A 111424-nucleotide genomic window follows, 5' to 3' on the forward strand; every position below is an offset into this window, starting at 1 on the left:
CACCATGCCCGCCCATTGCCCGGTCTGCGGCTCCGACGCCCTGCGCGCCGAGGGCGAGGTGGACCACCGGTGCACCGGCGGGCTGTTCTGCGCCGCCCAGCGCAAGGAGGCCGTGCTGCACTTCGCCGCCCGCCGCGCCGTCGACATCGAGGGCCTGGGCGACCGGCTGGTCGAGCAGCTGGTGGATGCGCAGCTCATCCGCACGCTGCCCGATCTCTATCGGCTCGATCTGGCCACGCTCGCCGGGCTGGACCGCATGGCCGAACGGTCGGCGGCCAACCTGGTCGCCGCGCTGGAGGCTTCCAAGGCCACGACGCTGCCGCGTTTCCTGTTCGGACTGGGCATCCGCCACGTCGGCGAGAGCACGGCACGCGACCTGGCGCTGCACTTCGGCGGGCTCGACGCGATCATGGCGGCGAGCGAGTCCGAACTGCTGGAGGTGCGCGACGTCGGGCCGGTCGTGGCGACGAGCCTGCGTGCCTTCTTCGACCAGCCGCACAACCGCGAGGTGGTCGATCAGCTGCGCGCCGCCGGCCTGCGCTGGGAGGAGGGCGCGCCCGCCGTGCGCGCGCCGCGGCCGCTGGCGGGCAAGACCTTCGTCATCACCGGCACGCTTCCTACGCTGTCGCGCGACGACGCCAAGGACAAGCTGGAAGCTGCCGGTGCGAAGGTCGCGGGCTCGGTCAGCAAGAAGACGGACTACGTCGTCGCCGGCGCGGAAGCCGGCAGCAAGCTCGACAAGGCGAACTTATTGGGTGTTCCGGTGATCGATGAACAGGGGATGCTCGACATCCTCGCTCACGGTCCGGGACCGGAGGCCACCGCGGCGCAGTGACACGGGACGCGTGCCGCGCCGCCCGACGGCATCGAAAGGAAACGCCATCATGAAGAACACACGCTGGATCGCCGGCTCCCTCGGACTCTGCGGAGCGCTGCTGCTCGGCGGCTGCGCGGCCCCCGGCCCGTATGGCGACTACGGCTACGGAGGGTCGTCCTACGGCGGCTATTCGCAGCCCTATTACGGGGCCGCCCCGGTGGTGGTGCCGGCGCCCGTCTACATCCAGGGCGGCTACTACGACCGTCCCGGCTACTACGGCCGGCCGAGCTATTACGGACGACCCGCCTACGGAGCGCGTCCGGGCTATGGTGGCTACCGTGGCGGTGGCCAGGGTCGTCCCGAACAAGGGTTCCGCCCGGGTGGCGGGGCGGGTCCGCAGCCCGGGGCCGGCATGCGGCCAGGACGCGGCAACCCGACGCCCCAGCAACTCGCGCCCGGCCTGTATCCCGCCCAGACGCCACCGGCGCGGGGCGCGATCGGCGCCTCGGGCGGACCGTGAGCGAAGCGGGCCGGCGATGACCGTTCGCGAGATCCTGAAGATGGGCGATGCGCGGCTGCTGCGTGTCGCGCGGCCGGTCGAGGCGTTCGACACCGATGCGCTGCACCTGCTGGTGGCCGACATGTTCGACACCATGCGCTCGGTCAACGGCGCCGGGCTCGCCGCGCCGCAGATCGCTGTCGACCTGCAGGTGGTGATCTTCGGCACCGACGCGCCGAACCCGCGCCAGCCGGACGCGCCGGTGGTGCCGCGCACCGTGCTGGTCAATCCGGTGATCGAACCGCTGGGCGACGCGGAGGAGGACGGTTGGGAGGGGTGCCTGTCGGTGCCCGGCCTGCGCGGCGTGGTGCCGCGTTTCGCGACCGTCCGCTACACCGGTTTCGACCCGTATGGCGACCCCGTCGATCGCACCGTCGGCGGCTTCCATGCCCGGGTCGTCCAGCACGAGGTCGACCACCTCCTGGGCAAGCTTTATCCCATGCGGATCCGCGATTTCTCGCGCTTCGGTTTCACCGAGGTGCTGTTCCCCGGCCTCGACGCCACCGTCGACGACTGACCGGCCGGGGCGGACGCCGCGGGCTCAGTTGTAGCGGCCCATGGTGCCGCCGAGGCTGAAGCGGCCGGCGCCCAGGAACGCGACGGCGATGGCACCGAACAGGAACATGCCCTGCAGTTCGAGCGCCCAGCCACCGGTCTTGCCGATCGTCGCGATCTGGCCCGCATGCGCCAGCCAGATCGCCACCAGCATGTTGAACGCGACGATCAGCGCGGCCGGCCGCGTCAGCACGCCCACGATCAGCAGCACCGGTGCGACCACCTCGCCGACGTACACGCCGTAGGCGAGCACGGCGGGCAGCCCGTTCGCCGTGACCATGCCGGTGATCGAGCCGATGCCATTGCTGAGCTTCGAAATGCCGTGCAGCAGGATGAGGATGCCGATGGCCAGGCGCAGCACGAGCTTGCCGGTGTCGTTGGATGAGTTCATGCGAGGTTCCTTGTCTGAAGGGTTGGAAGGGAGCCGGATTGTGGGCGATCCCGGCGCCGGTGCCGGCACGGCCGGAGGCGGGCCCGTAAACTGCGCAGCACGTTTTTTGCGAGGAAAGTCACCCATGAACCATCACGCCGTTCCATCCGAGGCGTCCGAGGACCGCTCGGCCCTCCGCCGCCTGGCCCTCGCGGCGGTCTGCGCCGCCGCCGCCACGTTGTGCGCCGCGCCGGCCATCGCCGGCAAGACCCTGGACGCCGTCAAGCAGCGCGGCACCGTCAAGTGCGGCGTCACCAACGGCGTGGCCGGCTTTTCGGCGCCGGACACGCAGGGTCAGTGGTCGGGCCTCGACGTGGACGTCTGCCGCGCGATCGCGGCGGCGGTCCTGGGCGACGCGAAGAAGGTGGAGTTCGTGCCGCTCAACTCCCAGCAGCGCTTCTCGGCCCTGCAGGCCGGCGAGATCGACATCCTGGCGCGCAACACGACCTGGAATCTGACCCGCGACGCCTCGCTCGGCTTCCATTTCACCACCATCAACTACTACGACGGCCAGGGCTTCCTGGTGCCGAAGAAGATCAAGGTGACCAGCGCCAAGCAGTTGAAGAACGCCACCATCTGCACGCAGGCGGGCACCACCAACGAGAAGAACGTCGCCGACTACTTCCGGGCCCAGAACATCCCGGTCAAGACGGTCGTCTTCGAGAGCTACGAGGCGTCCTTCAAGGCCTTCTTCGCCGGCCGCTGCCAGGCCTTCACGACCGACGTGTCCGGGCTCGCCGGCCTGCGCAACAAGGAGGCGCCCAACCCCGACGACTACCTGATCCTGCCCGAGCTGATCTCCAAGGCGCCGCTCGCGCCGGTGGTGCGCAGGGGCGACGACGAATGGTTCGCCATCGCCAAGTGGGTGCCCAACGCGCTGATCGAGGCCGAGGAGGCCGGCGTCACCCAGGCCAACGTCGACGCCCTGAAGGCCGGCAGCAAGGACCCGGTCCAGCAGCGCCTGACCGGCGCCGGCGACGACCTCGGCAAGCTGCTCGGCCTGGACAAGGACTGGTCCTATCGCGCCATCAAGGCGGTGGGCAACCACGGGGAGATGTTCGAGCGCAACGTCGGCGCAAATTCGGTGCTCAAGCTGCCGCGCGGCGCCAACAACCTCTGGAACAAGGGCGGCCTGCTCTACGCGCTCCCGGTCCAATGAACGTCGTGGGCGCGGCCCCGGGACGGCGCGCCGCGGTGCTCGGTCTCGCGTTGCAGGTGGTGCTCGTGGGGGCCGTGTTCGCCGGCCTGTACTGGATCGTCCAGCACGCGCTGGAGGTGCTGCGCGGACGCGGCGTGCGCTCGGGCTTCGACTTCCTCGCCCAGTCGGCCGGCTTCGAGATCTCCGAGGGCTGGCTCGACCACGACGGCGGCCAGCCGTTCTGGCGCGCCTTTCTCGCCGGGCTCGTCAACACGGTGCGCGCGGCGGTCCCGGCGGCCGTGCTGGCGGTGGTCCTCGGCACCCTGCTGGGCATCGGCCGCCTGGCGCCGCACGCGCTGGTGCGCGGCTTGTGCGCGGTCTACGTCCAGACGGTGCGCAACGTTCCGCTGCTGATGCAGATGCTGATGCTGTATTTCGCGCTGACGCAACTGCTGCCGGAGTCGGCCGAGGCGGTGCGGCTGGCGCCGGGCGTTTTCCTGAGCAAGGGCGGGCTGTCGCTGCCCTGGCCGTTGCGCGAGGCCGGTGCCTTCTGGCCGAGCGGACTCGAATGGCCGGAGCAGGGCGGCTTCAACATCGTCGGCGGCGCGGCGCTCAGTCCCGAGTACCTGGCCGTGGCGGGGGGGCTGGCGCTCTACACGGCCGCCTTCGTGGCCGAGATCGTGCGCGCGGGCATCGCCTCGGTCGCGCCGGGGCAGAAGCTGGCCGCGCGCGCGCTGGGGCTCGAGCCCGGCGCGGAGCTGCGCATCGTCGTGCTGCCGCAGGCGCTGCGCCTGATCGTGCCGTCGCTGACCAACCAGTTGCTCAGCCTGACCAAGAACTCGTCGCTGGCGGTGGCGGTCGGCTATCCGGAACTGGTCTCGGTGGCCAACACCTCGCTCAATTCCACCGGCCGCGCCTTCGAGTGCATCGCGATCGTGATGGCGGTGTACCTGCTGCTGTCGCTGGCGATCTCGGCCACCATGAACGTCTACAACGCGCGCGTCGCGCTGCGGGGGTGGCGATGAGCGCCACGGCGTCGCCGGCCGAACTGGTCACCGCCGATGGCGACGGCACGCCGACCGGTCCGCCCGGCGCCACGCCGCCGCCGGCCGAATCCCGGCGCCGGCGCTGGGGCCGGGAACTGTTCGGCTCGCCCTGGCGCGCGCTCTCCAGCGTCGCGCTGCTGGCGCTGATCGCCTGGGCGGCCGTGCATGCGCTCGACTGGGCGGTGCTGCGCGCCGTCTTCCGCCCCGACGCCGACGCCTGCCGGGCGCCGGGGCAGGGGGCGTGCTGGGGCGTGGTGGCCGAGAAGTGGCGGCCGCTGCTGTTCGGGCGCTATCCGTACGAGGCGCAGTGGCGCCCGGCGGTGGCGGTGGTGGTGCTGTCGGCCGTGACGATGCTCAGCGCCTGGCCGCGCGTGTGGCGCTGGTGGCTGGCGCCGCTGTGGGCGGGCGCGCTGGCGCTGTTCGTGGGCCTGATGTTCGGCGGCGTGGCGGGCCTCGAACCGGTCGCGACCAACCGCTGGGGCGGCCTGCCGCTGACCATCGGGCTGGCGGTGGTGTCCCTGGCGGCGGCGTTTCCGCTGGCGCTGCTGCTGGCGCTCGGACGCCGCTCGCGCTGGCCGGCGGCGCGCGCGCTCTGCGCCACCTACATCGAGCTGGTGCGCGGCGTGCCATTGATCTCGGTGCTGTTCATGGCGTCGTTCCTGCTGCCGCTGCTGTGGCCGGCGGGCTGGCAACCCGACGTGCTGGTGCGCGTGCTGGCCGGCCTGGCGCTGTTCGTGGCCGCCTACATGGCCGAGATCGTGCGCGGCGGCCTGCAGGCGGTGCCGCGCGGGCAGGTCGACGCCGCGATGGCGCTGGGTTTCGGCCGCTGGCCGGTGCAACGCGACATCGTGCTGCCGCAGGCGCTGCGCCTGGTGGTGCCGGCGCTGACCAACACCGTGGTCGGCACGCTCAAGGACACCTCGCTGGTGACGGTGGTGGGCCTGTTCGAGCTGACCGGCGCGCTGGGCCTGGCGCTGGGCGGCGACCCGACCTGGCGGCCGTTCTACCTGGAGGGCTACCTGTTCATCGCGGCGGTGTACTGGGCGATGTGCTTCGGACTGTCGCGCTACAGCGCCTGGCTGGAGCGGCGGCTCGCGGCGGGTTGAGGCCGGCCGGCGCCCGGTCACCGGCCGCGTCGGCGTTCAGGCCGCCAGCACGTCCATCAGCTCGCGCTCGATCGCCAGTTGTGCCCGCTGGCCCTGCAGCTGCGGTCCGCTGACGAGGAAGGTGTCCTCCACCCGCTCCCCCAGGGTCGTCACCTTGGCGAACTGCAGGTGCAGCTGGTGCTGCGCCAGCACGCGCGCCACCGAGTAGAGCAGGCCGGCGCGGTCGCTCGCCGAGATGTTGAGCAGCCAGCGTTGGGCCTTGTCGTCGGGCGTGAGGCTGATGCGCGGCTGGATCGGGAAGCTGCGCACGCGGCGCGACACGCGGCCCTTGCCGGGAGCGGGCAGCGGACCGGCCTCGGCCAGCGTCTTGGCCAGGCCGTTCTCCACCATGCTGATGAGATCGCGGTAGTGGTCGGGCACGAAGGTGGTCACGACCTGGAAGGTGTCGAGCGCGCAGCCGGTGCTGGTGGTGTGGACCTTGGCGTCGAGGATGCTGAACGACGACTGCTCGAAGTAGCCGCAGATGCGCGCGAACAGGTCCTGCTGGTCGGGCGTGTAGACCACCACCTGCAGGCCTTCGCCGATGGGCGAGAGCCGCGCCCGCACGATCGGCGGCGCCGTGGGATCGAGCGGCGCGGCCCGCAGCCGCACGTGGCGCGCGAGCTGCTTGGTGTGCCAGGCGATCTCGGAGGCGTCGTGGCGCATGAAATAGCCCACGTCCAGCGTTTCCCACAGCGCCTTGTGCGACCCCGAAGGCACCGCGCGCAGCGCCAGCTCCACCAGGGCCTCGCGCTTGCGCGCCTCGACCTCGGCGTCCGGGTCGGGCATGTGGCCGCCGAGCACGCGCGAGGTGGCGCGGTAGAGGTCCTCGAGCAGCTTGCCCTTCCAGGCGTTCCACACGCGCGGCGAGGTCCCGCGGATGTCGGCGATCGTGAGCAGGTAGAGCGCCGTGAGGTAGCGCTCGCTGCCCACGTGCCTGGCGAAGGCGGCGATGACCTCGGGATCGCTCAGGTCGCGCTTCTGCGCCACGGTGCTCATCGTCAGGTGCTCGGAGACCAGGAACTCGATGAGGCGCGAGTCCTCGCGCTCGATGCCGTGCTGGCGGCAGAAGCGCGCGACGTCGCGCGCGCCCAGTGTCGAATGGTCGCCGCCGCGCCCCTTGGCGATGTCGTGGAACAGCGCGGCCACGTAGAGCACCCAGGGCTTGTCCCAGCCGGCGGCCAGCTGCGAGCAGAACGGGTACTCGTGCGCGTGCTCGGCGATGAAGAAGCGCCGGATGTTGCGCAGCACCATCAGGATGTGCTGGTCGACCGTGTAGACGTGGAACAGGTCGTGCTGCATCTGCCCGACGATGCTGCGGAAGACGCGCAGGTAGCGCCCCAGCACCGAGGTCTGGTTGAGCAGCCGGAAGGCGTGCGTGATGCCGCGCGGCTCCACCAGCATGCGCATGAAGGTGACGTGGTTGACGTGGTCGTTGCGGAACCGGCTGTCCATCACGGGCCGCGCGTTGTAGAGCGCGCGCAGCGTGCGCGCCGACAGGCCCTTGACGCCGGCGGTCTTCTGGAACAGCAGGAAGGTCTCCAGGATCGCCTGGGGTTCCTTCAGATAGAGGTCGTCGCTCGCGACCTCGATCATCCCGGCCTTCTCGAAGAAGCGTTCGTTGATGCGCCGGGGCTCCTCCTGCAGCGGGTGCAGTCGCTCGCCGATGTTCAGCAGCAGGATCTGGTTGAGCTGCGTCACGGCCTTGGCGGCCCAGTAGTAGCGCCGCATCAGCGCCTCGCTCGCCTTGCGCTGCGATTCGCCGACGTAGCCGAAGGTGGCGGCGACGGCGGTCTGCAGGTCGAAGACCAGGCGGTCCTCGCGGCGGTTGGCCGTCACGTGGAGCCTGGCGCGGATCAGGCTGAGCAGCGCCTCGTTGCGCTTGATCTGGCGCACCTCGAAGGGCGTGGCCAGGCCGTTCTTGGCCAGGTCCTCCCAGCGGTTGCCGTAGCCCGCCGCCTTGGTCACCCACAGGATGGTCTGCAGGTCGCGCAGGCCGCCGGGGGATTCCTTGCAGTTGGGCTCCAGCGCGTAGGGCGTGTCGTCGTGCTTGTGGTGGCGGTGGCGCATCTCCTGCGACTTGGCCGCGAAGAACGCGCGCGGGTCGAGGTCGGCGAAGAACTGCTTGCGGAACGCCGCGTAGAGCTTCTTGTCGCCCGTGATCAGGCGCGATTCGATCAGCGCGGTCTGCACCGTCACGTCCTTGGCGGCCTCGGCCAGGCATTCGCCGAGGGTGCGCACGCTCGAGCCGATCTCCAGTCCCGCGTCCCAGCACTGGCCGATGAACGCCTCCACGCACGCCGGGTCGACGCACTCGGCGTGCGACTCGGGCAGCAGCACCAGCACGTCGACGTCGGAGAAGGGAAACAGCTCGCCGCGCCCGAAGCCGCCGACCGCGACCAGCGCGGGGACGCCGCCGAAGCCGGCGCGCTCCCAGAGCATGACCAGGGTCTCGTCGGCCAGCGCGGCGAGCTGGCGCAGCACGGCGTGCACGGCCCGCGTGGGCGCGCGCGACAGGCGCAGCGTGTCGAACAGCGCGAGCTTGCGGGCGCGGTAGGTCTCGCGCAGCGTGGCGGCCTCGACCGTGGCGACCTCGATCACGGCGGTGCCGTCCGCCGGCCTCAGGCCGCGACGCCGGCCGTGGCCGACTCGCGGGCCCGGGCCTCCAGCACGAAGGCCGGCGGCGGCGGGCTGCCGGCCGACAGCGTCAGCACCTCGTAGCCGGTCTCGGTCACCAGCACCGAATGCTCCCACTGGGCCGACAGCGAGTGGTCGCGCGTGACGATGGTCCAGCCGTCGTACTGGCCGCCCTTCGCGTCCTCCTTGATGTCGCGCCGGCCGGCGTTGATCATCGGTTCGATGGTGAAGATCATGCCTGGGCGCAGTTCCTCCAGCGTGCCCGGGCGGCCGTAGTGCAGCACCTGGGGCTCCTCGTGGAACTGGCGTCCGACGCCGTGGCCGCAGAACTCGCGCACCACCGTGAAGCCGTTGCCCTCGGCGTACTTCTGGATCGCGTGGCCGACGTCGCCCAGCCGGTTGCCCGGGCGCACCTGCAGGATCCCGTGCCACATCGCCTCGTAGGTGACGGTGCACAGGCGCTTCGCCGCGATCGAGACGTCGCCCACCATGAACATGCGGCTGTTGTCGCCGAACCAGCCGTCCTTGATGACGGTGACGTCGATGTTCATGATGTCGCCCTTCTTCAGGGGCTTGTCGTTGGGGATGCCGTGGCACACGACGTGGTTGAGCGATGTGCACAGCGACTTCGGATAGGGCACGCTGCTCGCGCCCTGGTAGCCGAGGGTGGCCGAGGTGGTGCCCTGGGCGGCCATGTACTCGGCGGCGAGGCGGTCGATCTCGTTGGTCGTCACGCCGGGCTTGACGAAGGGGGTGAGGTAGTCCAGGACCTCGGAGGCGAGGCGGCAGGCGATGCGCATCGCGGCCACGCCCGCAGCGTCGTTGTAGGTAATGCTCATGGGGCGCAATTATCCCATCGGGGGTGCGTGGGGGCTGGTCCCGGCGCTGGAGGCCGACCCGCCGGCGTGGCCTAAAATCGCGGTCTCGCGCCCCGGATCGTCCCAGTCAGCGGCACTCCGGCGCGCCGGCCTTTGTCCCCGACCCTCAATCCTCTCCCGCCGGCCTTCGCGCCGGACCCACCGACCGTGACGCAGCCCATCCACACCGCCCCACCCATCGTGACCGTGTTCGAGGGCGGCAGCGCGCTCGGCGGCTTCCGTGCCCGCCAGCTGCTGCCCCGGCTGCGCGAGATCGAGCCGCGCATCGCCGCCATCGCCGCGCGCTTCGTCCACCTGGTGGTCACCGACACCGCGCCCGACGCCGCCGCGCGGGAGCGCTTCGCCGCGCTGTTCGACTACGGCGCGACCTTCGAGACGCCCGAGTCCAGGCACGGCGTGTCGCTGGTCGTGACGCCGCGCCTGGGCACGGTCTCGCCGTGGGCTTCCAAGGCGACCGACATCGCCCACAACTGCGGTCTCGCGCTGCGTCGGGTGGAGCGCGTGGTGCATTACCGGCTGGCCCTGAAGGCGCCGCTGCTCGACGGCCTGCTGGACAAGGCGCGCGGCACCCAGCCGACGCTCGGCGCCGACGCCTCGGCCGCCGTGGCGGCGCTGCTGCACGACCGCATGACCGAGTCCGTGGTGGGCGGCATCGACGACGCCGTGGCGCTGTTCGCCGAACTCCCGGCCCAGCCCATGGCCCACGTCGACGTGCTCGGCGGGGGCCGGGGCGCGCTGGTGGAGGCCAACACCGCCTTCGGCCTGGCGCTGGCGGCCGACGAGATCGACTACCTGGTCGAAGCCTTCACCCGGCTGGGCCGCAACCCGAGCGACGTCGAACTGATGATGTTCGCCCAGGCCAACAGCGAGCACTGCCGCCACAAGATCTTCAACGCCGATTTCGTGATCGACGGCGTGGCGCAGCCGCACAGCCTGTTCGCCATGATCCGCCACACCGAACGCCAGAATCCGCAGCACACCGTGGTCGCCTACGCCGACAACGCCTCGGTCATGGAGGGCACCCGCATCGAGCGTTTCGTGCCGCGCGCGGCCGAGGCGTCCGACGGGGGCGGCGTGCCGGGCGCCTCCGGCGGCAGCTACCGCAAGGAGGCGATGCTGGCGCACGTGCTGATGAAGGTCGAGACGCACAACCATCCGACCGCCATCTCGCCGTTCCCGGGCGCCTCCACCGGCGCCGGCGGCGAGATCCGCGACGAGGGCGCCACCGGGCGCGGCTCGCGTCCCAAGGCCGGCCTGACCGGCTTCACGGTCTCCAGGCTCTGGCCGCAGGACGGCCACTACGGCCGGCCCGCGCACATCGCCAGCCCGCTGCAGATCATGACCGAGGGCCCGCTGGGCGGCGCCGCCTTCAACAACGAGTTCGGTCGTCCGAACCTGCTGGGCTACTTCCGCGAATACGAACTGGCCATCGAGAGCCAGGACGCCGATGGCCGCACCGAGACGCAACACCGCGGCTACCACAAGCCCATCATGATCGCCGGCGGCCTGGGGCAGATCGACGCCACGCAGACCAGGAAGGTCCTGTTTCCGGCCGGTTCGCTGCTGATCCAGCTGGGCGGCCCCGGCATGCGCATCGGCATGGGTGGCAGCGCCGCCAGCTCGATGGCCACCGGCGCCAACGCCGCCGAACTCGATTTCGACTCCGTGCAGCGCGGCAACCCCGAGATCGAGCGCCGCGCCCAGGAGGTCATCAACCACTGCTGGCAGCAGGGCGACGCCAACCCGATCCTGGCGATCCACGACGTCGGCGCCGGCGGGCTGTCCAACGCTTTCCCGGAGCTGACCAACGACGCCGGCCGGGGCGCGCGCTTCGACCTGGGCGCGGTGCCGCTGGAGGAATCCGGCATGGCGCCCAAGGAGATCTGGTGCAACGAGAGCCAGGAACGCTACGTGCTGGCCATCGCGCCGGAATCGCTGGCGCGCTTCCAGGCCTTCTGCGAGCGCGAGCGCTGCCCGTTCGCGGTGGTCGGCGTGGCGACCGAGGAGCGTCGGCTGGTCGTGGCCGGCGGCGACGGCGGCACCGAGGGCGACCCGGTCGACATGCCGATGGACGTGCTGCTGGGCAAGCCGCCCCGGATGCTGCGCGACGTGAAGACCGTCGAGCGGCGCTTCCGGGCGCTCGACCTGACGGGCATCGAGCTGCAGAAGGCCGCCATCGACGTGCTCTCGCATCCGACCGTGGCGTCCAAGCGATTCCTGATCACCATCGGCGACCGCACCGTGGGCGGCCTCACGCACCGCGACCAGATGGTCGGCCCGTGGCAGGTGCCCGTGGCCGACTGCGCCGTCACGCTGGCCGACCACGCCGGCTTCGCGGGCGAGGCCATGAGCCTGGGCGAGCGCACGCCGCTGGCCGCCCTCGACGCGCCGGCCTCCGGGCGCATGGCGGTCGGCGAAGCCATCACCAACCTGCTGGCCGCGCCGATCGAACTCTCCCGCGTCAAGCTGTCGGCCAACTGGATGGCCGCCTGCGGCGAGCCCGGCGAGGACGCCGCCCTGTACGAGACCGTCAAGGCCGTCGGCCTGGAACTGTGCCCGGCGCTGGGCATCTCGATTCCCGTGGGCAAGGATTCGCTGTCGATGCGCACGCAGTGGAACGACGCCGGCGAGGCGAAGAAGGTGACGTCACCGGTCAGCCTGATCGTCACCGCCTTCGCCACGCTGGCCGACGTGCGCGGCACCCTCACGCCGCAGCTCGACCGCGACGAGGCCGACACCACGCTGGTGCTGGTCGACCTCGGCCGCGGCCGCCATCGCATGGCCGGCGGCGTGCTGGCGCAGACGCTCGGCCAGAGCGGCTGCCCGGTCGCCGACGGCGTGCCCGACCTCGACCATCCCGAGGACCTGGTGAACCTGGTGCGCGCGGTCAACACCCTGCGCGCCCAGGGCCGCATCCTGGCACTGCACGACCGTGGCGACGGGGGGCTGTTCGCCACCGCCTGCGAGATGGCCTTCGCCGGCCACGTCGGCGTGGCGCTCAACGTCGACATGCTCATCACCGAGGGCGACGGCATCTCCGACAGCCGCGCCGAGTACGGCGACGCCAAGAACTGGGCCGGCCAGGTGAGCGCGCGGCGCGAGGAACTCACGCTCAAGGCCTTGTTCTCCGAGGAGCTGGGCGTGCTGCTGCAGGTGCGCACCGCCGAGCGCAACGAGGTCATGCAGGTGCTGCGCGCGCACGGCCTGAGCACTCACAGCCACTTCGTCGGCAAGACCCGGCCCGATGCCTCCACCCTGGCCGTCGGCAAGGGCAAGGTCGAGGTCTGGCGCGACGCCAAGTCGGTCTTCAGCGCCAGCCTGCACGACCTGCACCAGGTCTGGGACTCGGTCAGCTGGAAGATCGCCCGCGAGCGCGACAACCCCGAGTGCGCCGATGCCGAGCACGTCGCCGCCGGCGAGCCGACCGATCCGGGCCTGCACGTCTTCCTTCCCACCCCGCCGGAAGACGGCCGGCGCCAGGACGGCGTTCCCCAGGCTGCCGCCATCCTCGCGTCGCGGCCGAAGGTCGCGATCCTGCGCGAGCAGGGCGTCAACTCGCACGTCGAGATGGCCTATGCCTTCGGCGAGGCCGGTTTCGAGGCCTTCGACGTCCACATGACCGACCTGCAGGCCGGCCGCGCCGATCTGGCGGATTTCAAGGGCGTGGTCGCTTGCGGCGGCTTCAGCTACGGCGACACGCTGGGCGCGGGCATCGGCTGGGCACGCAGCATCACCTTCAATCCGCGCCTGTCGGCCCAGTTCCAGTCCTTCTTCGGTCGCACCGACACCTTCGGGTTGGGCGTGTGCAACGGCTGCCAGATGTTCGCCGAGCTGGCCGACATCATTCCCGGCGCGCAGGACTGGCCGCGCTTCACCACCAACCGCAGCGAGCGCTTCGAGGCGCGGCTGTCGATGGTCGAGGTGCTGGATTCGCCCAGCCTGTTCTTCGCCGGGATGGCCGGCGCGCGCCTGCCCATCGCGGTGGCTCACGGCGAGGGCCATGCGAACTTCGAGCGTCGCGGCGACGCCGGCCGCGCCATCGCCGCCATGCGCTTCGTCGACAACCACGGCCAGCCGACCGAGCGCTACCCGTTCAACCCGAACGGCAGCGCCGGCGGACTGACCGCCGTGACCACGGCCGACGGCCGCTTCACCGCCGTCATGCCGCACCCCGAGCGCGTCTTCCGCAACGTGCAGATGAGCTGGACGGACGGCGAGCGCGACGCGCACAGCCCGTGGATGCAGATCTGGCGCAACGCCCGCCGCTGGGTCGGCTGAAGGCGCGCGGGGCGTCGGGGCCGAGGCGTCGGGGAGCGGGGCGGCTCAGCGCCCGGTGGTCGCCAGGTAGGTCCGGCGGGCAGCGAAGGCGGTGTTGACGAAGTCGGTGAAGACGCCGTCGACGCCGGCCGCGAAGTAGGCCGCGTACTCGGCCGCCGGATCGCCCCGGTAGACGCCGGCGAGGTACTGCGGCTCGTTCCTGAAGGTGAAGGTGTGCACGAACAGCCCGGCCCGATGGGCGTCGGCGACGAGGCGCGTGGGCGCGACGTTCGTGACCTCGGCCAGCGTGCCGTCGGGCGACGTGGGGGACGACGTCCTGAACGGCACGATCGTGTGGGCCATGACCTGCGGTTTCCACGGGCCGATGCCGTCGGCATAGGTGGCGATCTCCGCCAGGCCCGCCGGCGTCAGCATCGCGTCGAAGAAGCGCGGGTCGCCCGCCAGCGTCCAGCTGTAGGGACGCCCGCTCACGAAGGTGTAGGCGTCGTCGGTGACGTAGATCATCCCGCCGGTGCGGAAATCGATGGCGTTGCCGTCCACCAGCTGGACGGCGCGGGCCTGCATGCCGGCCGAGCGCAGGTACCGGAGGCTCGCCGGGTCGAAGCTCTGCACGAGGATGGGGGCGTCCCTGCGATTGAGGCCGTTGGCTTCCATCACCTTCAGGATCGCGTCCTCGAACGGGTGACCGCCCGGGACGCCGCAGCCGTTGGCGATCGCCTGGGCATTGTTCCAGTGCGGATTCTTGCTCTCCGGGTAGACCGTGATCGTGCGGCCCAGCGCCGCGACTTTCGCCCGGGCGATGTCGATGATCTCCTGGAAGCTCAGGATCGGCAGCCTCCCGTTGAGCTCGCTCGGGCGCTGGGCGCGGGCGTCGTAGGTGGTGCCGCCGAGCCACTGCCGGAGTTCGGCCAGCGTGAAATCGGAGATGGACCAGTCGCCGGTGTGGTCCTCGCCGTCGACCACCAGCGATCGCAGCACCGACGCCGGGTCGTTCGCGTCGGTCCGGTCGCTGAGGTAGCGCGCGGGGCCGTTGGCCGGCACGGCGGGGTACGTCACGTCGACCAGGACGCCCGGCCGGGTCCGCCGGCGGGCGGCCACGGCGGCGTTGCCGGCCGCGACCTGGGCGACGTTGGTGTTGTCGCTCAGCCAGGCGTTGTGGCGCGCCACCGGAACGCAGTCCTTGGTCAGGTGCAGATCGAGTTCCAGCGAATCCGCGCCCGCGTCGGCGGCGGCCTCGTAGGCGAGGCGCGTCTGTTCCGGGTACAGACCGGGGAGCCCGCGATGGCCGACGACCAGCGGCACGTTGCCGTCCAGCGTCTTCAGCGGCGCGGCGCCGGCCGCGGGCGTGGCGTTCCCGGTGGCGTCGCTCCCGCCGCCGCCGCAGGCGCCCGCCAGCATCGAGCCGGCCAGGACGAGGCACGCCCCCAGGAGGCGCCGCGGCGCGGCGGGAACGGCGGCGGGTGCGGTGGCGGGCGATGCGCCGGGCGAGGCGGTGGAACGGGTCGTGTGGCGCATGGTCGGATTCGGCGAGGGATGGGATGAGAGGCGGCGTGCGGCCGGGCGAGCGCAAGTGCGACCGGGCGAGGGAGCCCGGGACGCGCGTGGATACTGGATCGTCCGGATGACCGAACCATGACGATCGTGCCTCGGGAAGCCGCGCGTCCTGCCGACAAGGAAAGCACATGCGGGCCGGTTTCGCGAGCCGGCTGCTGACGACGGGGTCACCGCCATCGCCTGGCGGCGCCTCGACACCGATACCACCGCCATGCACGCCCCTTGGCCGGGGAGCGCCTGGTGTCGGACGGGTGACGCGCCATCCACACGGTCCGCGCGGTGCGCGTCCTCGCGCGGCGCGTGGCGAAGGTCGCGCGCGAGATCGAGGAACTGGTCGGCGCCCCGGTCGAGCGGCTCGACGCCGGCGCCACGTGGATCGCCGAGGCGGACGACACGATCCGGGACACGGTCGATCGCGCAGCGGGTGTCGCAGAGGTTCCCGCCGTCGGCGCGCAGAGCCTGCGCGATCGTGCCGGCCAGCTCGCCGGCACCGTGCGGCGCTTCCATCGGGAGAGCGCCGTGGGCCCGCGGCGGTCCCGTGGGGCGACGCATCGGCGTCCCGCGCCGCGTTGCGGCCGTCCGCCGCCCGAACGGGACGGCGCGCTGGGCGCCTTACTCGACCTTCGCCTTGGCGCGCAGGTCTTCCTGGTACTTCTGCAGGCGCTGCTGCTGCAGCTGCTGCGTGACCTGGGGCTTCACCTCGGCGACCGGCGGCAGCTGGGACGAGCGGACCTCGTCGACGCGGATCACGTGGTAGCCGAACTGCGACTTCACCGGGGCGGGCGTGGTCTCGCCCGGCTTGAGCTTGATCATGGCCTCGGAGAACTCCGGCACGAAGCTCGCCGGGTTGGCCCAGTCGAGGTCGCCGCCGTTGGCGCCCGATCCGGGGTCCTTGCTCTGCTTCTTGGCGATGTCCTCGAACTTCGCGCCCTTCTTCAGGTCCGCGATGATCTTCTGCGCTTCCGCCTCGCTCTCCACCAGGATGTGGCGCGCCTTGTACTCCTTGCCGCCATTGGCCGCCGCGAACTTGTCGTACTCGGCCTGCACGTCGGCGTCGGTCACCGGGTTCTGCTTGAGGAAGTTGTTGCGCAGGGCGCCGATCAGGATCGCCTGGCGTGCGAGCTCGATCTGGGCGCGGTACTCGGGCGTCGCCTCCAGGCCCTGCTTCTGCGCTTCCTGCATGAAGATCTCGCGCGCGATGATCTCCTCCTTCAGCTGCGGCTCCAGGTCCGGCGTGACCGGGCGGCCATTGGCGGCGAGCTGCTGGGCCAGCGCGTCCACCCGCGCCTTGGGCACCGGCTTGCCGTTGACGATGGCGATGTTCTGGGCGAGCGCGCCCGCGGAGGCCGCGCCCAGGACGAGGGTGACCGCGACGGTCTTCAGGAATTGGTTCTTCATGGGATGGTCTTCTGCAGTCGGGAGAGGAAGCGGGGGAAGGGGTGGAGGAAGGGGAGAAAGGGAGGGGGAAAAGGCGCGTCGGACGCTGTAGGGTCCGTGACGGCGTGCGTCAGAGCGTTTCGACGGCGATGGCGTGGACACCCTGGTCGATGAAAAAACGCAGGGCATCATACACAAGGCGATGCTTGGCCACGCGGGTGCGTCCTTCGAAGCGCGGGGAGGCGATGCGGACCCGGAAGTGGGTGCCGCGGCCCAGTCCGTTGGCGCCGGAATGGCCCGCGTGGGCCGCGCTCTCGTCGATGACCTCGAGCCGCGTGGGCGCCAGGGCCTCGCGCAGCGCGGCGTCGAGGTCGGCCGCGCTCGGTGGCGCGAGGGCGGAGGGCGAAGCGGGCGGAAGAGAGGCGTCGTTCATGCGGAAGGCTGGTCGCCGGATTTGAGGTGGGGGGAGATGTAGAGGCCCTGGGCCACCAGGAATGCCAGGGGAAAGACATAGCCCCAGAGCTTGAAGTTGATCCAGGCCTCGGTGCTGAAATACAGCGCCACGTAGGCGTTGAGGGCCGACATGAACAGGCAGTAGCCGATCCAGGCGATGTTCAGGTGCGTCCAGATGCGCGTGGGCAGCTGCAGCTGCGCGCCGAGCATGGTCTGGAGGAAGTTCTTGCGGAAGCCCCACATCGCCACGGCCAGCGCGACGGCCATGGCCCCGTAGAGCACGGTCGGCTTCCACTTGATGAAGCGCTCGTCGTGCAGCAGCAGGGTCAGGCTGCCGAACAGCAGGATCAGCACCAGGGTGGCCTTCTGCATGGTCTGCAGGCGGCGCTCGATGGCGTAGGTGATGGCCATCTGCACCACGGTCGCGGCCATCAGCACGCCGGTCGCGACATAGATGTCGGCGAGCTTGAAGGCGCCGAAGAACAGCACGATGGGAAGGAAGTCGAGCAGGAATTTCATGAGCGGTATTGGAACCTGTCCGCGTCCCCCGTTGCGGATGAAGCCGACCGGACGGCGGGGACAACCCGCCGCGGCGACCGGACGACGGCTTCTCAGGCCTTGGGCTCGAAGTCCAGCGAGGCCGAATTCATGCAGTAGCGCAGGCCGGTCTCGGTCGGGCCGTCGGGGAACACGTGGCCCAGGTGGGCGCCGCAGTTGGTGCAGACGTTCTCGGTGCGCACCATCCCGTGCGAACGATCGACGATGTCCGTGATGGCGCCGGGCACGGCCTCCTTGGAGAAGCTCGGCCAGCCGCAGCCCGCGTCGAACTTGGTCGCGGCATCGAACAGCTTGGCGCCGCAGCACACGCAGTGGTAGGTGCCGTCGGCCCACTCGGCCTCGTACTTGCCGGTGAAGGGGCGTTCGGTGGCCGCATGGCGGGTGACCTCGAAGGCGGCGCGCTCGGCCCCCTTCTCGGCCAGGATGGCCTTCCATTCGGCGTCGGTCTTCTGGATTTTCGGGACGTGGGAGTTCGATGAGGTCATGGCGAGCAGCGGATTCGGATCGTGGAAGCCCGGTCGGGCGGAAGGCCGGCGGACGCGCGCGCGGCCGGCGGGGTCGTCGCGGGACCGATTTTCTCCGCGAGCGACCTGTCGCCCGCAGGCTTGCGGGCAATCCCCCTACGCCGCGACATTGCGGGGCGCAACAATGGCGCGCCGGACGACCCGTCGGCGGGCCCGGACCACGGCGCACCGCGCGCGTCGTCGCACTTTCTTTTTCCAATCACAGGAGACGCCCCGATGCTGGGTTTGATGCAAGACCAACCGTTGTCGATCTCGTCGCTGATCGAGTTCGCCGACCGCCATCATGGCGACGGAGAGATCGTCTCGCGGCGCGTGGAGGGCGACATCCACCGCAGCACCTGGTCGGAGATCGCCCGACGCGCGCGCCAGGTCGCCCACGCGCTCGACGGCGACGGGTTCGCCTTCGGCGACCGTGTCGCCACGCTGGCCTGGAACGGCCATCGGCACCTGGAGCTGTACTACGGCGTCTCCGGCTCGGGCCGCGTGCTTCACACCGTCAACCCGCGCCTGCACCCCGACCAGATCGCCTGGATCGTCAACCACGCCGAGGACCAGGTCCTGTGCTTCGACCTGACCTTCCTGCCGCTGGTGCAGGCCGTGCACGCGCGCTGCCCGACGGTGCGCCGGTGGATCGCGCTGTGCGACGCCGACCGGCTGCCCGCTGACAGCGGCGTGCCCGACCTGACGAGCTACGAGGCGTGGATGGGCACGCAGCGCGACGACTACGCCTGGCCGACCTTCGACGAGGACACCGCCTCGAGCATGTGCTACACGAGCGGCACCACCGGCAACCCCAAGGCCGCGCTCTACACCCACCGCTCCAGCGTGCTGCACGCCTACGCGGCCGCGCTGCCCGACGTCATGTGCCTGTCGGCGCGCGACGCGGTGCTGCCGGTGGTGCCGATGTTCCACGTCAACGCCTGGGGCCTGCCGTATTCCGCCGCGCTCACCGGCTGCAAGCTGGTGTTCCCCGGTCCGGCGCTCGACGGCAAGTCGGTCTACGAACTCATCGAGGCCGAGCGCGTCACCTTCGCCGCCGGCGTGCCCACCGTGTGGCAGATGCTGCTCGGGCACATGAAGCCCGGCGGCCTGCGCTTCTCGACCCTGAAGCGCACGGTCATCGGCGGCTCCGCCTGTCCGCCGGCCATGATCCACGCCTTCCAGCAGGATTACGGCGTGGACGTCCTGCACGCCTGGGGCATGACCGAGATGAGCCCGCTGGGCACGCTGTGCACGCTGAAGAACAAGCACCTGGCCCTGCCGGCCGAGCAGCAGGATGCGATCCGCCTGAAGCAGGGCCGCGCGATCTACGGCGTCGACATGAAGATCGTCGACGGCCAGGGCGCCGAGCTGCCCTGGGACGGCCGGGCCTACGGCGATCTGCTGGTGAAGGGGCCGTGGATCGTCAAGGCGTACTTCAAGGGCGAGGGCGGCGACCCGCTCGTGCCCGACGCGCAGGGCCGGGGCTGGTTTCCCACCGGCGACGTCGCCACCATCGACGCCGACGGCTACCTGCAGATCACCGACCGCAGCAAGGACGTGATCAAGTCCGGCGGTGAATGGATCAGCTCGATCGACATCGAGAACATCGCCGTGGCGCACCCGGGCGTGGCCATGGCCGCCTGCATCGGCGTGGCGCATCCCAAGTGGGACGAGCGTCCGGTGGTGGCGGTGGTGCGCCGCCCGGGCAGCGAGGTCACGCGCGAGGAACTGCTGGCCTTCTACGAGGGCCGGACGGCCAAGTGGCAGATCCCCGACGACGTGATCTTCCTGGACGCCATCCCGATCGGCGCGACCGGCAAGATCCTGAAGACGAAGCTGCGCGAGCAACTGCGCGGCTACGTCCTGCCGGGTGTGTGAAAGGTCCGGTTTCGGGGGGCGCATGTCGCCTTGGCGATAGCCGGACACCCCCGTCGCCGGCGCGTTACGGGCATTCCCTGAGGGGGGGTTCGACCAAGGCTTGTAACCTGCGCCGCAGAACAGAACCATCCCGGAGACACGCATGACCTTCGCAGTGAACGCAACGAGATCGGCCCTCGCCGCGGCGGCCCTCGCCGCCCTCGGCACCACCGGCGCGCTGGCCCAGCAGGGCGAGACCGTCAAGATCGCCTGGCTCGACCCGCTGTCGGGCCTGATGGCCGCGGTGGGCACCAACCAGCTCAAGAGCTTCCAGTTCCTGGCCGAGGAGTTCAACAAGAAGAACGTCGCCGGCGTGAAGTTCGAGATCATCGGCATCGACAACAAGCTCAGCCCCCAGGAGACCACCAGCGCGCTGCGCTCGGCCATGGACCAGGGCGCGCGCTACGTGGTGCAGGGCAACGGTTCCGGCCCGGCGCTGGCCATCATCGACGCGCTGGAGAAGCACAACGCGCGCAACCCGGGCAAGGAGGTGCTGTTCGTCAACTACGCCGCCGTCGATCCCGACCTGACCAACAGCAAGTGCAGCTACTGGCACTTCCGCCTCGACGCCGACACGTCGATGAAGATGGAAGCGCTCACCACCTTCATCAAGGACCAGGCCGACGTCAAGAAGGTCTACCTGATCAACCAGAACTACTCGCACGGCCAGCAGGTCTCCAAGTTCGCCAAGGAGAACCTGAAGGCCAAGCGCCCCGACGTGCAGATCGTCGGCGACGACCTGCACCCGCTGGCGCAGGTGCGCGACTTCGCGCCCTACATCGCCAAGATCAAGCAGTCGGGCGCCGACACGGTCATCACCGGCAACTGGGGCTCCGACCTGGCGCTGCTCATCAAGGCCTCCAACGACGCCGGGCTCGACGTCAAGTTCTACACCTACTACGCGGTCACCACGGGCACGCCCACGGCCATGGGCGCGGCGTCCGACGGCAAGGTCTACGCGGTGGGCTACAGCCACTACAACGCGCCGGGCGTGATGCCCGCGCTGATGGCCGACTACAAGAAGCGCTTCAACGACGACCTCTACACCACCGACATCTACACCGTCTTCGCGATGCTCGGCGAGGGCTTCGCGCGCGCCAAGTCGACCGAGCCGGTGAAGGTGGCGGCAGTGCTCGAGGGCATGAAGTTCAAGAGCTTCAACGGCGACGTCGAGATGCGCAAGGCCGACCACCAGCTCCAGCAGGGCCTGTGGATCACGCGCTGGCAGAAGACCGACGCCAAGAACCCGTACAGCCCCGAGAACACCGGCTACACGCTCTATCCGATGAAGTACTACGAGGCCTACGTGGCCAGCACGCCGACCTCCTGCCAGATGAAGCGGCCGTCCTGAGCGTGCCGATCCGCGCCACGCGGCTCCGGTGCGTCGTCACGCACCGGCCAGCACTTTTCCTCTCCGCCCGATGAACGTCGAATTCTTCGCCATCTCGCTGCTCAACGGCGTGAGCTACGGCCTGCTGCTGTTCATGCTGAGTTCCGGCCTGACGCTGATCTTCAGCATGATGGGCGTGCTCAACTTCGCCCACACCAGCTTCTACATGCTGGGCGCCTACCTGGCCTACACGATCTCCGGCCTGGTGGGGTTCTGGCCGGCGCTGGTGCTGGCGCCCCTGATCGTCTTCGCGCTGGGCGCGGCCTTCGAGCGCTACAGCCTGCGGCGCGTGCACAAGTTCGGCCACGTGCCCGAACTGCTCATCACCTTCGGGCTGTCCTACCTCATCCTGGAGATCGTGCAGCTGCTGTGGGGCCGCTCGACCGTCCCCTACGGCCTGCCGACGCAGCTGCAGGGGCCGCTGTTCACGCTCTACGGCACCCAGTTCCCGAAGTCGCGCTCGTTCATCATGCTGCTCGCGCTGCTGATGCTCGGCGCGGTCTGGCTGCTGCTCACGCGCACGCGGGTCGGCCTGGTGATCCAGGCGGCGCTCAAGCACCCCGAGATGGTGGAGGCGCTCGGGCACAACGTGCCGCGCGTGTTCATGCTGGTGTTCGGCGGCGGCGCGGCGCTGGCGGCGCTCGCCGGCGTGATCGGCGGCAACACCTACGTCACCGAGCCCGCGATGGCCGCCTCGGTCGGCTCCATCATCTTCGTGGTGGTGGTCGTCGGCGGCATGGGGTCCCTGGCCGGCGCCTTCCTCGCGTCGCTGCTCATCGGCATCGTGCAGACCTTCGCCGTGGCCATGGACCAGTCGCTCGCCACCGGCCTGCAGGCCCTGGGCGTGGCCGTCAGCGACCAGACGCCGGGCTACGAACTGCTGCGGCTCACCATCTCGCAGGTCGCGCCGATCCTGCCGTACCTGATGCTCGTGCTGATCCTGATCTTCAGGCCCAAGGGCCTGCTGGGCACGCGGGAAGACTGACCGGACCCCGCCATCCCATGAACACCCTCGCATCCGGGGCCGTCCGGCCCGCCGGCTACCGCTACGGCGTCAAGCCCTTCAACGCCAAGCGCGTGCTGACCTGGGGGCTCTTCGCCCTGGTGCTGGCCGTCGCGCCGCTGGTCTTCCGCAGCAGCCTGGCGCTCACCATGCTCTCGCAGATCGGCTACCTCATCGTCATCTGCCTGAGCTACAACATGCTGCTGGGGCAGGGCGGCATGCTGAGCTTCGGCCACGCGGTCTACACCGGCCTGGGCTCGTTCATCGCCATCCACGCCATGAACCTCGCGGCCCAGGGCAGCCTGCCGGTGCCGCTGGTGCTCATCCCGCTCGTGGGCGGACTCGGCGGCATGTTCTTCGCCATCCTGTTCGGCTACGTCAGCACCAAGAAGTCGGGCACCACCTTCGCCATGATCACGCTCGGCCTGGGCGAGCTGGTGGCGTCGATGGCGCTGATGTTCCCGACCTTCTTCGGCGGCGAGGGCGGCATCACCACCAACCGCGTCTACGGCGCGCCCTTCCTCGGGCTGACCTTCGGGCCGCAGATCCAGGTGTACTACCTGATCGCCGCGTACTGCTTCGTGTGCACGGCGCTGATGTACGCCTTCACCGCCACGCCGCTCGGGCGCATGCTCAACGCCGTGCGCGACAACCCCGAGCGGGTCGAGTTCATCGGCTACAACACCCAGCGCGTGCGCTACACGGCCTTCATCATCGCGGGCTTCTTCGCCGGCATCGGGGGCGGGCTCGCGACCATCAACTTCGAGATCGTCAACGCGGCCGACAGCCTCAACGGCGTGCGCTCGGGCGGCTACCTGCTGTTCACCTTCCTGGGCGGCGCGACCTACTTCTTCGGGCCGATCATCGGCGCGGTGCTGCTGGTGTTCGCCTCGATCCTGCTGTCGGAGCTGAGCAAGGCGTGGCTGCTCTACCTGGGGCTGATCTTCCTGTTCATGGTGATGTTCGCGCCCGGCGGCGTCGCCAGCCTCGTCATGACCAACCTGCGGGTGGCGCGCTTCGGCAAGTTCGGCCCGTTCTGGGTGCTGTACGCGGGACTGCTGGCGACCGGCGCGCTGGCGGTGGCGGGCGCGGCGGCACTGGTCGAGATGATCTACCACATGCAGCTCAACGCGGCGCTGGGCCCCAACCTGCGGTTCCTCGGTCTGACGCTGGACACCGCCAGCGCGTCGAGCTGGGCGGCGGCGGCGGCGCTGCTGGTGGTCGGCGGCGCGTTGCTTGAGATGGTGCGGCGGCGCTTCGTGGTGGCCTGGGGCCGGGCGCAGGAGCAGATCGAGGCCGAGGTCCAGCAGCGCCTGGGACGTCGCGCCACGCCCGCGCAGGGAGCCGTGCAATGAGCCGGGACGCAGCCGCCGACACGGCCGCCACCGGCGCCTGGGCGCTGGAACTCAAGGGTCTGCGCAAGAACTTCGGCAAGACCGAGATCATCCGCGGCGTCGACCTGGCGGTGCGCGCGGGCGAACGCATCGCCGTCATCGGGCCCAACGGCGCGGGCAAGTCGACGCTGTTCAACCTCATCAGCGGCCGCCTCGCGCCCACGAGCGGCGAAGTGCGCCTCGACGGCCGCCGCATCGACGGCATGCGCCCGTTCGAGATCAACCGGCTGGGCCTGTCGCGCAGCTTCCAGATCACCAACATCTTCCCCAAGCTCAGCGTGTTCGAGAACCTGCGCTGTGGGGTGCTGTGGAGCCTGGGCTACCGCTACACCTTCCTGCGCTTCCTCTCGCGGCTGGACGATGCCAACGCGCGCGCCGAGCAGCTGATGCGCCAGGTCGGCCTGGAGCCCAAGCACGACGTGCTCGCCATGAACCTCACCTATGCCGAGCAGCGGGCGCTGGAGATCGGCGTGACCATCGCCGGCGGCGCCGGCGTCATCCTGCTGGACGAGCCGACCGCCGGCATGAGCAAGACCGAGACCGCGCATTTCATCGCGCTCATCAAGGAGGTGACCGTGGGCCGCACGCTGCTGACCGTGGAGCACGACATGGGCGTGGTCTTCGGACTCGCCGACAAGATCGCGGTGGTGGTCTACGGCGAGGTCATCGCCTTCGACACCCCGGCGGCGGTGCGCGCCAACGCGCGCGTGCAGGAGGCCTACCTGGGCTCCTCCGTGGCCGACGCGCAGGGAGGGCACTGAGCATGCTCGAGCTGCAGGACCTGCACGCCTACTACGGCAAGAGCCACGTGCTCCACGGGGTGTCGTTTTCCGTCGGCGCGGGCGAGATCGTGGCGCTGCTCGGGCGCAACGGATCGGGCCGCTCGACCACCGCCAAGGCGATCATGGGGCTGGTGCATGCCGAGGGCACGCTGCGCTGGAAGGACCGGGACATCCTGCGCCGCAAGGCCTACGAGATCGCCCACCTCGGCATCGGCTACGTGCCCGAGAACCGCGACATCTTCCCCAAGCTGACGGTGCACCAGAACCTGATGCTCGGCCAGAAGGGCGCCAAGGCGGCCCGGGGCGGGCGGTGGTCGTTCGACGACATGTACGCCATGTTCCCGCGCCTGAAGGAGCGCCAGCACACCGAGGCCGGCGTGCTCTCCGGCGGCGAGCAGCAGATGCTCACGCTGTGCCGCACGCTGATGGGCGATCCCGACCTGATCATCATCGACGAGCCCACCGAGGGCCTCGCGCCCAAGATCGTCGAGCTGGTGGGAGAGTACCTGCGGCGGTTGAAGGACCGGGGCGTGTCGGTGCTGCTGATCGAGCAGAAGCTGACCATCGCCATGCAGATCTCCGACCGCGCGCTGGTCATGGGCCACGGCAGCATCGTCTTCGACGGCACGCCCGACGGCCTGCGCGCCGACGCGGCCACGCGCAAGGAATGGCTGGAGGTGTGAGCCGCACGGACGTTGTCACGGCAGGGACTGACCCGATGGTCCGCACCGCGGCGAATGCCTAGAATTTCACGCAAAAGAACACTCGTTCTTTTTTTCCACTCCAGAACCCCGGCGGTGACGCCGTGGCCGGCATCCCGTGCCGGACCCGAAGCCGCCACCGCCCGCCATCCTTTACCGCAACTTCTCTCACCCATCGAAGGAACGCAGCATGACGGCTGAATACAAAGTGCTCGGCGAGGTCGCCGTGATCACGCTGGCCAACCCGCCGGTCAACGGACTCGGGCATGCCACGCGACAGGGCGTCACCGAGGGGCTGGCGAAAGCCAACGCCGACGACGCGATCAAGGCGGTGGTGATCACCGGCGCGGGCAAGGCCTTCTCCGGCGGCGCCGACATCAAGGAATTCGGCACGCCGCGCGCGCTGCAGGACCCGAACCTGCTCAGCGTGATCCTGGCGCTGGAAGCCTCGCCCAAGCCGGTCGTGGCGGCGATCCACTCGGTGTGCATGGGCGGCGGGCTCGAGCTCGCGCTGGGCTGCCACTACCGCGTGGCCGCGCCGGGCACCAGCGTCGCGCTGCCGGAGGTCAAGCTCGGCCTGCTGCCGGGGGCCGGCGGCACGCAGCGCCTGCCGCGCCTGCTGGGCGTGGAGACGGCGCTCAACATGATCGTCAGCGGCGAGGCCGTCAAGAGCGAGGTGCTCGCCGGCCTGCCGGGCCAGAAGCTGTTCGACGCCATGGCGCAGTCGCGCGAATCGCTGCTCGACGAGGCGGTGATCTATGCCAAGTCGGTCGGCGGGCGCGATCCGGCCGACCTGCCGCTGGTGCGCAACCTGCCGTGCCGCCACCCCCAGGGCGACGCCTATTTCCAGTTCGCCCGCAACATGGTCGGCGGCATGTCGAAGAACTACCCGGCGCCGCTCAAGTGCGTCGAGGCGGTCAAGGCCGCGGCCAGCGGCAAGAAGTTCGACGAAGGCCTGGCCGAGGAGCGGCGCCTGTTCACCGAACTCATGTTCACGCCCGAGTCGCTGGCCCTGCGCCACCTGTTCATGGCCGAGCGCGCCGCGAGCAAGATCCCCGACGTGCCCGAGGACACGCCCAAGCGCGAGATCAAGGCCGTGGGCGTGATCGGCGCCGGCACCATGGGCGGCGGCATCTCGATGAACTTCCTCAACGCCGGCATCCCGGTGAAGATCCTGGAGATGAAGCAGGAGGCGCTGGACCGCGGCATCGCCACCATCCGCAAGAACTACGAGGCGCAGGTCAAGAAGGGCAAGCTCAAGCCCGAGAAGTACGAGGAGCGCATGGCGCTGCTGACCACCACGCTCGACTACGCCGAGCTGAAGGACGCCGACCTGATCATCGAGGCGGTGTTCGAGGAGCTCGGCGTCAAGGAGAAGGTGTTCAACCAGCTCGACGCCGTCGCCAAGCCCGGCGCCATCCTGGCCTCCAACACCTCCACGCTGGACGTCGACAAGATCGCCGCCTTCACCCGGCGGCCGCAGGACGTGGTCGGCATGCACTTCTTCAGCCCCGCCAACGTGATGCGCCTGCTCGAGGTGGTGCGCGGCGCGAAGACGGGCAAGGACGTGCTGGCCACCGTGATGGCGCTGGCCAAGAAGATCAAGAAGACGGCCGTGGTCTCGGGCGTGTGCGACGGCTTCATCGGCAACCGCATGATCGAGCAGTACAGCCGCCAGGCCGGCTTCCTGCTCGACGAGGGCGCGACGCCGCAGCAGGTGGACCGGGCGGCCGAGAAGTTCGGCTTCGCGATGGGGCCGTTCCGCATGGGCGACCTCGCGGGCAACGACATCGGCTGGGCGATCCGCAAGCGCCGCGCGACCGAGCGCGCCGACATGAAATACAGCCGCACGGCCGACAAGCTGTGCGAGCTCGGCCGATTCGGCCAGAAGACCGGCGCCGGCTGGTACGACTACAAGCCCGGCAAGCGCGACGCCATCCCCAGCCAGGTCGTGAACGACCTGATCGAGCAGCACCGCAAGGACGAGGGCATTACCCCGCGCAGGATCAGCGACGAGGAGATCGTCCAGCGCCTGGTCTATTCGCTGGTCAACGAGGGCGCGCGCATCCTGGAGGACGGCATCGCCAGCAAGGCGAGCGACATCGACATGGTCTACCTCACGGGTTACGGCTTCCCGATGTGGCGCGGCGGCCCGATGCACTACGCGGGGCAGGTCGGGCTCTACAACGTGGCCGAGTCGATGAAGCGCTTCGCGCGCAACCCGCGCGACGACGGCAAGTTCTGGGAGCCGGCGCCGCTGATCCAGAAGCTGGTGGCCGAAGGCAGGACCTTCTCGTCCTGAACGCGCGGTTGCGACGGCGACGCGGGCGGCGAGGGCACATGGTCAAGACGGGCGGGCGCGGCATGCGGATCGGACTGGCGCTGCCGCTGGGCGCGCTGGGCGTCCTCCTCGCGCTCGCGGGCGCGATGGCCGTGAACACCTGGCACTCGCCGTCGCGGCAGGTGGTTCCGGCGGCGGTGACCGGGGAGGCCGACGCGATCGACCTGCCGGCGGCCGCGCGTCGCCTGGGCGCGGCGGTGCGCCTGCCCACCGTGTCGGCCGCCGACGGCGGGGCGCGCGACGAGGCCGCGTTCGACCGGCTGCACGAGCTGCTGGCCACGTCGTTTCCGCGCGTGCACGCCACCCTGACCCGCGAGGTCGTGGGGCGCAAGGCGCTGCTCTACACCTGGACCGGCAGCGACGCGTCGGCGCGGCCGGTGGCGCTGATGGCGCACCAGGACGTGGTGCCGGTCGCGCCGGGCACCGCGTCGGCGTGGACCGTGCCGCCCTTCGGTGGCGAGGTCCGCGACGGCTTCGTGTGGGGACGCGGCACGCTCGACGACAAGGGCAACCTGCTCGCGCAGCTGGAGGCGGTCGAATCCCTCCTCGGCACCGGCTTCCGGCCGCGCCAGACGGTGTATCTCGTCTACGGCGACGACGAGGAGGTCGGCGGGCTGCTCGGCGCCAAGGCGCTGGCGCAGCGGCTCGCGGCGCGCGGCGCGCGGCTCGAATGGGTGCTCGACGAGGGCCTGCTGGTGCTCGACGGCGCGCTGCCGGGCCTCGCCAGGCCCGCCGCGCTGATCGGCGTGGCCGAGAAGGGCTACGGCACCTTCCTCCTGACGCTCGACGTGGCGCCCGGGCATTCGTCGATGCCCCCGGCCCAGAGCGCCATCGGCCAGCTCAGCGCCGCGCTCATGCGGCTGGAGACCCAGCCGATGGCCGGCGCCGTGCGCGGCGTCGCGCGCGACATGTTCGCGACCCTGGCGCCGGAGATGGAGGGCATCCACCGCTACCTGCTGACCAACCTGTGGCTGACGGCGCCGGTCGTCGCCGTGCAGCTCGCCAGGAGCCCGGCCAGCAACGCGATGCTGCGCACCACCACGGCGCTGACCGTGGTGCGCGCCGGCGACAAGGACAACGTGCTGCCCGGCCACGCCGAGGCGGTGGTGAATTTCCGCATCCTGCCGGGCGACACGCTCGCCTCGGTCGAGGCGCACCTGCGCCGCCGCGTGGCCAACGACGCGATCCGCATCGTCCCGTCGCCGGGCAACGCCGAGCCCTCGCCGGTGTCTTCGAGCGACGGTCCCGGCTACGCCGCCATCGCCCAGGCGATCCGCGCCACCTACCCCGAGGCCGTGGTGGCCCCGGGCCTCATGACCGCCGCGACCGACGCGCGCCACCTCGCGGACGTGAGCGACGCGGTCTACCGCTTCTCGCCGATGCGGCTGGCGCTCGCCGACCTGCCGCGCCTGCACGGCACCGACGAGCGCCTGTCGCTCGACAACCACGCCCGGATGATCCGGTTCTACCAGCGCCTGCTGCGCGGCAGCGACGTGGCGACCGACGTCGCCGGGCGATGACGGGACCGGCCACCGGTCTTCCGCTTTTCTCGTTTCTTTTCCCTCATCCCAAAGGACCCATCCCATGACCAGCGCCGTCATCGTCTCCACCGCCCGCACGCCGCTCGCCAAGAGCTGGAAGGGCGCCTTCAACATGACCCACGGCGCCACGCTCGGCGGCCATGCCGTGCAGCACGCCGTGGCCCGCGCCGGCATCGACGGCGCCGAGGTCGACGACGTCGTCATGGGCTGCGCGACGCCCGAGGGCGCCACCGGCGCGAACATCGCGCGCCAGATCGCCCTGCGCGCCGGCCTGCCCGTCACCACCTCGGGCATGACCATCAACCGCTTCTGCTCGTCGGGCCTGCAGACCATCGCCACGGCGGCCCAGCGCATCATCGCGGGCGAGGGCGAGGTCTACGTGGCCGGCGGGGTGGAGAGCATCTCGTGCGTGCAGAACGAGGCCAACCGCCACATGATCCAGGACCCCTGGCTGGTCAAGCACAAGCCCGAGATCTACTGGAACATGCTGCAGACCGCCGAGCAGGTCGCCAAGCGCTACGGCATCGACCGCGACGCCATGGACGAGTACGGCGCCGCCAGCCAGCAGAAGGCCACGGCCGCGCTGGAAGCCGGCCGCTTCAGGGACGAGATCGCCCCGATCACCGTGACGGCCGGCGTGGCCGATCCGGTCATGGGCCTGCGCACCAAGGAGGTCACGGTCGAGAACGACGAGGGCATCCGCGCCGGCACCACCAAGGAAGGCATCAGCGGCATCCGTCCGGCGATCCCCGGCGGCGTGATCTCGGCGGGCAACGCCAGCCAGTTCTCCGACGGCGGCGGCGCCTGCGTGCTGGTCGACGAGCGCTACGCGGAGCGCCACGGCCTGAAGCCGCTCGGGCGCTTCCTGGGCTTCGCGGTGGCGGGCTGCGAGCCCGACGAGATGGGCATCGGCCCGGTCTTCGCGATCCCGAAGGTGCTCAAGCGCCTGGGCCTGACGGTGGCCGACATCGACCTGTGGGAGCTGAACGAGGCCTTCGCCGTGCAGGTCATCTACTGCCGCGACAAGCTGGGCATCCCGGCGGATCGCCTGAACGTCGACGGCGGCGCCATCGCGGTGGGTCATCCCTACGGCGTGAGCGGCCAGCGCCTGACCGGCCACGCGCTGATCGAGGGCCGGCGTCGCGGCGCCAAGAAGGTGCTGGTGACCATGTGCATCGGTGGCGGCATGGGCGCGGCCGGCGTGTTCGAAGTTCTCTGAGCGCGTCGACGCGAGACCGCCCGATGAGCTTCCGCCCGACCCTCGACTTCCTGCTCTACGACTGGCTCGACGCCGAGGGCCTGGCGCGGCGGGAGCGTTTTTCCGACCACTCGCGCGAGACCTTCGACGCGGTGCTGGACACCTGCGAGCGCATCGCGCGCGAGAAGTACGCGCCGCACAACCGCACGGTCGACACGCAGGAGCCGCGTTTCGACGGCGAGCGCGTCATCCTGCCGCAGGCGACGCACGACGCGCACGCGGCCTTCGCGGCCTCGGGCATGTTGAGCGCCGCGCAGGACTACGACATCGGCGGCATGCAGCTGCCCTACACGGTGCAGGCGGCGGCCAACGCCTTCTTCGCCATGGCCTCGGTCAGCATCGGCTCGGGCATGCTGACCAGCGGCAACGCCAACCTGCTGATGGTCCACGGCACGCCGATGCAGCGCGAGGTGTTCGCGAAGAACGAGTTCTCCGGCCGCTGGTCGGGAACGATGTGCCTGTCGGAGCCGCAGGCCGGCTCGTCGCTGAGCGACGTGGCCACGCGCGCGGTGCCCGACGGCGACGACTTCGCCGACGATCCGCTCGGCCCGCGCTACCGGCTCACCGGCAACAAGATGTGGATCTCCTCGGGCGACCACGAGCTGACCGAGAACATCGTCCACATCGTGCTGGCCAAGATCCCCGACGCCGAGGGCCGCCTGGTGGCGGGCACGCGCGGCATCTCGCTGTTCATCGTGCCGAAGAGGCTGGTCGACACCGGTGGCGCGCTGACCGGCGAGCGCAACGACGTCGCGCTCGCCGGCCTGAACCACAAGCTGGGCTGGCGCGGCACCACCAACACGCTGCTGAATTTCGGCGAGGGCAGGTTTCCGGTGGCCGGCCGGGCGGGCGCCGTGGGCTATCGGGTGGGGCAGCCGGGCAGGGGCCTGCACTGCATGTTCCACATGATGAACGAGGCGCGCATCGGCATCGGCATGGCCGCCACCATGCTGGGGATGGCCGGCTACCAGGCGTCGCTCGACTACGCGAAGCAGCGTCCCCAGGGCCGTCCGACCGGCCCGGAGGGCAAGGACCCGGCCCGGCCGCAGGTGCGCATCGTCGAGCACGCCGACGTGCGCCGCATGCTGCTGGCGCAGAAGTCGTACTGCGAGGGCGCGCTGGCGCTGGCGCTGTACTGCGCGCGCCTGGTCGACGAGCAGAAGACCGCCGGCCCCGCCGATCCGCGGGCCGCCGACGACGCGCGGCTGCTGCTGGAGGTGCTCACGCCGATCGTCAAGAGCTGGCCGAGCGAGTGGTGCCTGGAGGCCAATTCGCTGGCCATCCAGGTCCACGGCGGCTACGGCTACACGCGCGACTTTCCGGTGGAACAGTACTGGCGCGACAACCGGCTCAACATGATCCACGAGGGCACGCACGGCATCCAGGCGGCCGACCTGCTGGGCCGCAAGGTCCTGATGGAGGAGGGACGGGGGCTGGAACTGCTCGCCGGGCGGATGCGCGCGACGGCCGCGCGCGCCCGGGGCGTGGCGGCGCTGGCGGGGTTCCCGCAGGCGCTGGAAGCGGCGCTCGCGCGCGTGGTCTCGGCGACCCGCGAGGCTTGGTCGACCGGCGATCCACGGGAGGCCCTGGCGAACGCGGTACCCTACATGCAGGCCTTCGGCCACACCGTGCTCGCCTGGATCTGGCTGGACGTCGCGCTGCGATCGCTGGAAGGCGACGCGGACGCCGCCCGGCCCGCCACGGCCGGCCGGGTGGGCGCGGCCCGTTACTTCTTTCATTACGAACTGCCGAAGATCGGCGCCTGGCTCGAGGTCGTCGAGCGGCGCGACCCGACCTGTACGGCCCTCCCCGAGGACGCCTTCTGATGGCCACCGATTCCGCCAAGCCCGCTGCCCCTTCCTCCACCACGCCCACCGACGATCCCATCGCGCCGTCGACGCCCGGACCGCACGCGCGCCTGGAGAAATGGCTGTGGATCCTGATCTACGTCGGCATCTCCGTCGCCGCGCTGGGCTGGTACACCGGCCGCACCGACACCGCCCTGGGCTGGCTGATCGGCGTGCCCGGCGCGCTGGCCGTGGCGACCGGCATCGCGCTGATCTACGTGCGCTCCAGGCTGGACTGAGATCCCCCGGGCGCCGCCCCCGCCACCTCGTCGCCGACACCGCAAGACACCGAAAGACAACCAAGGACAACGAACCATGATCAAGCACATCGTCATGTGGACGCTCAACGACCCGGCCGATGCGCCGCGTTTCAAAAGCCTGCTGGAGACCTGCAAGGGCCTGGTGCCGGGCATGCGCGAGTTCTACGTCGCCGTGCGCGCCGAGGGGCTGGAGGCCAGCCACGACGTGGTGCTCTGTTCGGTCTTCGACGACGCGGCGGCCCTGCAGTCCTACGTGGTGCATCCGAAGCACCAGTCGGTGGCGGCGACCCTGGGCACGCTGCGCGCATCGCGCGCGGTCTTCGACTTCGAGGCCTGAGCACCATGAGCGCCACGACCCCCATGGCCGCCCGCACCGTCTCCGAGCTGTTCGACCTGACCGGCAAGACCGCCCTCATCACCGGCGGCTCGCGCGGCCTGGGCCTGCAGATGGCGCACGCGCTGGGCGAGGCGGGCGCGCGCGTGATGCTCAGCTCGCGCAAGGCCGACGACCTGGAACACGCCACGGCCGACCTCCAGGCCGCCGGCATCGACGCGCGCTGGATCGCCGCGGACTGCGCGAAGGAAGAGGACGCACGCCGCCTGGCGGACCAGACGCTCGAGCGCATGGGCGCCATCGACATCCTGGTCAACAACGCCGGCGCCAGCTGGGGCGCCCCGGCCGAATCGCACCCGGTGGCGGCCTGGGACAAGGTGATGAACCTGAACGTGCGCGGCTATTTCATCCTCGCCCAGCAGGTGGCCAACGCCTGGATGATCCCGAACCGGGGGGGCCGGATCATCAACATCTCCTCGATCGCGGGCCTCAACGGCAACCCGGCGGAAATGCAGACCCTGGCCTACAACACCTCCAAGACCGCCGTCATCGGCTTCACCCGGACGCTCGCGGCCGAATGGGGCCGCCACGGCATCAACGTCAACGCGATCTGTCCGGGCTTCTTCAAGACGAAGATGGCGAGCGTGCTCATCGAGAGCCTGGGCGAGGACCGGATGGCCGCCCACGCGCCGCTGCGCCGCCTGGGCGACGACGAGGACCTGAAGGGCATCACGCTGCTCTACGCGAGCGCCGCCGGCAAGCACATCACCGGCCAGTGGCTGGCGGTGGACGGCGGCGTGAGCGTGGTGACGGGGGCCTGAGGCGATGGCGGACACGACCCCCATCGCCACCGCGGCCCACGCGAACCCGGTGCCCGACCTGGGCACCTACATGCACCAGATCCCGTTCGCCCGACTGCTGGGCTTCGAGCTGGCGAAGTTCGGCGGCGGCGCCTCGGAGATCCACTACACGCCCGCGCCCGAGCACTTCAACACCTTCGACGTCGCGCACGGCGGCGCCTGCATGACGCTGCTGGACATCTCGATGGCCGCCGCCGCGCGCAGCGACACGCCCGAGTTCGGCGTCGTCACCATCGAGATGAAGACCAGCTTCATGCGTCCGTCGCTCGGCGCGTTGCGCGGCGTCGGCCGCCTGATGCACCGCACCGCCACGCTGGCCTTCGTGGAGGCGTCGATCCTCGACGAGAAGGACCAGCTCTGCGCCCACGCCACCGGCACCTTCAAGTACGTCAAGCGCCGCCTGCCCACCGGCCCGGCCAGCGCCAACGCGCAGCGCCTGCCGTCCACCGACTGACCCCCATCCCATCCCGGAGACCCACCCCATGCCCACCAACCGACAGCAGCTCCTCGACAACCGCCCCGAGGGCGAGGCCGTCGCCGGCAACTTCCGCCTCGCGACCGCCGAGACGCCCGCGCTCGCCGACGGCCAGGTGCTGGTGCGCCACCACTACCTGAGCCTGGACCCGTACATGCGCGGGCGCATGAACGACGCCAAGAGCTACGCCCAGCCCCAGCCGCTGGGCGAGGTGATGCAGGGCGGCACGGCCGGCGAGGTGGTGGAGAGCCGCCATCCGAAGTACGCCGTGGGCGACTTCGTGGTCGGCTTCGGCGGCTGGCAGGAGTACAGCGTGGCCGACGCGAACCAGCCGGGCACGCTGCGCAAGGTCGACACCACGCATGTCCCGCTGTCGCATTACCTGGGCGCTGTCGGCATGCCGGGCGTGACGGCCTGGTACGGGCTGGTGAAGATCATCGCGCCCAAGGAAGGCGACACGGTGGTGGTCTCGGCGGCCACCGGCGCGGTCGGCAGCGCCTTCGCGGCACTGGCCAAGGCGCGCGGCTTGCGCGTGGTGGGCATCGCCGGCGGGCCCGAGAAATGCGCCTACGCCACCGACACGCTCGGCTTCGACGCCTGCATCGACTACAAGCGGCACGAGGACGCCAAGTCCCTGGGCAAGGCGCTCAAGGAGGCCTGTCCCGACGGCATCGACGGCTACTTCGAGAACGTCGGCGGCATGATCTTCGACGCCGTGCTCTCGCGCACCAACGCCTTCGCCCGCGTCGCCCTGTGCGGGATGATCGCCGGCTACGACGGCGCGCCGCTGCCGCTGGCCAACCCGGCGCTGATCCTGGTCAACCGCCTGAAGGTGGAGGGCTTCATCGTCAGCGAGCACATGGACGTCTGGCCCGAGGCCCTGAAGGAACTCGGCGGCCTGGTGGCGTCGGGCAAGCTGCGCCCGCGCGAGTCGGTGGCCGAGGGCATCGAGGCCGCGCCGGAGGCGTTCCTGGGCCTGCTCAAGGGCCGCAACTTCGGCAAGCAGCTGGTCAAGCTGGTCTGAGCCCGCGGCCCCGTCCCGCCAAGGAACACGCATGCACGACCTGATCCTCCACCACTACCCGCGTTCGCCCTTCTCCGAGAAGGTGCGGCTCCTGCTGGGCCACAAGCAGCTGGCCTGGAAGTCGGTGCTGATCCCGGCGATCAACCCCAAGCCCGACGTCGTGGCGCTGACCGGCGGCTACCGCCGCACGCCGCTGCTGCAGGTGGGCTGCGACATCTACTGCGACACGGCCCTCATCGCCGACGTGCTGGAGCACCTGGCGCCGACGCCGACGGCCTACCCGGAGCCCGAAAAGGGCATGTCGCGCATCCTCGCGCAGTGGGCCGACAGCACCTTGTTCTGGGCCGCGATGGCGTTCAACCTGCAGCCCCGGGGGGCGGCCGAGCTGTTCGCCGGCGCGCCGCCCGAGGCGGCCAAGGCGTTCGCCGACGACCGCGCGAAGATGAGCGCCGGCGGCATGACGCGCCTGCGTCCGGCCGATGCCGCGGGCGCCTACAAGTCCTACCTGCGCCGGCTTTCGGACATGCTCGACGACAAGCCCTTCCTGCTGGGCGAGGCGCCCTGCATCGCCGACTTCTCGGCCTATCACCCGCTGTGGTACACGCGGCGCATCGAATCGCTCAAGGAGATCCTCGATCTCACTCCCGCCGTGCTCGACTGGATGGACCGCATGGCCGCCATCGGCCACGGCGCGTCGACGCCGATGACCTCGACCGAGGCCATCGAGGCGGCCCGGGCCGCCCAGCCGCGCACGCTGCTCTCCGACAGCACCTTCCAGGACGACCACGGCATCCCCCTGGGCAGTCAGGTGACGGTGCGCGCCGAGACCTTCGGCCTCGAAGAGACGGCCGGCGCGCTGGTCGCCGCCACGCGCATGCACTACACGCTGCGGCGCACCGACGCGCGCGCGGGCACGCTCGACGTGCATTTCCCGCGCATCGGCTACGTGCTGAAGCTGGCCGAGGTGGGCACGCCATGATCGACGACTTCCACGGCCGCACGGCGGTCATCACCGGCGCGGGTTCGGGCTTCGGGCTCGAGGCGGCGCGCATCGGCGCGGCCCGCGGCATGAACCTGGTGCTGGTCGACGTGCAGGCCGACGCCCTCGACGCCGCGCGCGCGGAACTCGAGGCCACCGGCGTGGCGGTGATGGCGCACCGCGTGGACGTCGCCGACGCGGCGCAGATGGAGGCGCTCGCGCAGGCGGTGCTGGAGCGCTTCGGCGCGCCGCACTTCGTCTTCAACAACGCCGGTGTCGGCGCGGGCGGGCTGGTCTGGGAGAACACCGTCGCCGACTGGGACTGGGTGCTGGGCGTCGACCTGATGGGCGTGGTCCACGGCGTGCGCCTGTTCGTGCCGATGATGCTGGAGGCCGCCGCGCGCGACCCCGCCTGGCGCGGCCATGTGGTCAACACCGCCAGCATGGCCGGCCTGCTCACGCCCCCCAACATGGGCATCTACAACGCCGCCAAGGCGGCCGTCGTGAGCCTGACCGAGACGCTCTACCAGGACCTCTCGCTGGTCACGACCCAGGTCGGCGCCAGCCTGCTGTGCCCGTACTTCGTGCCCACCGGCATCACCACCAGCGACCGCAACCGGCCCGGCACGCTGGCCGCCGGCGCCGAGACCCCGAGCCAGATGATCGGCCGCGCCATGACCGCCAAGGCGGTGGGCGGCGGCAAGGTCAGCGCCGCGGACGTCGCGGCCATGGTGTTCGACGCCATGGCCGCGAACCGCTTCTACGTCTTCAGCCATCCCAAGGCGCTCGGCAACGTCAGGAGCCGGATGGAGCACATCGTCGCGGGCACCAACCCGGCCGACCCGTTCCTGGAGCGGCCGGACATCGGTGAGCGGCTGCGCGCGCAGCTGCGCGGCTGACGGACGCGACGGCGCCGTCGCCATCCCCGGCCCGTCAGTCCGTGCCCGGCGACGCTCCCGCCGCCACCGGGACCGCCACCGGGCTGCGCTCGGCGAACTGGCCGTTCCAGTACGGGTAGTAGGGGTAGGGCGGCGTGACCGCGCTGGCCGCGTCGAGGCGCGCGGTCTGCGCCCCGGTCAGCGACCAGCCGACCGCGCCCAGGTTCTCCCGGAGCTGCGCCTCGTCGCGCGCCCCGATCAGCACGCTCGCCACCGTCGGGCGCCCCAGCAGCCAGTTGATGGCGATCTGCGGCAGCGTCCGGCCGGTCTCCTCGGCGATGCCGTCCATGGCGTCGATCACCCGGTAGAGCAGTTCGTCCGGCACCGGCGGCCCGAAGCCGGCGGTCGCGTGCAGGCGGCTGCCGGCGGGCAGCGGCCGGCCACGGCGGATGCGGCCGGTGAGCCGGCCCCAGCCGAGCGGGCTCCAGACGATCGCGCCCACGCCCTGGTCGAGGCCCAGCGGCATCAGCTCCCACTCGTAGTCGCGGCCGACGAGCGAGTAGTAGGTCTGGTTGGCGACATGGCGCGCCAGTCCCAGCCGGTCGGCGGCCGCGAGCGACTTCATCAGCTGCCAGCCGGAGAAGTTGGAGACGCCGACATGGCGCACCTTGCCCGCGCGCACCAGGTCGTCGAGCGTGCGCACGACCTGCTCGACCGGCGTCATGGCGTCGAAGGCATGGAGTTGCAGGATGTCGATGTGGTCGGTCCCCAGCCGCGCGAGCGCCGCGTCGACGCCCTCGATCAGGCGGTGGCGCGACGCGCCGGCGTCGTTGGGCCCGTCGCCCATGCGCAGCGACAGCTTGGTCGAGACGATGGCCCGGTGGCGCCGGCCCTGCAGCGCCGCCCCGAGGATCGACTCCGAGGCGCCGCCCGAATACACGTCGGCCGTGTCGAAGAGGTTGACGCCGGCGTCCAGGCACAGGTCGACGATGCGGCGCGCGCCGGCGACGTCGGTCGCGCCCCAGGCGCTGAACAGCGGGCCCTGGCCGCCGAAGGTGCCGGCGCCGAAGCCCAGCACGGGCACCTGGAAGCCCGAACGGCCGAGGTAGCGATGTTCCATGGGGTTCTCCTTGATGGTGGGATGGTTGGATGGAGGGAGCAAAGGGAAGGGGCGCTGGCAACGCGGATTCAGGTGCGCGCGGGCGCCGGCAGGCCGGAGCGCGCCGCGCCGCGGCGCGTCAGCGCCCGGCTCCACAGCGCGAGGCCCAGGCCGGCGAGCGTGAGCACGGCGCCGGCCAGGCCGAGCGCGCGCAGGCCGGGGCCGCGCTCGATGACCAGCCCGCCGACCCAGGCGCCCAGCGCGTTGCCGAGGTTGAAGGCGGCGATGTTCAGGCTCGACGCCAGGTTCTGCCCGGCGCCCGCGGCCTGGTCGAGCACGCGCACCTGCAGCGGCGCCACGGTGGCGAAGGCGGCGACGCCCAGCACCACCAGGAAGACCATCGCCGGCACGCTCAGGTGGATCCACAGGTCCATCGAGCCCAGCACCAGGGCCAGCGCCAGCAGGGTGCCCAGCACGGCCGGCATCGGCGCCCGGTCGGCCAGCCGGCCGCCGAGCAGGTTGCCCGCCGCGAGGCCGACGCCGAACAGCAGCATCGCCGGCGACACGGCCGCCGCCGACATCCCCGTCACGCGCGTCAGCAGGGGCTGCACGAAGGTGAAGACGGCCAGCACGCCGGCGAAGCCGAAGACCGTCATGCCCAGGCCGAGCCAGACCTGCGGGCGCGCCAGCACGGCGAGTTCGGCGGCCAGCGGGCCCGGCGCCGTGCCGGCCCGCTCGCGCGGCACGAAGGCCGCGAGCACCGCCAGCGCCGTCGCGCCGACCACCGCCACCGCCCAGAACGCCGCGCGCCAGCCGAAGTGCAGGCCCAGCCACGCTCCGGCCGGCACGCCCAGCACCGTCGCGGCGGTCAGCCCGGTGAACATGACGGCGATGGCCGAGGCGCGGCGCTCCGGCGCGACCAGCCCGGTCGCCACCACCGAGCCGACGCCGAAGAAGGTGCCGTGCGCGAGCGAGGTGACGATGCGCGCGGCCATCAGCGTGGCGTAGTCCGGCGCCAGCGCGCAGGCGACGTTGCCGAGCGTGAAGATGGCCATCAGCGCCAGCAGCACGGTCTTGCGCGGCAGGGCGCGCGTGCCGATGGTCAGCAGCGGCGCGCCCACCGCGACCCCGAGCGCGTAGCCCGAGATCAGCAGGCCGGCCGTGGCGACGGAGACGTGGAGGTCCGCCGAGACCTGCAGCAGCAGGCCCATGATGACGAATTCGGTGGTGCCGATCCCGAAGGCGCCGGCGGTGAGTGCGAGGAGTGCGATGGGCATGGTGGAGCGACTGTGCGCGTCTCCGTGGTCGATGACTAGAATGCCGCTCCGACCATCACCTGTGAGCTGAATTCACCGATGCCGCGCCCCGACGTCAACCGCTCCGGCGAGATGGAAGCCTTCATCCAGGTGGTCGAGCGGGGCGGTTTCTCGGCGGCGTCGCGCCACCTCGGAATGACGCCCTCGGCCGTCAGCAAGCTGATCGGGCGGCTGGAGGCGCGGCTGTCGGTGCGGCTGATGCATCGCTCGACCCGCAAGCTCCAGCTCACGCCCGAGGGCCGGCAGTTCCACGAGCGCAGCCTGCGCGTGCTGGCCGACCTCGACGAGGCCGAGCGCTCGGCCAGCTCGGCGGCCGTCGGCGCCACCCCGCGCGGGCGCGTGGGCATCAACACCAGCGTCTCCTTCGGCCATCAGGTGCTGATTCCGCTGGTGCCGCGCTTCCTCGCGCTGCACCCGGAGATCACGCTCGACATCGGCCTGACCGACCGCGTGGTCGATCTGATGGACGAGCGCGCCGACATCGCGATCCGCTGGGGAAGCCTGCCGGCGTCCGACCTGGTCGCGCGCCGGTTGGGCGCGACCGAGCAGGCGATCGTCGCCGCGCCGGCGTACCTCGCGCGACGCGGCACGCCGGCGGTGCCGCGCGACCTCGAGACGCACGACCGCATCGGCTGGTCGTACCGGCGCAACGTGGCCGACTGGCCCCTGCGCGTGGACGGCCGCACGCTGATGCTGCCGGTGGCCGGGCGCGTGCGCGCCGCCGACGGCGAGGCGATCCGCGCCCTGGCCGTGGCGGGCGTCGGGCTGGCCCGGCTGTCGCTCTACCACGTGGGCGCCGACCTCGACGCCGGGCGGCTGGTCGAGGTGCTGGACGCCTTCAACCCGCGCGACGTCGAACCGATCCACGCGGTCTACGTCGGCAAGCCCGGGCACCTGCCCGCGCGCGTGCGGGCGGTGCTGGATTTCCTGGTGGCGCAGGTCGCGCTGCACCCGCGCGCGGCGTCGTCGCGCGCGAGCGACGCGGCGGCGGGCGCGGCCTAGCACAGCGCCAGGGTCCGCGCCCGGGGCGGCCCATCGCCCGGCGAGGACAATCGCCCCGATGCCTTCCTCCCGTTTCCTCAAGATGGCCCTCGTGCTGGGCCTGCTCTCCGCCATCGGCCCCTTCGCCATCGACATGTACCTCCCGGCGCTGCCGGACATCGGCGCGAGCCTGGGCGCGGAGATCGGCGCCGTGCAGTGGAGCCTGACGGCGTTCTTCCTGGCGCTGGCGGTCGGGCAGCCGTTCTACGGTCCGGTCTCGGACATGGTCGGGCGCCGCGCGCCGCTGGTCTTCGGGCTGGTGCTGTTCGCCGCGGCGAGCGTGGGCTGCGCGCTGGCCGGCGACATCCGCACCCTGATCGCGATGCGTTTCCTGCAGGGCCTGGGCGCCGCGGCGGGCATGGCCATCCCGCGCGCGGTGGTGCGCGACCTGCACACCGGCAACGACGCGGCGCGGCTCATGGCGCTGCTGATGCTGGTCTTCAGCGTCTCGCCGATCCTGGCGCCGCTCGCGGGCAGCGCGGTGATCGCGCTGGCCGGCTGGCGCGCGGTGTTCTGGGTGGTGTGCGGGGCGGCCGTGGCGGGCATGGTGCTCATCGCCACGTCGCTGCGCGAGACGCGGCCGGCGGCCGACCGGGTGGAGAGCGGCGTCGCCAGCGCCCTGGCGGCCTACGCGCTGCTGCTGCGCGACCGGCACTACCTGGGCCTGGTCTTCATCGGCAGCTTCGCGATGGCGGGCTTCTTCACCTACCTGGCGAACTCGTCGTTCGTGATGATCGGCCACTACGGTCTCACGCCGACGATGTACAGCATCGCCTTCGGCGTCAACGCGGCGGCGTTCATCGCGGTCTCGCAGTTCACCGGTGCGCTGGGCGAGCGCTTCGGGCTGGCGCGCGTGGTCCGGGGCGGTGTCGCGGGGTGCTGCGCCGTGATGCTGGCGATGTTCGGCTACTACGCGGCGGGCGGCGACGCGCTGTGGGTGCTGATCGTCCTGTACTTCGTCGCCAGCGGCTTCATGGGGCTGGTGATCCCGACCACGGCCGTGCTGGCGCTGGAAGCCCACGGCGCCATCGCCGGCACCGCGTCGGCGCTGCTGGGGACGCTGCAGATGCTCACCGGCGCCGTCGTCATGGGCGTGGTGGGACTCTTCACCGACGGCACGCCGCTGCCGATGGTCGCCGGCATGGCCGGCGGCGCGCTGGTGGCCGGACTCCTGACCTGGACGACGCTCGGCGAGCGGCGCTCCGTTCCCTGCACGGCCAACTGAAGGCGCCGACCTCCCCATGAAGACACCCGAAGCCACCGCGGCCTCCACCGTTCCCGTTCCCGGCCCCGGGCGCGCCGACACGCCCGTGCGCGACGGCCTGCCGGCGCCCCAGCGCCTGCGGGCGATGGTGGTGATGGTGCTGGGCATCTCGGTGGCCGTGCTCGACGGCACGATCGTCAACCTGGCGCTGCCGGGCATCGCGCGCGAACTCAACGCCAGCGCCGCGCATTCGATCTGGGTCATCAACGCCTACCAGATCGCCACGCTGGTGCTGCTGCTGCCGCTCGCCTCCCTGGGCGACCTGGTCGGCTACCGGCGCGTGTACCTCTGCGGCATGGCCCTGTTCACGGTGTCGTCCCTGGGCGCGACGCTGGCCGACTCGCTGCCCACGCTGATCGCCGCCCGCACGCTCCAGGGGCTGGGCGCGGCCGGGATCATGAGCGTCAACGCCGCGCTGGTGCGGCTGATCTTCCCGGCCGACCGGCTCGGGCGCGGCGTGGCCATCAATTCGATGGTGGTGGCCATCGCCTCGGTGGCGGGGCCGTCGGTGGCCGCGGGCATCCTGTCGATCGCCTCGTGGCCGTGGCTGTTCGCCTTCAACGTGCCGCTGGGGCTGGCGGTGGTGCTGATCGGACGCCGGACGCTGCCGCACAACGTCGCCCGGCCGGTCGCCGGCGCGCGCTTCTCGTGGGGCGACGTCGCGCTCAACGTGCTGATGTTCGGCCTGATCTTCGTGGGCGTCGACCGCCTGGGCGTGCGCGGCGACGTCGCCTCGGGCGCGCAGCCGGTCGCCTGGGCGCTGCTGGCCGGCGGCCTGGGCGTGGGCTTCTTCTACCTGCGCCGTCAGCGCACGCTGGCACTGCCGCTGTTCCCGGTCGACCTGCTGCGCATTCCCGTCTTCGCGCTGTCCATGGGCACCTCGGTGGCGGCGTTCTGCGCGCAGATGCTGTCGTACATCGCGCTGCCGTTCCTGCTGCTGGACGTCTACGGCCGCACGCACCTGCAGGCCGGGCTGCTGATCACGGTGTGGCCGCTGGCCATCGTGGTGGTGGCGCCGATCGCCGGGCGGCTGATCGGCCGCTATCCCGACGGCCTGCTCGGCGGCATCGGCCTGGGCCTGCTGGCCACCGGCCTGGCGCTGCTCGCGGCCTTGCCGGCGGTGCCCTCCGATCTCGACATCGCCTGGCGGCTCGCGCTGTGCGGGGCCGGCTTCGGGCTGTTCCAGTCGCCCAACAACCACACCATCGTGACCTCCCCGCCACGCCACCGCAGCGGCGCGGCCAGCGGCATGCTGGGCACGGCCCGGCTCACCGGCCAGACGATCGGCGCCGTGGCGGTGGCGGCGGTCTTCAGCGTCTGGAACCCGCACCAGGGCCGGGGTCCGTTCATCGCGCTGGTGCTGGCCGCGGGCTGCGCGGCGGTGGCCGGCATCTGCAGTAGCCTGCGTCTGAGGACGGCGCCCGTCGTCCACCGCTAGATTGCCGCGTACGCTTCCATCGATGCCCGTTCCCGTCCACCTCCCTGTCCACCCATGAAGGAAGTCCCCGAGGCGATCGTGTGCGACGGCTGCGACGCGGTCTGGCACCGCACGCCGCTGCACCCGCGCGAGATCGCGCGCTGCCCGCGCTGCGGCACCGAACTCGACCGCCACCCGGGGGCGCAGCGCGAGCGCATGCTGCCGCTCACGCTCGCCTGCCTGATCCTGTTCGCGATCGCCAACCTGTTCCCGATCGTCGAGATCGAGCTGCGCGGCCTGCGCAGCCAGACCACGCTGGCCGGCGCCGTCGTCGCGCTGACGGGGGAGGACATGTCGCTGGTGGCGTTCCTGGTGCTCGCGACCACCATCCTCTTTCCGCTGATGCAGCTGCTGATCCTGGTGTGGCTGCTGGTGCCGATGCGCCGGCACCGCCGCGCCCTGGGCTTCGCGCTGCTGGTGCGGCTGATGCAGGCGCTGCGGCCCTGGGGAATGATCGAGGTGTTCCTGCTGGGCGTGCTGGTGGCGCTGGTCAAGCTCTCGAGCATGGCCAGCGTGCTGCCCGGCCCGGCGCTGTGGGCCTTCGTGGCGCTCACGCTGCTGCTGACGGCGGTGCTGGCCTTCGATCCGCGCGGCTTCTGGGAGATGGCCGAGAACAAGCTCGACAGCGCCGTCGCCGACGCCACCGCCCCGGTGGCGCCGCCGGCCGACCCGGAGCGCGCCGCATGAAGGCGCGCACGCTGCGGCTGCTGTCGTTCCCGCTGCGCGGGCTGCGCACGCCCGTGTCGGCCGCCGAACGCGCCGAGGCCGCCGCCGCGCCGCGCGCCGTCGACGTCGGTCTCCTGGGCTGCCGCCAGTGCGGCACGGTGTGGGAGGACGCGGCCGAGGAGACGCCCTGCGGGCGCTGCGGCACGCCGCTGCGCGCCCGCAAGCGCGACAGCCTCAACCGGACCTGGGCGTTCCTGATCGCCGCCTGCGCGATGTACCTGCCGGCCAACCTGCTGCCGGTGATGGTCACGCGCTCGCTCTTCGGCACGCAGAACGACACCATCCTCAGCGGCATCATCTATTTCTGGATCACGGGCGACTACGAACTCGCGGCCATCGTCTTCATCGCCAGCTTCCTGGTGCCGCTGTTCAAGCTGGCGGCGCTGTTAGTGCTCGCGTGCAACGCCCAGCGCGGCACCAACTGGCGGCGCGGCGAGCGCTCGAAGCTCTATCACGTGATCGAACTCATCGGCCGCTGGTCGATGCTCGACGTCTTCGTGGTCGCGCTGCTCGCCGGGCTGGTGCGCATCCAGGGTTTCGCCGAGATCACCGCCGGCGCCGGCATCGCCGCCTTCGGCATGGTGGTGGTCCTGACGATGCTGGCGTCGCTCAGCTTCGATCCCAAGCTGACCTGGGACGGCGTCGCCGATGATCCGGACGACGACGAAGCGGACCTCCGCCCCGAACCTCCCGCGCAGACGCCGGCCGCCGTGCCGGCAAGGACCCTCTACCGATGACCGACCGCGACACCCCCGCGAATCCCGCGCCCCCCGCCGCCCCCGACGATGGCCGAGCCGGCCGCGACGGCGCGCCCGCCGTCCCGCCGACCCTGCCACACTCCCGGGTCGCGCGCCGCCGCGCCTGGCTGCCCTCGCTGATCTGGCTGATCCCGGTGGTGGCGGCGCTGGTGGGCATCACGCTGGTGGCCAAGACGCTGTTCGGTCGCGGCCCGGAGATCATGCTGAACTTCCGCACCGCCGAGGGGCTGGAGGCCGGCAAGACCATCGTCAAGTACAAGGACGTGCAGATCGGGCTGGTCGAGAGCGTGCGGCTCGCGCGCGACCGCTCCCACGTGCGCGTGCGCGTGCAGCTCAACAAGGACGCCGACGCCTTCACCGCCCAGGACACCGCGTTCTGGGTCGTGCGGCCGCGACTGGACACCTCGGGCATCTCCGGCCTGGGCACGCTGCTGTCGGGGGCCTACATCGGCGCGGACGCCGGCGTGTCCGAGGAGACGGCCTCGGAGTTCACCGGACTCGAATCGCCGCCCACCGTCACGCGCGACGCCTCGGGGCGGCAGTTCCTGCTGCGCGCCAACGACATCGGTTCGCTCGACGTCGGCTCGCCCATCTACTACCGGCGCATCCGGGTCGGGCAGGTGGCGGCCTACGAACTCGACCCGGACGGCAAGGGCGTGACGCTGCGCGTCTTCGTCAACTCGCCCTACGAGAAGTTCGTCGGCGCCAACACGCGCTTCTGGCATGCCAGCGGCGTGGACATGCAGGTCAGCGCCAGCGGCCTGACGCTGCGCACGCAGTCGCTCGCGACGATCCTGCTCGGCGGCATCGCGATCGGGGCGCCGGAGGAGGGCATCGGCCCCGTCGCCTCGGAGAACACCGCCTTCATCCTGGCCGGCGACGAGAGCGCCGCCATGAAGCGCCCGGACGGCCCGGCGCGCACGGTGCTGCTGTATTTCAACCAGTCGCTGCGCGGACTCTCGCCCGGGGCGCCGGTCGATTTCCGGGGCGTGGTGATCGGCGAGGTGAAATCCATCGGCATCGACTTCGACCGCAGCGAGCGCGAGTTCCGCATGCCGGTGCTGGTGCAGATCTACCCGGAGCGCCTGCGTCGCGGCACCGGCAACGAGGCGCCGGAATCGCGCTACACCGAGGAGCAGCGCCTGCGCTACATGGTCGGCAAGGGCCTGCGCGCGCAACTGCGCACCGGCAACCTGCTGACCGGGCAGGTGTACGTGGCGATCGACTTCTTCCCGAGGGCGCCCAAGGCGGGCATCGACCTCGCGCGCGAGCCGGTCGAGCTGCCGACCATCCCCAACAGCCTCGACGAGATCCAGTCGCAGGTCCAGGAGATCGCCGGCAAGCTCAACAAGGTGCCCTTCGAGCAGATCGGCAACGACCTGCGCACCACGCTCGCCACGCTCGACAAGACGCTCAAGGGCGCCGAGAAGCTCACGCGCACCCTGAACGACGACATCTCGCCCGAGATCAAGGCCGCCATGAAGGACGCGCGCAAGACCATCGACAGCGCCGACCGCGCCATAAACAGCGCCGACCGCTCGCTGCTTCAGCAGGACGCGCCGCTGCAGCAGGACATCCGCCAGACGGTGCAGGAACTCACGCGCGCCGCCGCTTCCGTGCGCGTGCTCACCGACTACCTCGAGCGCCATCCCGAGTCGCTGCTGCGCGGCAAACCCGAGGACAAGAAATGAACACGGTGCCCATGAACGCCACGACGTCGATCGATCCCGCCGCAAGCCGGCGGCCGCGCGGACCACTCGGCCTCGCGCTGGCGACGGCCGCCGCCGTGCTGTTCGCGGTCGGCTGCGCGAATTCGCCCGACCGCTACTACACCCTGGCCGAACCGGTCGCCGGCGCGGGCGGCACCGCCGCCCCGGGCGCGGGCGCGACCCCGCCGGCCACCGTGCCGGCGGTCCCGGGTCTGTTCATCGACATGGCCCCCATCGCCATGCCCGAGCGTCTGGCGAGGCCGCAGTTGGTGGTCACGCGTGGCGGCGCGCCGACCGCGGAGGTCGCGCTGCTGGAGCAGAGCCGGTGGACCTCGTCGTTCGAGAACGAACTGCGCGACGCGCTGGCCGCCGGCGTCGCGACGCGCCTGGGCGCCGTGGACGTGACCAAGGGCGCGCGCCTGGCGGGCGGCCCGGCCTGGCGCATCGCGGTGCAGCTGCAGCGGCTCGACCTGATCGAGGGCGGGCGCGCCGACGCATCGTTCTCATGGACGGTGCGGCGCGCCGACGCCGAGCGCGGCACGGTCTGCCGATGGAGCGGCAGCGAGCCGGCGGCCGGTGGCATCGACGCCCTGGCGCTCGGCGCGCAGCGCCTCACCGGCCGGGTCTCGGCGGGGATCGCCCGCCACGTCCAGGCGCTCCAGGCCGACCCGGCCGCCGCCTGTCCGGACGCCTGAGCGGGGGCGCCGCCGGGCGCGGCGTCAGACCAGGCGCCGCACCGGCCGCCCGCGCCACACCAGCCGGTAGTAGGCCGACTGCAGCGCGAACATCGCCACGAACGTCACCGGGTAGGCGATCCAGACCCCGTTCAGGCCGATCTGCCGGCTGGCGAACCAGGCCACCGGCACCTCGATCAGGGCGATGCACAGGATCGAGATCGCCGTGGGCACCAGCACCGAGCCGCTCGCGCGCATCACGCCGGAGAGCACCGAGGCCATGCCGAAGACCACCGTGCCCCACAGCATGATGTGCAGCAGCGTCTGCGCCACCTCGATCACCGGCTCGCTGGTGATGAAGAAGCCCATCAGCCGGCGCGAGAACAGGTAGCCCGCGAGCACCAGCGCCCCGGTCAGCACCAGGTTCATGACCAGGCCCGTGCGCGCGATGGCGCCCAGGCGGTCGGCCCGGCCCGCGCCGATGGCCTGCGCCCCCAGGATCGAGGCCGTGATGGCGATCGAGATCGCCGGGAACTGCACGTACGCCACCACCTGGTTGACCGCGCCGTAGGCCGCCGTGGCCTGCGAGCCGAAGCCGTTGACCAGCGCCAGCAGGGCGATCTCGGCGAGGGCGATGACGATCATCTGCACACCCGTGGGCACGCCGATCCGGAGCACGGCGCGCAGCAGCGGCAGGTCCACGCGCAGGTGGCGGGCGAACTCGGCATCGGGCGCGAGCGGGCTCTGGCGCGCGCGCAGGCGCCACCCCAGCCACAGCGTGGCGACGACGAACGACACCACGGTGGCTGTCGCGCCACTGGCCACGCCCAGCATCGGCAGGCCGCCCCAGCCCCGGATCAGCGCTGGGGTCAGCAGCAGGCCGAGCGCGGTCGACAGGCCCAGCGTGAACAGCGGCGTCACGGTGTCGCCGATGCCGCGCAGCATGGCGGTCGACAGCAGGAACACGAACAGTCCCGGCATCGCGATCAGCATGATGCGGGCGTAGCGCGTGGCGTCGGCCAGGATGTCGGGCGGCGTGCCCAGCGCGCGCAGCAGCGGCGTGGTGAAGAAGCCGCCGAACACCGCCACCGCCAGGCCGAAGGCGATGCCCACCGTCAGCGTGGTGCCCGCGATGGCCTTGACCCGCCCGGTGTCGCGCGCGCCCCAGGCCTGCCCGATCAGCACCGACGCGCCCGCGCCCAGGCCGATGGTGAAGGCGATGAAGAAGAACATCACCGGAAAGAAGCTCGACACCGCCGCCAGCGCGCCGACCCCGATCATCTGGCCCACGTAGACGTTGTTGAGCGTGCCCGAGAGCGATTGCAGGACGTTGCTCAGCAGCATCGGGGCGAGGAAGAACGCGAAGGTCTTCCAGAGTGGGCGTTCGTCGCCGGCGGCGAGGGTGGGGGGGAGGGTGGGGGTCATGCGGCGGGCGTTCTAAGGAAAAGGACTTCGGAATGCTTCCGATGAACCCATGCTTCGTTTTTCAGAGATCAGGATCTAGCCAATCCAGCTGTCCCTCAAATTCATCTTCTGGCTTGCATGAACTAGGTACGAAAGTATAGCTGGCTGCATTAGAGAATGGGAATTTAATGAATTGGTGTCTGTCGATTGATCTCATCAAAAATCATAGAATCGATCGCTTATTGAATTGAATTAAAGACAGCAAGGAAGCCATGATATCGATTTTCCATAAAATAAAAATGGATTTTGAAAGCCACGTGAAAGAATTGCATCGTGACAGACATCCTTATTTGGTGACTCAAATGACGATGTCTGGCGCGACGTGGAAGATCATGAAGGGTGCCAATGGCTGTCGGCCTGTGCAGACGCAAGAAGCCATCCTGATGGAAAAAACCCCTGCGCCGCTTCCGGGGAAGAATATTTTGTCGATAGCTACGGACGCCGTGTTTCCAGACATCAATTCTTTCGACAAAAGCCAGATCAAGTCAAAATCGTCAATGGCGGTTGATTCAAAAAATTCAACTCAGAAGATTGAAAATTCAAAAAAAGAGGAAAAATGCTCGAGGCTCCCGCCGTTCGACATGATGGATCTGCCGCAAGCCATGAATGCCATGGGATTCAAATATTCTTCCTATTGTGCTGATCGATGGTTCAAAGGAAAGGCTCATGTAATAAAAGAAAAGTCCGAAACTGCCGAAGACTCTGATTATGTGGATACCGGTTCTTTGAAGTTGGATTGGATTCTGAAGTTCGGTAACGTACGCGAAAAATATAACCATCTCAAGTCTGCTGACTTGGAGCCAACCGAATCGGAAAACGTTTACAACAAAATTGCTGCGAGTATTCTGGCAAAAAAATTCAGGAGATTCATGGGCCAGCACCAGAATTACTATTCTGGTCGACTTGATTGCTGGGAAAGGTGCGGCAGTGACATACAGAAACTACATGAACAATTTCAGTTCCAATTGTCGTTCGTATCCATGTTCGACGCATTGGGCGGGGCATGGCGTGTTGTTGGCAACGAACTAAAGGATGCTCCTGTTATGAATGATCTGGCCGCGTCTTTGGCAAACTTCTATTTCTTTGCGGCAGTTGCTGAGGCCGACATATCAACAAATAAGACAATGTACTATGGATCGCATCCATGGCAAACCCGTAGTCGTACCACGATTAAGATCACTCATATATACATGTATGCGAAGGATGTTTATTCGTTCAATGACGATGCCGAATCATCCCAGTATCTTGGCCATTGGAACCGCAGAGGCGTTATCGTCATTCACGCGGCAGTTGCTGCAGAAGCAACCTCCAAGTTTTTATCTCAAATTTCGAAAAAGCTGATTTTTGAGGCTGGCAACGAATCAAAAACACATTTGCCCACCCTCCCGGAGTATTTGGACAAGCCGGTGGACGTAGGCAGCAATCTGAAAGAAAAAGAAGTCTTCTATCCAGTGCGAAATCGAAACTTTGAAAATTGGCGAAAAGTAAAAAAACGCGGTGGTGATTTCAAAATTTTCTCAAATCTGGAGAAAGTAAAACTGCCAAGACCCATAGTCATCGATCTTGGTGAAATTTGTGAAGAGTATGTCCAATGAAAAAATTTTCATGGTTGGTCGTCTTGTCTTTTGGGTTTTTGTATTTTTCAATGCTCTACATTCTCAATGTATGGCGTCCTGCGGATTACTTGCATTGCACTTTTTATACAAAACAAATGAAAGGTGGAGTCCATGTGTTTCGAGGGGTGTCGTATAAAATCGAACTCTGCGGCCTGAACGGGTTCATTCAGCCGGAGAATTTTCCTGACGACGAAGTACGTCTCAGAGTGCTGTCCATGGACAACGAATTGCTTGCTGAACGATTCTTCAGTCCATTGCTGGCCATGGGGGAACCCGTCACTCCGTTGGAATATGACGATGGTTCCCTTTTCTACCGCATGAAAGATCAAGGTCCGGAAAGGAGGGTGCGCATGCCACCGTCGCGTCTCGACGGGTTGCGTGCTCGATTGCCAAGGCTTTGGCCTTGAGTCGATCGGGAAAATGCCTCGTTCAAGCACACACCAGTGATCAATGAGCGTGGTATTGACAACCGGGGCTGGAGATCGCGCGTCAGGACACCCGCCAGAACCCACGGCAGAACATCCGCCAGCGCCGCCGCGTGCCGGCATGCCAGCGCCGCAGCACGCGCCAGGGCGCGCTGTGGCGCACGATGCCCAGCCAGTGGTCCTTCCACGCCGTCCAGCGCGGGTACCAGAGCGCGAACCACGGCAGGTGCATCAGCGCCGGGTGCACCAGCTGGAAGATGCGCGCCACCATCGCGGTGCCGATCAGCTTGGCGCCCGCCAGCAGCGCGACGCCGCTCACGTAGTGCCCGCCGCCGAACAGCAGCACCGCCAGCACCTTGAGCGGCAACAGCACCACCACCGGCACCAGGAAGACGAGCACGGCGGCCCAGGGCGGCATGGCGCGCACGCGCTGCTCCAGGCGCGCCCACAGGGGCAGCCGCGCCAGTGTCGCGACCCAGGCGGCGAGCGGGTGCCAGCCCCATTCCTCGAACAGCAGCACCGGAACGAGCAGCATCCCGATCAGGGCGTGGAGCAGTTTGCGGAGAGCGGGCATGGCCGGCATTGTGGGCCGGCCGCCCGGTGCTGTCCCGCGTGCGGCCGACCCGGTGGGCGGGCGGGGGGCGGTCGCGCCGCGTTCAACGGCCCAGCGCGGTCTCGATCGCGTGCGTGACCTGCTCGAGCAACAGCGGTTTCGTCAGGACCTGCGCGTCGCCGGTCATCGGCGGGCGAACGCCGTCGACCTCCGCCTGGCCGGTGACGAACACCAGCGGCAGCGCCGGCCAGCGCGCGCCGATCTCCTGCGCCAGCATCGAGCCGTTCATGACCGGCATGCCGCAGTCGACGATCACGACGTCGAACGGCTCGCCGGCGATGGCGTCGAGCGCGGCGCGGCCCGTGAACACGCCGCGCGCTTGGTAGCCGGCGTCCACGAGCAGTTCGCACCAGGTGGCGCACTGCACCGCGTCGTCGTCCACCAGCAGCACGCGGGCGCCGGAGGCCGGCGTCGCGGCCCGGGGCGTCTCGGCCGCGCCGAGTGCCGCGCCGGTGCCCGGCGAGGCCTTGAGCCACAGCGCGACGGTCGTGCCGCGACCCGGCGCGACGTGGATGCGCGCGATGCCGCCGGACTGCAGCGCGAAGCCGTAGACCTGCGCCAGTCCCAGCCCGGTGCCGGCGCCGTCGGCCTTGGTGGTGAAGAAGGGTTCGAACGCGCGTTCGACCACTTCCGCCGGCATGCCCGGGCCGCTGTCGCCGACCTCCAGCACCAGGAAGCGGTCGCGCGGCAGGGTGGCGTCGCCATCGAAATCGACCACCGAGGTGGCGATCCGCAGCGTGCCGGCGCCGCACATGGCGTCGCGGGCGTTGACGCACAGGTTGAGCACGGCCGCCTCCAGCTGCGTCACGTCCAGGTTCACCGTCACGCCGTGCGCGCCGGGGCGCAGCGTGAGTTGGACTTCCGGGCCCAGGGCGCGATCGAGCAGGTCGCGCATGCCGGCGACGAAGGTGTCGACCTCGACCACCGAACGCTGCGCCACGTTGGAGCGCGAGAACGCCAGCAGGTGCGAAGTCAGCTTGGCGCCGCGCGCGACGGCGTCCATGGCGCCGCCGGCCCAGCGTTTGAGGTCGGGCCGCTCGGCCTTGCGCAGGATGAGCTGGAGGCTGCCGTTGATGGTCTGCAGCAGGTTGTTGAAGTCGTGCGCCAGGCCGCTGGTGAGCTGTCCGATGGAGGCGACGCGGTGGCGCTGCTGCAGCGACGCGTGGGCGCCCGAATCGTCCGTCAGCGCGGCCGTGACCTGGCGCTGCAGGGCCTCCGAATGCTGGCGCTGGGCGATGTTCATGGCGCGCAGGCGGATCAGCGCCGAGGTCTGGCGCGCCAGCGCCTTCAGGGCGGCGGCCTGCGAATCGCTCAGGGTGCGCGGCACCGTGTCGATCACGCACACCGTGCCCAGGGCGAAGCCGTCGGGCGAGAAGATCGGCGCGCCGGCGTAGAAGCGGATGTCGGGGCCGGCGGTGACCAGCGGATTGGTCACGAAGCGTTCGTCCCGTGTCGCGTCCTCCACGATCATCAGCAGGTCCGGCTCGAGCAGCGCGTGGGCGCAGAAGGCCTGGTCGCGCGGGGTCTGCTGGGCCGCCAGGCCGATGCGGGCCTTGAACCACTGGCGCTCGCCGTCCACCAGCGACACCAGCCCGATGGGCGTGCCGCAGATCTCCGAGGCCAGGGTGACGATGTCGTTGAAATCCTCCTCCGGGAGGCTGTCCATCAGGTCCAGTCGCCGCAGGGCCTCAAGGCGTCGATCCTCGGAGCTGGGGGGCGGGTTGGCGTCGGACATCAGCAGGGAATGTAGCCGAAAGCTTACGCGATTCTTTCAGCGCGAGGCCCCGAAGCGGCGGGCGTTCGGTCAGTGGGCGCTATGGCAAACTTTCCCGCTTCCATCGCCGGGCCCTCGCGCCCGCGTCGATCCGTCCCGCCGCGCCGGCCCGCCGCCGGCCGCGTTCCTCCCCAACCTTCCAGCCCATGCAACAGATCATCCGCCAGCTCGCCGCCGAGATCAGGATCGGCGAGCACCAGGTGAAGGCCGCCGTCGACCTGCTCGACGGCGGCGCCACCGTCCCTTTCATCGCCCGCTATCGCAAGGAAGCCACGGACGGCCTCGACGACGTCCAGTTGCGCGAGCTGGAGGCACGCCTGTCCTACCTGCGCGAATTGGCGGACCGGCGCGTCGTCGTCCTGCGCGGCATCGACGAGCAGGGCAAGTTGACCGACGCGCTGCGCGCCGCCATCGCGGCCGCACCGACCAAGCAGGAACTGGAGGACCTGTACCTGCCGTTCCGCCAGAAGCGCCGCACCAAGGGGCAGATCGCGCGCGAGGCCGGCATCGAGCCCCTGGCCGACCGGCTCCTGGCCGACCCGGCGCGCGACCCGGCGGTCGAGGCCCTGGCCTTCCTGCGTCCCGCGACGACGCTGGACGACGGCAAGCCCGGACCGGACTTCTCCACCGTGTCCGCCGTGCTCGACGGCGTGCGGGACCTCCTGGCCGAGCGCTGGGCCGAGGACGCGGTGCTGGTGCAGGGCCTGCGCGAATGGCTGTGGGCGGACGGCCTGTTCCGCGCCAGCCTGATGAGCGGCAAGGACGAGGCGAATGTCGACGTCGCGCGCTTCCGCGACTACTTCGCCTACGACGAGCCGATCGGCCGCGTGCCGTCGCACCGCGCGCTGGCGGTCTTCCGGGGACGATCGCTGGACATCCTCGACGCCCGGCTGGTGCTGCCGGTGGAGCCCGAGCCCGGCCAGCCCTCGATCGCCGAGGGCCGCATCGCGCTGCACCTGGACTGGCGCCACGCGAAGCGTCCGGCCGACGACCTGATCCGCCGGTGCATCGCCTGGACCTGGCGCGTGAAGCTGTCGCTGTCGACCGAGCGCGACCTGTTCGCCCGGCTGCGCGAGGAGGCCGAGCGGGTCGCCATCAAGGTCTTCGCCGACAACCTGCGCGACCTGCTGCTGGCGGCCCCGGCGGGCCCGCGCGTCGTCATGGGGCTGGACCCGGGCATCCGCACCGGCGTGAAGGTGGCCGTGGTGGATGCCACCGGCAAGCTGGTCGAGACGGCGACCGTCTTCCCGCACGAGCCGCGGCGCGACTGGGACGGTTCGCTGCACGCCCTGGAGACGCTGTGCGCGAAGCATGGCGTGAACCTGATCGCCATCGGCAATGGCACGGCCAGCCGCGAGACCGACCGGCTCGCCGGCGAGCTCATCAAGCGGCTGGCCCGGCCGCCCGCCGATGGCGCGGTCGTCGCGCCGGGGACGAAGGCGCTGGAGAAGGTGGTGGTCAGCGAGGCCGGCGCGTCGGTCTACTCCGCCAGCGAGTTCGCCTCGCTGGAGATGCCCGATGTCGACGTCAGCCTGCGCGGCGCGGCGAGCATCGCGCGTCGCCTGCAGGATCCGCTGGCCGAACTGGTGAAGATCGATCCGAAGTCGATCGGCGTGGGCCAGTACCAGCACGACGTCGATCAAGGCGCGCTCGCCCGCACCCTGCAGACGGTGGTCGAGGATTGCGTGAACGCCGTCGGCGTGGACCTCAACACGGCCAGCGTGCCGCTGCTCTCGCGCGTCTCGGGCCTGTCGCCGAGCGTGGCGCGCGCGGTGGTGCGCTGGCGTGAGGCGCACGGCGCGTTCTCCACCCGCCGCCAGCTGCTGGACGTCGGCGGTTTCGGCCCCAAGGCGTTCGAGCAGAGCGCGGGTTTCCTGCGCATCCGCGGCGGCGCCGATCCGCTGGACATGACCGGCGTGCACCCGGAGACCTACCCGCTGGTCCAGCGGATCATCGAAGGCACCGGACGGCCCGTCGCCGAACTGATGGGCCGCGCCGAGGTGCTGCGCACCCTGCGGCCGGAACGTTTCGCCGACGCGACGTTCGGCATCGTCACCGTCGAGGACATCCTGGGCGAACTGGAGAAGCCCGGCCGCGACCCGCGCCCGGACTTCAGGGTGGCGCGCTTCAACGACGGCGTCGAGGACATCGCCGACCTGGTCGAGGGCATGGTGCTCGAAGGGACGGTGAGCAACGTCGCGCAGTTCGGCGCCTTCGTCGACGTCGGCGTGCACCAGGACGGGCTGGTGCATGTCAGCCAGCTGGCGCACAAGTTCGTCGCCGACGCGCGCGAGGTCGTGAAGACCGGCGACATCGTGCGCGTCAAGGTGATGGAGGTGGACGCGGCGCGCAAGCGCATCGCGCTGTCGATGAAGCTCGACGCGGCCCCCGCGCGGCGCGACGCGCCACGCGGCAACCGCTTCGAAGGCGCCGGCGGCGGACGCCAGGCGAGCGCGGCGCGCCGCGACGCCGGCGCGGCACCGGCCGGCCAGATGGCCAGCGCCTTCGCCAAGCTCCAGGGGCTGCGCAAGTGAGAGGAGCAGGCCGCGGGCGTCCGGTGTGCAGGGGACGGACCAAGACTGTTGCAAATTCTTTCACGTGATGCGAATCCAGGGGGCGGGCGGGACCGTACTGATCACAACTGCCATGCGCTGCATGGCGGCCAAACCAACCACCCTCAGGAGTCATCCATGCAACGCAAGTTTTCCCGCCTCGCTTCCATCGCCCTTGCCGCCGCGCTGTCGGTGGGCGCCGTCTCCGCCATGGCCGCCGACGTGATGGTGGGCGGTGCCCCGATGTCGCCGACCAAGGACATCATCGACAACGCCGTCAACTCCAAGGACCACACCACGCTGGTCGCCGCCGTGAAGGCCGCCGGTCTGGTCGATACGCTCAAGGGCCCGGGCCCGTTCACGGTCTTCGCGCCGACCAACGCCGCCTTCGCGGCACTGCCGGCCGGCACGGTCGACACCCTGCTCAAGCCCGAGAACAAGGCCGCCCTGACCGGCGTGCTGACCTACCACGTGGTGCCGGGCAAGATCGATGCCGCCGCGCTGACCAAGCAGATCACCGAAGGCAAGGGCACCGCCACGCTGAAGACCGCCGCCGGCGGCACGCTGACGGCCAAGAGCAGCGGCGGCAAGGTCATGATCACCGACGAGAAGGGTGGCACGGCCACCGTCACCATCGCCGACGTGATCCAGTCCAACGGCGTCATCCACGTCGTCGACAAGGTCCTGCTGCCCAAGTGATCGGCGCGTTCCCGCCGAGCGGGGATGATCCAGGGGAGGGTGCGCGAACGACCGGCGACGGTCCGGACCGCACCCTTCCTGCATTTGCGCGCAGGCGGTCGCCGGTGCGATCGCCGCTTCCAGGAAAGCCCGTCCAATGAACCCATCGAAATTCTCCGGCCTGCGTTTCCTGCTGTGGGGCCTGGCGATCACGTTCGCCCTGGCGCCGCTCTGGCTGTCGCCGGCGTTCGCGGCAGCGTCGGCGGGCGACAACCCGCTGCTCGCCGAACGCTGGAAGACGCGGCCGGTGGTCCTGGTGGTGCCGACCCGGGATGATCCCCTGCTGCGGCGCATGCAGGCGGCACTGGACGCGACGCCCACGCGCGAGGCCTTCCTGGACCGCGAGATGGTGCTCTACACCGTCGTGGCGGGCGAGGGTCGGCGCAACGGCCGGCCCCTGTCGGCGCGGCGGACGGGGGCCCTGCTGGACGCCCTGGGTCTTGAGGCGGGCGGCGCGCCCACCTTCGTGCTGGTGGGCAAGGACGGCGGCACCAAGATGAAGACCGGGCCGGAGGTCGAACTCGACGCCGTGTTCGCGGAGATCGACCGGATGCCGATGCGCCGGCGCTGATGCCGACACCGATATCGATGTCGATGTCGATGTCGATGTCGATGTCGATGTCGAGTCATCGTGGCGTATCGCTTCAGTGACAATCGGCGTCGTCGTTTTTTCTCCCGCACCGGGCTTTTCCTCGTCATGGACCTCTTCATTCTGGCGGCCCTGCTCGCCGCCGGCGCCTTCGCGCTCAAGTCCAGGGACCAGCGTGGCCGCATCGCCCTGCTGGGCAGCCACCTCGGGCAGTTCCAGATCGAGAAGCTCATGGAGACCGTGACGCAAGGCTACCTGCGGTGCCTGGGCGAGGCCGATCCGGTGCGGCGCGAGCAGATCTGGGCGCTGCTGGAGCCGAGCGAGAAATCGCTGGCCTCGCAGTTCGGGCGCTTCGCCCGGGGCTTCTCGGAGGTCGACGCGCAGCGCGCCCGCGTCAGCAGGCTGCCGTTGGCGCTTCCCTACATCGGCAACGCCTTCCCGGCCAGCACCTTCGACGTGCGCCGCGCCTTCGAGATCCATGCGCGCGGCATCGCCGAGGCCGTGGTCGTGCGACCGGGGCAGAGCGCCAAGGCGCGCGCTTTCACGATGTCGGCCGAGCTCTTCCTGATGCAGCACACCTGCCACTGGTACTGCCGCTCCAAGGCGGTGGCGTCGGCGCGGATGATGGCGCGCCACCAGACCTCCTACGCGCTGCTGCTCGACTCGGTCTCGCCCGCCACGCGCAAGGCCTACCGCGAACTGACCGGCCAGTAGGCGCGCCGGGCGTCAGCCCAGCTTCTTGACCAGGACGTGGCTGCGCCGGTCCCAGTTGTACTTGCGCTTGCGGGCCTCGGGCAGCCAGTCGGGGTCGACCTGGACGAAGCCGCGCTTGATGAACCAGTGCATGGTGCGCGTGGTGAGCACGAAGATGCTGTCGAAGCCCTGCGCCTTGGCGCGCTGCTCGATGCGCTTGAGGATGCGTTCGCCGTCGCCGGTCGACTGCGCCTGGGGCGACACCGTGAGCGCCGCCATCTCGGCCGTGCGCGCCTCCGGATAGGGATAGATCGCGGCGCAGCCGAAGATCACGCCGTCGTGCTCGATCACGGTGTACTGGTGGATGTCGCGCTCGATCTCGGTGCGGCTGCGCTTGACCAGCGTGCCGTCGCGCTCGAAAGGCTCGATCAGCTGGAGGATGCCGCCGATGTCGTCGACCGTCGCCTCGCGCAGCGATTCCAGTTTCTCGTCGATCACCATGGTGCCGATGCCGTCGTGCACGTAGATCTCCAGCAGCAACGCGCCGTCCACCGCGAAGGGCAGGATGTGGCTGCGCTCCACGCCGGCCTCGCAGGCCTTCACGCAGTGCTGCAGGTAGAACGCGGTGTCGGTCGGGCGCTGCGCCGGCGGCAGGGTGGCGAGCAGCTTGCGCGCCGCGTCCAGCGGGAGTTCGGTGTCGATCGGGTTGTCCTCGCTCTCGGGCAGTTCGCTGTCGACGCGGATGCCTGGGATCTCGGTCAGGAAGATCAGCTTGTCGGCCTGGATCGACGTCGCCACGCTGGTCGCGACTTCCTCCATGGTCAGGTTGAAGGCTTCGCCGGTGGGCGAGAAACCGAACGGCGACATCAGCACCATGGCGCCGAAGTCGAGCGTTCGGCGGATGCCCACGGCGTCGACCTTGCGCACCAGACCGGAGTGCTTGAAATCGATGCCGTCGATCACGCCCACGGGGCGCGCGGTGATGAAGTTGCCCGAGATCATGCGCACCGTCGAGCCGGCCATCGGCGTGTTGGGCAGGCCCTGGCTGAAGGCGGCCTCGATCTCGTAGCGCAACTGGCCGGCGGCTTCCTGGGCCGAGTCGAGCGCGACCTCGTCGGTGATGCGCAGGCCGTGCGAGTAGCGCGCCTCGTGCCCCTTGGCGCGCAGCTGCTCGTTGACCTGCGGGCGGAAGCCGTGCACCAGCACGATCTTCACGCCCATCGACTGGATCAGCGCCAGGTCCTGGGCGATGTTCTGCAGCTTGCCCGCCGCGATGGCCTCGCCGGCCAGGGCGACCACGAAGGTCTTGCCGCGGTGGGTGTGGATGTAGGGCGCCACCGAGCGGAACCAGGGCACGAAGGTGAAATTGAAGACGGCGGACATGGGAGAGGTGAAAGGAGTTGTGGGTGTCGCGCTTCAGGCGAGGGTGGTGAACGGGTTCTGAAGGACGAGGTTGCCGAAGCGCTGACCGTGCTGCATGTCCTCGCTGTAGAGCGTGTCGACGCCCGATCGGATGGCGGCCTCGACCACCATCGCGTCCCAGATCGGGAGGCCGTTCTCGGACGCGCGGGCCATGGCCTTGAGCACCAGCGCGTTGTCGCTGTCGATCACCGGCCACTCGCAGAATGCCGCCGTCATCAGGGACGCCGTCGGGGCCGCCACCTTGAACCTGCGCACCAGGTTGTGGAAGAGCTCGATCAGCACTTGCGTGCTCAGCACTGCCTTGCGCTCGCGGCCGAGTCGTTCGATCAGTTTTCTGGCGATCGCCTGTTTGGTCGGCTGGGTGTCGTCGAACGCATAGAGCAGGACATTGGTGTCGAAGAAGCAGCGCTCGCCCGACGTCATGTTCGATCCGCCCATGCGCCACCGATCCGGTCGCGCGCCCTGAAGTCGCCTTCGTGGAGTTCTTCCCGGAGCGATCGGGGTGCCTGGCTTGAGGGGTCGCAAACGGCGATGCCTGTGCCGGAGTTCTGCCGCACTTCCATCCGAACGTCGTCGATCATGCGCAGCAGGTCGGTCGTGGCGTCGCCCGAGAGGCGATCGGCGGTCCCGTTGGCGTACGCGGCGATGTACTCGCGGATCTTGGCGCTCAGCGACGTGCCTTGCTGTATGGCGCGGACACGCGCCTTCTTGATCAGGTGGTCGTCGATGGAGATCGTGAGGTTGGACATTCGGGCCTCCGGAAGAGAGGGTTCACTCTACACGAGAACACGTGAACTCGTGTGGCATCGATAATGGATGGCAATGCAATCCCTCTCCATCGAATTTCCGGAATCCTTGCCGGTTTCGGCCCGCCGCGAAGAGATCGCGCAGGCCATCGCCGACAACCAGGTCGTCATCGTGTGCGGCGAGACCGGCTCGGGCAAGACCACGCAGCTGCCCAAGATCGCCTTGCAGCTCGGGCGCGGCAAGCTCGGCAAACCGCCGGGGCAGGGCCGGCTGATCGGTCACACGCAGCCCCGGCGCATCGCCGCGAGTTCGGTGGCCAAGCGCATCGCCGAGGAACTCAAGACGCCGCTGGGCGACGTCGTCGGCTTCAAGGTGCGTTTCCAGGACCGGCTGTCGCGCGACGCCTCGGTCAAGCTGATGACCGACGGCATCCTGCTGGCCGAGACGCAGACCGACCCCCTGCTCAAGGCCTACGACACGATCATCATCGACGAGGCCCACGAACGCTCCCTCAACATCGACTTCCTGCTGGGCTACCTGCGCGAGATCCTGCCGCGCCGCCCCGACCTGAAGGTGATCGTGACCTCCGCCACCATCGACGCCGAGCGCTTCGCGCAGCACTTCAGGTCGGCGAAGGGACCGGCGCCCGTCATCTACGTGTCGGGTCGCACCTTCCCGGTCGAACAGCGCTACCGGCCGTTCGAGGAATCGCGCGAGCACGACCTGAACGACGCCATCGCCGACGGCGTCGACGAACTCTGGCGCGATCCGCACAACGCCGGCGACATCCTGGTCTTCCTGCCGGGCGAGCGCGAGATCCGCGAGGCCGCCGACCACCTGCGCCGCCATCTCGCCAACCAGCCGGTGATGCGCAGCGCGGAGGTGCTGCCGCTGTTCGCCCGCCTGTCGCCGGCCGAGCAGGACCGCATCTTCGAGGGCCACACCGGCCGGCGCGTGGTGCTGGCGACCAACGTGGCGGAGACTTCGCTGACGGTGCCCGGCACGCGCTACGTGATCGACACCGGGACGGCGCGCGTCAAGCGCTATTCGTTCCGCAGCAAGGTCGAGCAGCTGCTGGTCGAGCCGATCAGCCAGGCGGCGGCCAACCAGCGCGCCGGGCGCTGCGGCCGCGTGGCCAACGGCATCTGCATCCGGCTCTACGACGAGAAGGACTTCGAGGGCCGCCCGCGCTTCACCGACCCGGAGATCCTGCGCTCCTCGCTGGCCGGCGTGATCCTGCGCATGAAGTCGCTGCACCTGGGCGACGTCGAGCGCTTCCCGTTCCTGGAGCCGCCGCAGCGCCGCGCCATCGCCGACGGCTACCAGCTGCTCGCCGAGCTGGGGGCGGTCGACGACGCCAACGAGCTGACGGCGGTCGGGCGCGAACTCTCGCGCCTGCCGCTGGACCCGCGCGTCGGCCGGATGATCCTGGAGGCGCGCGAGCGCGGCGCGCTGGAGGAGGTGCTGGTGATCGCCGCGGCGCTGAGCGTGCAGGACGTGCGCGACCGGCCGATGGACGCCCAGCAGCAGGCCGACCAGGCCCACGCGAAGTTCGACGACGAGAAGAGCGAGTTCAGCGGCTACCTGACGCTGTGGAAATGGCTGCACGACGCGCGCGGCGGGGCGCCGGTGGCGACGTCGCGGCGCGAGATGGCCCAGCAGCAGAACGGCCCCCGCCGCGCCAGCGCGGCGGTGCTGCCGGTGGCCCAGCGCCTGTCGCGCCCGACCGTGGAGGCATTGCCGGCCGAGGCCGCCGCGCAACCCACGCACAAGCTCACCAACCGCCAGTACGAGCAGCTGCTGCGGCAGAACTTCGTCAACATCCGCCGCGTGCGCGAGTGGCGCGACATCCACTCGCAGCTCCTGACGGTGGTGGCCGAGCACAAGTGGCCGCTGGGCGGGCCGGCCGCGAGCTACGAGGCGCTGCACCTGTCGATGCTCGCCGGCCTGCTGGGCAACATCGGCTGGAAGATGGAGGATCCGGCGGCCACGGGTGGGGGCCAGGCGCCGGCGGCCGGGCAGGGCCGGCCGTCGGGATCGGGCGGCAACGGCGAGTACCTGGGCGCGCGCGGCATCAAGTTCTTTCCGCACCCGGGCGCGCACCTGCGCAAGAAGCCGGGGCGGTGGATCGTCGCGGCCGAACTGGTCGAGACCACGCGCCTGTTCGGGCGCGGCATCGCCAACATCGAGCCGCAGTGGCTCGAGCAGGTCGCCGGCCACCTGCTCAAGAAGCAGTTGCTCGACCCGCACTGGGAGAAGAAGGGCGCGCAGGTCACGGCGCTGGAGCGCGCCACGCTCTACGGACTGGTGGTCTACAGCGGGCGGCGCATGGATTTCGCGAGCATCGATCCGGTCGGCGCGCGCGAGGTCTTCATCCGTGAGGCGCTGGTCGGCGGGCAATGGGAGAGCCGGCTGCCGTTCTTGGCGGCCAACCGCAAGCTGGTCAAGGAGGTCGAGGGCCTGGAGCACAAGTCGCGCCGCCAGGACGTGCTGGTCGACGACGAACTGATCTACGCCTTCTACGACGCCCAGCTGCCGCCCGACGTGGCCAGCGGCGCCTCCTTCGAGCACTGGTACCGCGAGACCTCCCGTGCCCAGCCGCGCCTGCTCTATCTGTCGCGCGACGAACTGATGCGCCACCAGGCGGCGGGCATCACGGTGCAGTCGTTCCCGCCGACGGTCCGCCTGGGCGGCGTCGACTGCGCGGCCACCTACCTGCACGAGCCCGGCGATGCCCGCGACGGCCTCACGGCGACCGTGCCGCTGTTCGTGCTCAACCAGGTCAGCGAGGAGCGCTGCGAGTGGCTGGTGACCGGCATGCTGCGCGACAAGGTCCAGGCGCTGCTCAAGAGCCTGCCGCAGCGTCCCCGCTCGCGGTTGGTGCCGCTGCCCGAATCGGCGGCGCGGCTGACCGAGGCGTTGTCGGCGCCGGAGGTCTTCGGTGCCGGCTCGCTGACCGACGCCCTGTTGAAGCGCGTGCGCGAGATCACCGGCGTCGACGTGCTGCGCGCCGATTTCAAGCTCGACATGCTGCCCGCGCACCTGTTCATGAACCTGCGCGTGGTCGACGAGCACGGCCGCCAGCTCGGCATGGGGCGCAACCTGGGCGCGCTCAAGGCCGAACTCGGCGCACAGGCACGGGGCGCCTTCCAGGCGCTGGCCGGGCTCAACGTGCGCGCGACGCCCGTGGAAGCCGCCGGACCGTCGTCGACCGGCGTCGACGCGCCCGGCGCATCCGGCACCCGACGCCAGGCCGTCCCGGCCCCCGCCGCGGCGCCGCCCCCGTCGCTGCCGGCGGGCGCCCGCTACACGGCCTGGACTTTCGGCGAGCTGCCCGAGTTGATGGAGGTCCGGCGCGGTGCGCAGTCGCTGATCGGCTTCCCGGCACTGGTCGATGGCGGCGACGGCGTGACCATCGAGGTCTTCGACGAGCCGGCCGTCGCCATGGCGAAGCACCGCGTCGGCCTGCGCCGGCTGTTCGCCCTGCAGCTCAAGGACGCGCTGAAGTACCTGGAGAAGAACATCCCCGACCTGCAGAAGATGGCCGCGGCGTACATGCCGCTGGGCACGGCGGAAGAGCTGCGCCAGCAGATCGTCGACGTGGCCCTCGACCGCGCCTTCCTGCAGGACCCGCTGCCGAGCGATGCGTCCGCCTTCAAGCGCCGCCTCGACGAGGGGCGTGGCCGCCTCACGCTCATCGCCAGCGAGGTCGCGCGGCTGGCCGGCGCGATCCTGGTCGATTACGCGGCGGCGGTGCGCAAGGTGAAGGACACGAAAGGCCATCCCGCGGCCACGGCCGACGCGTCCCAGCAACTCCAGAAGCTCATGGGCAAGCGTTTCATCGCCGACACGCCCTGGGTGCAGCTGCAGCATTTCGCACGCTACCTGAAAGCCGTCACCCTGCGCCTGGACAAGCTGCGCGGCGACCCGGCCCGCGATGCGGCGCGCCTGGCCGAACTGCAGCCCCAGGAACAGCGCTACTGGCGGCTGGTGGCCGAGCGCAAGGGCGTCGCGGACGAGCGGATGCTGGAATTCCGGTGGCTGCTCGAGGAACTGCGCGTGAGCTTCTTCGCGCAGGAACTGCGCACCCCCCAGCCGGTCAGCATCAAGCGGCTGGACAAGGCCTGGGCACAGATCTCGAGCTGATCGCCGCTGCCGGGTGTCGCCGGGAGCAGCGCAGGCGCGGCGCGGTCCCGCCCGCTGCGGGGAGCCGCTTCAGAGCCGCGCCAGGCGCTCCAGCGCCAGTTCGAGCGTCTCGTCCTTCTTGGCGAAACAGAAGCGCACCACGCGCTGGTCGAAGCCATCGCCGTAGAAGGCCGACAGCGGGATCGCCGCCACGCCGATCTCCTTGACGAGCCACTGGCAGAACGCCGCCTCGTCGAGGTCGGTGACCGGGGCGATGTCCACGCACTGGAAGTAGGTGCCCGCGCTCGGCAGCAGCCGCAGTCGCGTCCGGGCCAGCCCCGCGGCGAACAGGTCGCGCTTGTGCTGGTAGAAGGCCGGCAGGTCGAGGTAGGGCCGGGGGTCGGCCATGTAGTGCGCGAGCGCGTGCTGCATCGGCGTGTTGACCGTGAACACGTTGAACTGGTGCACCTTGCGGAATTCCGCCGTCAGCGCCGCCGGGGCGGCGACGTGGCCGACCTTCCAGCCGGTCACGTGATAGGTCTTGCCGAAGCTCCCGACGATGAAACTGCGCGCGGCCAGCCCGGGAAAGCGCCCTGCGCTCTGGTGCGCGGCACCGTCGAAGACCATGTGCTCGTAGACCTCGTCGGCGATCAGCAGCACCTCGGTCGGCGCCAGCAGCGCCTCCAGCGCGCGCATCTCGGCGGCGGTCCAGACCGTGGCGCTCGGGTTGTGGGGCGTGTTGACGATGATCGCGCGCGTCCGGGGCGTGAGCGCCGCGGCGATGCGGTCGAAGTCGGGCCGGAACGTGCCCGGGGTGAGCGGCACGCGCACGACGATGCCGCCGGCCAGCTCGATGTTGGGCACGTAGCTGTCGTAGCAGGGCTCGAGCACGATCACCTCGTCGCGCGGCCGCACCACGGCGAGCACGGCGGTGAGGATGGCCTGCGTCGCCCCGGCCGTGATGGTGATCTCGCTGGCCGGGTCGTAGCGATGACCGTAGAGCGCCTCGATCTTGGCGGCGACCGCCTCGCGCAGGGCCGGCACGCCGGGCATCGGCGGGTACTGGTTGTGACCGGCCGCCATGGCCGCGCCGACCGCCCCGGGCAGGGCCGGGTCGCAGGCGAAGTCCGGGAATCCCTGGCCCAGGTTGACCGCGTGGTGCTCGGTGGCGAGCGCCGACATCACGGTGAAGATGGTGGTGCCCACGGCGGGCAGCTTGGTGACCACCGCCGGGGTGCGCGGTGCGGCGCCGACGGCGGGGGACGGAGGGGTGGACGTGGTCACAGTTCGTAGTCCTCGGCGTGGCCGCTCAGGGCCTTTGCGATCAGGTTGCGGTCGAGTCGGTCGCTGAGCAGTTCGGCGAACTTGAAGACGAAGTTGCGCAGGTAGGCGCTGCGCTTGAAGGCGACGCGGGCGACGTTGCTGCCGAAGATGTGACCCATCGGCCGCACCACGAGGTCGGCGTTGGAGTCGTCGCGCACCGCCATCTCGGCCACGATGCCGATGCCCAGCCCGAGCCGCACGTACGTCTTGATGACGTCCGAATCGATCGCCTCCAGCGCGATGCGGGGCGTGAGCTTCTTCTGCGCGAAGGCGTGGTCGATGCGCGTGCGCCCGGTGAAGGAAGGGTGGTAGGTGATGATCGGCTCGGCGGCGAGGTCGTCGAGCGTCAGGCGTTCCTTGGCGACCAGCGGATGGTCCTTGGGAAGCACCAGCACGTGCTGCCATTCGTAGCACGGGAGCGTGACCAGCTCGGCATAGCCGTCGAGCGATTCGGTGGCGATGCCGATCTCCGCGATTTCGTCGATCACCATCCGCGCCACCTGATCGGGCGAGCCCTGGTGCAGGCTGACGTTGACCTTGGGGTAGGCCTCGCGCAGGTTCACCACCGGGATGGGCAGCACATAGCGCGCCTGCGTGTGCGTGGTGGCGATGGACAGCGTGCCACTGTCCTGGGCGCTGAACTGCTCGCCGATGCGCTTGAGGTTGCCGACCTCGCGCATGATGAGCCCGATGCTCTCGATGACGTGCTGACCGGGTTCGGTCACGCGCTTGAGGCGCTTGCCGTGCCGCGCGAAGATCTCGACGCCGAGCTCTTCCTCGAGTTCGATGATCGCCTTGGACACGCCAGGCTGCGACGTGTGGAGCGCCTTGGCGGCTTCGGTCAGGTTGAGGTTGCGCCGGACGGCTTCCTGGACGAATCGGAATTGATGCAGGTTCATAACGAATTTGTTTTTATATGTAATTCATTATGCCTTGAGAATCTATAGGAACGATGGTATTCAGCCGTCCAGGGCGATGTGGGCCAGCAGATCGATGACGCGCGGATCCTCGCCGACCGCCGATGCCACGGTCACCTCGACCGAGGGATGGGCCTCGCGCAGGGCATCGACGAGCAGGGGCAGGTCCTCGCGCGCGTGCTTGCCGATGCCCAGGAAGAGCGGAACGATGCGCAGCGCGTTCACGCCTTCGGCCGCCAACTGCGCCGCCGCCGTGGGCAGGTCGGGCGCCACCATCTCCAGGTAGGAGCAGGCGACCCGGACGTCGGGATCCTGCGACCGGACACGGGCGGCCACGGCCTCGACCGGTTCACGCCAGCGTGCGTCGCGCGAGCCGTGAGCGAAGAGCAGGACGCCGCGGCGCGGCGCGGTGGGAGGAGTCTGGGAGTCGGTCATCGAGGCAGCAGTGAGAGAGGAAACAGCAGTGCGGTGACGCGGGTGCCGCGCGCTAGCGCCGCAGCACCAGCCAGCCGAAGGTCGCCAGCGAGAGCACGGTGTAGATCAACCCCGGCGCCGCCGCCGTGAGCCATGGCAACCAGTTGCTCAGGTTGCCGATGTAGCCGAACACGTTGTTGAGCAGGAAGAAGCTGATGCCGATCATCACGCCGCCGAACACGTAGCTGGTGATGCCCTTCTGGCGGAAGTGCAGGTAGGCGAAAGGCAGGGCGAGCACCACCATCACCAGGCAGGACAGGGGATAGAAGACCTTGCGCCAGAACTGGATCTCGTAGCGCTGCGCCGTCTGCGCATTGGCTTCCAGGTGGCGGATGTACTCGAACAGGTCGATGGTGGGCATGCGCTCGGGCTTGAGCAACGCGACCGAGATCATCTCGGTGGTCAGCGACGTCGGCCATTTCCATTCGGGCATCGCGGTCGTCTCGATGCGGGCCGTGTCCTTGGCGTTGCGCGTGTCGTAGCGCTGGCGCTCGACCTGCGACAGCACCCAGGCCCCGTCGACGATGCGGGCCGTGGCGGCCGAGGTCTGCGACGAGACGTAGCCCTTCGCGTCGAATTCGAAGATGCGCGGTGCCACCAGCACGCCTTCCCGGTTCAACGCCGAGACGTTGACCGCGTACGACATGTCGCCCTGTTTCTCCTTGAGCCAGGCACCGGTGGTGCCGGCGGCGGCCGCGTACATCTCGCCGCGATAGCGCGACTTGAGCAACTGCGCGCCGCGGTCCGCGTAGGGCGCCACGTAGTCGCCGACGGCGAAGGTCAGGACCACGAAGCCCAGTCCCAGCAGCAGCAGGGTGCGCAGCGCGCGCCATGGCCCCAGGCCGCTGGTGCGAAGGATGGTGTATTCCGAACTCTGCGCCAGGCGCGCCATCACGAAGATCGTGCCGATGAGCACAGCGATGGGCAGCAGTTCGTAGAGGTGGCTGGGCACCAGCAGCACGACGTAGAGCAGCGCCTGGGGCACGCCGTAGTCCATGCTGTCGGCGCGGCCGATGCTGGAGAGTTCGTCGATGAAGTCGAAGAAGAAGAACAGGGCCAGGAAGCCCAGGGTGACGAAGGCGACCGACTTCAGCACCTCCGCGTAGATCAGCCGGCGGATGGTTCTCACGGTCGCGCTCCCGGGGTCGAGGGCCCGACGGCGCCGCGCCCGCGCCGGCCCCAGTTGTTGTTGCGCTTGGCCAGCCACAGGGCGGTCAAGGCCAGCACGCCGCCGTGCAACGCGACCAGGTAGACCGCCATTCCGATGCGTCCCGAGCCGACCCAGCTCTGTCCCAGATTGATGAGGTTGAGGTAGACCACGAAGGCGAAGAAGGCCAGCATCAAGTTGCCGCTGCGGCCCACGCGCGGGTTCACGCTGGTCAGCGTGAGGGCCAGCAGCACGAAGTTCGCGCCGGCCAGCAGCATGCCCATGCGCCAGCCCAGCTCCCCGCGGTTGATCGGCGTCGGGTCCGCCAGGAGCGCCGCCGTGGGCAGCGAGCGGGACGGCTTGGCCTGGAGCGACCCGCCCGCGTCACCGCCCACACGGGCGCCGTAGGTGCCGAACTCGCTGATCTTCAGCGGCCCGGCCCCGAGCGGTCGCTCCAGGCGCTGGCCGTTGCTCAGCAGCAGATAGCGCGCCTCGTCGATGGTGTCGATGCGGCCGCTGCGCGCGGAGGTCACGAGCTGCTTGCCGCGCTCGATCGAGGAGATGAAGACGTTGGTCGCCGTCGCGCCGTCGGGCGTGTCCTTGTCGATGAAGAAGACGCGGTTGCGCCCGGCCGATTCACGGAATTCGCCGGGCGTGATGCGTTCGAGATCGCCGCGGCGCTCGTACTGGTCGCGCATGCCCTGCGTCTGCGAATTGGCCCAGGGCCACCCGAACACCGCCAGCAGCCCGACCAGCACCAGCACCGGCCACGCGAAGCGGAAGAGCGGCTTCACGAAATCGACCAGCCCGCGGCCGCTGGAGAACCAGATCACCATCTCGCTGTCGGCGTACATGCGCGAGAGCGTGCCCACGATCGCCACGAACAGGCTCAGGCTGAGGATGGTGGGCATGTAGCCGAGCACCGTGTAGGCCATGACCAGCAGCACGTCCGACGGATCGACGCTGCCCTTGGAGGCCAGGCCCAGCGTTCGGATCAGCATCATGGTCATCACGATGGTGGCCAGGACCACCAGGGTGGCGCTGAAGCTGCGCGACAGCTCCTTGCGAAGGGAGGAATGAAATAACATCGTCGGAGGAAAAAAAGGATTATGGACTTCCAGCTCAAGACCCTCACGACCGCCCAGGCGGCGAATGAAAAGACCGACGCGCTGATCGTGCTCGTCGCCGAATCCACCGGGGTCGAGGTGGCGTCGACGCCTCCGTCGGCGGCCGCAGACGACGCGCTGGCCGCGTTGCTCGCGCAGGTCCGGCAGGCGGGCGACCTGCCGGCCAAGGCGGGCAAGTCGCTGGCGCTCTACCGGCCCGCCGGCATCGCGGCACCGCGCGTGGTGCTGGTCTCGATCGGCGACGGCCTTCCGGCCTCGGTGCGAAGCGCCGTGCTGGCGGGCGTCGGCGCGGTCAAGGCCGCCAATCCGAAGCGCCTGACGATCGTCTTCGCAGCCCCCACGCAGCCGCCCGCGGTGCATGCCGCGGTGCTGGCCGTCGCGGACGCCACCTATGTCTACGTCACGACCAAGCCGAAGGCAGAGGCGCGCAGCGTCCGTCAGCTGGTGCTCGGCCTGACCGACTCGGGCGCCGCGGCCGACGCGTTCGCGCAGGCGTCGGCGACGGTGGCGGGCATCGAGCTGGCCAAGGAGTGGGGCAACCGTCCGTCCAACCACGCCACGCCCACGATGCTGGGCGAGGCCGCGCGCGAACTCGCCGCCCTGTCGCGCATCCAGTGCGAGGTGCTCGGCCCCAAGGAGGTCGCCAAGCTCGGCATGGGCTCCTTCATGGGCGTGGCGCAGGGCTCCGACGAGCCGCTGCGCTTCATCGTGCTGCGCTACCAGGGCGCGGGCAAGGCCGAGGCGCCGGTCGTGCTGGTGGGCAAGGGCATCACCTTCGACACCGGCGGCGTCTCGATCAAGCCCGCCGCCGACATGGACGAGATGAAGTACGACATGTGCGGTGCGGCCAGCGTGCTGGGCGTGTTCCGCGCCCTTGGCGAGATCCGGCCGGCGATCAACGTCGTCGGATTGATCCCGTCGTGCGAGAACATGGTGAGCGGCCGCGCGCTCAAGCCCGGTGACGTCGTGACGAGCATGAGCGGCCAGACCATCGAGGTCCTCAACACCGACGCCGAGGGCCGCCTGGTGCTGTGCGACGCCTTGACGTACGCCCAGCGTTTCACGCCTCGCGCCGTGATCGACATCGCCACGCTGACGGGCGCCTGCGTGGTGGCGCTCGGCGGCGTGCGCAGCGGCCTGTTCGCTTCGGACGACGCGCTCGCGACCGCGCTGTCGGAAGCCGGCGAGCGCGCGCTGGACCGTTGCTGGCGCATGCCGCTGGACGAAGACTATGCCGACGGCCTGAAGACCAGTTACGCCGATGTCGCCAACATCGGCGGCCGGGCCGGCGGCGCCATCACCGCGGCGAAGTTCCTGCAGCGCTTCGCCGCCGATTTTCCGTGGGCGCACCTCGACATCGCCGGCACGGCATGGAAGAGCGGTGCCGCCAAGGGATCGACCGGAAGGCCGGTCGGCCTGCTGCTGGCCTACCTGCTGGCACAGGCGGAAGCGGGCATCGCCGATGCCGAGGCGCCGGCGGCACCGCGCAAGCGCTCGTCGCGCCGCAAGTCCGACACGCCGTCGTCCGGGTCCATCGCGAAGCCCGCGCGCAACGCATCGTGACCGGCATCGATTTCCACTTCAACACGCCCGACCGGGTCCACCATGCCTGCCGGCTGCTGCGCAAGGCCGTCGCGACCCGCGACGCCCGCGTGGTGGTGGTCGGCGATGCCGAGACCCTCGACGCGGTGGACACCGCGCTGTGGCAGCTGTCGCCGGTCGACTTCATCGCGCATTGCCGCGCCGATGCCGCGCCCGGCATGCTGGCCCGCTCGCCCGTGGTGCTCGCGGTGGGTGGGGCGACGGCGGCGCCGCACCACCAGGTGATGCTGAACCTGGGGGGCGAGGTCCCGGCGGGATTCGGGCGCTTCGAACGCCTGATAGACATCGTCAGCGACGACGAGTCCGACCGGCAGCGCGCCCGGGTGCGCTGGCGCCACTACGCCGACCGCGGCTACGCCATCACGCGGCACGATTTCCAGGCGGCGGGGCGCCCATGACCGAACCGGTCCAGCCACGCACGCCGCCGCGGTTCGTTCCCACGCTGACGGCGGTGATCGCGCCCGGCCCGGTGGCCGACGAGGTCGACACCGCCTCGGTCGAGGAGCGCGTCCTGCAACGCCTCATGACCCGGATCGACGGCGAACTCGAAACCCGCCTGGGCGACGCCGTGGCCGCCGCCGTCGAGGCACAGCTCGATGTCATGGTGCCGCTTCTGCGACGCGACATGCAGGCCGCGTTGCGGGCGCTGGTGAGCGAGGCCGTGGCCCGCGAACTTGCGGAAAACCCCCGGTCGCCCGGCGTTTGAAGCCTTCGCGCGCGGGCTACACTGCGCGCGGTTCAGACATGCACCGATGCGGGCGGAGCCGGCACGGCGCGGAACTTGCTGCGACGTCGCGGTCGGTTTCGACGACCGGTTTCCCCATCACTCTCAACTCGTTCCCTGGAGTTTTCTCATGCAATTGAAATGGACCGCGGTCGCACTGGCCGCCCTGACGCTGGTGGCCTGTGGCAAGAAGGACGAGGCCGCCGCGCCGACCGCCGCGACGCCCACGGCCGCCGCGCCGGCCGCCGCTCCCGCGGGCGAGACGATCGTCGTGAAGATCGGTCACGTCGGTCCGGTCAGCGGCGCGATCGCCCACCTGGGCAAGGACAACGAGCTGGGTGCCAAGATGGCCATCGAGGACCTCAACGCCAAGGGCGTGAAGATCGGTGGCAAGACCGCCAAATTTGAACTCCTGGCCGAGGACGACGCCGGCGATCCCAAGCAGGGCACCGCCGTCGCCCAGAAGCTGGTCGACAGCAAGGTCAACGGCGTGGTGGGCCACCTGAATTCCGGCACCACGATTCCCGCTTCCAAGCTCTACAGCGACGCCGGCATCCCGCAGATCTCGCCATCGGCGACCAATCCCAAGTACACCCGTCAGGGTTTCAAGACGACGTTCCGCGTCGTCGCCGACGACACGCAGCTCGGCGGCACGCTCGGGCGCTACGCGGTCGACACGCTCAAGGCCAAGAACATCGCCGTCATCGACGACCGCACGGCCTACGGCCAGGGCGTCGCCGAGGAGTTCGAGAAGGCCGCCAAGGCGGCCGGGGCGACCATCGTGGGCCACGAGTTCACGACCGACAAGTCGACCGACTTCAATGCCATCCTGACCAAGCTCAAGGGCACCAAGCCCGACGTGCTGTTCTTCGGCGGCATGGACGCGGTCGGTGGCCCGATGCTCAAGCAGGTCAAGCAGCTCGGCATGAACGTCAAGTTCATGGGTGGCGACGGCCTCTGCACGGGCGAGCTGGCCAAGCTCGCCGGCGATGCGATCGGCGAGGACATGGTGGTGTGCGCCGAGGCCGGCGGGGTCGATGGCGACTTCAAGGGACCGCTGGACAGCTGGAAGGCGAAATTCAAGGAGAAGAACGGCGTCGAGGTGCAGATCTACGCACCGTACGTGTACGACGCCGTCCAGGTCCTGGCCGCGGCCATGGAAAAGGCCGGGTCCATCGACCCGGAAAAGTACCTGCCCGAAGTCGGCAAGATCGACCACAAGGGGCTGACCGGTCCGATCGTGTTCGACGAGAAGGGCGACATCAAGAATGGCGCTTTGACGCTGTTCACCTACAAGGGCGGTGCCCGCACGCAGATCTCGGTCGTGCGCTGATTCACGCGAAGCCCTCCTGGGCTTCGCACCGGCATGCCGGCGATGACCAAGGGGCCTCGTGCCCCTTTTTTTCGTTGGGGGCCGAAGATCGGGGTGGCTCAGTCGCTGCGGATCAGCTGGCGCGCGTAGCGCGCCAGCGAGGCGTCGGGGCCCAACGCCAGCCGCAGCGACGCCTGGGCTTGCGTCATGTGCTGGGCCAGGCAGTCGCGCGCGGCCGTCAGTCCCAGGAGCGCGACGAGGGTCGACTTGCCTGCGTCGCGGCCGACGTCCTTGCCCAGGGTCGAGGCCGTCCCGCACGCGTCGGCGATGTCGTCGGCGAGCTGGAAGGCCTGACCCAGTTCGCAGGCGAAGGTCACGAGCGCCGTCCGCGTCGTGGCGTCGGCGTGCGCGGCCAGCGCCGCGATCTCGACCGCGGCGGTGAACAGCGAGCCGGTCTTGAGCTGGTTGGTCTGCACGATCGACTCGGCGCTGCGCTGGACGCGTCCGTCGCGCAGGTCGCGGCATTGACCGCCCACCAGGCCCCGGGGTCCGATGGCTTCGGCCAGGATGGTCATGCACCGCACCCGCACGGCGGGCGCCAGCGTGCTGCTGCCCGCGGCGACGAAAGCCTGTCCCAGCAGGGCGACCGCCGCCAGGATGGCGACGTCGTCGCCGTGGAGCACGTGCAGGGCCGGCTGGCCGCGACGCATCTGCGCGTCGTCCATGCACGGGAGATCGTCCAGCGCGAGGGATGCGGCGTGCACCATCTCCAGTGCGCAGGCGGCGTCGATGACGTCGCTGGCTTCCACGCCCATGTCCTGCGCCGCCAGCAGCAGCAGCAAGGGCCGCAGGCGCTTGCCCGGTGCCATGACGCAGGCATGCATCGCGCGGGAAACCGTGTCGGTGTCGGACGCGGGCGCCGGAATCCATGCCAGCAGGCGTTCATCGACACGCGATCGCAGCGCGTCCACGTGGGCCACGGGATCCATCGATGCGATCGCATCGGATGCCGGTGGGGGTCGGAGAACGGAGGTGGAAAGCATGAATGCTTTTTTATAGCGTGACAAATGTCAAAGCGGTGTCGGCCGACAGCGCGCACTCTGGCGACTCCCCAGAATGGACCGATCCTCCACGGCCGCTCATGCCCCACTTTGCGATCCTCGCGCCACCTTTCACCAGCCACATCCGGGCACTCGAAGCCCTGGCGGACGCATTGCATTCACGGGGACATCGCATCAGCTGGTTGCACCAGGCCGATGTCGGTGCACTGATCCGCAGCCCCCACGTCGAATTCCATGCGCTGGGCGCGGCGACCCATCCGTCCGGTTCGCTCGACGGCGTCGTCGCGCGCGCCGCCCGTCCCGGGGGGCCGTCGGGTCTGCGCCGCGTGATCCGCGACGTGGCCGAGGCCACCGACATGCTTTGCCGCGAGGCCCCCGGGCGGCTGCGTGCGCTGGGCGTCGATGTCGTCATCGCCGATCAGATGGAGGCGGCGGGTGGCTTGGTCGCGGCGCATCTGGGGTTGCCGTTCGTCTCCGTCGCCTGCGCGTTGCCGGTCAACCGCGAGCCTCGGGTGCCCTTGCCGGTGATGCACTGGGCGCTCGCCACCGATCCGGCGGGCCTGCAGATGAACCAGGGCAGCGAGCGCGTCTACGACTGGCTCATGCGACCGCACGCCGAAGTCATCGCGCGTCATGCGGCCGCCTTCGGTCTGCCGCCTCGCACACGCATCGACCAGTGCCTGTCGCCTTCGCTGCAGCTCGCGCAGACGGTGGCGGGCTTCGACTTCGCGCGCGAAGCCGCACCCGCCGTGCTGCAGGCGGTGGGTCCGCTGCGCGGCCCGATGGACGCCGAGGAGGCGCTCGAACGCCACGCGCCCGGCATCGTCCACGACCGGCCCTTCGTGTTCGCCTCGCTCGGCACGCTGCAGGGCGGGCGTTTCCGGCTGTTCCTGAGGATCGCGCGCGCCTGCCGCGACGTGGGCGCGCAGGTGCTGTTGGCGCATTGCGACCGGCTCGATGCCCGGCAGGCCGATGCCCTGCGCCGCGCGGGAGCGACCTGGGTGACCGGCTTCGCACCGCAGCGCGACGCCGTGGCGCGCGCCGATGTCGTCATCACGCACGCCGGCCTCAACACCGTCATGGATGCGCTGGCCGCCGGCAAGCCGATGCTGGCCCTGCCCATCGCTTTCGACCAGCCCGGCTGCGCCGCGAGGGTGGTGCATGCCGGGGCGGGATTGCGCATCCTGCCGGGACTCGCCACCTCCGGCGCGATCCGCAAGGCGCTGCGGCGCCTGCTGGACGAACCCCGTTTCGCCGAAGCCGCACGATCGCTCGCGCCGGCGGTGCGGGCGGCCGGCGGCACGGCCCTGGCCGTCGGGCTGATCGAGCGGATGCTGTCGTCGCGGGCGGTCGATGTCCCGTCCGTCGCATCCGTGCGGTCGCCACACGGGTCGGACGCGACGGCTTGCGACCTGCTGCTCGTGGGTGGCGGTCTGAGCAACGGCCTGATCGCGTTGCGTCTCGCGCAGCAGCGTCCGGACCTCCGCGTGATCGTCCTGGAGCGCGACGACGCGGCGGGCGGCAACCACACGTGGTCGTTCCACGACGCCGACCTGGATGCGGCACAGAACGCCTGGGTGGCGCCGCTGGTGGCGCACCGCTGGCCGGCGCACGGCGTGCGCTTTCCTCAATGTCGGCGCCGGGTCGAGGGCGGCTACGCGTCGGTCACGTCGTCGCGCTTCGACGCCGTGCTGCGCCAGTGCCTGGGCGACCGCCTGGTCTTCGGGGCGGCGGTGCAACGGCTGGACGCGCACGCCGTCACCCTGGCCGATGGCCGCGTGCTGACGGCGCGTTGCGTGATCGACGGCCGGGGCGCCCGGCCGAGTCCGCACCTCGCGCTGGGTTTCCAGAAGTTCCTCGGCCAGGAAATCCGCACGACCGCGCCGCACGGCCTCTCGGAACCCGTGCTGATGGACGCGACGGTCGATCAGCACGATGCCTACCGCTTCGTCTACCTGCTGCCGTTCACGAGCGACACCCTGCTCGTCGAGGACACCTATTACGCCGACGGCGCGGCGCTCGACGACGCCGTGCTGCGCGAGCGCATCGCCGCGTACGTCCACGCGCAGGGCTGGCGGATCGCCGAGGTGCTTCGCGAGGAGCGCGGGGTGCTGCCGATCGTGCTGGCCGGCGACGCGCAGGCGTTCTGGCGCGATGCCGCAGACGGCGCGGTGCCGGTCGGGCTGGCTGCGGCCCTGTTCCATCCCACCACCGGTTATTCGCTGCCCGATGCCGTGCGCCTGGCCGACCGCCTCGCGGCGCTGCCCGACGTCGACGCCCCGGCGGTCCGTGCCGCCGTGCGCGACCACGCCCTGGCGACCTGGCGCGACCGGAGCTTCTTCCGATTGCTCAACCGTATGCTGTTCCGCGCTGCGGAACCGTCCCGGCGCTGGCGGGTGATGCAGCGCTTCTACGGTCTGCCGGCGCCGCTCATCGCCCGCTTCTACGCGGGCCGGCCGACCCTGGCCGATCAACTTCGAATTCTCATGGGCAAGCCGCCGGTGCCGCTGGGCGCCGCGCTGCGGGCCGCCCTGGCGACCGACCTGCGCGGAACGCCCGAACTTCAGGAAAAGACCTCATGAAACCCGCCCGCAATGCCGTCGTCGTGGGAGCCGGCTTCGGCGGACTCGCATTGGCCATCCGCCTGCAGTCCGCCGGTGTCCAGACCACGCTGCTGGAAGGACGCGACCAGCCCGGCGGACGCGCCTACGTCTACCGCGACCAGGGCTTCACCTTCGACGCCGGACCGACCGTCATCACCGATCCGACCGCCCTGGAGGAGTTGTTCTCCCTGTCCGGACGACGCATGGCCGACTACGTCGAACTGCTCCCCGTGGCGCCGTTCTACCGGCTGTGCTGGGAGGACGCGCCCCCGTTCGACTACGCCAACGACCAGGCCGATCTCGACGCCCAGATCGCCGCGCGCTCGCCCGAGGACGTCGAGGGCTACCGGCGATTCCTCGCCTATTCCCGCGCCGTCTTCGACGAGGGTTATCTCAAGCTGGGCACGGTGCCGTTCCTGTCGTTCCGCAGCATGGTGCAGGCCGGCCCGGCGCTCGCCAAGCTGCAGGCCTGGCGCAGCGTCTACAGCATGGTCTCGAAATTCATCAAGGACGAGCACCTGCGCCAGGCCTTCAGCTTCCATTCGCTGCTGGTGGGCGGCAATCCTTTCGCGACCTCGTCGATCTACGCGCTCATCCACGCGCTGGAGCGCGAGTGGGGCGTGTGGTTTCCGCGCGGGGGGACCGGCGCCCTGGTGCAGGGCATGGTGCGCCTGTTCGAGGACCTGGGCGGGACGCTGCGCCTGAATGCGCCCGTCGAACGCATCGAACTCGACAAGCGCCGCGCGACGGGCGTCGTGCTCGGCGGGGCCTCGGCCGGCGAGCGCATCGCCGCCGACATGGTGGCGAGCAACGCCGACGTGGTCCACACCTACGAAGCGCTGCTCGGCCACGAGCCCCGCGGTCGGCTCGAGGGCAAGCGTCTGAAGCGCAAGAACTTCTCGATGTCGCTGTTCGTCATCCATTTCGGCCTGAAGCGCCGGCACGAGCACCTGCGGCACCACACGGTGTGCTTCGGCCCACGCTATCGCGAACTGATCCAGGAGATCTTCCACGGCAAGGAATTGGCCGACGATTTCTCGCTCTACCTGCACGCGCCGTGCGTGACCGATCCGTCGCTCGCACCCGAGGGCTGCGGCGCGCATTACGTGCTCGCGCCGGTTCCCCATCTTGGCAACGCCGACATTGACTGGGCCGTCGAGGGGCCCCGCTTCCGGGACCGTATCCTTCAGTACCTAGAAAAGTACTACATCCCCGACTTGCAGGCCGATCTCGTGACCAGTCGAATCTTCACTCCCGCCGATTTCCGCGACGAACTGGGCGCCCACCTGGGCTCGGCGTTCTCGCTGGAACCCCTGTTGACGCAGAGCGCCTGGTTTCGCCCGCACAACCGGGATCGCCTGATCCGCAACCTCTACATCGCCGGCGCCGGCACGCATCCGGGTGCGGGCGTGCCGGGTGTCGTGGGTTCGGCCAAGGCGACGGCGGGGCTGATGCTGGAGGAGGGCGCATGAACCATCGCTGGTCCCAGGGAGGGCGCGCCAGCGTCGATCGCACGTCGCGCCATGCCGAACAGGCGATCCGCCAGGGGTCCAAGAGTTTCGCCGCCGCCGCGAAGCTGTTCGATCCGGCCACGCGCGACAGTGCCGTAAAACTCTACGCGTGGTGCCGTCACTGCGACGACGTGATCGACGGCCAGTCGCTCGGCCATGGACAGATCGGCGGCGACCGCCGCGACGGCGCCGAACGCATCGCCGAACTCCGCTTCCTGACCCTGGGAGCTTGTCGCGGCGACCCCATGACGCACCCGGCGTTCGTCGGTCTGCAGCAGATCGTGCGCCTGCACGGCATCCCCGAGCATTACCTGATGGAGCACCTGGCCGGTTTCGCGATGGACGTCGATCCGGACGTGCGCTACGAATCCATCGACGACACGCTGCGCTACGCCTGGCGCGTCGCCGGTGTGGTCGGCGTGATGATGGCCCTGCTGATGGGCACGCGCGGCGGCGACACTGTGCCTGCGAACGTGCTCGACCGCGCCTGCGACCTGGGCGTGGCGTTCCAGTTCACCAACATCGCCCGCGACATCGTGGAGGACGCCTGCATCGGCCGCGTCTACCTGCCGGCGCAATGGCTGCGCGAGGCGGGTCTGCCCGTGGGCGACCCGGCCGCGCTGGCGCGTTCCGAGCATCGCGCGGCGCTCGCCGTCGTGGCCGCCCGGCTGGTGGAGGCTGCCGAGCCCTATTACCGCTCCTCGATGACCGGCATCGCGACATTGCCCATCCGTTCGGCCTGGTCGATCGCCACCGCACGCGGCGTCTATCGACACATCGGCCATCTCGTGCGCGCGCGCGGCGCCCGGGCCTGGGATCAGCGTGCGGCCACGTCGCGGTGGGACAAGCTTCGATTCGTGGCCCGGGGAGGCGTGGTCGCGCTGCTTTCGCGCGCGTTGCCTCCGCGGTCGCGAGCACCCCAACTCTGGCGCCGACCGGTCTGACCGGTCCGGATCAGACCCCGTCGCCCGCGATGCGACGTTGATCGGGGCGGCGCGTCTGCGCGGCCTGCAGTTGGCGTTTGAGACGTTGGGGAGACGGTGCCCACAGGGAAGCCGAACGACATGCAACCGTCGCGTCCCTGCACGGCAGGGTGCAGGCGCTGCGCCTGGTAGAGCTGCTTGAGGTAGCCGCTGCGTGGTGTCCAGCGTCCAGCGCAACGGCCAGCGTCGATGCACCGTGCCGTCGTGTGCGACGAAGTAGAGCGCGCCGTAGAGCGTCATGCCCGCGCCGATCCATTGCAGCGGCCAGGCGCCCCGCACGCCGAACCGCATCAAGGCGCTCGCCACTCCCGCGAAGACGATCGCGTACAGGTCGCTGGCCTGGGCGACGCATGGGCATCTGGTTTGCCAGCGTTTCTGGGGATGGAACCGTCGCCAGTCCCGGCACCGGTTCGATGCGCGGTCGGCGTGCTGCATCCACCATGGAACATCGCTGATCCCGAACCGGCCTGGGCGTGATGCATGCCGATCCGGTCTGGATCCGCAAGGACGAGGAAGGTCACTCGTGTCGACGAAACGAGCGGAAGAAGAAGCTGCAAACAACGCAGGTGCTGCCATTGCGATCGACATGTCGTCGGCGTTGGCCTGTGTTGCCCCGCCCGCGGCCTCGGTGCTGATTGTCAGCAGTGACGTCGTGGCGGCTTGTTCCCTGGCGGAAAAGCTGCGAAGGCGTCAATGGGCAATGAACGTGATGTGCGCCCACACCGTGCAATCCGCGTTGATGTGGATCGCCGAGGCCAAACTCGACGCCGTCATCATCGATTTCGGCAATGAAGGCATGCGTGGCGAAGCGATCGCCGGCACCATCTTCATTGCCTGTCCGGTCCAGAAGCCGCTCATGATCGCGCTCAGCGTTCAGGCCGCGAGAAAGGGACACATCGGACAGGCCAGAATATTCGACCATGTCATCAAGAAGCCGCCGAAGGTCCGAGGCCTGGCCAAGCTCGTGGCGAACGCCCGGCTTTGATCGCCCGCCATGGCTGCGGGAACAGCAATGGAAACAGGCCTGAACTCATGCGGTCGACCCATGCCTGCGCTTGCCCGTCGATCGCTTCAACGGTGTTTCGGCTCGAATTCGAGAAGTTCAAGGAGTGAAAGTCCGGGGGTTCCAGTGGCCCATGTGGTTTGCTTGGGTGCACCGTCGCTGCGGAGAAAGAAACGCTGTCTGAAGAGGAATCGGGCTCTTCGGTTTTCCCGCTGCGTCGTCATCGCGTGCATGGAATGCGTGCTCTTCTTCGAGGCGATGTCAACGGCGACGTGCGTGCGGTCCGCATGGCGTCGGATGGGCGCAGTCTGGGTCGATGCGGCACTTGTCGCGGTGTATGCGACGCCGATGTGCGTGGTGCGGCAGTGGGTCTCCCCGCTGAATGGCGTTTTGCCGGATGGCAAGACAGCGATCACTAGGCGTTCTGCCTGGGAGTAGCGCACAGCTCAGTCGGAAATGGAAAACGGGACGCGAGGTCCCGTTTTTCATTGACTAACTGGCGGAGCAGGCGTCGGTCACAAGATGGCTGGGAAGCCGCGCCATTGCTGCATTCTGAGGGTGGCTCGTGAACCGGTTGCCCCCAAACCTGCCCCCGTTTTTTTCAGCTGGAAAGTAACCCCTTGGAGGCTTCCATGCGGGCATTTTCCAGCGATTTCACCAGTGCGCGTATCTCTTCATCGGACTTGCCGGCGACGATGGCACGGTTGATTTCGTCCACTTCGGATGCGCGCCAAGCTGAAAGCCGGGCTCCGATGCGGATCGGCCGCGTGAACAGCCCCGACTTGATGCGGTCGTAGAGCGTTGTGGTGCCGAAGCCAGTCATTGACAGCACGGATGGCTTGCGCAATAGGACTGTGGTGCTCATGCCTGCTCTCCTTGGGTGGGCTCTGGCAGGGCATCGACGGCGATATCAAGGGTTTCCTCTGTCAGAACGTCCCAGTCGTTCTCCGTGGTGCCGCTGATCTCAATGACAGCGAGCGGCGTGCAGGTGATCGACCGAAGTTTCCGATACCGCGCCGCGTCTCGTGCGTCCTCTGCCGCTTGGGTCGGAGCTACCTGCGGGGAGGCAAGAGCAGCGAGACATTCGTACAGGCGGCGGCGTGTCGCTCTGCTCTTGTCGGCCTCATCCTTAGGCACGTTGCCGCCGACTTTCAAATCGCGGCGTGCGATTGCGGCTTCGTCGTGCAGGCGCATGATCTCCGTGAATTGCTCGGCTGTCAGCGGGCCGGGGCTCGTCGGCTGTGCTGCCTCCTGCGAGGCGAGAGCGGCACGATAGCCAGCTTTCCAAGCGGCAGTTGCTCGGTCCTCCCAGAACTCGTAGCGAGGCCCGGCGAGCAATTCCCGCACCATTGCGTTGACCATTGCGTCCGTGGGATCAAATGGCGGCAGGGTGGCCGCTTTACTGGCTGCGGGGACGGGGGCACGTTTCTCAACGACCGCGCGCTCCATCTCGGTCAACTGGCCGCGTCCCGAGAAGGTGAACTCGGCGTCGACGCCGGCCACCAAATGGAATGCATCTTTCACGGCATGGCGCATCAGAAAGTCCCATCCGTCCGGCATCGTGCCTGGCACTGGGCCGCCGATCTTGCATTCCCAAATGACTTCAGGTGCAGGTGTGAGGGTGGTCATGTCAGGCTTCCTCGGCAGAGAACAGCAGCGGCTGCACTGCACCGTTCTGATAAACGATCGGCATGACGGCCTCAGCACTTGGCTCGTCACCTTCCCAGCCATCCGGCCACGTGCCGACAGCGATCAGCGCGCGGATGCGTGCTTCCTCCTCGGCGTTGATCAGGCTGATGCGCGGGCGGCGCTGCAGGTCCGCCGTGACGTTGCAGGCCGCCTGGATGCCGAGGATTCGGTTCAGGCCCATCTGCCGCGCTTCGAGCGTGAGCGGGCCCATGCGCTGCGGGTTCTTGGCGATGCCGCCGTCCTTCAGGCGCTCTAGGCCGGCTTTCTTGATTCGGTGCTTCGGCTCGCGCAGCTCGCGCCAAAGCGGCTTGATGCCGGTGAGCGGCTGCAGGTACGCCCAGGCCGGGTTGCGCAGGATCGTCTGCAGCGCGGTGTCTTCGGCGGCGAGCGGGCAGCCCGTGCAGCCGGTGCGCGCGTTGATCTCCTCCGCCTCGTCGCCGCCGTAGGCGTCCGCGATGATGGCCGTGCTCCAGTCGCCGAACTCCTCCTGCGGCGCCCAGTGCTTCAGCCACTCCCAGACATGACACACGCGCCAGTGCAGGAGCGGCGCCAGTGTGGCCAGCCGGCCGCGCAAGCCCTTGGCGTTGGGCAGCACCTGCTGATACCAGCCCTGGCCGCACTCGGCGCCATCCTTGCTGCACGACATCTCGATGCGGCGATCGCGGATAGCGCTCTCGCCTTGGCGCACGCCGGTGATCATCAGGATCTGACCATCGAGCTGCTCAACGCGCTCACGCAGCGCCTGCTCCATCGGATCGATCTTGATCTGGCGTGTGCACCAGCGCAGCGTGTTGTTGTTCGGCGGCGGGACACCGCGGCCCAGGATGTAGACCATGAAGCGCTTGTCCATCGGTGCCGTCACGACCTGGATCTCGATACCGCGCTCGCGCAGCTCGTCCATGATCTGCTCGGCAGCGATCGCTAGCGGCGGCAGTTCCTGGCGGGTGTCGGCATAGAACACCGTCAGCGTCTTCGGGCGCTGGATCTTTCCGGTGTCGATCAGCCACATGATCATGGTCAGCGTGGCGCTGCTGTCTTTGCCGCCCGACCAGGCGATGCCCCAGTGCGGGTGGTCCGGGCCGTAAGCCTGCAGCGACTGGATCGTCATCTCGATGGACTCGGTCATCTGCAAGCGCTGGCCGCCGTCGAAGAATGTGGACTGGTGCTTCATACTGCGACTCCCGAATCAGAGGAGTGCAAATGGATCCGGTGGAACGAGCAAGATGGATGGAGGGATTGATGCCACGTTTTCAGTACATGACAACGGCACAAGACTTCGAGGGCTTTGCGGCTGAGCATGAGGAGCCTGAAATTCGTGCTGCTTTTGAGCAGCGTGCTTTCATGCAGGCTGCTGAGACATCCGCGAGAGCCTGGCTTATTCGTTTTGATCGGCAGGAGGCTGCAGCGGCTGAGTCGCGCGCTCTTGAGGACACGCGCAGAACAATTGCAGCTACGGAGCGCTCTGCGCGTTGGGCTTTGCTGGCGGCTATCGCTTCGGCAGTCAGCGCGTTGGCTGCTGCTGCGACAGTGGCCATTCCGCTGCTGATCAAGAGTTAGCTTCACACTGCGGCTCTCCGATATATCCGCACCTCGTGCGCTGGAGCTCGTGCACATCGAGTTGTCGCGCTTCATGCCAGCTCCTCACCGCAGCCCGCGATCTCTTCGGCCGCCACTTTGCGCACCGACTCGACAGGGATGGCCAGAGCTTGCGCCACAGCCGTGCAGGCGCCGTCGTGATCTGGCGCCAGCTCTCGCGCCCATACCAGGGCGTCGATGATCTTGATCTTGGGGATGACGTTCATGGGGTCTCTGGTGGGATGTCGAGTCAAGCGGCTTGCTGGGCTTCGACGCCCTGCAGGTGCTGCACGAGCGCAGCGCGGATCGCGGGAAATTGGACCTCGTGGTACAGAACAGCAGCGCGATCGCGGCCGGCGGCCGGGAAGCCCAGCGACGCCAGACCTTCGGCGCTGATCTGCAGCGGCGCGATGCGCGCGTTGAGCTGGCCCAGGCGCAGCGTCGGCACGGCGCCGGGGGCTGGCGCAGCAGCGGCGGCGCCTGTAATGGGCGTCGCGCGCAGCGGCATGACAGCGCCGGAGGCTGTAATGGGTGCGGGCGAGGGAGGCGGTGCGGCGGCGGTCTGCAGCGCGGCAGCGGCCAGCGCTTCAGCGTCGCGCTTGCGCTGCTTGGCCGCTGCGTGCTCGGCGATGCGTGACTTCACCAGCCGCTCCAGGTCTTCCGGCAGCTTCTGCACGATCACCTGCTCGTCGGGGAACAGGAAGGCGTGCTCGGCCGCCTGCTCGCCGATCAGCGCCAGGTTGGCCTGGATGCGGTCGGCGATGGCGCTGGCCGCGATCTTGGCCTTGGCCAGCGTGCTGGCGACGGCGTCGCGCATGCTCTGGACGGTGCGCTTGCCCTTGATGGCGCCGGCGAAGTCGCCGAACTGCTCGGGCATGTAGACCTTGCCCAGGCGGGCGTTCAGGCTCTCAACGTGCTTGGCCAGGGCGGCCGTTCCCTCGCGAACGATCTCTAGCCGGAGCTGGTCTTTGCGCGACTTCACCAGTCGGTCGAGTTCGAGGCGGGTGCTGCGCGCCTCGGCGCTGATCTCGTCGATGGCACGGAACAGCGCGTCGATGCTCTCGGTCTGGCTCAGCGCGTGCTGCTTGGCCGCGGCAAGGCGGTCTTCGACGTCGCCGCACCACTTCACCGTCTTCTCTGCATCAGCGAAGTCTTGGTCGGTGGTCAGATCGCGGTTGATGCCGCCGAAGACCGCTAGGGCGTGCTTCTTGAACGCGAGCAGGTTGCTGGCCATCACCGCGCCGGTGACCTCGATGCGCAGGGCCGGCAGGGTCTCCGGCGTGCGTCCGACGGCCTCGACCTTGACTTCGGCGGGCACGTAGGCCGCCACGTCCTTCTCGAGCTGCTCCCAGCCGGCCAGGATCGCGGCGCGCAGCTCGGCGTCCGGCTCGTACCAGGCGTGCATTTCCTCGACCAGCTCCACGCCGGCCCACTTCGAGGCCATGAAGAGGATGCGGGTCGCGCCCGACACCATGCACTGCTGTTCCATCTGCACGCGGTAGGCGAGCGGCAGGGCGTCGGCGCCTGCGTCCGACATCAGCGCGGCGCGCAGCTGGTCGTTCAGCGTCTTGTGCTCGAAGCCGGTGGCCTCGTCGAAGGTCAGCCCGTCGAAGGACGCGGACAGCTTGCCCTTTGCGCCGACGACCGGGTAGAGGTCCTCACCGACGATCTCTTCGGCCACCGGTCGGGCCAGCGCCTCGAAGCGGTGGCCGTCGTCGAAGCGGCGCTGCGTGGCGGCGTCGACCTCCGGCGTCAGGCCGGTGTGCATCTCGTGGATGAGCTGCGTGCGCGTCTTGTAGGGCGAGCAGCCCATCATGGCTGGCGCATCGCTGGCGTTGAAGTGCGTGGCGCGGTGGGCCAGCCAGGCGGCCGAGCCTTGAGCGTGTTCGATGATGTCCATGGCGGTTCCTTCAGGCGTTGAGGTCGGCGAGGCGGGCGTCGTATTCGGTGCCCAGGGCCTTGCGGATGTCGGCGTCGGCCACGGCCTCGATGAGCGCAGCGGCTTCGTTCAGAGCGTCGACGTTCTGGGCTTCGGCGAGGCGGCGCGACACGTCGCCGGCGGTGACAGCCGGCGCGGCGTTCTCGATCGGCGCACGGATGGCGGCCTTCTGCGCATCGGTCAGCGCGTGCTTGGTCTGGGCCTTGGTGATCACGGCATCCGCCGTGGCGCGGCCGGCAGCGATGGCCTTGCGCCACTCGGCGAGGCGTGCTTCCCAGGTATCGGACGGCCAGCCCACGGGCTTCGGATCGCTCACGACCTCGGCCGCACCCATGAAGCGCTCGGCCGGCGTGTCCATCACCTCCTCGGCGATCGGCATGCCGCGCAGCACGTCGGGGAAGACGTCACGCAGGGCGAAGGCACGGGCGCGCATTTGGCGCATCCGCTTCGGGTACTGGGTCCAGGGGCCTTGCTTGCCCGCCAAGCCGGCGGTCTTCGCGTCGTCCATGCTGAAGGTGCGGACCTGCTCGGTCTCACCGCGGCGCTTCACGCGGCACGTGGCGGTGTGGCCGTCGTCGGTCTCGATCACCGACTCGCACACGGTGCTGCCGCGCACCAGGGCGATGACTGCATCACCCCACAGGGACGGGCGGCCATTGATGATCGCGATGTTCTGGATCGCCTGGAGCGGCTTGAGGTTGAGCTCGAACCCCCACTGGATGGCGACGAGGCAGTTGCCCGGCTTGCCCTTGAAGTCTTTGGGCACCAGGTCGCTGTCGGCGAGGTAGTTGCTGAAGGTCAGCGCCTGCTCGAAGGTCTGCGGGCTGAGGTCGAACGCCGGCTGGCGCTGCTGAGTTACGAGGTCGGTCATGGTGGTTGGCGATCAGGAGCGGACGAGGTGGCGGACCAGCCAGGCGAGGCTGGGGATGACGATCAGCAGGCCGACGATGAAGACGACGAGGACCGTGAAGAAGGAGGGGCCGGACTCAGAGGAGGGCGCCGGCGCAGCGCTGGTGCGGTGCTCGACCAGGCTGACGGTGGGCTGGAAGTCGAAATCCATCACAGCCACCCCAGGCAGGCGAAGCCGACGAGAGCGAAGGCTCCGAAGGCGCATCCCCAGCCAACGATCCGGTCAGCGGGGTGCACGCGCTGCTTCGTGGCCATGGGCACGATGCGAGCAGTGCTGGAGCGAACGGCCGGGTTGTTCTGGCCGAGAACTCGGCTGAATCGCTCCGCCGTGCGGGCAAGCTGCGTGGAGACGAGGGCGCGGGCCATCACATGCTCCTCGCTGGCAGCTGCACACCCATTGCCTGGGCGATCTGCGGGCCGCGGGTGATGGCAGCGTCCGCCTTGGCGTCGAGCTGAAAGCCGTCGATGTGGCCTTCGAGTTCGTTGTGGGCGTGCACGACACGCAGCCACTGGGCGCTGGTGAGCGACTGCGAGGGCTCCAGATCCTTGACCATGCGCAGGGCGGCCAGCGCCTTGGTGAGCACCGGAAAGGGCGTGTGCTTGGCGGTGATCACAGCAGCACCCCGAGCGCAGCAGCGACCACCATGCCGATGAACGCGATGACAAGTGCGCCGCATACGTGGTTGTTGCCGGCGATCACGTCCTTCTCTTCCTCGCTGACTTCCTCTTCCGAGATGTCGAGGACGTGGAGAGGGTGGTAGCCGGCGTTCACCAGATACCCCCCAGCTTGAGCCCGCCGATGGCGAAGCAAACGAAGAAGAGGATCACGCCCGCGGCCGTGAGGTAGTGGCTCGTGGGGATTTTTTCTTCCACGCGCTTGCTCGGGTCGATGCGCGGCTGGCGCCTCATGTCGTGCTCGGCCGGCTCGTGCGCTTCGCCCAGGTGGCCTGCCTTCTGTTTGCTCTCCATCGCTTGCTCCTGTTCGCCTGACGGGGTGTCTGGCGTTGGAGCAATTATGCAAACAAGTTTGCTAACAAAGCAAGAAAAAAAGCAAGAAAGTTTGCATGCAGTGGCGTGAGTAGGCGGCTTGAGACTTGCTTGACGTTGAGTGCACCCAACAAAAGGCCCGCGCGCGGCGGGCTCAGTTGAACGATGTGATCGTCTTTTCCTAAGTCATGGCAACAATTCGCCTAGCGGCCGCCATTGCAGTACGGGCCTCGGAAGCCGAAAGCGTTTTTTTGGGTCTGTAGTCTGCAACGACTCGATCACCGTGTAAGCGACGCAATGCAACTGCTCGCTCACGTGACGCGACTTGTTTGTCCTTAGGCAGATCAGCCGATGGATTTCCCAGCATGGCCGCAAACTCTACATGCATCCCCTGCCGTGAAAAGTTCTGAGGAAGTGTCCCTTTGGCCGGAAGTGCGTCATGAAAAGCAACACAATCGTGATAGGCCGCGTAGTAAGCCCGACTGATGGCAGCCCGCACATGCGCTTCGACGCCGCCAGTGTTTTTGGTAAGAGCGGCTGCACATTCTAGAAGATCGTTAGGAGTGACAGCCATCTCAGTTGGCCTCTTCCATTTCATCGGCTCGGGATCCGATGAAGCCGACGGTCAGTGGAACCGAATCCAAGTCCGCTGCAACAAGTCGCTCGATAAACTTGAAGCTCATGTCTGTCGCATCTTCAGGACTCATGTCTACTCGCCAACGCACGCCAGGACAATCCATCTCCTCGTCAAAAGATAGCTGCGGCGCATCGTCTAGCCAGATCAGCTGGCGCTCGCGCATGAGGCTGCCTGCAATGTCTAGGACTGCCGAAAAACGCTCGTCGGGTATATCGTTGCTTTGCGCAAACTGAGCAATTTGACGAATCTCCTCAATCTGTTCCACATACCCAAGGTCTACCTGTCCTAAACGAGCCTGCTCAAGCAATTCGGCAACGAACCCAAAACCACCTGCAGCAGCAACGATTGGCAAACCCATGCCTACATTGTGCACCTCAATCGAGAACGCCTGTCGGCCGTGTATCACAGCTTCAGTAAAGAATCCGAGGTTTTGATAGACCGCGCACCGTAAACGCGCAAGCCACTGCCTCGGTGCCCCTGCAGTCTCGGCGCGCTCAAAGAATCTCACGGCGCGATCGATGTCGCCAGTGATGTGTGACACAACAGCCATCGCAAGGAAGGCTTCGGCCCGTCCAGCCGGCATAGCTTTGGTCAAATCATCAATCCAACCAATGATGCGCGGATCATCTGAAGGAATGTAGTGTCCGATGTGAAAAAGCAATTCTGAAACGGCTTCGGGGATTTCAATCGCGACTTTTTCGGGTGAAGGATTGGTCAATTGATTGCTCTTTTATTCAGCCTCAAGCACTTCAAATTAAGATTTGCCATTGACGCTGTCAACACATTGCCGGTAAGCGGTTGGCTCTTTCGTGAACATTCCGAATGGATCTGGTGCAAGCCTCAACTCGGTCAGTCCATTGTCGAAAACATCAGCGCTCACTGCTAGGTTGACACGGCTCACATATACCTCAATCCTTGTAATGGTGGCAACTCTTGTTTGCTGCACCGAAAAAGCTGTGTTTCCTGAATTCAAGACTTTGAAAGATTCAGTCAAACATTCGATTAGCGCTGGCGCAGATCGGGTTGGGACAACTCCACTTGAAACAAGAGCATAGCGACTTGGATCTTGAGCGCGAGTTGGAGCTGCGCCGCACCCAAGCAAGAAGGCGCCGCAAAGGCCTAAACCTAAACAATAGAGCGTTAACGCTTTCATTAGGTTAAAGATCTTCGCCACGCCACGCTTTCATAACGCGGCCGAAAACCTCGAAATCGCTATCGCGTTTGATGGTCCAGGGCTCGTAGTCTTTATTGACAGAAATGACTCTGATTCCCTCCCCCGGGATGATCTGCAATCGCTTTATAAAACCGTGCCCATCGACACGGAAAAAATAAACCGCGTCGACCTCGCAGGTGGTGATTCCCTTATCCAAGATCAGTGGGTCACCTGGGTTGTACATTGGCTTCATGGAATCGCCGAAGCCCGTGACGATGCAAAGGTTCTGCAGGCCCGTGTGCGCCTTGAGGTTTTTCTGAGCCCATTCTTGAGTCACTGCCATGTGACGAATGATGCCGGGCTGATCCCCTTGCAGGATGAGGTTTTGCCCCATCGCTCCTCCCGCTTCGTACTGTGGGATGTGAACTACTTCACGGTCTTGAGTACTTTCGCTGTATGTCTGTCCAGTAGTTAAGGCTTCGTTCAGGACGATGTGGTCGGAGACTATTCCCTTGTCCGCGACTGAGAACAACCCCTGGTCAAGTACTTCGACCGTTGTGCCCATGGTCCTCGCTAGCGCAGACAGATACTGAGGACGTCGGTCGCCTTTCTCTTCCAGTTGGGTGATCAGCTGCCGACTCACCGTTGTACGGTGGTAGCGCGACACCTCTTTGGCCATCTCGATGTAGTTCCAGCCCTTGGCTAGGCGGAACTCTTTGGCCTGTTCACCGATTGATTTCATAGCAAAAGATTTTGCGCCCCTTGCGTGCAAGCTTGTTTGCATGACACAATGCAAACTACTTTGCACGAGGCGCGATTTATGACTGAGAAGACTGGCATCCAGCGAGCTGTCGAGATGTTCGATAACAGCACCAGCAAGCTAGCCACGGCCGTGGGCTGCGGCGTGCTGCGGCAGCACGTGGAGCACTGGCTCAAGGTAGGCCGCGTCTCGGTCGAACGGTGCGGCGAGGTATCGGCCGCTACGGGCATTCCCTGCGAACAGCTGAACGAAAAGGCGAATTGGAAGCTGCTTCGCGTGCAGCTCACCAAGCCTGCCCGTCGTACTGCCAAGGCGGGGGCTTGAGCCATGCCTGACATCGGCACCGTCATCACCATCGCCTCGCTCGCCGTGAGCGCCCTGGTCCTCCACTTCTTCGAGGGCTGACCCATGGACGAGTCCCCATTCGAGTACGTCCTGAGCTGCCTCTTGCTGCTGCTCGTCCTCTTCGTGCTGTGCCTGTTCGATCCGTTTCGCACGGATGAGAACGACTGACGCCTCCACCCATTTTCCCGCTTTCATCAACTTCCCTTCGATAGGCACTTGCCATGTACGCCAACCGGAAAGACGCACGGACTGTCCGTATCAATCTTTCGATCACCCCCGAAACCGAACGCTTCATCGCGGCCATTGCCGAGCTCAACGGCATGCAGAAGACCGCCTGGGTCCGCGACTACTTCCTCGAGAAGGTGCAGCAGGAGTTCGGTGGGAATTCTGGCTTTTCGCCTCTGGATTTGCGAGCCACGGGTACGTGACTGGCGCGTAACGAAGAACGACGACATGCCCATTCAAGAGCCCCAAGACATCTCCTTCGAGGTCCCTGCCTTCGTGGCCGATCTGCTGAAGAAACAAGCACTCGAGCAGGGGCTCACTTTCGAAGAAGCCTCGGCCGAACTGTTCGCACGAGGCATTCGCAAGGACTTCATCCGCGCGCCGAAGGTGACCGGCGTCGTGCTCCCGTTTCGGCGCCGATGAGCAGCCGAACTTTTGCGTTACGCGCCTGGAAATAAGTCATGAAATCCGTCTTTGATTGGAAGAGCCGGCCACCGACGCACGTGCCGCCCAGCCGCGGCCGGCTGTATCGCATCAAGGGTCTGTTCGACGTCGAGCGCCAGCCCAACGCGATCACGATCATCCCGCGCGCCAGCGCCAACCACAACGCAGATCGGCGCGACGCGCTGAAGCGGGGCGGTATCTGATGGCCGGCGGCATCGACTGGTTTCGCTGGCACCACGGGTCCGTCAACGACCCGAAGTTCAAGCTGGTGGCCAAGCGCTCGAAATCTTCGGTCGCCGAGGTGATCGCTGTCTGGGCGTCCTTGCTCGAAGCAGCCAGCATGGCCGAGAAGCGCGGTGCTGCCGGCGCGATCGACGACGAAGCGATGGACTGCGCCCTGGGCCTGGAAGACGGTCAGTCGGCTCGCATCCTCGATGCCATGCGCGCACGTTCGCTGGTCGACGGCGAGGACTGCCAGGTCACCTCCTGGGAGAAGCGTCAGCCCAAGCGCGAACGCGAGGACGACAGCGCGGCCGAGCGCAAGCGCAACCAGCGCGCACGTGAGTCGCAGAACACCGTTCCTCCTCTGGCGACAGATGGCGTGACCGATGCCGTCACGCCATGTCGCGCCACGTCACGCCAAAAAACGCCTAGAGGAGAGGAGAGGAGAGAAGAGGAGATTCCATCCACTAGCGTGGATGGAGCGCGCACGACGCCCGGCGAGGCATGCAAGGCGATGCGAAGCCAAGGCATGGCCGACACGAATCCATCGAGCCCGACCCTGATCGCGCTCCTCGATGCTGGCATCACCCTCGACGAACTCACCTCCGCCGCCAAAGACGCGGTCGAGAAGAAAAAGCCCTTCGCCTATGCCCTGGCCGCCGCCGAAGGCCGCCGCCGCGATGCCGCCGTAGCGCCGCTGCCCGCCGCCCGAGGTGCGGCCGAGCCGCAGTGGCGGTCCGAGCAGCGCCAGCGCACCCAGCAAGCCGCCCCGGGTGTTGCCGCCTACAAGCCCGCCGATCAATTTTTCCTCGACGTGAAAGCCACCGATGTCACTCCCCGCCGCCTGGGTTGATGCCCTGTTCGACAAGCTCACGCTGACCTACGGCCAAGCCTTCCTGCGCCGCTGGCAGGACGTGGACCTGAACGCCGTGAAGACCGACTGGTCGCACGAGCTGGCCGGGTTCGCGCACCACCCCGAGGCCATCGCCTGGGCGCTGCAGAACCTGCCTACCGATCAGGCGCCGACGGTGCTTCAGTTCCGCGCCATCGCCCGCCGCGCGCCGATGCCGGACGTGCCGCGCATCGAAGTCGCGCCGGCCGATCCCTCGCGCGTCGCCGCCGAACTGCGCAAGCTGGCGCCGATCGCCGGCCGCCCGTACACCGGCCGCGATGGCAAGCAGTGGGCTCGGGACCTCCTGGCGCGCGTGGCGGCCGGCGGTCAGAAGCCCAGCCGCACGGTGCTGAAGATGGCCCAGGACGCGGTGGCCGAGCGGTCGATCTTCCCGGGGGCATCGGCATGACCAACATCGATCGGATCATCCTGCTGCTGGCCGATGGCGTTGCCCGTACGCCGACGCAGATCGCCCAGTCGACCAAGATCAACAAGGCTGGCGTCATCAACGCCCTGTCCGAGATCCGCCTCATCGGCGAGTGCGCAGGGCAGCGCCAAGAGTTTGCCTACGCCATCACGCCGCTGGGCCAGCAGCACGCCGAGCAGCTGCAGGCCGAGGCCGCGGCACTGGCCGAGCAGGCTGAAGACCAGGCAGCCGCTGCACAGGCGAGCGCCAAGGCGAAGGCCGCCGTCCGCGCCGCGCGCACCGGCGCCATCCCCAACAGCGTGTTCGCATGGGGGCAGGGGCATGCCGCATGAAGTGCATCGACTGTGCCAACTGGCAGATGAAGGGTGCCCCGCTGATTGCGCACGGCTACGGCCAGTGCCAGGCCAAATCGGGATCGAACACGACGGCGGAGCACAGCTGCCAGCACCACCAAGCGGCGCCGGCGGCGACGACGGCCGCCCGCGTGAAGTGGTTCGCGAAGCCCGCCAAGGCCACACGTACGACCACGGGGGGCGCCGCGTGATGGCGCTGGACTCGGGCGCCGCGGTGCGGGTGGCCCAGATCGAAGACGGCTGGCTTGGCCGTGCCTACGAGGTGCGCGCTGCTTGGCTCACGCCGTTGCCGATGGCGTACTTCCACGGGCAGGTGCCGCGATGACGCCGACGTTCACTGGAGAGGTCCAGTACCGCTATCACGCCGACAGTCCGAAAGGCGGCCAGCAGATCGTCCTGCAGCTGCCCGGCCGCGACGAACTGGGCTCCTTCATCGGCAAGGAGGGCCGTCGCTTCATGGCCGTCTTCGTCGAGATCGGCGATGACGAGCAGCCCGAAACGGAGATTCCCGTAACGGCAGCACGAACGCGCGAGCGCCATCCCATCGGAGAGAACTGCTACTGGTCCGTCCTGCGCTGCGCCGAGCCGGTGTTCTGGGACTTCCTGAACCAGCGCTTCCCTGGCCAGGAGAAGGTCAAGACCGCGGCCCAGGCCGCTGAGGTCATGAAGTTCGTCTGCGGGGTGGAGTCGCGCAAGGAGTTCGACACCAATCCGGAGGCACGCATCGCCTTCAAGCGCCAGATCCGCGATCCGTGGCATCGGCACTTCCTGGCGGGGAGCGACCGGTGATCGCGCGAGGCACGACGAAGCCCAACCGGTGCAAGCACTGCCGCGAGCGCATGCCCGTCGAGCTGGCGCGCCACGTCCTGCACGAGGACTGCATCGACGCGTGGCTCGCTGCCCAGGCCTTGAAGAAGGAAGCCGCGCGCAAGAAGAAGGCGCTGGCCGCCGCGAAGGTGGAACGGGCGCTCGATCGGCAGCGCAAGCGCGCCCTCGAGACGATTCCGAAGCTCACCAAGAAGGCGCAGGCCGCCTTCAATGCCTTCATCCGCGCGCGTGACGCCGGCCAGCCCTGCATCTGCTGCGGCCAGCCGCTCGGGATGGGCGACATCGGCGGCCGCTACGACGCCGGCCACTACCGCTCCACGGGCAGCGCCTCGCACCTGCGCTTCGACGAGGCGAACTGCCACGCCTAGCGCAAGCAGTGCAACCGGTACGGCGCCGGCCGCGCCGTCGACTACCGCATCGGTCTCATCAAGCGCATCGGCTGGGAGCGGGTGGAAGAGCTCGAAGCCAGCAACAGCCCGCGCAAGTGGACGCGCGAGGAGCTGATCGCGCTCAAGGAAACCTACGTCCTCAAGCTGAAAGAGCTTCAGCGCACCCAAGGAGAAAAGGCATGAACCACCGCCCGCGCCGGACCGGCCGCCCGCATGTGCCCTGGACTGCCTCCCAGCAGCTCCAGCTGTTCCCGCAAGACATCGCCTCTCCGCAGCATAGAGCGCCATGTTCAGAGACGAAAGGAACGATGGGCCGCAAAGCCGTGAACGACCTGGAACCCGTGCAGCGCATCGTGCCCGCGCGCGGCGCAGGCTTGCCCAGCGTCCTGGGCCTGCGTTCGGTCTTCGAGATGGGCGCATCGATCCAACGACGGGGCCCGGCCCCGGGGGGCGGGGGCTCCCTACCGGCCCGCACCAGCGTCATCGTCAGGGACGGCAGCGTCACCCGCCACATCTCCGTGCGTGAGCAGGACACGGACGAATGGGCTGAGAAGGAGCGCCAGCGCCGCGCCCGCCAGAAGCCGCCGCGGCCGCCTAAGCAGAAGTTCAAGGTGAAAGGGAGCCGCACATGGGCCGAAAGTCCAAGCTGACCGAAGCCCAGTGGGCGGACGTCGAGCGCCGGATGCTCGAAGGTGAGCCGACCCGGGCGCTCGCCAGGGAGTTCGGCGTCTCAGAAGCTGCGATTCGTGCGCGCAAATCTGCGCAGGTCGAAGAGATAAAAAGCGTTGCAAATCAAATGGTTGCGACCGAGCGCGCGGTGATGGCATTGCCGATTTCTGCGCGCATAACTGCGCAAAACCTCGCAGCCAAACTGCGCTCGATCTCGGACGACCTTGCCAGCGCGGCCCAGTACGGCGCCAAGACCGCTCACCGCCTGAATGCGCTTGCGAACTCCGAGGTCGGCAAGATCGATGACGCCAGCCCGCTCGCTTCGGCCGAGAGCCTCAAGGGCGTCATGGTGCTTACGCGCCTGGCCAACGACTCGGCCAACATCGCCTTGAACCTGATGGCCGCGAACAAGGACACGGTCAAGAAGCTGAACGAGGATCCGCCGCCAGAATCGACGCTCGACCCATCGAGGCTTTCCGACGCCACGCTGCAAGAGCTGCTCAACGCCCGTGGTTAACTTCAGCGACGTCGAGTGGGATGCGATCGAGCGCGAGGCCTGCAAACGCAGCCTGGTCACGTTCATACGGCGCGCGTGGCATGTCCTCGAGCCCGGCCAGCCGTACCTGCATGGCTGGCACATGGATGCGATGGCGGAGCACCTGGAGGCCGTCACGGCGGGCGACATCAACCGCCTGCTGATCAACGTGCCGCCGGGCACCATGAAGTCGATGTGCGTCTCGGTGTTTTGGCCGGCCTGGGAATGGGGCCCGCGCGGCCTGTCGCATCTGCGATTCATCGGCGCCAGCCACGAGGAGAGCCTTGCTACGCGCGACAGCATGAAGATGCGCCACCTGGTGCAGTCGGAGTGGTACCAGCGCCTGTGGCCCACGCCCTTCATGGGCGACCAGAACCAGAAGACCTACTTCCAGAACGCGAACACGGGTTGGCGGCAGTCCTGTCCGGTGGGATCAATGACCGGCAAGCGTGGCGATCGCGTCGTCTGGGACGACCCCCACAGCGTCGAGGACGCGCACTCGGTCGCGCAGCTGGAGACGGCGAACCGGATCTTCCGCGAGACGCTGCCGACCCGCCTGAACAACCCGGACAAATCGGCCATCATCATCGTGATGCAGCGCCTGAACCAGAAGGACATCTCGGGCGAGATCACGAGCAGCGGCCTGGGCTACGACCACCTGTGCCTGCCGATGGAGTTTGAGGCGCCGCGGCCGCCGACCAGTCTGGGCTTCGTGGATCCGCGCACCGAGCCCGGCGAGCTGCTCTTTCCCGAGCGCTTCCCGCGCCACGTGGTCGACCGCGACAAGAAGGTGATGGGCGACTACGCCGTCGCCGGCCAGTTTCAGCAGCGGCCCGCGCCGGCTGCCGGCGGCGTCATCAAGCCCGACATGATGTCGATCGTCGATGCGATCCCGGCCAACGTCGTCGAGTGGTGCCGCGGCTGGGACCTCGGCGCCTCACTGAAGGGCGACTACACGGCAGGGCCGAAGATGGGCCGGCTGGCTGACGGCCGCTACATCATTGCCGACGTGGTGCGCGACCGCCTTGAGTCGCACCAGCGCGATGCGCTCCTGAAGAACACGGCCGACCGCGACGGGCGAGGGCGAGTGAAGCAAAGCATTCCCCAAGACCCGGGCCAGGCCGGCAAGAGCCAGGTTCAGTCGTTCGCGCTAATGCTGGCTGGACACAACTTGCACTTCAGCCCGGAAACCGGAGACAAGGTGACCCGAGCGACGCCGATGGCCAGCCAGATCAACGTGGGCAACGTCATGCTGCTGCGTGGGGCATGGAACAAGGAATTCGTCGACGAATGCCGCTTGTTTCCGAACGGCACCTATGACGACCAGATTGACGGCGCGGCGCGAGCGTTCAACGGGTTGATGCACCCGCAGGCAGGAATTTTTATGTGATTTGGCGCAAATTTTTAATTGCCAGGGTCGATCCTTTGATAGTTATTCTTCTCTGGTTGCTATCAACATATTGAAGACATTCAAACTCAATCATTTCGCCTTCGTCAAAAGTTTGTAGTTCGTGTGTGCCATAGTTAAAATCTTTTCGGGCGCTTTCTTTGATTTCCAGCCCGCCATTTTCGCTGCTGAAAGACTGGCCACGAAAACCAAATTTTTTATTTCTGCCGCCAATCGCCAAAATATAAGCAGGTCTTCTTCCAGTATTTATAAATTTTATCTGTATATAAGGTTCATAACTGCCTCCTGATATCAAATCGGCAGAAACCTTCAAATTTGCGGAGTCGCGCCGATAATTCCAGAAAGACACAAAGAAGCTTGCACAGGAGATGAAAAAAGCGCCTAGAGCAATCCAATCAGATTTTTGCATGGTATTAATTAAGTACGCCGCAGCGCGGAGTGTCTTGCAGCAATGGCCCGCCACAGGCTGCTCAAAGACAAATACCGGCTATTCTTAAATAAAAACAGGAGGTCCGGGAGAAGGGAAAGTGGAGCCATTTAACGCGCTGTTGTATTTTTTGACGGAGGCGGTTAACGTGAAGTTGCTTGACCTAGCCTACGAGTTAGGACGGTTCCCGTTGAATTTTGGCTTTGGCGGCAATGCAATATTCGTAGTATGAACTCGTATGGGTCCATTTCATTGCTTGCACCGGACCATTGGAATGCATAGACGCTCCAGTACTCATCATAAAAAAATTCCTGCCAATGAGTTCTACTGCTTCATTGTACAAATCATGGAAGTGACCCTCTCCGTCTATCCAGGTGCTCAGTTCGAGATGAGTCATGTCCCCCCGAATTGATTCATAAAGTGTCAAGAAGGCGTTTAGGGTCTTGTCGCTCACTTGCGAGAAAGCGCGTGTTGCGGCAAGAAGATAGTCATTATCTTTCCAGTGGTCCTTATAAATAAGAGCGATCGCGGCAACACCAATTTTTGAATGTGTCTGCCGAATTGCTTCCAATGCCGCGTACAAGTGATTTGAATAGTTTTCGTCTGCGACTATCTTATTGATCATATCTTGATCAATCTCGGCGTCAGAGAGAAAAGTATGGAATTTCTTTTGGAGATGGCGATCGTAATAAGTCCTGGCTACTCTTGCTACAAGTCCAATCCCGGGAATGCCAGCTTCGCCGGCTGCCTGTAGAACTTCGCTGACTCCCTCAGTGATCTCTCTGCCAATCTCGATCTTTTTGCTACTCAATTTCTGCCTCCAGCAGTTACACCTAAAGTCTGGGTGGTTGATGGTAGCTTCCTAGCCTTCCTAGCATGAGCCGGCATGACCGACTCCGATACCATCCGCTCGCGTGAGGCGCTGCTTTCCTTCTTCATGGGCCTGGATGGCAAGCGGCCCGGCGCCTGGGCGTCCTACGGCTACAAAGATGCGCTCGCCTTCGACGACTTTCAGCGGGCGTACGACCGCGGCGGCGCGGCCCACGGCGCGGTGCATCGCCTGCTCGATGGCTGCTGGCAGAAGCTCCCCCGCATCAAGCAGCCCAAGGCCGACAAGGAAACGCCCTGGGAGGTCAAGGCGAATGCCGTGCTCAAGGCGATCAATGGCTGGCAGAAGCTGCGGGACCTAGACCGGCGCAACCTGGTGGGCCGATATTCGGCGCTGATCTACCGCCTGGCCGACAGCCAGCCGCTGTCGGCCCCCCTGGTGAAAGCCGTCCGCTTGGTCGACCTGATCCCCGTCTTCGAGGACCAGATCAAGGTCACGAAGTGGGACCAGGACAAGGCATCGCTGCGCTACGGGCAGCCCGAGACCTTCCAGTACCGCGCGCGGCGCATCAACGCCGTCGACACCCAGGGCCAGCCCGACGAATGGCTCGACGTGCACCACAGCCGGGTGCAGATCCTGGCCGAGGGCAGCGTCGGTGACATGTTCGAGGGCGTGCCGCTGCTGAAGGCCGGCTTCAACAACCTCGTCGACATCGAGAAGCTGAGCGGCGGCGGTGCCGAGTCGGCGCTGAAGAACAGTGCGCGCACGATCGTCTTCAAGTACGACCCCCAGGCCAGCGTCCAGGCCATCACCACGACCAATCTGGATGGCAGCATCTCGACGAAGTCGGTGCGCGATGTGCACGAGGAGCAGACGCGGGCCCTGAACCGCAACCAGGACAGCAGCATCGTGCTGCAGGGCGGCGAGGCCACCACACTGCAGACGACCATCGGCGACCTGTCGCCGCAGTTCGGCATCGCGGCCAACCTCTTCGCCGCCTCGGTGCGCATCCCGTTCACCATCCTGTTCGGCCAACAGACCGGGCGGCTGGCCAGCGACGAGGACAAGGCGGACTTCGGCGCTCGCTGCGCCTCGCGCCAAGCCAACGACCTCACTCCCATGCTCGAGGAGTTCGTGCGCCGCATGCAGGCCGCTGGCGTGATTGACGCAGGCGACTTCGAGGTCGAGTGGCCCCCAGTGAACGCGCCGAGCGACCTGGACAAGCTCACGAACCTGGGCAAGGCCACGGCGGCGATGCAGCAGGCATTCCAGGCAGGCCTGACCGAGCCGCTGTTCGACGCGAACGAGCTGCGCGCCATGGTGGGCTTCGAGCCGCGCAAGGATGACGGCATGCCGGAGGAGGGCGACCTCGATGAGGACCCGAACACCGATCTACAGGCTGACCCGGCAGCACCGGTGCCGCTCAAAGCGGTAAAGAAATAGCTCGGTTCTGCCCTAAGGGGTATAGACGATGAAGTATCGAATGTTGGGAATCAACGTTGATGAACCCATCGGGCCAAAGTCGTGAATCGGCTCGGGACGACTGACAATTTCGTAGTTTTCGAAGGCTTCGAGTTGAGCGGCCTCCCGAGCCGCGAGTTCGTTGGGAAATGTGCGGTGATACAGCATGGGGAAATCTCCTAGTCATGCGCTGTTGGCAAAAGTGCCAGCGGAGAGCCTAGGGGACGACGCAGCACCCGGTAGGGCAGCTTTTCCGAAATGAAAAGTTCCTTCCTAGCATGAGGGAGGCGGATAGGGATGCAACCCGAAAAGCCTTCAGCAAGCCGGCCGCCTTTGCTCTGCTGACACGAGGGGCTGACCTTGAAAACTGCACCTAATCCAGTCAGCGCATCCGCTGCCAACTTCACGACTTTCTGCTTGGGCACCGGCATGGAAAAGTGCCGAACTTGCCAGCACGACAAGAACTGGCAGACGCTCAACGAGTTCGAGGACGCGCTTCGCAAGCCGATGCAGTCGCGTATGCACCGGGTCAACAATTCGCACTGCCAGATTACATCGGGTCGGCTGTACGCGCCGATGGCCACACCAGGAGCACCGGCATGAAATCCGAACTAATCAAGTGGCGCATCCAGGTGCGTGAGAGCCGCGACGCCGCGTGGAAGAACAAGAGCGGTTTGTTTGAGACGCAGTGGATGGCGGTCCAGCAGGCCCGCCGCCTGCGTGAAGGCACGGCCGAGGGCCAGAAGGCCGGCGAGGGTTTTGGCAGGGGTAACGTGCAGGTCATCCGGCACGTGCGCAAGGTCAAGGCGGCATGACCCAGGCGGCGGGCAAGCGCACGCCGAATCCGATCGTTCCAGGCAACCCGCGCGAACGCACCGGCAGCGCCGGCATCATGCGGCGCGCTGTGGCCGAGATCGCCCGCCGGTATCGAGGCCTGAGCTGTGACGTGCTCGCTATCTTTGCCCGCATCCCGGTCTACGCCGAGAACGATGACAAGGGCAGCGGCGCTCCCGAGCGCGTGCACTACGGCGCCACGCCCCAGATACTCGACCAGACCATGCTGGACCTGCAGGCCGCGCTCGACCGGTGGGTGGCCGATGGGCGCGAGACCACTCACGTCGCCTGGTGGACGGTCTACCAGGAGGAGGCGGCCCAGCTCGGCACGGCACAGGCGGTCGCGAACCTCGCCAACCTGTCGCCAGCCTATGCCGCGGCGCGCAGCCTGGAGACGATCGTCTTCAGCGAGCCCTACCGCACGCGGGCGCAGATCGCTCGGGTGCGCTCGAACGAATACTGGACTGGCCTGACGTCGCAGGCCCGTGCGGACCTGGCCGGCGTGATCGGCCGCGCAGTGGTGGACGGCAAGAACCCCAAAACGGTGCGCGCCGAGATCATGGAGCGCCTGGACGTGAGCAAGTCCCGGGCGGCGCTGTATGCCCAGACGGAGATCCCCGGCACGCTGCGCGAGGCGCGGCTGGCAGAGAGCGAGGACGCCGAGGAGCAGTTGGGCATCAAGACGGCGTTGCTGTGGACGTCGGCGTTCAAGCCCACGACCCGCACGTGGCACGCCTCACGGTCGGGCCGCACGTACTCGCGCGACGAGGTGAAGGCCTTCTACGCCACGAACGGCAACCGCTTCCGCTGCTACTGCGCCCAGACCGAGGCGCTGCTCGACGCGGACGGCAAACCCATCTTGACCAAGAGCCTGCAGTCGGCCATGGCGAACGAGCGCAAGACGTGGCAGAGCAAGCACGGCAAATAAGGCGACCTATCTGTGAAGAAAGATGCGTCTTGTCGATGGCGGGTTGACGGACGTCGAGTCGCGCACTTCATGCTGGCTGATGACTTTGCCAGAGCTGTCCAAAACGTCAAAAAAGTATGAGTCGTAGTCCTCGCCGTGACGCAGCTGGATGCCAGTGTTAGTTCCGGTGTAGGTCACGGTGCAGCCCTCTGGGCAAGGAACCAGCTTCGCGTATTCGTCCATCGGTCATCTCCATGAGAAGTCGAATTATCTGTTCGTAGCATTCATCAGGTCGGTCCCCCGTATTACTGGCAGCCGAGCCGGTCCGACCAGGGGTAAATGGTTGGGGAAGCTAAGCCCTGTGAACCTGCGGGCAAGTCGGCAAGGGGACGGTGGCGGATAGTGATCTGCTCGGCTTGCAGCCAGATGCAGAGCCACCAGTTCTTGCGCTTCCTAGCATGCAGAGGCATCCCTTTCTGAGGCATGCCCATGAAGAAGCAGAAGCGAGTCCACATCGTCAGCGCCGTCAACGCGGCCAACGTCACGAAGGACGGCAGCAAGTACACGATCCGCGATGTCTGCGGCGCGACCGACGACATCGTGATGAACCAGCGGCTCTACCCGGCCGACCAACTCGCCATCGGCGCGCCCACCCTCAACGGCAAGCCCGCGCCCGCCGGTCACCCGAAGAACAGCTTCGGTCAACACATCAGCGCCGCCAACGGGGAAGCCCTGGCCACCGCCTGGATCGGCGCGTACTGCACCAACGTACGGCACGAGGGCGGCCGCACGCTGACCGACGTGGTGGTGAACGGCGACATGGCGCGCGCGACGCCGCTGGGCCTCACCTTGGTCGAGCGCCTCGACGCCGCCATCGCCGGCACGAACGCCGAGCCGATCCACGTGAGCACCGGCCTCAATCTGGCCGAGGTCGTCGCCAACGGCGAGAGCCGCGGCAAGAAGTACCGCTGCATCGCGACCAACATCCAGTACGACCACCTCGCCATCCTGCTCAACGAGACTGGCGCCGGCACGCCGGAGGAGGGCGTGGGCATGTTCGTCAACGCACAAGGCGAGCAGGAGGAAATCGAGACCGTCGTCGTCAACGCTGCGCCTGACGACCGTCGTGATGAAGGCCTGCTCAAGACGCTGCTGCGCAAGCTCTTGGGCAATTCCAACGAGCTGAGCTTCGACCAGATCTATTCCGGCATCCAGGCGCTGCTGCCGGAAAGCGCATGGCCGCGCGAGGTGTTTTCCAACTACTTCATCTGGTGCGACCGCGACTCAAAGCTCTTCAAACAGGATTACTCCATTTCGTCGGACGGCTCCATAGCATTTGTTGGGCAAGCAGTCGAAGTGACCCGAAAGGTCGATTACGAGCCGATCACCAACCAAAAGGACGATCCAGTGAAAGAACACATCCTCGCCGCGCTGAATGCAGCAGGCATCACCACGGCGGGCCTGGACGATTCCAAGCTGCTGTCGGCTTACAACGCCCTGGTCATCAAGCCCGTCGAGGAGAAGCTGATCGCGGCCAACTCCAAGGTCGCCGGCTTCGAGGCCGAGCGCACCGCCGCGCTGAACGCCGAGCGCGACACGCTGGCCACCGAGTTGGCTGTCAACAGCTCGCTCACGGTCGATGACCTGAAGCTGTTTCCGGTGGAGCGCCTGAAGGAGCTCAAGGCCAAGGCCGGCGCCACCGCCGCGCCCGTCACGGTGGCTTCGAACGCCGCCACCAAGCCCGGCGACGAGTTCGCTGGCTACGACCTCAACGCCATCTAAGGAGCATCCATGAACCGCATCTTCCGCAGCGGCAGCGGTGTTCCGCGCCCCCGCACCATCACCGACAAGACCGTCGCTGGCGCCTACCTGCCCGGCACGGCCGTCTTCATCGGCGCCGCGCAGCTGACCCAGGCCACCTCGGCCAGCGGTGGCCGCCTCGCCATCCTGGGCGACCGCGATTACTACAGCGCCGGCGGCATCAACCTCGCCACCGATCCGCTGATGACGCCGTACCAAGTCGGCGAGTCGGGCGTGGCCTACCTGCCGAAGCCCGACGACGAGTTCGCCATGGCCATGGCCGCAGGCACCTACGTCACCGGCCAGGAACTGACCGTCGGCGCCGCCGGCCGTCTGACCGCTGCTGCCCAGGGCGGCATCGTGGTCGCGCATTTCGACCAAGCCGGCAAGACCGTCGCCGCCGGCGAGTTGGCCGATGTGGTCATCGCCAACGCATACACCAAGGCTTAAGGGGGCCACATGCTCAAGTTCACGCCTGAACAACAACGCGCCATCCTGGCGAGCCGCGCCGGCTTCAACCAGCGCATGGTGGCCCTGGCCGCCAACTCGGCGATCGATGGCCTGGAGGGTAACTCCCTCGCCATTCCGCTGGACGCCTGGCGTCGGATCGACACGCGCGCGCAGGCCCTGGCCCGCAGCCGCCTGACGATCTTCAACCGTTTGGCCCAGGCCAGCACCACGCCGGTGAGCATCGCCGACCTGGTGAACTACTACCCGCAGGTCAGCGACTCAGGCGACGTGTTGGTGTCGATGGACGGCCGCAACACGGCCAAGGCCGACTCGCCGGTGATGAAGTTCGTTGGCACCCCGGTGCCCATCCTGACGTCGAACGCCCGCATGGGCTGGCGCCAGATGGAGGTCCTGCGCAAGGGCGGCAGCATGCTCGACACCGTCAGCATCGCCAACAACCAGCGCAAGGTCGCCGAAAAGCTCGAAGACATGGCCCTGAACGGCCTGTCGGGCATCAACGTCGACGGCAACACGATCTACGGCCTGCGCAACCTGCCCAGCCGCAACACGTTCATCCACGGCTACACCCTGGCGACCGCCACTGGTGCGCAGTGGCTCGACGTGTTCAAGAAGGCGATCGCTGCGGCGATGGGCGACAACCAATACGGCCAGATCACGCTCTTCGTGAATCAGGCTGACTTCACGGCAGCCGACACGACCGACTACGCCCTGAACTACAGCGGCACGATCCTGCAGCGCCTCAACGCGGTCAACCAGATCAAGGAAATCCTGCCGTCGGCATCCGTGCCGCCGAACGAGGTGCTGGGCATTGTCGACCTCGACGGCGGCGAGTGGGGCGGCATCCTGTCGGCCATGCCGCTGACCACGCGGCCCAAAACCCGCATCGAGCCGGAGGACGACTACGTCTTCGGCGTCATCGCCGCGGCTGCCCCGCAGTTCCGCAGCGACTACGCAGGCCAGTCGGCCTTCGTCCACGGCACCCAGGCCTGAAGGAGATCCCCATGCTGTACGAAATCAAGGCCCTCAAGGCGCCCTGGCCCAAGGGCGCCAAGGTCGGCGACGTCATCGACATGCCCTACCTGCCCGCCTGGGCGGAAGGCAAGTGCAGCGTCGCGCTTGACGGCGCCAAGGCCGACTTCACCTATGACCCGCAGGACGTGGTCGTGAAGGATGCAGCCGGCGCCGCCGCATCGAGCGACGCGCTGCACCTCGAGGTGGTGGAGCTCCGCGAGAAGCTCGCCGCCGCCGAGGCAGTCAACAGCACGCTGAAGACCGACAAGGAATCGGCCGACGCCGAGGCCAAGCAGCTCCGCGAGAAGCTCGCCGCCGCCGAGACGGCGCTGACCAACGCCAAGGCAGCGAAGAAGTGATCGACAGCACGCAAGCGCAGCAGTACCTGGATCAGGCTCTGGGCGTGAGCGTGCCGTTGTTCATCGTGGAGAACGCGGTGGTCAAGGTGGCCACGGCAGAGCCGGCCATGATCGCGGCCGGCTACAGCGAGAGCGACCGGGTGCTGATCCAGGCCTATGCCGTCGCGCTCATTGCCTCCGCTGGCGCGCCGCGCCGCATTGCTTCGCAAGGTGCCGCCTCCGGCGCCTCGCGCAGCTTCAAGAATTTCGACGCCAGCCTGACCGCGCTGCGTCGCTCGCTGGCCGCGCTGGACATCAAGGGCACGGTCGCGCTGCTGGTCGGCGTCGACCCGGCAGCCAACACCCTGATGATGGTGGTGGGCTGATGTCCGCCGCGGCCAACTGGTCGTACACCTCCGCAGCCACGCTGTGGGCGCGGCTCGATCGTGACGACTGGACCGGCAAGGCCGGCTACGCCGAGCCCGAAGTGTTCGCCTGCGACTACAGCGCCGAGTCCGTCCGCATGACCGATGCCCGTGGCGTCGAGTTCACCACGCGGCAGATCATTCACACCGAGCGCGCCGGCATCAAGGCGGGCGACATGATCCTGATCGGCGAGGAAGGCCGCGGCTGGTTCGACCCTGTCGCTGCCGGCGCCTTCGAGGTGCGGGCCGTGAACCGCTTCGCCGACACCTTCGACCAGGTGGCCGACGACTGGAAGGTCGTGACGTGAGCCGCGCGCGAGTCGTCAACAAGCTGCCGCAGTTCGTCAACGCGGTCGAGAAGAAGGCTGCGCGCGGCATGGTCCAGGGCTTGATCCTGGGCGCGAGCGAGGCCAGCGTGCTGACGCCTATCGACACGTCGAACCTCCTGAACTCGCAGTACCGGTCGATCGAGAAGCAGGGCACCCAGATCGTCGGCAGCGTCGGCTACACGGCCGAGTACGCGGCTGCGGTGCACGACCCGGACAACAAGCAGACGTTCCAGCGCCCGACGGCGACCAAGGAGTTCCTGAAGAAGGGCTTCGAGATCGCCGAGCCGAACATCCGCGCCGTCGTCATCGGGAGCATCAAGACCCCATGACCGCCACCGAAGCACTCCGCGCGTTCCTCGCGCCGCTGCTGCCCGGCTGGCGCCTGCAGTACGGCCGCTGGACTGATGACCGCAAGACCGACCGGTATGCCGTGCTGCGCCCGATAGGCGGCCTGCCCGGCGCGCTGGTGCGCCAACCGCGCTTCACGCTTCTGCTGATCGGCACCGGCGACGACGCCGCGTCCATCCCGGAGGCGGCGGCTCAGGGCGTCATCACAGCCATGCAGACCAACTCGGGCGGCCTCGTCTACCTGGAGCCGGGCGAGCCCGTCTACACGCCCACGAACGACGGCCGGCCCGTCGTCGAGCTTTCGATTTCGACCATCACCAACCAAACGTAAAGGAGCTCACCATGGGTGCAGCAGTAGGACGCGACACGAAGATCGAATTCGCCATCGGCGTGGAGGGCACGACGCCGATCGCCGCAGACTGGAAGGTGCTGGGCATGATGCGCGGCAAGTCGATGAAGACCAGCTGGGAGACCGTCGACACGACGGCCGACAAGAGCCCGGGCTTCACCAAGACGAACCTCGTGACCTTCAAGAGCGTTGAGTTCTCCGGCGACGGCGTGAGCTACGACGACACCGTCTACAACCAGAAGATCTTCAAGGCGCAGGCGATCAGCCCGGGCGTGGCCACGAACAACCAGCCGAAGGCCTGGCTGCGGCTGACCGACCCCAACGGCGACAAGTACGAAGGCCCGTTCATCATCAGCGAGTACTCGGACGACCGCCCGTATGCCGACGCGGCCACCTGGAGCATCACCGCCATGAGCAACGGCAACGTGGTGTTCACGCCCGCCGCCTGAGATGCTCGTCGAGTGCGGCTTCACGCGGGCCACCACCGCCGACGGCCAGGAATTCACCTTCCGCCCGTCGTTCGGCCGCATCTCGACCCTTGGCGACCCGCAGGCGATCGTGAGGCTCTACGCGGGTCTCTTCGGCGCGCGTGCGGCGCAGGAGGCCCGCTACGTGCTTGCCTGCCTGTGCGACCAGGTTGACGTCTCGCCCCTGATCGGCTGGGCCGAGTTGACCGCCGCAACGGACGACGGTGTCCTGCGAGGCGAGTGGCTGGGCCCGCGTGTGGCTGAGGGCGATGTGCTGGACTGGCATGCAGGCGCGATGCCGGCCCTCGAGCAGGTCATCCTCGCGCGCCACCTCATGCAGCACGGGATCGTCGGCAAGGCGCGGCCGGAGACAGCCACCGCAGCTCAAGGCAAGTTCTCCGACCGCTTCGATGCGTCGGAGTTCGTGTCCGCCGCGCGCGTGCATCTCGGCCTGTCCAGCGAGGACGCCGAAGCGCTCAGCATGACCGAGTTCCAGACCATGTTCGAGATGAAGTTCCCGGACAAGAACAACCAGAAGCGCGACGTGCCCACCCGGGCCGAGTACGAGGCGGGCATGGCTCGCTTCAAGGGGAACACGGATGGCTGAGAACGTCGGGTCGATCTTTTACGACGTCACCCTGGAGACGGCTGGACTGGTCGAGGGGCAGCGCCGGGTCGACCAGCAGACGAAGAAGGTCACCGACAGCCTGAACACGGCCGGCACTGCGGCCGAGAAGGCAGGGCAGAAGTTCACCGCGACCGGCGTCGGGCTGCGCACCACCGGCGCCGAGTTCGGCAAGACAGGATCGGCTGCACAGGCGGCCGGATCCTCGTTCCGTGGTGCCGCGACCGAGGCGGAAGGCCTGAACACGCGACTGAACGCGCTGGCCGTGGCCGTCCGGGTCCTGGCCGCTGCCTACGCGGTCATGAAAGCCGCTCAGCTGGCCGACGACATTCGCTTGATGTCAGCCCGTGTCGACGTCGCGGCAGACAGTGCCGAGGCGGGCGGGGCCGCCATGGCGCGGCTGGTCGCCATCAGCCGCGACACCCAGACAGCCGTCTCGGCCAACGTCGAGGTCTTCACCCGCCTGAACCAGTCGCTGCTGCAAATGGGGGGCACGCAGAACGACACGCTGCGTATCACCGAACTGCTGGGCAAGGCCATCAAAGTGTCGGGCGCCTCAGCCGTCGAGGCCAAGGCCGCCATGCTGCAGTTCGGCCAGGCGCTCGGGTCCGGCAAGCTCCAGGGCGATGAGCTGAAGTCGTTGATGGAGACGGCGCCCTACCTGATGAAGAAGCTGGCGGACGGCATCGGCGTGCCTGTCGGCGCTCTCAAGAAGATGGGCGAGGAGGGCAAGCTGACGGCTGATGTCGTCGTGAACGCCCTGAGCAAAGCCGCCTCGAAGATCGAGGCTGACTTCGAGAAATTTCCCCAGACCGTCGCTGGCGCCCTGCAGGTCACAAGCGATGCGGCGGGGCGTGCAAACGAGAAGCTCGACACCCTCACGGGCTCCAGTGCCGCACTGACCGGCATCGCCAAGGGCACGGGGGAGATGTTCGATGAGCTGGCAACGCAGTTCGAAAACGCCACCACCGAGTCCGACAAGCTGGGTCGCAACGATTCGATCCAAAACTGGGCGACCACCGCCAAGACGTTTCTTTCGTACGTGGTCGATGCTGCAGACTTGGTCTGGCAGACCCTGAGCGTGCTCGGCCGCAACGTGGCGTTCGTCTTCCAGTCCATCGGCGCAGAGATCGGCGGCATCGGGGCGCAGGTCAAGGCGGTGATGTCGGGAGACTTCGCCGGCGCCAAGGCGATTGGCCAGGCCATGGTGGCTGATTCGGCGGGGCGGCGCGCCACCCTGGATGCCGCCGATGCCAAGACCCTGTCTGGGGCGAAGCTGGCTGGCCAGAAGATGCGCGACGCCTGGGAGGCGGGAGCCGGGAAGCCGAAGGCAGTCGAGACCGGTAAGCCTTCCAATCTGCGAGCGGCTGGCGGCGGGGACGACAAGGAGGCCGGCAAGTTCGCCGCGCGCGCCGAGGCCGCCAAGGCGTACTACGAGGGGCTCGTCGCCGAGAACTCGTTCGCTATCGACAAGATCGACGCGCAGGAGCGCAAGGCCCTGGCCGAGAACGCCAAGCGCGCGGCGACCGACAAGGAAAACGCCGAGATCTACGCAAAGGCCAAGATCGAGATCCAAAAGAAGTTCGCGCGGGAGCGTGCGCTGGTCGAGGAGAAGAACGTCCAGGGCATCGCCGATCTGAACATCGCGACCACGATCGACGAGACGCAGAAGGTCGAGCGCATCCGCGACGAAGCCATCCGGCGCGCCAACGTCGCGGAGAAGACCGGCTCGGCCACACCGGAGGAGGCGGCGCGTGCGCGCAAGCTGGCGACCTTCCAAGCCGACAAGGCCCTGGGGGAACTTGCCGACCGCAACGACCAAGCACGTGCCGAAGCGGCAATCCTGCTCACGCAGTCGGAGGAGGGCCGCATCCTGCTGATCCGCGACGAGGCAATCCGCCAGGCCGAGGCTGCCTATCAGCGCGGCGCCACCACGTTCGAAGAAGCGGAGACGAAGAAGCTGGCGGCCGCGCGCGAAGCGATCGCGCAGCAGAAGCAGCTCGAGTCCAGCCGCGCCAGCACGGTCATCTCGACGCTGCAGGTCCGCTCTGAGGCCGGCGGCGTCCAGGACAAGGTCGCGCTGATCATGGCGCAGGCCGCCGCCGAGCTCGCCGCCAACCAGCAGGCCTGGGCCAAGGACCTGGAGGCGAGCCAGATCTACGCCGACAAGAAGGCCGCGATCGAGATCGACATGCACCGGCGCATCGCCGAGACGCGCGATGCCGCCAACCAGTTGGCCCTCACCAGCACCTCGGACGCCTTCGGCTCGATCGCCAACGTGCTCAAGCGCGCCGACGGTGAGCAGTCCGGTATCTACCAGGCAATGTTCGCGGCGCAGAAAGCGTTCGCCATTGCCAGCTCGATCGTTGCCATCCAGACTGGCATTGCAAAGGCGGCGTCGCAGCCCTTTCCGGAGAACATTGCCGCGATGGCGTCTGTGGCCGCGGCGACCGCGTCGATCATCAGCACGATCTCGGGCACCAGCTATGGCGGTGCGCGTCAATACGGCGGCCCAACGCAGGCGGGCAGCCTGTATCGGGTGAACGAGACCGGCGCGCCCGAGATGTTCACCGCTTCGAACGGCAACCAGTTCATGCTGGGCGGGTCGAGCGGCAACGTCACGCCGGCGGACAGCATCGGCGGCGGTGGGCTGGTGTTTGCACCCACGTATCACATCGATGGGACGGCCGACAAGGCAGCGGCGCTGGCTCAGATGCAGCGCGTGGCTGGCGAGAGCAACAAGCAGATGATCGAGCAGCTCAAGCGGATGAAGGTGCTGCCGCAGGGCTGAGACGTCTTCCTAGCATGGGCCGGATGCCTCCGAAATCGCATCCGGCCCCCCGATGAGCATCATTGCGCTGCCCATCAATCTGCTTGTGTCCCAGCACAGCTTCGGCTTGCACCGGTACGACCTGACGTACGGGGGCGGAGACACTGGTACCACCCAGACGACGGTCCTGGGCTTCCCGCGACGCACGTGCTCGCTGGCATCGCCAGAACTGATCTCGGACGAGGACGCCGCGCGCTGGCGAACCCTACTGCACGCACTGGGCGGCCGTGTCAACCACTTGGCGGTGCATGACCGGTTGAACTCGGTGCCCCGCGGCACGGCACGCGGCACCTGGACTGCATCAGCCGCTGCTGCCGCTGGCGCCAAGACCATGGTCATTCGGGCTGGAGCCGATCAAGCAGGCAAGACGCTGCTGGCCGGGGACTGGTTCGGGGTGAATCAGGGCGGCACCAACCGCCAGATGCTCCACGTCCAGGCAGACACGGTCGTCGATGGCTCGGGCCTGATGGCCGTCTCGTTCGAGACCGTGCTGCGCTCGCCGGTCGTCGCCAACAGCGCGATCGCCTGGAGCTACCCCACGTGCCTCATGAAGTCCCAGTCGGACTCTGACTCCTGGAGCGTGTCGAAGGGCAAGCAGGGCGGCTTCTCGCTGGACCTCCTGGAGCAGTGGTATTGATCCCGACCAACTCCGCTTTCCAAGCAACGGGCGCTCTTCCGCAGTACGGTGAGCTGGCCCTGGTCGAGCTGCAGTTGCGCTCCGGCACCGCGCGCTATACCACCTGGCCGGTGACGCTGACCGCGCTCGGTGTCGAGTGGCAGGGCACGGGCAACCTGGGCAGCATCAGCCAGCTGCACGAAAGCGAAGACGGCGCAGAGGAGAAGCTGACGCTCTCGCTGTCCCCGGTCGACTTCGGCACGCGTGCCTTGGCGCTGGGTGACCCCGGCGACTATCAGGATCGCCCCGTGAGGGTATGGGTCGGACTGGTCAGCACCGACACGTTCCAGCTGGTCGGCGCGCCCGTGTTGCGCTTCAGCGGCGTCATGGACCAGCTCAAGCTCCCGCGCGAAGGAAACACCGGATCGATCGCGCTGGACTGCCGGACCGCTTCCTACGACGTGCGCAGCAACCCGGCTGCGCTGCGCATGAACAACGTGCAGCACCAGCAGAGGCACCCAGGGGAGCGTGGCTTCGAGTTTCTCTCCAGCCTGATCGGCAACGAGGCAGTGTGGCTGACGAAGCGCTTCCAGGCCGACGCGAACGCGCGTGCACGGGCGAGGGGGTAAAGCATGCCTGCGAACCTCGACGCCTTCATTGCCGCGCGCCGCGCGCTGCCTTTCGTCTACTTCGAGCAGGACTGCGCGCACATCGCCGCCGACTGGGTGCTGGAGAAGACGGGCGCCGATCCGCTGGCGGACCTGCGCGTGCCAGCCGATGAGCCTCGAAACCTGCTCGCGCTGATGCGCCGCGTACGCGCCGATGGCGGTCTGGCTGCGATGGCGACCGAGCGGCTGGGCCCGTCCATCCCCTCGCTGATGGCGCAGCGCGGCGACGTGGTCCTGGTGGCGAGCGGCCGGCCAATCGGGCGCGTGAGTGGCTACACCTTCGGCATCTGCACCGGCACGAACATCGTTGTGCCGGACAGCGACGGCCTGGTCTTCTGGCCCATCAGCGCGGGGGTGAACGCATGGCGCGTCTGATCCTGCGCTGGCTTGCCGCCGCGACGCTGCTGCTGGGCAGCACGGCGGTCATGGCCGAGCCCATCACTGGCATCGTGCTGTTCACGATTGGCACGACCGCAGTCACCGTCGGCACGGCTTTGTTCGTGCTATCGGTTGCGTCGAGCGTCTACGGTTCGATCCAGGCTAAGAAGAAGGCCCGAGCCGCGGCGCAGCGCGCGGCCGAGGTGGAGGCGGCCAATCTCAAGGACCGCACGACATCCATCCTCTCGGCCGATTCGCCGTGGCCTGTCATCTACGGCCAGCCCTCGCCGGTCGGCGGATCGATCGTGGCGGTTCTGGTGAGCGGCGACGTCGACCAGTACAAGCACATCGTCTATGTGCTGGCTTCGCACGAATGTGCCGGCGTCGATGAAATCTTCATC

At 68.2% G+C, this 111424-nt stretch carries 116 protein-coding genes and 2 pseudogenes (2 of these 118 running past the window's edge); 79 read left to right on the forward strand and 39 right to left on the reverse strand.

What is annotated here, in order from left to right; translation table 11 throughout:
- The 3 genes in view from ligA to def are tightly spaced (at most 49 nt apart) and all read left to right on the forward strand, a layout consistent with a single transcriptional unit that may run on beyond the window.
- Positions 1-835, forward strand: the 3' end of a protein-coding gene (gene ligA / locus NF681_10885) for an NAD-dependent DNA ligase LigA (GenBank protein ID UST55634.1). 1286 nt of this gene lie to the left of the window's left edge; the window shows 835 of its 2121 coding nt (coding positions 1287-2121); its start codon lies off the left edge, out of view; it ends in the stop codon at positions 833-835.
- 49 nt (positions 836-884) lie between these two features.
- Positions 885-1337 carry a hypothetical protein gene (locus tag NF681_10890; GenBank protein UST55635.1) on the forward strand — a complete coding sequence of 151 codons (453 nt, stop codon included), beginning with the start codon at positions 885-887 and terminating at the stop codon, positions 1335-1337.
- A gap of 16 nt (positions 1338-1353) precedes the next feature.
- Positions 1354-1893, forward strand: a complete 540-nt coding sequence (def, locus tag NF681_10895) for a peptide deformylase (protein ID UST55636.1) — start codon at positions 1354-1356, stop codon at positions 1891-1893.
- Positions 1894-1917: 24 nt separating this feature from the next.
- Here the strand turns inward: def and NF681_10900 are convergent, their stop codons facing one another.
- A complete protein-coding gene (locus tag NF681_10900; protein UST55637.1) occupies positions 1918-2322 on the reverse strand; it encodes a DoxX family protein in 405 nt (134 codons plus the stop codon).
- A 124-nt stretch (positions 2323-2446) separates the two neighbouring features.
- Here NF681_10900 and NF681_10905 point away from each other — a divergent pair, with 124 nt between their 5' ends.
- Genes NF681_10905 through NF681_10915 form a run of 3 tightly spaced genes read left to right on the forward strand, consistent with a single transcriptional unit; the run spans position 2447 to position 5651 of the window.
- Positions 2447-3520, forward strand: a complete 1074-nt coding sequence (locus NF681_10905) for an amino acid ABC transporter substrate-binding protein (GenBank protein UST55638.1) — start codon at positions 2447-2449, stop codon at positions 3518-3520.
- On the forward strand, positions 3517-4524 hold the full coding sequence (locus tag NF681_10910) for an ABC transporter permease subunit (protein UST55639.1): 1008 nt from the start codon (positions 3517-3519) through the stop codon (positions 4522-4524). Before NF681_10905 ends, NF681_10910 begins: the two co-directional genes overlap by 4 nt.
- Positions 4521-5651 (forward strand): amino acid ABC transporter permease, encoded by a 1131-nt coding sequence (locus tag NF681_10915; protein ID UST55640.1) that lies wholly within the window; start codon positions 4521-4523, stop codon positions 5649-5651. The genes NF681_10910 and NF681_10915 overlap by 4 nt, the downstream gene beginning before the upstream one ends.
- Before the next feature lie 36 nt (positions 5652-5687).
- Here NF681_10915 and NF681_10920 read toward each other — a convergent pair whose 3' ends face one another.
- Complete coding sequence (locus NF681_10920) at positions 5688-8291, reverse strand: [protein-PII] uridylyltransferase (protein ID UST55641.1); 2604 nt, start codon at positions 8289-8291, stop codon at positions 5688-5690.
- A gap of 20 nt (positions 8292-8311) precedes the next feature.
- A complete protein-coding gene (gene map / locus NF681_10925) occupies positions 8312-9166 on the reverse strand; it encodes a type I methionyl aminopeptidase (protein ID UST55642.1) in 855 nt (284 codons plus the stop codon).
- 186 nt (positions 9167-9352) lie between these two features.
- On the opposite strand from map, the gene purL reads away from it, so the two are divergent.
- The gene (gene purL / locus NF681_10930; protein ID UST55643.1) at positions 9353-13483 is read left to right on the forward strand and encodes a phosphoribosylformylglycinamidine synthase; all 4131 of its coding nucleotides are present in this window, start codon (positions 9353-9355) and stop codon (positions 13481-13483) included.
- 45 nt (positions 13484-13528) lie between these two features.
- Here purL and NF681_10935 read toward each other — a convergent pair whose 3' ends face one another.
- The 5 genes from NF681_10935 to msrB all read right to left on the reverse strand — a co-directional run bounded on the left by NF681_10935 (position 13529) and on the right by msrB (position 17910).
- Positions 13529-14998: a glycerophosphodiester phosphodiesterase gene (locus tag NF681_10935; GenBank protein UST55644.1), complete on the reverse strand. Its 1470-nt coding sequence runs from the start codon at positions 14996-14998 to the stop codon at positions 13529-13531.
- A 651-nt stretch (positions 14999-15649) separates the two neighbouring features.
- Positions 15650-16435 carry a peptidylprolyl isomerase gene (locus tag NF681_10940; protein ID UST55645.1) on the reverse strand — a complete coding sequence of 262 codons (786 nt, stop codon included), beginning with the start codon at positions 16433-16435 and terminating at the stop codon, positions 15650-15652.
- A gap of 109 nt (positions 16436-16544) precedes the next feature.
- A complete protein-coding gene (locus NF681_10945) occupies positions 16545-16847 on the reverse strand; it encodes a BolA family transcriptional regulator (GenBank protein ID UST55646.1) in 303 nt (100 codons plus the stop codon).
- Positions 16844-17386, reverse strand: a complete 543-nt coding sequence (locus NF681_10950) for a septation protein A (protein ID UST55647.1) — start codon at positions 17384-17386, stop codon at positions 16844-16846. The genes NF681_10945 and NF681_10950 overlap by 4 nt, the downstream gene beginning before the upstream one ends.
- 92 nt (positions 17387-17478) lie before the next feature.
- A complete protein-coding gene (msrB, locus tag NF681_10955) occupies positions 17479-17910 on the reverse strand; it encodes a peptide-methionine (R)-S-oxide reductase MsrB (protein UST55648.1) in 432 nt (143 codons plus the stop codon).
- A 255-nt stretch (positions 17911-18165) separates the two neighbouring features.
- Here msrB and NF681_10960 point away from each other — a divergent pair, with 255 nt between their 5' ends.
- From NF681_10960 to NF681_11040, 17 genes are all read left to right on the forward strand, one after another.
- Positions 18166-19809, forward strand: a complete 1644-nt coding sequence (locus NF681_10960; protein ID UST55649.1) for a 3-(methylthio)propionyl-CoA ligase — start codon at positions 18166-18168, stop codon at positions 19807-19809.
- 142 nt (positions 19810-19951) lie between these two features.
- Entirely contained in the window at positions 19952-21199 is a 1248-nt protein-coding gene (locus tag NF681_10965) for a branched-chain amino acid ABC transporter substrate-binding protein (protein UST55650.1), read from the forward strand.
- A gap of 70 nt (positions 21200-21269) precedes the next feature.
- The gene (locus NF681_10970) at positions 21270-22223 is read left to right on the forward strand and encodes a branched-chain amino acid ABC transporter permease (protein ID UST55651.1); all 954 of its coding nucleotides are present in this window, start codon (positions 21270-21272) and stop codon (positions 22221-22223) included.
- A 17-nt stretch (positions 22224-22240) separates the two neighbouring features.
- Positions 22241-23596, forward strand: a complete 1356-nt coding sequence (locus NF681_10975; GenBank protein ID UST55652.1) for a branched-chain amino acid ABC transporter permease — start codon at positions 22241-22243, stop codon at positions 23594-23596.
- On the forward strand, positions 23593-24396 hold the full coding sequence (locus NF681_10980) for an ABC transporter ATP-binding protein (protein UST55653.1): 804 nt from the start codon (positions 23593-23595) through the stop codon (positions 24394-24396). The genes NF681_10975 and NF681_10980 overlap by 4 nt, the downstream gene beginning before the upstream one ends.
- A gap of 2 nt (positions 24397-24398) precedes the next feature.
- A complete protein-coding gene (locus NF681_10985) occupies positions 24399-25100 on the forward strand; it encodes an ABC transporter ATP-binding protein (GenBank protein UST55654.1) in 702 nt (233 codons plus the stop codon).
- 208 nt (positions 25101-25308) lie between these two features.
- Positions 25309-27420 carry a 3-hydroxyacyl-CoA dehydrogenase NAD-binding domain-containing protein gene (locus NF681_10990; GenBank protein UST55655.1) on the forward strand — a complete coding sequence of 704 codons (2112 nt, stop codon included), beginning with the start codon at positions 25309-25311 and terminating at the stop codon, positions 27418-27420.
- Between the two features lie 38 nt (positions 27421-27458).
- Positions 27459-28979 carry a M20 family peptidase gene (locus NF681_10995; GenBank protein ID UST55656.1) on the forward strand — a complete coding sequence of 507 codons (1521 nt, stop codon included), beginning with the start codon at positions 27459-27461 and terminating at the stop codon, positions 28977-28979.
- 64 nt (positions 28980-29043) lie between these two features.
- The gene (locus tag NF681_11000; protein ID UST55657.1) at positions 29044-30219 is read left to right on the forward strand and encodes an acetyl-CoA C-acyltransferase; all 1176 of its coding nucleotides are present in this window, start codon (positions 29044-29046) and stop codon (positions 30217-30219) included.
- A gap of 23 nt (positions 30220-30242) precedes the next feature.
- Positions 30243-32084: an acyl-CoA dehydrogenase gene (locus tag NF681_11005; protein ID UST55658.1), complete on the forward strand. Its 1842-nt coding sequence runs from the start codon at positions 30243-30245 to the stop codon at positions 32082-32084.
- Entirely contained in the window at positions 32084-32344 is a 261-nt protein-coding gene (locus tag NF681_11010; GenBank protein UST55659.1) for a hypothetical protein, read from the forward strand. The genes NF681_11005 and NF681_11010 overlap by 1 nt, the downstream gene beginning before the upstream one ends.
- A 76-nt stretch (positions 32345-32420) precedes the next feature.
- Positions 32421-32702, forward strand: coding sequence for a Dabb family protein (locus NF681_11015; protein ID UST55660.1), 282 nt, complete (start codon positions 32421-32423; stop codon positions 32700-32702).
- A 23-nt stretch (positions 32703-32725) separates the two neighbouring features.
- Entirely contained in the window at positions 32726-33520 is a 795-nt protein-coding gene (locus NF681_11020) for an SDR family oxidoreductase (protein UST55743.1), read from the forward strand.
- Positions 33521-33524: 4 nt separating this feature from the next.
- The gene (locus NF681_11025) at positions 33525-34013 is read left to right on the forward strand and encodes a PaaI family thioesterase (protein UST55661.1); all 489 of its coding nucleotides are present in this window, start codon (positions 33525-33527) and stop codon (positions 34011-34013) included.
- Positions 34014-34041: 28 nt separating this feature from the next.
- Positions 34042-35058 carry an NADP-dependent oxidoreductase gene (locus NF681_11030; protein ID UST55662.1) on the forward strand — a complete coding sequence of 339 codons (1017 nt, stop codon included), beginning with the start codon at positions 34042-34044 and terminating at the stop codon, positions 35056-35058.
- A gap of 31 nt (positions 35059-35089) precedes the next feature.
- Entirely contained in the window at positions 35090-36037 is a 948-nt protein-coding gene (locus tag NF681_11035) for a glutathione S-transferase family protein (GenBank protein ID UST55663.1), read from the forward strand.
- A complete protein-coding gene (locus tag NF681_11040; GenBank protein UST55664.1) occupies positions 36034-36936 on the forward strand; it encodes an SDR family oxidoreductase in 903 nt (300 codons plus the stop codon). The genes NF681_11035 and NF681_11040 overlap by 4 nt, the downstream gene beginning before the upstream one ends.
- Before the next feature lie 34 nt (positions 36937-36970).
- Here NF681_11040 and NF681_11045 read toward each other — a convergent pair whose 3' ends face one another.
- Both NF681_11045 and NF681_11050 read right to left on the reverse strand, forming a co-directional pair.
- The gene (locus tag NF681_11045) at positions 36971-38035 is read right to left on the reverse strand and encodes an aldo/keto reductase (protein UST55665.1); all 1065 of its coding nucleotides are present in this window, start codon (positions 38033-38035) and stop codon (positions 36971-36973) included.
- Between the two features lie 68 nt (positions 38036-38103).
- The gene (locus NF681_11050; protein UST55666.1) at positions 38104-39291 is read right to left on the reverse strand and encodes an MFS transporter; all 1188 of its coding nucleotides are present in this window, start codon (positions 39289-39291) and stop codon (positions 38104-38106) included.
- 78 nt (positions 39292-39369) lie between these two features.
- On the opposite strand from NF681_11050, the gene NF681_11055 reads away from it, so the two are divergent.
- The 7 genes from NF681_11055 to NF681_11085 all read left to right on the forward strand — a co-directional run bounded on the left by NF681_11055 (position 39370) and on the right by NF681_11085 (position 47000).
- A complete protein-coding gene (locus tag NF681_11055) occupies positions 39370-40332 on the forward strand; it encodes a LysR family transcriptional regulator (GenBank protein ID UST55667.1) in 963 nt (320 codons plus the stop codon).
- Between the two features lie 58 nt (positions 40333-40390).
- Positions 40391-41596, forward strand: coding sequence for a multidrug effflux MFS transporter (locus tag NF681_11060; protein ID UST55668.1), 1206 nt, complete (start codon positions 40391-40393; stop codon positions 41594-41596).
- Between the two features lie 124 nt (positions 41597-41720).
- Positions 41721-43073, forward strand: a complete 1353-nt coding sequence (locus NF681_11065; GenBank protein UST55744.1) for an MFS transporter — start codon at positions 41721-41723, stop codon at positions 43071-43073.
- A 54-nt stretch (positions 43074-43127) separates the two neighbouring features.
- Positions 43128-43799 carry a paraquat-inducible protein A gene (locus NF681_11070; protein ID UST55669.1) on the forward strand — a complete coding sequence of 224 codons (672 nt, stop codon included), beginning with the start codon at positions 43128-43130 and terminating at the stop codon, positions 43797-43799.
- On the forward strand, positions 43796-44575 hold the full coding sequence (locus NF681_11075; GenBank protein ID UST55670.1) for a paraquat-inducible protein A: 780 nt from the start codon (positions 43796-43798) through the stop codon (positions 44573-44575). Before NF681_11070 ends, NF681_11075 begins: the two co-directional genes overlap by 4 nt.
- On the forward strand, positions 44572-46287 hold the full coding sequence (locus tag NF681_11080) for an MlaD family protein (protein UST55671.1): 1716 nt from the start codon (positions 44572-44574) through the stop codon (positions 46285-46287). Before NF681_11075 ends, NF681_11080 begins: the two co-directional genes overlap by 4 nt.
- Positions 46284-47000 carry a PqiC family protein gene (locus NF681_11085; protein ID UST55672.1) on the forward strand — a complete coding sequence of 239 codons (717 nt, stop codon included), beginning with the start codon at positions 46284-46286 and terminating at the stop codon, positions 46998-47000. Before NF681_11080 ends, NF681_11085 begins: the two co-directional genes overlap by 4 nt.
- Positions 47001-47024: 24 nt before the next feature.
- Here NF681_11085 and NF681_11090 read toward each other — a convergent pair whose 3' ends face one another.
- Complete coding sequence (locus tag NF681_11090; GenBank protein ID UST55673.1) at positions 47025-48404, reverse strand: MATE family efflux transporter; 1380 nt, start codon at positions 48402-48404, stop codon at positions 47025-47027.
- 251 nt (positions 48405-48655) lie between these two features.
- On the opposite strand from NF681_11090, the gene NF681_11095 reads away from it, so the two are divergent.
- Together NF681_11095 and NF681_11100 are read left to right on the forward strand one after the other, a co-directional pair.
- A complete protein-coding gene (locus NF681_11095; GenBank protein ID UST55674.1) occupies positions 48656-50038 on the forward strand; it encodes a DUF6402 family protein in 1383 nt (460 codons plus the stop codon).
- Positions 50035-50466, forward strand: a complete 432-nt coding sequence (locus tag NF681_11100; GenBank protein UST55675.1) for a hypothetical protein — start codon at positions 50035-50037, stop codon at positions 50464-50466. The genes NF681_11095 and NF681_11100 overlap by 4 nt, the downstream gene beginning before the upstream one ends.
- An 82-nt stretch (positions 50467-50548) precedes the next feature.
- Here NF681_11100 and NF681_11105 read toward each other — a convergent pair whose 3' ends face one another.
- The 3 genes and pseudogenes from NF681_11105 to NF681_11115 all read right to left on the reverse strand — a co-directional run bounded on the left by NF681_11105 (position 50549) and on the right by NF681_11115 (position 52688).
- Positions 50549-51058 (reverse strand): hypothetical protein, encoded by a 510-nt coding sequence (locus NF681_11105; protein UST55676.1) that lies wholly within the window; start codon positions 51056-51058, stop codon positions 50549-50551.
- An 82-nt stretch (positions 51059-51140) separates the two neighbouring features.
- Positions 51141-51851, reverse strand: coding sequence for a response regulator (locus NF681_11110; protein UST55745.1), 711 nt, complete (start codon positions 51849-51851; stop codon positions 51141-51143).
- 558 nt (positions 51852-52409) lie between these two features.
- Positions 52410-52688, reverse strand: a pseudogene (locus NF681_11115) (GAF domain-containing protein).
- Between the two features lie 329 nt (positions 52689-53017).
- Between NF681_11115 and NF681_11120 the strand changes: the two are divergent.
- The 4 genes from NF681_11120 to NF681_11135 all read left to right on the forward strand — a co-directional run bounded on the left by NF681_11120 (position 53018) and on the right by NF681_11135 (position 57464).
- Entirely contained in the window at positions 53018-55405 is a 2388-nt protein-coding gene (locus tag NF681_11120; GenBank protein ID UST52895.1) for an RNA-binding transcriptional accessory protein, read from the forward strand.
- Positions 55406-55561: 156 nt separating this feature from the next.
- On the forward strand, positions 55562-56122 hold the full coding sequence (locus NF681_11125) for a fasciclin domain-containing protein (GenBank protein UST52896.1): 561 nt from the start codon (positions 55562-55564) through the stop codon (positions 56120-56122).
- 136 nt (positions 56123-56258) lie between these two features.
- Complete coding sequence (locus tag NF681_11130) at positions 56259-56732, forward strand: DUF4174 domain-containing protein (protein UST52897.1); 474 nt, start codon at positions 56259-56261, stop codon at positions 56730-56732.
- A gap of 126 nt (positions 56733-56858) precedes the next feature.
- The gene (locus tag NF681_11135) at positions 56859-57464 is read left to right on the forward strand and encodes a hypothetical protein (protein ID UST52898.1); all 606 of its coding nucleotides are present in this window, start codon (positions 56859-56861) and stop codon (positions 57462-57464) included.
- A 12-nt stretch (positions 57465-57476) separates the two neighbouring features.
- Here NF681_11135 and argA read toward each other — a convergent pair whose 3' ends face one another.
- From argA to NF681_11150, 3 genes are read right to left on the reverse strand one after another with little or no spacing between them, the layout of a single operon-like run.
- Positions 57477-58826, reverse strand: coding sequence for an amino-acid N-acetyltransferase (gene argA / locus NF681_11140; protein UST52899.1), 1350 nt, complete (start codon positions 58824-58826; stop codon positions 57477-57479).
- 33 nt (positions 58827-58859) lie between these two features.
- Complete coding sequence (locus tag NF681_11145; protein ID UST52900.1) at positions 58860-59303, reverse strand: PIN domain-containing protein; 444 nt, start codon at positions 59301-59303, stop codon at positions 58860-58862.
- Positions 59285-59614 (reverse strand): DUF6364 family protein, encoded by a 330-nt coding sequence (locus NF681_11150; protein ID UST52901.1) that lies wholly within the window; start codon positions 59612-59614, stop codon positions 59285-59287. Before NF681_11150 ends, NF681_11145 begins: the two co-directional genes overlap by 19 nt.
- Before the next feature lie 67 nt (positions 59615-59681).
- Here NF681_11150 and hrpA point away from each other — a divergent pair, with 67 nt between their 5' ends.
- Positions 59682-63758: an ATP-dependent RNA helicase HrpA gene (hrpA, locus tag NF681_11155; protein UST52902.1), complete on the forward strand. Its 4077-nt coding sequence runs from the start codon at positions 59682-59684 to the stop codon at positions 63756-63758.
- Positions 63759-63827: 69 nt separating this feature from the next.
- Here hrpA and NF681_11160 read toward each other — a convergent pair whose 3' ends face one another.
- From NF681_11160 to lptF, 5 genes are read right to left on the reverse strand one after another with little or no spacing between them, the layout of a single operon-like run.
- Positions 63828-64964, reverse strand: a complete 1137-nt coding sequence (locus NF681_11160) for a pyridoxal phosphate-dependent aminotransferase (protein UST55746.1) — start codon at positions 64962-64964, stop codon at positions 63828-63830.
- A gap of 53 nt (positions 64965-65017) precedes the next feature.
- Entirely contained in the window at positions 65018-65959 is a 942-nt protein-coding gene (locus NF681_11165; protein UST52903.1) for a CysB family HTH-type transcriptional regulator, read from the reverse strand.
- A gap of 60 nt (positions 65960-66019) precedes the next feature.
- Complete coding sequence (locus tag NF681_11170) at positions 66020-66412, reverse strand: CbiX/SirB N-terminal domain-containing protein (protein ID UST52904.1); 393 nt, start codon at positions 66410-66412, stop codon at positions 66020-66022.
- Between the two features lie 52 nt (positions 66413-66464).
- Positions 66465-67580: an LPS export ABC transporter permease LptG gene (gene lptG, locus NF681_11175; GenBank protein ID UST52905.1), complete on the reverse strand. Its 1116-nt coding sequence runs from the start codon at positions 67578-67580 to the stop codon at positions 66465-66467.
- Positions 67577-68686: an LPS export ABC transporter permease LptF gene (lptF, locus tag NF681_11180; GenBank protein UST52906.1), complete on the reverse strand. Its 1110-nt coding sequence runs from the start codon at positions 68684-68686 to the stop codon at positions 67577-67579. Before lptF ends, lptG begins: the two co-directional genes overlap by 4 nt.
- Before the next feature lie 21 nt (positions 68687-68707).
- On the opposite strand from lptF, the gene NF681_11185 reads away from it, so the two are divergent.
- The 4 genes from NF681_11185 to NF681_11200 all read left to right on the forward strand — a co-directional run bounded on the left by NF681_11185 (position 68708) and on the right by NF681_11200 (position 72384).
- Positions 68708-70288, forward strand: coding sequence for a leucyl aminopeptidase (locus NF681_11185; protein ID UST52907.1), 1581 nt, complete (start codon positions 68708-68710; stop codon positions 70286-70288).
- Complete coding sequence (locus tag NF681_11190) at positions 70285-70725, forward strand: DNA polymerase III subunit chi (protein ID UST52908.1); 441 nt, start codon at positions 70285-70287, stop codon at positions 70723-70725. The genes NF681_11185 and NF681_11190 overlap by 4 nt, the downstream gene beginning before the upstream one ends.
- Positions 70722-71033: a hypothetical protein gene (locus NF681_11195; protein UST52909.1), complete on the forward strand. Its 312-nt coding sequence runs from the start codon at positions 70722-70724 to the stop codon at positions 71031-71033. Before NF681_11190 ends, NF681_11195 begins: the two co-directional genes overlap by 4 nt.
- A gap of 148 nt (positions 71034-71181) precedes the next feature.
- Positions 71182-72384 carry a branched-chain amino acid ABC transporter substrate-binding protein gene (locus NF681_11200; GenBank protein UST52910.1) on the forward strand — a complete coding sequence of 401 codons (1203 nt, stop codon included), beginning with the start codon at positions 71182-71184 and terminating at the stop codon, positions 72382-72384.
- Between the two features lie 98 nt (positions 72385-72482).
- On the opposite strand, the gene NF681_11205 is transcribed toward NF681_11200, so the two are convergent.
- On the reverse strand, positions 72483-73352 hold the full coding sequence (locus NF681_11205) for a polyprenyl synthetase family protein (GenBank protein ID UST52911.1): 870 nt from the start codon (positions 73350-73352) through the stop codon (positions 72483-72485).
- A gap of 152 nt (positions 73353-73504) precedes the next feature.
- Between NF681_11205 and crtY the strand changes: the two genes are divergently transcribed.
- The 4 genes from crtY (at position 73505) to NF681_11225 (ending at position 79506) form a co-directional block, all read left to right on the forward strand.
- Complete coding sequence (crtY, locus tag NF681_11210; protein UST52912.1) at positions 73505-76006, forward strand: lycopene beta-cyclase CrtY; 2502 nt, start codon at positions 73505-73507, stop codon at positions 76004-76006.
- Entirely contained in the window at positions 76003-77499 is a 1497-nt protein-coding gene (locus NF681_11215) for a phytoene desaturase (protein ID UST52913.1), read from the forward strand. The genes crtY and NF681_11215 overlap by 4 nt, the downstream gene beginning before the upstream one ends.
- Positions 77496-78482: a phytoene/squalene synthase family protein gene (locus NF681_11220; GenBank protein UST52914.1), complete on the forward strand. Its 987-nt coding sequence runs from the start codon at positions 77496-77498 to the stop codon at positions 78480-78482. The genes NF681_11215 and NF681_11220 overlap by 4 nt, the downstream gene beginning before the upstream one ends.
- A gap of 277 nt (positions 78483-78759) precedes the next feature.
- Positions 78760-79506, forward strand: coding sequence for a hypothetical protein (locus NF681_11225; protein ID UST52915.1), 747 nt, complete (start codon positions 78760-78762; stop codon positions 79504-79506).
- A gap of 619 nt (positions 79507-80125) precedes the next feature.
- On the opposite strand, the gene NF681_11230 is transcribed toward NF681_11225, so the two are convergent.
- From NF681_11230 to NF681_11240, 3 genes are read right to left on the reverse strand one after another with little or no spacing between them, the layout of a single operon-like run.
- The gene (locus NF681_11230; GenBank protein ID UST52916.1) at positions 80126-80389 is read right to left on the reverse strand and encodes an AlpA family phage regulatory protein; all 264 of its coding nucleotides are present in this window, start codon (positions 80387-80389) and stop codon (positions 80126-80128) included.
- Positions 80386-81153, reverse strand: coding sequence for a hypothetical protein (locus tag NF681_11235; protein UST52917.1), 768 nt, complete (start codon positions 81151-81153; stop codon positions 80386-80388). Before NF681_11235 ends, NF681_11230 begins: the two co-directional genes overlap by 4 nt.
- 1 nt (position 81154) lies before the next feature.
- Positions 81155-82384, reverse strand: coding sequence for a phosphoadenosine phosphosulfate reductase family protein (locus NF681_11240; GenBank protein UST52918.1), 1230 nt, complete (start codon positions 82382-82384; stop codon positions 81155-81157).
- Positions 82385-82413: 29 nt separating this feature from the next.
- Here NF681_11240 and NF681_11245 point away from each other — a divergent pair, with 29 nt between their 5' ends.
- On the forward strand, positions 82414-82770 hold the full coding sequence (locus NF681_11245) for a hypothetical protein (GenBank protein UST52919.1): 357 nt from the start codon (positions 82414-82416) through the stop codon (positions 82768-82770).
- A 71-nt stretch (positions 82771-82841) separates the two neighbouring features.
- On the opposite strand, the gene NF681_11250 is transcribed toward NF681_11245, so the two are convergent.
- From NF681_11250 to NF681_11295, 10 genes are all read right to left on the reverse strand, one after another.
- Positions 82842-83015, reverse strand: a complete 174-nt coding sequence (locus NF681_11250) for a hypothetical protein (protein UST52920.1) — start codon at positions 83013-83015, stop codon at positions 82842-82844.
- 23 nt (positions 83016-83038) lie between these two features.
- Positions 83039-84688: a YqaJ viral recombinase family protein gene (locus NF681_11255; protein UST52921.1), complete on the reverse strand. Its 1650-nt coding sequence runs from the start codon at positions 84686-84688 to the stop codon at positions 83039-83041.
- A gap of 10 nt (positions 84689-84698) precedes the next feature.
- Entirely contained in the window at positions 84699-85598 is a 900-nt protein-coding gene (locus tag NF681_11260; protein ID UST52922.1) for a hypothetical protein, read from the reverse strand.
- A 12-nt stretch (positions 85599-85610) separates the two neighbouring features.
- The gene (locus NF681_11265; GenBank protein ID UST52923.1) at positions 85611-85787 is read right to left on the reverse strand and encodes a hypothetical protein; all 177 of its coding nucleotides are present in this window, start codon (positions 85785-85787) and stop codon (positions 85611-85613) included.
- Positions 85787-86002, reverse strand: coding sequence for a hypothetical protein (locus NF681_11270; protein ID UST52924.1), 216 nt, complete (start codon positions 86000-86002; stop codon positions 85787-85789). Before NF681_11270 ends, NF681_11265 begins: the two co-directional genes overlap by 1 nt.
- Entirely contained in the window at positions 86002-86250 is a 249-nt protein-coding gene (locus tag NF681_11275) for a hypothetical protein (GenBank protein ID UST52925.1), read from the reverse strand. Before NF681_11275 ends, NF681_11270 begins: the two co-directional genes overlap by 1 nt.
- Positions 86247-86408, reverse strand: coding sequence for a hypothetical protein (locus tag NF681_11280; GenBank protein ID UST52926.1), 162 nt, complete (start codon positions 86406-86408; stop codon positions 86247-86249). The genes NF681_11275 and NF681_11280 overlap by 4 nt, the downstream gene beginning before the upstream one ends.
- Positions 86405-86605: a hypothetical protein gene (locus NF681_11285; protein ID UST52927.1), complete on the reverse strand. Its 201-nt coding sequence runs from the start codon at positions 86603-86605 to the stop codon at positions 86405-86407. The genes NF681_11280 and NF681_11285 overlap by 4 nt, the downstream gene beginning before the upstream one ends.
- Before the next feature lie 593 nt (positions 86606-87198).
- A complete protein-coding gene (locus NF681_11290) occupies positions 87199-87978 on the reverse strand; it encodes a hypothetical protein (GenBank protein UST52928.1) in 780 nt (259 codons plus the stop codon).
- Between the two features lie 439 nt (positions 87979-88417).
- Positions 88418-89155, reverse strand: coding sequence for a LexA family transcriptional regulator (locus NF681_11295; protein ID UST52929.1), 738 nt, complete (start codon positions 89153-89155; stop codon positions 88418-88420).
- Between the two features lie 78 nt (positions 89156-89233).
- Between NF681_11295 and NF681_11300 the strand changes: the two genes are divergently transcribed.
- The 13 genes and pseudogenes from NF681_11300 (at position 89234) to terL (ending at position 95892) form a co-directional block, all read left to right on the forward strand.
- Complete coding sequence (locus tag NF681_11300) at positions 89234-89497, forward strand: helix-turn-helix domain-containing protein (protein ID UST52930.1); 264 nt, start codon at positions 89234-89236, stop codon at positions 89495-89497.
- A 242-nt stretch (positions 89498-89739) separates the two neighbouring features.
- The gene (locus tag NF681_11305) at positions 89740-89946 is read left to right on the forward strand and encodes a hypothetical protein (GenBank protein UST52931.1); all 207 of its coding nucleotides are present in this window, start codon (positions 89740-89742) and stop codon (positions 89944-89946) included.
- A gap of 25 nt (positions 89947-89971) precedes the next feature.
- Entirely contained in the window at positions 89972-90166 is a 195-nt protein-coding gene (locus tag NF681_11310; protein ID UST52932.1) for a hypothetical protein, read from the forward strand.
- A 38-nt stretch (positions 90167-90204) separates the two neighbouring features.
- Positions 90205-90390 (forward strand): hypothetical protein, encoded by a 186-nt coding sequence (locus NF681_11315; protein UST52933.1) that lies wholly within the window; start codon positions 90205-90207, stop codon positions 90388-90390.
- Complete coding sequence (locus NF681_11320) at positions 90390-91262, forward strand: hypothetical protein (protein UST52934.1); 873 nt, start codon at positions 90390-90392, stop codon at positions 91260-91262. Before NF681_11315 ends, NF681_11320 begins: the two co-directional genes overlap by 1 nt.
- Positions 91237-91710 (forward strand): hypothetical protein, encoded by a 474-nt coding sequence (locus tag NF681_11325; GenBank protein UST52935.1) that lies wholly within the window; start codon positions 91237-91239, stop codon positions 91708-91710. Before NF681_11320 ends, NF681_11325 begins: the two co-directional genes overlap by 26 nt.
- On the forward strand, positions 91707-92060 hold the full coding sequence (locus NF681_11330; GenBank protein ID UST52936.1) for a hypothetical protein: 354 nt from the start codon (positions 91707-91709) through the stop codon (positions 92058-92060). Before NF681_11325 ends, NF681_11330 begins: the two co-directional genes overlap by 4 nt.
- A gap of 157 nt (positions 92061-92217) precedes the next feature.
- Positions 92218-92406 carry a hypothetical protein gene (locus tag NF681_11335; protein UST52937.1) on the forward strand — a complete coding sequence of 63 codons (189 nt, stop codon included), beginning with the start codon at positions 92218-92220 and terminating at the stop codon, positions 92404-92406.
- Positions 92403-92870, forward strand: a complete 468-nt coding sequence (locus tag NF681_11340; GenBank protein UST52938.1) for a hypothetical protein — start codon at positions 92403-92405, stop codon at positions 92868-92870. The genes NF681_11335 and NF681_11340 overlap by 4 nt, the downstream gene beginning before the upstream one ends.
- Positions 92871-92920: 50 nt before the next feature.
- Positions 92921-93481: pseudogene (locus tag NF681_11345) on the forward strand (recombination protein NinG).
- Positions 93478-93948 (forward strand): hypothetical protein, encoded by a 471-nt coding sequence (locus tag NF681_11350; GenBank protein UST52939.1) that lies wholly within the window; start codon positions 93478-93480, stop codon positions 93946-93948. Before NF681_11345 ends, NF681_11350 begins: the two are co-directional and overlap by 4 nt.
- Positions 93927-94484, forward strand: coding sequence for a Hin recombinase (locus NF681_11355; protein ID UST52940.1), 558 nt, complete (start codon positions 93927-93929; stop codon positions 94482-94484). Before NF681_11350 ends, NF681_11355 begins: the two co-directional genes overlap by 22 nt.
- Positions 94477-95892: a phage terminase large subunit gene (terL, locus tag NF681_11360; GenBank protein ID UST52941.1), complete on the forward strand. Its 1416-nt coding sequence runs from the start codon at positions 94477-94479 to the stop codon at positions 95890-95892. The genes NF681_11355 and terL overlap by 8 nt, the downstream gene beginning before the upstream one ends.
- Here terL and NF681_11365 read toward each other — a convergent pair.
- Positions 95885-96319, reverse strand: coding sequence for a hypothetical protein (locus tag NF681_11365; protein ID UST52942.1), 435 nt, complete (start codon positions 96317-96319; stop codon positions 95885-95887). The genes terL and NF681_11365 overlap by 8 nt on opposite strands.
- Positions 96320-96512: 193 nt before the next feature.
- On the reverse strand, positions 96513-97148 hold the full coding sequence (locus tag NF681_11370) for a hypothetical protein (protein ID UST52943.1): 636 nt from the start codon (positions 97146-97148) through the stop codon (positions 96513-96515).
- Positions 97149-97223: 75 nt separating this feature from the next.
- On the opposite strand from NF681_11370, the gene NF681_11375 reads away from it, so the two are divergent.
- Positions 97224-98609, forward strand: a complete 1386-nt coding sequence (locus tag NF681_11375; GenBank protein ID UST52944.1) for a DUF1073 domain-containing protein — start codon at positions 97224-97226, stop codon at positions 98607-98609.
- A gap of 12 nt (positions 98610-98621) precedes the next feature.
- Here NF681_11375 and NF681_11380 read toward each other — a convergent pair whose 3' ends face one another.
- Positions 98622-98795: a hypothetical protein gene (locus tag NF681_11380; GenBank protein ID UST52945.1), complete on the reverse strand. Its 174-nt coding sequence runs from the start codon at positions 98793-98795 to the stop codon at positions 98622-98624.
- Positions 98796-98987: 192 nt separating this feature from the next.
- On the opposite strand from NF681_11380, the gene NF681_11385 reads away from it, so the two are divergent.
- From NF681_11385 to NF681_11470, 18 genes are all read left to right on the forward strand, one after another.
- Entirely contained in the window at positions 98988-99230 is a 243-nt protein-coding gene (locus tag NF681_11385; protein ID UST52946.1) for a hypothetical protein, read from the forward strand.
- Positions 99227-99442, forward strand: a complete 216-nt coding sequence (locus NF681_11390) for a hypothetical protein (GenBank protein ID UST52947.1) — start codon at positions 99227-99229, stop codon at positions 99440-99442. The genes NF681_11385 and NF681_11390 overlap by 4 nt, the downstream gene beginning before the upstream one ends.
- Positions 99439-100389 carry a phage minor head protein gene (locus NF681_11395; GenBank protein UST52948.1) on the forward strand — a complete coding sequence of 317 codons (951 nt, stop codon included), beginning with the start codon at positions 99439-99441 and terminating at the stop codon, positions 100387-100389. Before NF681_11390 ends, NF681_11395 begins: the two co-directional genes overlap by 4 nt.
- Positions 100390-100857: 468 nt before the next feature.
- The gene (locus tag NF681_11400) at positions 100858-102150 is read left to right on the forward strand and encodes a hypothetical protein (protein UST52949.1); all 1293 of its coding nucleotides are present in this window, start codon (positions 100858-100860) and stop codon (positions 102148-102150) included.
- A 9-nt stretch (positions 102151-102159) separates the two neighbouring features.
- Positions 102160-102618 carry a hypothetical protein gene (locus NF681_11405; GenBank protein UST52950.1) on the forward strand — a complete coding sequence of 153 codons (459 nt, stop codon included), beginning with the start codon at positions 102160-102162 and terminating at the stop codon, positions 102616-102618.
- A 9-nt stretch (positions 102619-102627) separates the two neighbouring features.
- Entirely contained in the window at positions 102628-103629 is a 1002-nt protein-coding gene (locus NF681_11410) for a DUF6260 family protein (protein UST52951.1), read from the forward strand.
- A gap of 11 nt (positions 103630-103640) precedes the next feature.
- On the forward strand, positions 103641-104009 hold the full coding sequence (locus NF681_11415) for a hypothetical protein (protein UST52952.1): 369 nt from the start codon (positions 103641-103643) through the stop codon (positions 104007-104009).
- A complete protein-coding gene (locus NF681_11420) occupies positions 104006-104374 on the forward strand; it encodes a hypothetical protein (GenBank protein UST52953.1) in 369 nt (122 codons plus the stop codon). Before NF681_11415 ends, NF681_11420 begins: the two co-directional genes overlap by 4 nt.
- Complete coding sequence (locus tag NF681_11425; GenBank protein ID UST52954.1) at positions 104374-104721, forward strand: hypothetical protein; 348 nt, start codon at positions 104374-104376, stop codon at positions 104719-104721. The genes NF681_11420 and NF681_11425 overlap by 1 nt, the downstream gene beginning before the upstream one ends.
- Complete coding sequence (locus NF681_11430) at positions 104718-105071, forward strand: hypothetical protein (protein ID UST52955.1); 354 nt, start codon at positions 104718-104720, stop codon at positions 105069-105071. The genes NF681_11425 and NF681_11430 overlap by 4 nt, the downstream gene beginning before the upstream one ends.
- The gene (locus NF681_11435; GenBank protein ID UST52956.1) at positions 105068-105421 is read left to right on the forward strand and encodes a hypothetical protein; all 354 of its coding nucleotides are present in this window, start codon (positions 105068-105070) and stop codon (positions 105419-105421) included. Before NF681_11430 ends, NF681_11435 begins: the two co-directional genes overlap by 4 nt.
- A gap of 11 nt (positions 105422-105432) precedes the next feature.
- Positions 105433-105888, forward strand: coding sequence for a phage tail protein (locus tag NF681_11440; GenBank protein ID UST52957.1), 456 nt, complete (start codon positions 105433-105435; stop codon positions 105886-105888).
- A gap of 1 nt (position 105889) precedes the next feature.
- The gene (locus NF681_11445; protein ID UST52958.1) at positions 105890-106513 is read left to right on the forward strand and encodes a DUF6246 family protein; all 624 of its coding nucleotides are present in this window, start codon (positions 105890-105892) and stop codon (positions 106511-106513) included.
- On the forward strand, positions 106506-109322 hold the full coding sequence (locus tag NF681_11450) for a tape measure protein (GenBank protein ID UST52959.1): 2817 nt from the start codon (positions 106506-106508) through the stop codon (positions 109320-109322). Before NF681_11445 ends, NF681_11450 begins: the two co-directional genes overlap by 8 nt.
- 52 nt (positions 109323-109374) lie before the next feature.
- Positions 109375-109998 carry a hypothetical protein gene (locus NF681_11455; protein UST52960.1) on the forward strand — a complete coding sequence of 208 codons (624 nt, stop codon included), beginning with the start codon at positions 109375-109377 and terminating at the stop codon, positions 109996-109998.
- Positions 109995-110606 (forward strand): hypothetical protein, encoded by a 612-nt coding sequence (locus NF681_11460; protein ID UST52961.1) that lies wholly within the window; start codon positions 109995-109997, stop codon positions 110604-110606. The genes NF681_11455 and NF681_11460 overlap by 4 nt, the downstream gene beginning before the upstream one ends.
- 3 nt (positions 110607-110609) lie before the next feature.
- Positions 110610-111020: a hypothetical protein gene (locus NF681_11465; protein ID UST52962.1), complete on the forward strand. Its 411-nt coding sequence runs from the start codon at positions 110610-110612 to the stop codon at positions 111018-111020.
- On the forward strand, positions 111008-111424 hold the 5' portion of the coding sequence (locus NF681_11470; protein ID UST52963.1) for a DUF1983 domain-containing protein. Its footprint extends 3408 nt past the window's final position; 417 of the gene's 3825 nt are visible here — the first part of the coding sequence; it begins with the start codon at positions 111008-111010; the stop codon falls past the right edge of the window. Before NF681_11465 ends, NF681_11470 begins: the two co-directional genes overlap by 13 nt.

Source organism: Comamonadaceae bacterium OTU4NAUVB1 (assembly GCA_024372625.1).
GTDB lineage: Bacteria > Pseudomonadota > Gammaproteobacteria > Burkholderiales > Burkholderiaceae_C > Variovorax.

What these genes read in the sequence shown, in the direction of transcription:
- NF681_10945 (UST55646.1), bottom strand. Translation starts at nt 16,847, where the DNA reads ATGAACGACGCCTCTCTTCCGCCCGCTTCGCCCTCCGCCCTCGCGCCA.
- NF681_11270 (UST52924.1), bottom strand. Translation starts at nt 86,002, where the DNA reads ATGGCCCGCGCCCTCGTCTCCACGCAGCTTGCCCGCACGGCGGAGCGA.
- NF681_11195 (UST52909.1), top strand. Translation starts at nt 70,722, where the DNA reads ATGACCGAACCGGTCCAGCCACGCACGCCGCCGCGGTTCGTTCCCACG.
- NF681_10890 (UST55635.1), top strand. Translation starts at nt 885, where the DNA reads ATGAAGAACACACGCTGGATCGCCGGCTCCCTCGGACTCTGCGGAGCG.
- NF681_11085 (UST55672.1), top strand. Translation starts at nt 46,284, where the DNA reads ATGAACACGGTGCCCATGAACGCCACGACGTCGATCGATCCCGCCGCA.
- NF681_11245 (UST52919.1), top strand. Translation starts at nt 82,414, where the DNA reads ATGGATCCGGTGGAACGAGCAAGATGGATGGAGGGATTGATGCCACGT.
- NF681_11065 (UST55744.1), top strand. Translation starts at nt 41,721, where the DNA reads ATGGTGGTGATGGTGCTGGGCATCTCGGTGGCCGTGCTCGACGGCACG.
- NF681_11205 (UST52911.1), bottom strand. Translation starts at nt 73,352, where the DNA reads ATGGATCCCGTGGCCCACGTGGACGCGCTGCGATCGCGTGTCGATGAA.
- NF681_11045 (UST55665.1), bottom strand. Translation starts at nt 38,035, where the DNA reads ATGGAACATCGCTACCTCGGCCGTTCGGGCTTCCAGGTGCCCGTGCTG.
- NF681_11035 (UST55663.1), top strand. Translation starts at nt 35,090, where the DNA reads ATGCACGACCTGATCCTCCACCACTACCCGCGTTCGCCCTTCTCCGAG.
- NF681_11425 (UST52954.1), top strand. Translation starts at nt 104,374, where the DNA reads ATGTCCGCCGCGGCCAACTGGTCGTACACCTCCGCAGCCACGCTGTGG.
- NF681_11220 (UST52914.1), top strand. Translation starts at nt 77,496, where the DNA reads ATGAACCATCGCTGGTCCCAGGGAGGGCGCGCCAGCGTCGATCGCACG.
- def (UST55636.1), top strand. Translation starts at nt 1,354, where the DNA reads ATGACCGTTCGCGAGATCCTGAAGATGGGCGATGCGCGGCTGCTGCGT.
- NF681_10915 (UST55640.1), top strand. Translation starts at nt 4,521, where the DNA reads ATGAGCGCCACGGCGTCGCCGGCCGAACTGGTCACCGCCGATGGCGAC.
- NF681_11365 (UST52942.1), bottom strand. Translation starts at nt 96,319, where the DNA reads ATGCAAAAATCTGATTGGATTGCTCTAGGCGCTTTTTTCATCTCCTGT.
- NF681_11145 (UST52900.1), bottom strand. Translation starts at nt 59,303, where the DNA reads ATGGGCGGATCGAACATGACGTCGGGCGAGCGCTGCTTCTTCGACACC.
- NF681_11025 (UST55661.1), top strand. Translation starts at nt 33,525, where the DNA reads ATGGCGGACACGACCCCCATCGCCACCGCGGCCCACGCGAACCCGGTG.
- NF681_11295 (UST52929.1), bottom strand. Translation starts at nt 89,155, where the DNA reads ATGAAATCAATCGGTGAACAGGCCAAAGAGTTCCGCCTAGCCAAGGGC.
- NF681_11405 (UST52950.1), top strand. Translation starts at nt 102,160, where the DNA reads ATGAACCGCATCTTCCGCAGCGGCAGCGGTGTTCCGCGCCCCCGCACC.
- NF681_11050 (UST55666.1), bottom strand. Translation starts at nt 39,291, where the DNA reads ATGCCCATCGCACTCCTCGCACTCACCGCCGGCGCCTTCGGGATCGGC.
- NF681_11070 (UST55669.1), top strand. Translation starts at nt 43,128, where the DNA reads ATGAAGGAAGTCCCCGAGGCGATCGTGTGCGACGGCTGCGACGCGGTC.
- NF681_11440 (UST52957.1), top strand. Translation starts at nt 105,433, where the DNA reads ATGGGTGCAGCAGTAGGACGCGACACGAAGATCGAATTCGCCATCGGC.
- NF681_10940 (UST55645.1), bottom strand. Translation starts at nt 16,435, where the DNA reads ATGAAGAACCAATTCCTGAAGACCGTCGCGGTCACCCTCGTCCTGGGC.
- NF681_11450 (UST52959.1), top strand. Translation starts at nt 106,506, where the DNA reads ATGGCTGAGAACGTCGGGTCGATCTTTTACGACGTCACCCTGGAGACG.
- NF681_11005 (UST55658.1), top strand. Translation starts at nt 30,243, where the DNA reads ATGAGCTTCCGCCCGACCCTCGACTTCCTGCTCTACGACTGGCTCGAC.
- NF681_10935 (UST55644.1), bottom strand. Translation starts at nt 14,998, where the DNA reads ATGCGCCACACGACCCGTTCCACCGCCTCGCCCGGCGCATCGCCCGCC.
- NF681_10960 (UST55649.1), top strand. Translation starts at nt 18,166, where the DNA reads ATGCTGGGTTTGATGCAAGACCAACCGTTGTCGATCTCGTCGCTGATC.
- NF681_10950 (UST55647.1), bottom strand. Translation starts at nt 17,386, where the DNA reads ATGAAATTCCTGCTCGACTTCCTTCCCATCGTGCTGTTCTTCGGCGCC.
- NF681_11325 (UST52935.1), top strand. Translation starts at nt 91,237, where the DNA reads ATGTCACTCCCCGCCGCCTGGGTTGATGCCCTGTTCGACAAGCTCACG.
- NF681_11400 (UST52949.1), top strand. Translation starts at nt 100,858, where the DNA reads ATGAAGAAGCAGAAGCGAGTCCACATCGTCAGCGCCGTCAACGCGGCC.
- NF681_10910 (UST55639.1), top strand. Translation starts at nt 3,517, where the DNA reads ATGAACGTCGTGGGCGCGGCCCCGGGACGGCGCGCCGCGGTGCTCGGT.
- NF681_11340 (UST52938.1), top strand. Translation starts at nt 92,403, where the DNA reads ATGACGCCGACGTTCACTGGAGAGGTCCAGTACCGCTATCACGCCGAC.
- NF681_11090 (UST55673.1), bottom strand. Translation starts at nt 48,404, where the DNA reads ATGACCCCCACCCTCCCCCCCACCCTCGCCGCCGGCGACGAACGCCCA.
- NF681_11010 (UST55659.1), top strand. Translation starts at nt 32,084, where the DNA reads ATGGCCACCGATTCCGCCAAGCCCGCTGCCCCTTCCTCCACCACGCCC.
- NF681_11380 (UST52945.1), bottom strand. Translation starts at nt 98,795, where the DNA reads ATGCTGTATCACCGCACATTTCCCAACGAACTCGCGGCTCGGGAGGCC.
- NF681_11320 (UST52934.1), top strand. Translation starts at nt 90,390, where the DNA reads ATGGCCGGCGGCATCGACTGGTTTCGCTGGCACCACGGGTCCGTCAAC.
- NF681_11230 (UST52916.1), bottom strand. Translation starts at nt 80,389, where the DNA reads ATGAGCACCACAGTCCTATTGCGCAAGCCATCCGTGCTGTCAATGACT.
- crtY (UST52912.1), top strand. Translation starts at nt 73,505, where the DNA reads ATGCCCCACTTTGCGATCCTCGCGCCACCTTTCACCAGCCACATCCGG.
- NF681_11225 (UST52915.1), top strand. Translation starts at nt 78,760, where the DNA reads ATGCCCGCGCCGATCCATTGCAGCGGCCAGGCGCCCCGCACGCCGAAC.
- NF681_11135 (UST52898.1), top strand. Translation starts at nt 56,859, where the DNA reads ATGGACCTCTTCATTCTGGCGGCCCTGCTCGCCGCCGGCGCCTTCGCG.
- map (UST55642.1), bottom strand. Translation starts at nt 9,166, where the DNA reads ATGAGCATTACCTACAACGACGCTGCGGGCGTGGCCGCGATGCGCATC.
- NF681_11215 (UST52913.1), top strand. Translation starts at nt 76,003, where the DNA reads ATGAAACCCGCCCGCAATGCCGTCGTCGTGGGAGCCGGCTTCGGCGGA.
- msrB (UST55648.1), bottom strand. Translation starts at nt 17,910, where the DNA reads ATGACCTCATCGAACTCCCACGTCCCGAAAATCCAGAAGACCGACGCC.
- NF681_11390 (UST52947.1), top strand. Translation starts at nt 99,227, where the DNA reads ATGAAATCCGAACTAATCAAGTGGCGCATCCAGGTGCGTGAGAGCCGC.
- NF681_11100 (UST55675.1), top strand. Translation starts at nt 50,035, where the DNA reads ATGAAAAAATTTTCATGGTTGGTCGTCTTGTCTTTTGGGTTTTTGTAT.
- NF681_11330 (UST52936.1), top strand. Translation starts at nt 91,707, where the DNA reads ATGACCAACATCGATCGGATCATCCTGCTGCTGGCCGATGGCGTTGCC.
- NF681_11355 (UST52940.1), top strand. Translation starts at nt 93,927, where the DNA reads ATGGGCCGAAAGTCCAAGCTGACCGAAGCCCAGTGGGCGGACGTCGAG.
- NF681_11250 (UST52920.1), bottom strand. Translation starts at nt 83,015, where the DNA reads ATGAACGTCATCCCCAAGATCAAGATCATCGACGCCCTGGTATGGGCG.
- NF681_11120 (UST52895.1), top strand. Translation starts at nt 53,018, where the DNA reads ATGCAACAGATCATCCGCCAGCTCGCCGCCGAGATCAGGATCGGCGAG.
- NF681_10985 (UST55654.1), top strand. Translation starts at nt 24,399, where the DNA reads ATGCTCGAGCTGCAGGACCTGCACGCCTACTACGGCAAGAGCCACGTG.
- NF681_10980 (UST55653.1), top strand. Translation starts at nt 23,593, where the DNA reads ATGAGCCGGGACGCAGCCGCCGACACGGCCGCCACCGGCGCCTGGGCG.
- NF681_11395 (UST52948.1), top strand. Translation starts at nt 99,439, where the DNA reads ATGACCCAGGCGGCGGGCAAGCGCACGCCGAATCCGATCGTTCCAGGC.
- NF681_11375 (UST52944.1), top strand. Translation starts at nt 97,224, where the DNA reads ATGACCGACTCCGATACCATCCGCTCGCGTGAGGCGCTGCTTTCCTTC.
- NF681_11080 (UST55671.1), top strand. Translation starts at nt 44,572, where the DNA reads ATGACCGACCGCGACACCCCCGCGAATCCCGCGCCCCCCGCCGCCCCC.
- NF681_11255 (UST52921.1), bottom strand. Translation starts at nt 84,688, where the DNA reads ATGGACATCATCGAACACGCTCAAGGCTCGGCCGCCTGGCTGGCCCAC.
- NF681_10965 (UST55650.1), top strand. Translation starts at nt 19,952, where the DNA reads ATGACCTTCGCAGTGAACGCAACGAGATCGGCCCTCGCCGCGGCGGCC.
- NF681_11305 (UST52931.1), top strand. Translation starts at nt 89,740, where the DNA reads ATGTACGCCAACCGGAAAGACGCACGGACTGTCCGTATCAATCTTTCG.
- NF681_11455 (UST52960.1), top strand. Translation starts at nt 109,375, where the DNA reads ATGAGCATCATTGCGCTGCCCATCAATCTGCTTGTGTCCCAGCACAGC.
- NF681_11465 (UST52962.1), top strand. Translation starts at nt 110,610, where the DNA reads ATGCCTGCGAACCTCGACGCCTTCATTGCCGCGCGCCGCGCGCTGCCT.
- NF681_11240 (UST52918.1), bottom strand. Translation starts at nt 82,384, where the DNA reads ATGAAGCACCAGTCCACATTCTTCGACGGCGGCCAGCGCTTGCAGATG.
- NF681_11055 (UST55667.1), top strand. Translation starts at nt 39,370, where the DNA reads ATGCCGCGCCCCGACGTCAACCGCTCCGGCGAGATGGAAGCCTTCATC.
- NF681_11445 (UST52958.1), top strand. Translation starts at nt 105,890, where the DNA reads ATGCTCGTCGAGTGCGGCTTCACGCGGGCCACCACCGCCGACGGCCAG.
- NF681_11015 (UST55660.1), top strand. Translation starts at nt 32,421, where the DNA reads ATGATCAAGCACATCGTCATGTGGACGCTCAACGACCCGGCCGATGCG.
- NF681_11110 (UST55745.1), bottom strand. Translation starts at nt 51,851, where the DNA reads ATGTGCGGCGCCGGCACGCTGCGGATCGCCACCTCGGTGGTCGATTTC.
- NF681_11410 (UST52951.1), top strand. Translation starts at nt 102,628, where the DNA reads ATGCTCAAGTTCACGCCTGAACAACAACGCGCCATCCTGGCGAGCCGC.
- NF681_11000 (UST55657.1), top strand. Translation starts at nt 29,044, where the DNA reads ATGACCAGCGCCGTCATCGTCTCCACCGCCCGCACGCCGCTCGCCAAG.
- NF681_10995 (UST55656.1), top strand. Translation starts at nt 27,459, where the DNA reads ATGGTCAAGACGGGCGGGCGCGGCATGCGGATCGGACTGGCGCTGCCG.
- NF681_11315 (UST52933.1), top strand. Translation starts at nt 90,205, where the DNA reads ATGAAATCCGTCTTTGATTGGAAGAGCCGGCCACCGACGCACGTGCCG.
- NF681_11350 (UST52939.1), top strand. Translation starts at nt 93,478, where the DNA reads ATGAACCACCGCCCGCGCCGGACCGGCCGCCCGCATGTGCCCTGGACT.
- NF681_11075 (UST55670.1), top strand. Translation starts at nt 43,796, where the DNA reads ATGAAGGCGCGCACGCTGCGGCTGCTGTCGTTCCCGCTGCGCGGGCTG.
- NF681_11285 (UST52927.1), bottom strand. Translation starts at nt 86,605, where the DNA reads ATGGAGAGCAAACAGAAGGCAGGCCACCTGGGCGAAGCGCACGAGCCG.
- NF681_11415 (UST52952.1), top strand. Translation starts at nt 103,641, where the DNA reads ATGCTGTACGAAATCAAGGCCCTCAAGGCGCCCTGGCCCAAGGGCGCC.
- NF681_11435 (UST52956.1), top strand. Translation starts at nt 105,068, where the DNA reads ATGACCGCCACCGAAGCACTCCGCGCGTTCCTCGCGCCGCTGCTGCCC.
- NF681_11265 (UST52923.1), bottom strand. Translation starts at nt 85,787, where the DNA reads ATGGATTTCGACTTCCAGCCCACCGTCAGCCTGGTCGAGCACCGCACC.
- NF681_11030 (UST55662.1), top strand. Translation starts at nt 34,042, where the DNA reads ATGCCCACCAACCGACAGCAGCTCCTCGACAACCGCCCCGAGGGCGAG.
- NF681_11150 (UST52901.1), bottom strand. Translation starts at nt 59,614, where the DNA reads ATGTCCAACCTCACGATCTCCATCGACGACCACCTGATCAAGAAGGCG.
- NF681_11235 (UST52917.1), bottom strand. Translation starts at nt 81,153, where the DNA reads ATGACCACCCTCACACCTGCACCTGAAGTCATTTGGGAATGCAAGATC.
- NF681_11040 (UST55664.1), top strand. Translation starts at nt 36,034, where the DNA reads ATGATCGACGACTTCCACGGCCGCACGGCGGTCATCACCGGCGCGGGT.
- NF681_11060 (UST55668.1), top strand. Translation starts at nt 40,391, where the DNA reads ATGCCTTCCTCCCGTTTCCTCAAGATGGCCCTCGTGCTGGGCCTGCTC.
- NF681_10970 (UST55651.1), top strand. Translation starts at nt 21,270, where the DNA reads ATGAACGTCGAATTCTTCGCCATCTCGCTGCTCAACGGCGTGAGCTAC.
- NF681_11300 (UST52930.1), top strand. Translation starts at nt 89,234, where the DNA reads ATGACTGAGAAGACTGGCATCCAGCGAGCTGTCGAGATGTTCGATAAC.
- NF681_11260 (UST52922.1), bottom strand. Translation starts at nt 85,598, where the DNA reads ATGACCGACCTCGTAACTCAGCAGCGCCAGCCGGCGTTCGACCTCAGC.
- NF681_10990 (UST55655.1), top strand. Translation starts at nt 25,309, where the DNA reads ATGACGGCTGAATACAAAGTGCTCGGCGAGGTCGCCGTGATCACGCTG.
- NF681_11165 (UST52903.1), bottom strand. Translation starts at nt 65,959, where the DNA reads ATGAACCTGCATCAATTCCGATTCGTCCAGGAAGCCGTCCGGCGCAAC.
- lptF (UST52906.1), bottom strand. Translation starts at nt 68,686, where the DNA reads ATGTTATTTCATTCCTCCCTTCGCAAGGAGCTGTCGCGCAGCTTCAGC.
- NF681_10975 (UST55652.1), top strand. Translation starts at nt 22,241, where the DNA reads ATGAACACCCTCGCATCCGGGGCCGTCCGGCCCGCCGGCTACCGCTAC.
- NF681_11105 (UST55676.1), bottom strand. Translation starts at nt 51,058, where the DNA reads ATGCCCGCTCTCCGCAAACTGCTCCACGCCCTGATCGGGATGCTGCTC.
- NF681_10905 (UST55638.1), top strand. Translation starts at nt 2,447, where the DNA reads ATGAACCATCACGCCGTTCCATCCGAGGCGTCCGAGGACCGCTCGGCC.
- NF681_11130 (UST52897.1), top strand. Translation starts at nt 56,259, where the DNA reads ATGAACCCATCGAAATTCTCCGGCCTGCGTTTCCTGCTGTGGGGCCTG.
- NF681_11125 (UST52896.1), top strand. Translation starts at nt 55,562, where the DNA reads ATGCAACGCAAGTTTTCCCGCCTCGCTTCCATCGCCCTTGCCGCCGCG.
- NF681_11185 (UST52907.1), top strand. Translation starts at nt 68,708, where the DNA reads ATGGACTTCCAGCTCAAGACCCTCACGACCGCCCAGGCGGCGAATGAA.
- NF681_10900 (UST55637.1), bottom strand. Translation starts at nt 2,322, where the DNA reads ATGAACTCATCCAACGACACCGGCAAGCTCGTGCTGCGCCTGGCCATC.
- NF681_11310 (UST52932.1), top strand. Translation starts at nt 89,972, where the DNA reads ATGCCCATTCAAGAGCCCCAAGACATCTCCTTCGAGGTCCCTGCCTTC.
- NF681_11095 (UST55674.1), top strand. Translation starts at nt 48,656, where the DNA reads ATGATATCGATTTTCCATAAAATAAAAATGGATTTTGAAAGCCACGTG.
- argA (UST52899.1), bottom strand. Translation starts at nt 58,826, where the DNA reads ATGTCCGCCGTCTTCAATTTCACCTTCGTGCCCTGGTTCCGCTCGGTG.
- NF681_11020 (UST55743.1), top strand. Translation starts at nt 32,726, where the DNA reads ATGGCCGCCCGCACCGTCTCCGAGCTGTTCGACCTGACCGGCAAGACC.
- hrpA (UST52902.1), top strand. Translation starts at nt 59,682, where the DNA reads ATGGCAATGCAATCCCTCTCCATCGAATTTCCGGAATCCTTGCCGGTT.
- NF681_11170 (UST52904.1), bottom strand. Translation starts at nt 66,412, where the DNA reads ATGACCGACTCCCAGACTCCTCCCACCGCGCCGCGCCGCGGCGTCCTG.
- NF681_11200 (UST52910.1), top strand. Translation starts at nt 71,182, where the DNA reads ATGCAATTGAAATGGACCGCGGTCGCACTGGCCGCCCTGACGCTGGTG.